This is a genomic window from Magnetospirillum sp. (assembly GCA_027532905.1).
Lineage (GTDB): Bacteria > Pseudomonadota > Alphaproteobacteria > CACIAM-22H2 > CACIAM-22H2 > Tagaea.
Map to the genome: position 1 here is coordinate 455,638 of JAPZUA010000001.1, position 113,472 is coordinate 569,109.

A 113,472-nucleotide genomic window follows, 5' to 3' on the forward strand; every position below is an offset into this window, starting at 1 on the left:
TGCGCCATCGCTTTGGCGGAATCATCGTCGAGGAAATTGCCGTGCTCGATCGTGCGGATGCCGAGCTCGACCGAGCGCTTGATGCCGCGCGCCGTGTAGACATGCGCCATGCAGTAGGTGTTCTGGCGTGCTGCCTCGTCGACGATGGCGAGCAGCTCTTCGTCGGAATACTGCAGATGCGAAATCGAATCGGACGGCGAAGAAACACCGCCGCCGGCCATGACCTTGATGTGGTCGGCCCCCATGCGCAGCTCGTCGCGCACGGCCTTGCGCACTTCCGGCACGCCGTCCGCAACACGTGCAAGCGACGCGTTCGCCTCGCCGCACGCACAGCCGTATTCCGACGACCAGCGCTTGTCGCCGTGCCCGCCTGTCTGGCTGATGGCGCGGCCCGCCACGAACAGGCGCGGCCCGATCGCGATGGCGGCTTCGACGGCCTTGCGGTAGCCCGCATCGGCACCGCCTGCGTCGCGCGCCGTCGTGAATCCGCGCCGCAGCATCTCCGACAGCCATTTGACGCCGCGCGCGGCGACGAACGAGCCGTGCAGCTTGGGCTGGTTCAGCACGGCACCGGGTGCGATATGCACGTGGCAGTCGATGAGGCCCGGCATCAATGTGCGCCCACCCAAATCGACGACCGAAGCGCCGCCTGGGTCGATGCGCCCCGTCTCGACGGCGGCGATCTTGTTGTCGCGCACGAGCACTTGCACGCCGCTGCGCAGCACCCCCGCCGCCACATCCAGAAACGCCAGATTCGTAAACAGAACATTCGCCATGGCCGTCACCCCCCTATTCGGTTGCCGTCCGTCTTCGCGAAAAAATGCACATGCGCGTCTGCGATCTCGAAGCGGACCTTTTCGCCGACGCGCACCGCGACATCGGGGCGCGTGCGCACCGCGATCTCGTCGGTCCCGGCGGTCAGCAGCACGAGCGTTTCGTGGCCGAGCGCTTCGATGACGGAGACTTCCGCTTGCGCCGTTCCCTGCCCCAGCAGCACATGCTCGGAGCGGAATCCCACCTCCACCGCCATGCCGACGGCGGCCCCGCGCAAGCTCGGGACGGGAATCGCGGGCAGAAGCTTGCTGCGGAATTCGAGCCCGGAGGCCCCGTTCGCAAAAACGCCTTCGACGAAATTCATGGTCGGCGTGCCGACGAAACCGGCCACGAAGCGGTTGGCGGGCCGGCTGTAGATCGTGGCCGGCGTGTCGATCTGCTGCAGACGGCCCTTGTACATGACCGCGATGCGCGTCGACATCGTCATGGCTTCGAGCTGATCGTGCGTGACGTAGACCATCGTCTTGCCGAGGCGCGAATGCAGGCGCACGAGTTCGGCGCGCATCGTGGCGCGCAGCTGCGCGTCGAGATTGGACAAAGGCTCGTCGAACAGGAACACGGCCGGATCGCGGATCATGGCCCGGCCGAGCGCAACGCGCTGCTGCTGGCCGCCCGACAATTGGCGCGGGCGCCGATCGAGCAGTTCTTCGATCTGCAGCATCTTGGCGGTGGTCGCGACCATGGTCTGGCGCTGGTCGCGCGGCACGCCGCGCTTCTTGAGAGGATATTCGAGATTGCCGTGCACATTGAGATGCGGATAGAGCGCGTAGTTCTGGAACACCATCGCGACGTTGCGCTGGCCGGGGGCGAGCTGGTCGATGCGCTTTTCGTTGAAGCGGATCTCGCCCGACGTCAGCGTCTCGAGGCCCGCAATCATGCGCAAGGTCGTCGTCTTGCCGCAGCCCGACGGGCCCAGCAGCGTCAGGAACTCGCCCTTGGCGATGACGAGATCGAGGTTTTCGACCGCGTACACGTCCGCACCGAATTTCTTCTGCACACCCTTGAGAACAATCTCGGTCACAAAACCCTATCCTTTGACGGCGCCGGCGCCGAAGCCCTGCACCACGTAGCGCTGGAGAAACAGGAAGACGAGCAGCAGCGGCACGCTCATCATCGTCGCCGCCGCCATGACCATGCCCCACTCGATGGCGTAGCCGTTCACGAGCGTGCCCATGATGCCGGTCGGCAGCGTGCGCGTGCGGTCGTCGTTGATCATCACGAGCGAGTAGAGATACTCGTTCCAGCAGATCAGAAACGAAAACACGCCGGTCGTGACGATGCCGGGCAAAGCCTGCGGCAGCACCACGTCGACGAAGGCGCGCAGCCTCGAAGCGCCGTCGATGAGGGCGGCGGCTTCGATCTCGGGCGGGATGCCCGCGAAAAAAGCGCGCATCAGCCACAAAGCGAACGGCAGCGTGAGGCTCGTATAGGCGACGATGAGGCCCGAAAGGCTGTTGGCAAGGCCGAGGCCCGCGATCATCAGATAGATCGGAATCAGCACGGCGGTCGTCGGCAGCATGTAGCAGAGGAGAAGTGCGCGTGCCACGACGTGGCGGCCCATCAGCTTGAACGACACCATCGCATGCGCCCCGAGCGTCGCCACGACGAGCACGAACAGGGTCGTGACGGTGGCCACGATCAGGCTGTTGGTGGCGTAGGTCGTGAACTTCGTCTGCTCCAGAACGTCGACGAAGTTCTGCAGGGTCGGCGCGTGCGGAAAGAACGTCGGCGGTTTGGCGAACAATTCGGTCGGCCGCTTGAACGCCGTGCCGAGCATCCACAGCAGCGGAAACGTAACGGCCAGCACCAATACCCAAGTGAAGGACGTCGCAGCGTATCCGAGCAAGCGCATCGGCAGCGATCTCATCGGATTTCCTCCGACGCCGGCGCATTGCGCACCGAACGCAGATAGGCGGCGATCAGCACCAGCATGCAGAGCATCATGATAACCGCGATCGCGAGCGCCTTGCCCATTTTGAAGAGCTCGAACGCTTCCTTGTAAACAAGCAGCGGCAATGTGGTGGTGCCGATCACCGGGCCGCCGCCGGTCATCAGGAAGATGAGGTCGAATTCGCGGAAATCCCAGATCGCGCGCAGCAGTATGATGACCGACAGAACGTTGGCGATCTGCGGCATCGTCACGTCCCAGAACTGCGACCAGCGCGACGCCCCGTCCACTTCGGCCGCTTCGTAGAGCTGCTGCGGAATGGATTGCAGCCGTGCGAGCACGGCGATCACCACGAACGGAAACACGCGCCAGCTGCCCACGACGATGACCGTGACCATCGCGTTGGGCATCGAGCTCAGCCAATCCACGCGTTTGAGCCCCATGCCGATCCACGCGTAGTTCACGATGCCGTGGATGTCGTCGAGCATCCAGCGCCAGACGAGGGCCGCGACCAGGACCGGCATCAGATACGGGAACAGGATCAGCGAACGCGCGATGCCGCGCCCAATGAAAGTGCGGTTCAGCAGCAGCGCCACCACCACGCCGCCGCCGATCTGCAGGAACAGCGAACCCGCCAGCCAGACAAAGTTGTTGGCAAAGGCGCGCCAGAACATGTCGTCTTCGAAGATGTCGGTGTAGTTCTCGATGCCGACATAGATAATGCGCCGCGTCAGCGGATGCATGTCGTAGAAGCTGAGCAGCACCGCCTGGATGAGAGGCCATCCAAGCAGGCCGCCCAGCAGCAAGAGCGACGGCGCCAGCAGCGCGTAGCCAAGGGCTTGGTCGCGCCGCGTGGAGGGCAGCAAGGCCGCCTAGCCCCGCATCAGGCGTGCGATGCGGTCCTGGCCCCACGCGGCAGCACGCCGCGGCGCTTCGCCTTCGATGACCACGCGCTGGATCGTCTCGGCGAAGATGCCGCTGCTCTGGATTTCGCCGGCTTTGACGATCAGCGGGCTCTTGTCGTCGGGCTTGGCAGTCGCGTGCGCCTTTGCGAGCGTGTCGATCGTGACGTCGAGCTCCTTGCGGTACTTCACGAGCAGCGGATGGCTCAGATACTCGGGCGACGCCAGCACCGATTTCAGCATCGGGATCTGGTGGCCCGGTGTCGCGTTGATGAATTCGATGTAGGTGTCGAGCTTGAAATTCCAGGCCGCGAAGAGTTTGGCGGCGGCGGCGTTCTTCGCTGCCTTGGGCACGATCAGCGATTCGAACGCACCCGACCACCAGGGCCGGTCGAGGCTGCGCAGTGGGAAGGGCACGCACGAGATGTGGTCCGCGATCGCCGGGTTCTCGTTGTTGACGTTGACGATGGCGCGGCCCGTGTACATGCACGTCGCCGACGTGCCCTGGACATACGCGTTCAGCACGTCCGAAAAATCGTAGCGGTTGACGCCCGGCGGCATGAAGGGATGCATCTCCTTCAGGAACTCGAGTACCGCCACGGTCGCGTCGGAATTGAAGACGACCGAATTGTCGGGCGCGATGATGCGCCCGCCCGCCTGGTACACGAGCGTCCAGGTGATGCTGTTGGTCATCGCGGTTTTGCCGTACGGCATGGACGCGCCGTATTTGTCGCCCTTGGTGAGCCTGCGCGCGACGTTGACGAGCTGATCCCAGGTCTGCGGCGGGGCCAACCCCGCTTCGCCGAGCAGATCCTTGCGGTACCAGAGGAGCGACACGCAGTTGTTCGAAGCGGGTACGGCGAAATAGGAGCCCTTGTCCTTGAACAGATTCTGGGCAGCCGGCTCGATATCCGCCTCGCCGAGGGCGCGCACGACGTCGTCGACCGGCTGCAGCAGCCCCTGGCCGTACAGCGACACGGCGTTCTCGGAGGTGATCTGCATCACGAGATCGGGCACGTCGCCGCCCGCATAGGCGGCGGCAAGCTTGGGCCACAGATCGGTCTGCGAGACCGGCAGCACTTCGACCTTGATGTTGCGATTGACAGCCTCGAAGCCCTTGACCATGGCTTCGTAGGCTTTCATCTGCAGCGGTGCGCGCTGCAGCGTCATGGCGCGCAGCGTGACGGGCGCCTGGGCTTCGGCTTCGGGGATGCGCCCGGCAAGCGACAGGGCAGCGGCAGCCCCCGCGGCCTTCAAGAGGGACCGGCGGTTGGGCGAAGCGATATCTTTTGCAGGCATCGGCGCTCTCCATTTCCCAGAGGATCGACAGAGACGGCACGCCATTCGGCGCACCGGTCGGCACCTTTTGCAAGGCGATACTGTGGAATGTTGAGCAAAAAATGTGCCGGACCCGGCCCTGCCCCCCGCGTCAGCGGGCGCAAGACCTTGTCCGGCACCTAATACAATTCAATAAACCTGCGGAAACGACGCGCTCAAGCGCCCGGCTGCGGCTGCGGATCGAAGCCGCCGGCCGGCTTGGGACCGCCCGAGGACGGCACCGAGCCGCGCCGCCCGCCGGGCTTGGTCGAGGGCGGCGGATCGTCGGCGGTCGGGCGCACGATGGGCTCGCCGCGCAACAGCGCGTTGACCTCGTCGCCCGACAGCGTCTCGAACTCGAGCAGCGCTTTGGCGAGCTTGTGCAGATCGTCCATGCGGCTGCCGAGCAGTTCGCGCGCGCGCACTTCGGCCGTTTCGATGATGCGGCGCACTTCCGAATCGATCGTCTCGGCCGTGGCTTCGGACATGTTCTGCGTCTGCGTGACCGAATGGCCCAGGAACACTTCCTGCTCGTTGGCCGAGTAACGCACGCGGCCGAGTTTTTCGGACATGCCGAATTCGGTCACCATGCGCTTGGCCATGTTGGTGGCCATCTGGATGTCGCCCGACGCACCGGTCGTGACGTTTTCGGCCCCGAAGATAAGTTCTTCGGCCGTGCGCCCGCCGAACGCCATCACGAGCTTGGCTTCGATCTCGCGCTTGGACGTGGAGAGCTTGTCGCGCTCGGGCAGCATCATGGTGAGGCCCAAAGCGCGGCCGCGCGGAATGATCGTGACCTTGTGCAACGGATCGTTGCCGGGCACCCAGATCGACAAGAGTGCATGCCCCGCCTCGTGATAGGCGGTCAGCTCCTTTTCCTTCTCGGTCATGACCATCGAGCGCCGCTCGGTGCCCATCATGACCTTGTCCTTGGCGTCTTCGAGCTCGGCCATCGTGACCACGCGCTTGCCGCGACGGGCCGCGAGCAGCGCAGCTTCGTTGATGAGGTTGGCGAGATCCGCCCCTGAGAAGCCCGGCGTGCCGCGCGCGATGACCTTGGCGTCCACGTCCGGCGCCATCGGCACTTTGCGCAAGTGCACGCGCAGGATCTTTTCGCGACCCAGCACGTCCGGATTCGGCACCACGACCTGGCGGTCGAAGCGACCCGGACGCAGCAAGGCCGGATCGAGCACGTCGGGCCGGTTGGTGGCCGCGATCAGGATCACGCCCTCGTTTGCTTCGAAACCGTCCATTTCGACGAGCAGCTGGTTGAGCGTCTGCTCGCGCTCGTCGTTGCCGCCGCCGAGGCCGGCACCGCGATGGCGGCCGACCGCGTCGATTTCGTCGATGAAGATCAAGCAGGGTGCGTTTTTCTTGCCCTGCTCGAACATGTCGCGCACGCGGCTTGCGCCCACGCCGACGAACATTTCGACGAAGTCGGAGCCCGAGATGGTGAAAAACGGCACATTGGCTTCGCCCGCGATCGCGCGCGCCAGCAGCGTCTTGCCGGTACCCGGCGGGCCCACAAGCAGCACGCCCTTCGGGATCTTGCCGCCGAGACGCTGGAACTTCTGCGGATCGCGCAGGAACTCGACGATCTCCTCGAGCTCGCCCTTGGCTTCGTCGATGCCCGCAACGTCGTCGAACGTCACGCGGCCGACTTTTTCGGTGAGCAGGCGCGCCTTCGATTTGCCGAAGCCCATCGCACGGCCGCCGCCGCCCTGCATCTGGCGCATGAAGAAGACCCAGAGCCCGATCATGACCAGGAACGGCGCCCACGACACGAGGATCTGCAGCAACGGATGCATCGGCTCTTCGAGCGGTGCGGCCGAGAACGACACGGTGTTTTTCTGCAGGCGCTCGACGAGCGTGGGATCGTTGGGCGCGTAGGTCACGAAGCTGCGCCCGTCGGGCTGCAGATGGCCGCGCACCTGCGGGCCCGAGATCGTGACGTCGCGCACCTGCTGGCGATCGACGAGGTTGAGGAATTCCGAATACTGGATCTGAGTCGCCCCGCCGCGCGGGCTCGAGCCCTGGAACAGATTGAACAGCGCCACCAGCAGCAAGCCGATGATGACCCAGAGTGCGAGATTCTTGCCGAGATTGTTCAACTTTTTGCCCCTTCGAGAGGTCGCTGGGGCCCCGGTCTGCCCAGGCCGCCCGCTACGAAAGCAGGGCCGCATAAAGCGTGCCGAGGCCAGAAACGAACAGCCACGGTATCAAGCCGATGGCCCTCGCGTCCATAAGAGAGGTGGGGGACGGCAAGCACCCCGTCAAGGTCTCGGAGCGCCGGCAGGCAACTGCGCGCGGCTGCAGGCACCGATTTTGCGGCTGCTGCGCGTAGTTTGCGCGGCAATTGCGCCCAGCCATGCGCGCCAAGAGCACCGATCTCAAGTCCTGCTGCAGTGCACGCAGCAGAAAATCGCCCGTCCCAGAATACCGTCTTCCCCGGTTCGAGCGGCAGCGATGCTTGGCACGCACGCGGTTCGCGCGCAACCAGCAAGCGTCCGTCGGGCTCGATGCGCAGACGACAATGGCCAAGCGTGCGCCCGCTTCTTCCCGGAGCCGCCGTTGCAAGTTCCTCCCACACGGCGGCAAGTGCCGCGGGTGCGGGCGCGTAATCGTCGCCGCCGATGCACAGGATCGCGCGCGCCAACACGGCTTGCGTAAGCGCGGCATCGGCTTCGCGCAGCGCCGCACGGTCGAGCCACACGAAGCCGCCCGGTGCGACCGCCGCGGACCGTGCCGCCAAGCGCGCAAGATCGCGTTCGTGCTGCAAGCGCGTGCGGCTCGCAGCGTCGGAAAATTCGGGAAGCGATCCCGCCAGACGCAACCGCGCGCGCGTATAGCGCGGATCGCGGTTGGTCGGATCTTCGAGCCACGCGAGCCCGCGCGCCCGGCACAGCGCCAGCAGATATTCGTGCGCGCAACCAAGCAGGGGGCGCAAGATCCGCACGCCACGATCGGCGACGATCGCCGACATGCCGGCAAGCCCAAGCGGTCCCGATTTGCGCGCCGCCCGCATCGCGACCGTCTCGCGCTGGTCGTCGGCATGGTGGGCGAGCAGCAGATGGATCGCCCCCAAACGCCGACACGCTGCGACCAGCAGATCGCGCCGTGCGGCACGGGCGGCCTGCGGCACGCCGTGCGCGGGCTTGGGCCCGGTCCACACAAGCGCTTCGAACGCGAGCCCGAGGGCAGCCGCGCGCGCGGCCAATTCCTGCGCCTGTGCGGCCGATTCCGTACGCAAGCCGTGGTCGACATGCAAGGCGACCACGCGCCCGCCGTGGGCGCGCGCAAAGCGGTCGGCAAGGCTCAGAAGGGCCGTGGAATCGCCGCCGCCGGACCAGCCGATTGCGAGCAAGGGGGCTGCTTCGAACGGCCCCAGGGCCGCGAGGGCCGCGTCGAACGAAGTTTGGTCGAGCGTGGCGCCTAGCTGCACTGCAAGCGCGTGCGCTCGCGCGTGGCGGCAATCTTGATCGATTGCGTGGCGTTGGGATAGCGCCGGTCGAGCTCGCCCAACGTGCCGCACGCATCCTGCTTGCGGTTGAGCTGGCCCAGCGACTGCCCGAGCCGCAGCAGCGCATCGGGTGCCTTGGCGTTCTGCGGGAAGCGGCGGAATTGCTCGGCGAAAGCGCCGGCGGCGTTCGTCCAGTCGCGCCGCGCATAGAAGGTTTCGCCAAGCCAATACTGCGCATCGCCCGCGAGGCGATGGCTGCCGTTTGCCGTCACGAAGCTGCGCAGCGCCTGCTCGGCACCGCCGAAATCGCCGCGATCCTGCACCGCCTGCTGATAGAGGCCATAGGCGAATTCGTACTGCGTTTCTGGCGGCCCCGATGGCAACTGCACGGCCGCAGCGGCAGGTGCTGCCGCCGCCTGTGCCGGTTGCGGGGCCGCGGCGGGCGAGCCGGGGGTCAGCACAATGCGCTGCTGGCCCGGTGCGACGGCAGGAGCGGCGGGTGAAGCTGCGGGGGCTTGGGCGGCGGCGGGCGAAGCGGGTGCGGCCGCACCGGGCTGCTCGAGCTTGTTCAGGCGGAAATCGACGTCGCCGACGAGCTTGTCGAGACGTTGCGTCGCCTGCGCCACGCGATTCAGAGCTTCTTCGAGGCGGCCGGTCAGATCGCGCATCTGGCCTTCGAGGGCCGAGATCCGCACTTCCGTCTGCTCGACGAAGCCCGAGGAAGGCTGCACGCCGGTGTTGGGCGACATCACGGGCGGGGAATTGGCGGCCGGAACGCCGCCTGTGGTGCCGCGCGCGAGATTGCGCTGCATCACGTCCATGTCGCGCTGCAGGCGATCCATGCGCTCGATCAGCGCGCGCGTGTCCTGGCCCGATTGGGCGTGGAGGGAAGGTGCGGGTGCTGTCAGCAGGGCGACGGCAAGGGCCGCACCCAGGAAGCGGAAGCTCAACATGCGCAAGTCCCCGGAGTCGTGACGATAGGCGATTCTAGAGCGAGCGGCGGGCGAAAGAAAGCAGCCCCGCCGCCCGCCCGCGAAAAGCTCAATTGACCAGCATCACCGCGCGGCGATTCTGCGCCCACGCCTGCTCGGTCGAGCCGAGCACGGTCGGGCGTTCCTTGCCGAACGACACGGTCGAGAGCCGGCGCGCTTCGATGCCCTGCGAGATCAGGAAATTGCGCGCAGCCGCCGCCCGGCGTTCGCCGAGGGCGAGGTTGTATTCGCGCGTCCCGCGCTCGTCGGCATGGCCTTCGATCGTGGCGGCCACGGTCGGGTTCTGGCGCAACCAGCCCGCCCAGCCTTCGACCGTGCGGCGCGCGTCGGTGCGCAGATCCGAGCGGTCGGAATCGAAGAAGATGCGGTCGCCGACGCGCTGGGCGAGATCTTCCTGGCTGCCGGGGCGCACGCCGCCGACATTGCCGGCATTGGCCGAGCCCACACCCGCACTGCCCACCGCAGGTGCATTAGCCACGGCCGGCACGCCGCCGCCCGATCCGCCCACGCCACCCGTGTTGGTGCCGGTCGTGTCGCACGCGCCCAACAGGGCGAGAGAAGCCGCAGCCGCCAGCAATTTGCCGCGCATGGAAATGGTCATGGTCTTTGGTCCTCCGGGAAATGGCGCACGCCTTGTGCCGTGCGAATCGGGCGCGTTGCAATACCGAAGCACGCAAAAACGCACGGGGAGTCCGCAAGGTGGCGGACGTCTGCGTCGGCACGATGGCCTTTTTGCGGCTATTTCGCGGCCGAAAGCCTTATTCAGCGCACCCTATTCGACGCGCAGCACGACCCGACGCAAGAGCGCCGAGGCGCGCAATTCGCCCTCGAGCGGCGGTGCATTCTCCTGGCCGTAGGACAAGGCCGTGATGCGCGACAAGGCAACCCCGGCATCGGTCAAAAACGCCTGTACGGCCGCCGCGCGGCGCACGCCAAGGGCAAGATTGTAGTCGGGCGAGCCGACGAGATCGGTATGGCCCTCGACGACGATGCGCGCGTCCGGTGCGGCGTTGAGATGCGCCACCGCCTGGCCCAGCGTATCGCGTGCCACTTGCGTGATCGCCGCACTGTCCGGCTCGAAAAATACCAGATAGGCGCGTGCACCCGGCGGCGTTGCGGGCGGGCCTGCTGATTGGGTCGCCGTGCAGGCCGCCATTACGGCAGCGATCACGGCCAGGGCGCAGAGACGCAAGATTCGCATGGTCGGGATCCGCCAGGAAGACGAAGAAGAGAAACGGGCACAAAAACGCCCGCCCGGGCGCAAACCCGGACGGGCGCTTGTATCGACAATCTAAGCTTACCCGGGACGAAACCGTCCCGAGGCGGCTTAGTTGACCTGCATCACGCCGCGGCGGTTCTGCGACCAGGCCGCTTCGTTCGAGCCGAGGACCGCGGGGCGTTCCTTGCCGTACGAGATCGTCGCCACGCGACGGGCTTCGATGCCCTGCGAGACGAGGAAGTTGCGGGCCGCCGTCGCACGGCGTTCGCCGAGGGCGATGTTGTATTCACGCGTGCCGCGCTCGTCGGCATGGCCTTCGATCGTCACGGTGACCTGCGGGTACTGGCGCAGCCAGGCAGCCCAACGCTCGACCGTACGGCGCGCTTCGGGGCGCAGTTCCGACTTGTCGTAGTCGTAGAAGACGCGGTCGCCGACATTCTGGACCAGATCTTCCTGCGAACCGGGGCGCGGGCCCGGGCGCGTCGCCGGTGCCGGAGCGGCGGCGGCGGGGGCCGCAGCAGCACCGGTGCTGCCGGTGGCGGCTTGGTTCTGCGGGGCGGTCTCGCACGCTGCGAGCAGAACAACTGCCGCGAGCGTGCCAATCAGCTTGAAGCGCATCTTAAAGGAACTCCTCTTTCTTCCCTGAACCCCGCGCCGTCTCTACGACGGGGGCAACTTTGGACGGTGGTCGTCGGAGCGGAAACCGTCCCGACGGTGGCAATCATCGATGCCGACAACGGACCCTTGTGGCGCTTCGAGCGTTGCGTGTCTCGCGTCTATCGCAAAAACCATCGCAGGTCGATGGTCGTTTGCGCATAGCTGCGGTGCAGCATCGCCCGCTTCGGATTTCGGAACCGGTCACGGCAAAACCGCGTGCAATATAGAAGCGCGAGCACGGGGAATCAAGCACTGTCAAGGCAGTAGCGGCGACCAGGCGGGGTCGGACCCATCGGCCGGCGTGAGGATCTCCCGCTCATTGTAACCCGTTAAATCAATTGAGAAAAGTCGTGCTCCACCCCCTGCCCCACGGGCGTCGCTGGGACCCTGGCGAAAATACATCACTACGCGCCCATTCGGCGCCCAGGTCGGTCCTTCGACCAAAAAGGCGCGCGTGAGCAGCCGTTCGTCCTGCCCGTTGGGGCGCATGACGCCGATGTAGAATTCGCCCTCGGTTTGCTTCGTGAAGGCGATCAGATCGCCGCGCGGCGACCAGACGGGCGTGGAATAGCGCCCGGTGCCGAAGCTGATGCGCTGCACGTTGTCGCCGCCGGCCGTCATCGTATACAATTGCTGCGTGCCGCCGCGATCGGAGTTGAAAACGATCTGGCGCGCGTCCGGCGAATAGGATGGCGACGTGTTGATCGACGGATGCTGCGTGATGCGCGCCTGCTGGCGCGTGCGCAGATCGAGCGTGTAGACGTCCGTGTTGCCCTGGGCCGACATCGACATCACCACGCGGTTGCCGTCCGGCGAAAAGCGCGGCGCGAACGTCATGCCCGGGAAGTCGCCCACCACTTCGCGCTGGCCCGTGTCGATATTGTAGAGATAGACGCGCGGGCGCACGATGTTGGGATTGTTGGGCTGCGGCACGTAGGCAAGATACGTGATCTCCTGCGCCGTCGGCGAAAAGCGCGGCGTGAGAACGAGCTCACGGCCGTCGGTGAGGAACCGGTGGTTGGCGCCGTCCTGGTCCATGATGGCCAGGCGCTTCACGCGCCGCTGCTGCGGCCCCGATTCCGACACGTAGACGATGCGCGTGTCGAAATAGCCATCCTCGCCCGTCACGCGCTTGTAGACCGCGTCCGACACGATGTGCGCGATGCGGCGCCAATTGGCCGCCACAGTCGTGTAGACGCGGCCCTCCATCTGGCTTTCGGCGAACACATCCCACAGCCGGTATTCGACGCGCAAACGCCCGTCGCGCTGCGTCTCGACGCTGCCTTGCACAAGCAACGCGGCATTGATGCCGCGCCAATCGGGAAAGCGCGGGGCCGCACTGCGCATCTGCGCGGGCGTTTGGATATAGGCGCGTGGATCGATCGGGCGGAACAGACCCGAGCGGTCGAGATTGGCGGCAATGACCTTGGCCACCTCCGAACCCGTCGCCGCATCCGGCCCTTCGCCGAAGAATGGCGAGATCGCGGTGGGGACGGGATCGACACGTCCGCGCGTGATGTCGATTCGCACTTGGGCGGCCGCCGGAACGGCCGGTGCGAGAGCCGCCGCCGCAAGCCCGCCGAAAACGGCGCGGCGCGAGAGAGGGGGGAGAATTCGGTCGATTTTGGCCATCGGGCGATTTCCAGACTGTTGCAGCGGAAGCTTGAAACGATAAAGCCTAAAACGATTCGGGGTTCAGCGTCTTTGGCCGAGCATTTCGGCCGCGCGGAAAGCGAGCGTGAGATTGCCGTTCAGCATCTGCTGGGCGTTGTTGGCGGGCATCGGCAAGGGTGAGGCGCGCAAAACCGCCCGCCGTGCCCCCTCGGCAAAAGCTTGGCGGAATGCGTTGTCTTCGCCGGTCGTGCGCTCGATGCGCACGTCCGAGACGGTGCCGTCGGCCGCGAGCCACACGCGCAGCTCGACCCCGAACGTTTCCACACCGCGCGCACCCGCATCGATGTTCCAGTACTGCGACACGCGCTGACGGATCGCGTCCTGGTCGGTCATCGACAAAGGCAGCAGCGGATTGTTGGGCGCGTTCGATGCGCGCACCGCTGCCTGCTGCTGGGTGGGTGCAGGTGTTTGGGCTGGCGTGCTCTGTGCGGGTGCCGGGCGCGGGCGCGTCAAATCGCGCAGCACATTGTCGAGATCGAAATTCTGCTGCGGGCGCGCTTGCGGCGCTGCCGGTGCGGGCGGGCGCGGGGCCGGGGCCGGCGGCGCTGGCACAGGCGGCGGCGGTGCGGGGGCAGGCGTGGGTGCCGGTGCCGGCTCCGGACGCGGCGCTGGCGTGGGTACCGGCGGCGGCGGTGCAGGTGGGGCCGGAACAGGCGGTGCCGGCGGCGGCGGCGGTGCGGGCGGCGGCGGGGGGGGTGGCGGCGGCGGTGTGGGGCGCGGCACAGGCGGCGTGGGGGCCGGCGGTGTCGGTGTGGGTGCGGGCGGCGCTTCGACCTTCGGCGGCTCGGGGCGCGGCGGTTCCGGGCGCGGCGGTGGGGCGTTCGTGATCGCCGCGATCGGCAGCACCTCGAACACCAGCGGCCGTTCTTCGACCGGCAATTCGCGCGTCAGCAGATTGGGGATGCCGAACACCGCCATTGCGAAAATCGCCGCATGCAGCGCCGCCGACGCCGCAAGCCCGCGCCCCATGCCGAATGGCTCGGGTGCGGGCTCGTCGAATGCGGCAGCGGCTTGTGCGATCATCGCAAGCGATCCGTCAGCGGCGGGCGGGCGGCGTTGCCCCGCGCGGCACTTCGGCGACGAGTGCCACCTTCGTGTAGCCGGCCGCCGCCACCGCCCCCATCACTTCGAGCACGCGGCCGTAATTGATGGCCTTGTCGCCGCGCACGAAGATGCGCGCCTCGGTGTTGTTGTTGGTGATGGCGCGCAAGCGCGCCACCAGCGCGTCCAATTCGAGCTCGGTGTCCATGAGATAGACCTTGCCGTTCGAATTGACGCTCACCACCAGCGGCTCGTCTTGGCCCGCCGCGCGTGCGGCTTGCGTCTGCGGCAGATCGACCGGCACGGTCGAGGTCAGCAGCGGGGCCGTGATCATGAAGATCACGAGCAACACGAGCATCACGTCGACGAAGGGTGTGACGTTGATTTCGGCGACCATGCGCGATTGGCGCCGCCCGCCTGTCCCGCGCCTGCCGCCTTGCATCAAGGGTCCGGCCATGGTTCAGCTCTTTTCTTCGAGCTGGCGCGACAGGATCGCGCCGAACTCGGACGAGAACGTGTCGAGCCGCCCGGCATAGCGGTTGAGCTCGGTCGAAATCTTGTTGTAGGCGATGACCGCCGGAATGGCCGCGATGAGGCCCAAGGCGGTCGCGAACAATGCTTCGGCAAGGCCCGGTGCGACCGAAGCGATCGACGTGTTCTTGGTCACGCCGATTGCGTGGAACGAGCGCATGATGCCCCACACCGTGCCGAACAGCCCGATGAAGGGCGCGGTCGAGCCGACGGACGCGAGGAACGTCATTTGTTTTTCGAGCCGGTCCATCTCGCGCGACAAGGTGACGGCCATCACGCGCTCGATGCGCGCCTGCAGGGATGCGCGCATCTGGCCCGCCGCGACGAGCCCCTTGGCGGCCGTGCGGCGCCATTCGCGCATTGCGGCTCCGAACATCGCGGTCATCGGATCGGACGGCTGGGCGCCGACGCGGTCGTAGAGATCTTCGAGCGAACCGCCGGACCAGAACTGGTCTTCGAACTGGTTGGCCGCCGCCTGCAGCTTGCGCAAGCGCAGCCACTTGTCGATCACGATCGCCCAAGTCCAGAACGAGGCGAGCACCAGCACCAGAATGACGAACTGCCCGACCAGATCGGCATGCAGGAACAGCGCCCACGGCGTGAATTCCGGCATGCCGCCGCCGGCCAAGGCTGTCGTTTCGACGGTACGATCCATAATGCAGTCTTCCTTCGCGTGAATGACGTTGGCTTTTGTCTCAATCTTTCGTGACGATAATGTGGCGTGCGAGGGCTTCGCGCACGTCGGCCGGGAAACGCGCAGGCTTACCGTCGGCCAGACGCAGGCATGCCAGACGCACGCGGATTTCTGCAAGAGCGGTACCATCGCCGGCGCGGCGGACGATCTGGTCGGCCGTGGCCGATGCCCCGCCCATCTGCACGACAGTCGTTTCGACGACAAGCGCGTCGTCGAGCTTGGCGGGGGCCACATACTCGACCGCGACCGACTTGACCGCGAACGCAACACCGTCGCGGCGAGCGACGTCGTGCTGCACAATGCCGGCGGCGCGCAATATCTCGGTGCGCGCGCGCTCGGCGAATTTGAGATAGTTGGCGTAGTAAACGATGCCTGCGGCGTCGGTGTCTTCGTAATAGACGCGGAGCTCGAAGCGATGGGCGGCGGTCATGGCGCTGCCTCGTCGTCGTCGCTGGCGGCCGGGTTCGCGAAATCGAGCTGCACTTGGGCACCCGCCGGCGGCGTGAGGCCCAGATGGCGCCAGCCTTTCTCGCCGAGCACGCGGCCGCGCGGCGTGCGCAGCAACAGCCCTTCTTGCATGAGGTACGGCTCGATCACTTCTTCGATCGTATCGCGCTGTTCGGCCAAAGCGGCAGCGAGAGTCTCCACACCCACCGGCCCGCCACCGTAATTTTCGGCCAGCCCCCGCATATAGCGCCGGTCCATCGCATCGAGGCCGAGCGCGTCGACCTCGAGCTTGGCAAGAGCTGCATCCGCTGCCGCGCGGTCGATGGTCTTCAAGCCCGCCACGGCGGCAAAATCGCGCACGCGGCGCAACAGGCGGCCCGCGATACGCGGGGTACCCCGGCAGCGTTTGGCGATTTCGCGGGCACCATCGGGGGCGAGGCTGCACCCCAGAACGCCTGCCGCGCGTTTGACGATCGCCTCGAGCTCGTCGGGCGTATAAAAAACGAGCCGCAGCGGAATGCCGAAGCGGTCGCGCAAGGGCGTGGTCACGAGGCCCGCACGCGTCGTCGCCCCCACGAGCGTGAAGGGCGGCAGGTCGATACGCACCGAGCGTGCGGCCGGGCCCTCGCCGATGATGAGGTCGAGCTGGAAATCCTCCATCGCCGGATAGAGGATTTCTTCGACCGCGGGTGCGAGGCGATGGATTTCGTCGATGAACAGAACGTCGCGCGGCTGCAGGTTGGTGAGCAACGCCGCAAGATCGCCTGCGCGCGCGATAACCGGGCCAGAGGTAGCGCGAAAGCCCGTGCCCAGTTCCTTGGCGACAATTTGCGCAAGCGTCGTCTTGCCCAAACCCGGCGGCCCGTGCAGCAGCACATGGTCGAGCGCTTCGCCGCGCCCGCGTGCCGCTTCCACGAACACGCGCAGATTTTCGCGCACCTGGCGCTGGCCGACGAACTCGTCGAGCGACAGCGGCCGGATTTTCTGTTCGGGCGCGTCGTCGGGCAGACTTTCTCGACTTACTTCGCGCGGCTGTTCCTCGGGCGACTTTTTCATTGCCCGAGTTCCTGCAAGCCCGCCGGGATCAGCGCTTGCACGCTCGCCCCTGCCCCCAATTTCTTGACGGCCTTATTGACGGCCGCGACCGCTTCGGCGCGCTTGTAGCCGAGATTGACGAGGGCCGAGACCGCATCGGCCGCGGCTTCGCTTGCAGGGGCCGCACCGGCCAAGACGGCGGCACCGCCGGCTTTCGAAGCCGCGATCGCAAGCCCGAGGGCCGAGACTTTGTCTTTGAGCTCGCTTGCGATGCGCATGGCGAGTTTGGGGCCCACACCGTCGGCACGCGTGAGCGTCCCCTTGTCGTCGGCCAAAATCGCCGCAGCGATTTCGCCGGGTGCCAACGCCGACAACAGCGCCAACGCGGCTTTGGGGCCGACACCCTGCACGCTCGTGAGCAGGCGATAGCAATCGCGCTCCTCGGCGGCCGTGAAGCCGAACAATTCGAACGCGTCTTCGCGAATGCTGGTTTCGATGAGCAGCGTGCAGGCCTCGCCCGCCCCCGGCAAAGCTGCCAGCGTGCGCGAAGAAGCGCGCACGAGATAGCCCACACCACCCACATCAATCACGCAGCTCTCGCGGTTGATTTCGTCTACGCGGCCTTTGAGCTTGGCGATCATCGCGCACCTACCCCGCCAGCACCGGCCATGACTGTACCCTTGGCCCAGGCATTGCGGCTGGCGGCGTGGTGCGCGTGACAGATCGCGATGGCGAGTGCGTCGGCCGCATCAGGCCCGGCGAATTCCACGCCCGGCAGCAGGCGAGACACCATCATCTGGATCTGCGCCTTGTCGGCATGGCCTGCCCCTACGACCGCCTTTTTGACGGCGTTGGCCGCGTATTCGGCAACAAGAAGACCGCAGCGTGCGGGCGCCAGCAATGCAATGCCGCGCGCTTGCCCAAGCTTGAGCGCGGACGCGGGATTGGCATTGACGAAGGTTTCTTCGACGGCCGCTTCGGCGGGCTGCCAGCGCTCGATCGCGGCAAGGAGGCCGTCGTAAAGGCTTGCGAGGCGCTGCGCCATCGGCTGGTCGCCGTCGCTCTGCACGCGTCCGTTGGCGACGTGGCTCAAACGGTTGCCCTCGACCGCGATCACGCCCCAGCCGGTGGTGCGCAGACCCGGATCGATGCCGATGAGCCGCATCTGCGGCATCTCACGCCGACAATTTGGCGAGCACGGCGTCGGCGACTTCGAAATTCGCCGTCACCGTCTGCACGTCGTCGTTGTCTTCGAGCGCTTCGATGAGATCGAGCACGGCGCGTGCCCCCTCTTCGTCGAGCGGTACGGTCACGTTCGGCTTGAAGACGAGGGCGGCACGCTTGGGCTCGCCGAATTTGGCTTCGAGAGCCGCACGCACAGGTCCGAAATTCTCCACGCTCGTCGTCACGACATGGGCTTCGGCATCGCTTTCGACGTCGTCGGCCCCGGCCTCGAGGGCGGCCTCGAACATGGCGTCGGAAGCCGCCTTGTCGGGTGCGAACGCGATCTGGCCCACGCGCGCGAAATTGAAGGCGACCGAATTTGTCTCGCCCAATGCCCCGCCGTTTTTGGAGAGGATCGTGCGGATGTCGGGTGCTGTGCGGTTGCGGTTTTCGGTCAGCGCTTCGATGATGAGTGCGACCCCATTGGGGCCGTAGGCCTCGTAGCGCACTTCTTCGTAGACCACGCCGTCTTCGCCGCCCGAGCCGCGCTTGATGGCGCGGTCGACCGTGTCCTTCGGCATGTTGTTTTCGCGCGCGAGAATGACGGCGGCGCGCAAGCGCGGATTGGCGGCGGGGTCGGGCAGGCCCGTGCGCGCGGCAATGGTGATTTCGCGGATGATTTTGGTGAAGATTTTGCCCCGCTTGGCATCCTGCTTGCCTTTGCGGTGCATGATGTTTTTGAACTGGGAATGACCTGCCATGGTGATAAATCCCGAAAGTCGCCGAAACCGAATCGGCTAGATATACGGAAACTCCGGCAAAACCTATACCAAATCTGGCTGGGCGTCACGGTTTGTTCTCGGTCGCTGCGATTTGCGCGTATCTTGGCGCAGCCTCGAAACGAACCGATGGGAACCATGCGCCTTTTTCTCGCAGCTCTACTTTTTGTCGGCGTCGCCGCCCATGCCCACGCCGAGACCGTGCGCGCGGCGTCGACGCACGATTTCGAGACAACCATCGCCCGGCTCGAAGCCGCCGTGGCAGCCAACGGGTTGTTTCTGGTCGCGACCGCGAGCGCCTCGCGCGCGGCGGCGGGCCAGGGTATTGCCATTCCCGGCAATGCGGTGCTGCTCGTTTTCAACAATGCGTTCGCGCGGCGCATGCTGGCGGCGAGCGTGGAAGCCGGCATCGAAGCGCCGTTGCGCATCTATGTGACGCAGGGTGCCGATGGCCGCATTGCCGTCGCTTGGCCCCGGCCCGCGTCGGTGTTCGCGCCCTACAAAAGCGCTGCGCTCGATGCGATGGCCGCCGAGCTCGATGCGCTCTTCGAGCGCATCGTCGCCGACGCCGTGGAGATGAAATAGAGAAATGGATATCACCCCGCTGGCACTGGTGGCGCTCGGGGCCGGGCTCGGCTTCTGCCTGATCGGCGGCCGCATCGGGTTTGCCGGTCCCTATCGCCGCTTGCTCGAAGCGGGCAACGCCGACGGAGTTCGCGCGCAATTGGTGTTTTTGGGCGCCAGCATTGCGCTGCATGCGCTTGCCTTCGGCCCTGGCGGCTATAGCGGCGGCTTCGTGGCACCGGCCGGCCTTGCGGTCGTCGTCGGCGCCTTCGTGTTCGGCATCGGCATGCAGATGGCCAATGGCTGCGGCTCGGGCACGTTGGCGGCCCTGGGGGCGGGCAGTCTGCGCATGCGCGCCGTGTTGCCGACCTTTGTGGCCGGCGCATTTGCGGGCTCGCTCGCAGCCCCGTTCTGGTCCGATCTGCCGGCATTTGCCGCGGTGTCGCTGGGCGAAATCTGGGGTTGGGGACCTGCCGCGTTTTTTCAGCTCGTACTTGTGGCAGCCATTTGGTTTGCACTGCCCGGCGCCAGACGCGTAAGCGCGCGCCCGGCGACGGCGGCATTGGCCTTGGCGGGCTTGAGCGTCCTGTGCCTGCCGCTCGCGGGCCATCCGTGGGGCATTACATCGGCCTTTGCGCTCGGCGGCGCCAAGATCGCCCAAACGGTCGGCTGGGATGCAAGCGGGTCTGTCGCGTGGTCGCAAGGCTGGATGGCCGAAGCCCTGGCAGCACCGCTCTGGCAGGACACGACTTTTCGTCTCGATCTCGGCCTCGTGCTGGGGGCGTTTGCCGCCGCGCGCTGGACAAGCCCGCGCCCAAACTTCGAAAAACCCGATGCGCGCGGCTGGATGCTCGCGGCCGTCGGTGGCCTTTTGATGGGCTACGGGGCGCGCATCTCGGGCGGGTGCAATATCGGCGCATTTATCGGCGGGGTCGTATCGGGCAGCCCGCATGGCTGGCTGTGGATCGCCGCCGCCCTTGCGGGCAGCCGTGTCGGCATCACGCTGACGCCGTCACGACGCAGCTAAGGCATCGCAGGCGCCAGCTTGCCGCCCTGGCGCACGGGTGCCACGCGCGTCGCAAGGCCGGTGTCGGCGATTTCGGCATAGATCGCGCACAAGGTGCCCTCGCCTTCGGCCGGTGTCAGGCGCTCGCCCGGCAGTTTGCGCACGAAGCGCATCGTCGCCGGTTCCTTCTTCATGCCGATCACGGAATCGTAGTCGCCGCACATGCCGGCATCGGTCTGGTAGCCGGTCCCGCCCGTGAGGATCTGCGCGTCGGCCGTCGGCACGTGGCTGTGCGAACCCACCACGAGCGACACGCGCCCGTCGCAGAAATGGCCGAACGCGTATTTCTCGCTCGAGGCTTCGCCGTGCAGATCGACGAGGATGGCGGCGACACCGTTGGCACCCAGCTTGTGCTTCTCGAGGGCGGCATCCACGGCCGCGAACGGATCGTCGAGCGGGTCCATGAACAGCCGCGCCATCGCGTTCATCACCACGATCTGCCCGCCCTTGGGCAAGCGATAGACGCCCACACCTTTGCCCGGCGTATTTTTGGGGAAATTGATCGGGCGCAGGAGTTTCGGATCGCGGTCGATCGTCAGCATCAATTCGCGCTGGTCCCACACATGGTTGCCGGTGGTGATGCAATCGACACCGGTCGCGTAAAGCTCGGCCGCGATCTTGTCGGTGATGCCGAAACCGCCGGCGGCGTTCTCGGCATTGGCGACCACAAAATCGAGATCGAGCTGCTTGCGCAAGGCCGGCACGTAGCGAGCGGCGGCCTCGCGGCCCGAGCGGCCGACAATGTCTCCCAAAAACAGCACGCGTATCATGTCGTCCTCAAAAGCCTTTCCAACTCAGCCAATGGTCGGCGCGCGCATCGGCCGCAAGCGGTGCGAAGGCAGCGCGCTCGGTCACAATCCAGTCGAGCGGCACGTCGTGCGGTGCGCGCGGCACGTTCGGCGTTTCCTGCATTGCATAGCCGATTCCCACCGCCAGCACGCGCCCGCGTTTGCGCAATCCCGCGAGCGTGCGGTCGTAATAGCCGCCCCCGTAGCCCAAACGATAGCCCTGGCGGTCGAATGCCAAGAGGGGTGCCACGACGATGTCGGGCACGACGGCAGGCGCATCGCGCGACGGCTCGGCCATGCCGAAGCGATGCGGCACGAGCGGAGCACCCGGCATCCACGCGCGGAACACGAGCGGTGCGGCTTTGGCTTCGACGACCGGCAACGCCAGCGCCACACCCTTGGCCGCCAATGCTTCAAGCAGCGGCAACGGATTGATCTCGTCGCCAAAGGCAGAATAGGCGGCCACGACGGCATTCTGCGGCACCTCGATCTGCGCCAAGAAGCGGTCGCGCACGGCGCGCGCGGCACTCGCAGCCTCGAGCGCGTGCACGCCCGCGCGCAGCTTGCGCATGTGGTCGCGCAATGCGGCTTTCTCGGGGCTTTGATCAAGCGGCGGCGGGCGGGCGCTCACAGAGGGTTTCCGATCCCGGCAAGCCTGAATTGCGAAGAGGCCTGAATTGCGAAAATGAAAGAGTGGACGGAGCCACAGCGGCCGTCGGCGTTGGTTTCCTCCGTGGCCCGCTATAAGCAGGTGGGAACCATATTCCGAAACCACGGTTTCGGAAGGAACAGTCCCCTAGGAGTGTGTATCGCCCCGGGGAATACGCATGCCTAACGCACCCCGCAGCCCCGTCCGTCTTCAACATAGGCCGCTGCCGCCCCCATAGCAACCCGATACGCAAGCGTTGCCATTCGATGCCCGAGCCGCGGTGCTCAGAACCCCTTCGGCAGCGTGAGGCTGGCGCGCAAGCCCCCGCCTGTGCCGTCAAGGCGCGCGGCGTCGGGGCTCGTGCGATTGGCAAGCGTCACGTCGCCGCCTTGCGCGCGCGCGAGATTGCGGGCGATCGCGAGCCCCAGCCCCGTGCCGCCAGTCGTGCGATTGCGGCTGTCTTCCAGCCGCATGAAGGGTCGGAAAACGTCTTCGAGGCGGTGTTCGGGGATCCCCGGCCCGTCGTCGTCGATGTCGATACGCACGGAATCGAGCAGATCGACGACCGAGATGCGCGCACGCCCGCCATAGGCGATCGCATTGTCGACGAGATTGCCGACGGCACGGCGCAACGCGTCGGCGCGTGCCGCGACGACAAGCGGTGCGTGCGGTGCGCAGCGCACATCCTGGTCCATGTCGGCGCGCTCGTCGGCGAGTGTTTGCAGCAGCGAAGCGAGATCGATGCGGTCGGACGGGCCGGGCGCGTCGTCGATGCGCGCGAATTCGAGCGTCTCGCGCGCGATCGCTTCGAGGGCGTCGATGTCGCGGCTCAAGGCCGCGCGCAAATCCGGATCTTCGACGCGCTCGACGCGCAGGCGCATGCGCGTGAGCGGCGTGCGCAGATCGTGGCTGATCGCCGCGATCATCGTCGTGCGGTCGCCCACGAAGCGGGCCACGCGCCGGCGCATCTCGGCGAAACTGTCGGCGATTACGCGGATCTCGCGGGCGCCCCGGCGCGGCAGCGCCTCGTCGGCGATCCCGCGCCCGAAGCGCTCGGCCGCGCGCGCCAGCAGCCCCAACGGGGCCGCGATGCGCGCGATCGCCCACCACGCGACGAACGAGGCCACGCCCAGCAGCATCAGAAGCCACCCGGCGAGGACTTTGAGGGCCGCATACGACCTTCCGCCGGGCAGGGTGGGCCGCACCACGAGCGCGTCGCCGCCCGCATCGACGAAGGTGGCGACGAAAAACGTGACCGTCACCGACACCGGCTCCGTCCGGCTCGCGAGCGGCGGAACGCGTTCGAAGGCCGGCGGCCCGAAAGCGCGAAAAGTGCGCGGCGGGCCGACCGCGAGTTCGATTTGCTTCCACGCGCGCTTCGAGTGCCCGGCGAGCGCTGCCGTCAGATAGGCGGATTCGGCATCGTCGGCCTGCGAGGTGACCAGCATCGGCGCGCCGTCGGTCTCGAAAACGAACCAGCGCGCTTCGTTCTGCCGCGCAAGCCACGCGGCACGCTCGGCGCGCGGCAGCGCCATTGCGCCGTCGGCGAGCGCTGCCAGCCTCTCGGCGAGCCAGTCGGAGTCGAAGGTCTGGACCGTTGGCCGCGCCTGGAGCGCCAACAGGCCGACCGAACCGATTTGCACGGCCATCAGCATGCACACCGCGAGCAGCGCCATCTGCGGCCCCAAGCGGCTCGGCCACAGGCGTTTGATCATGGCGCTTCTTCGGTCGGAACGACCTCGGTTGCGAACACGTAGCCGCCGTTGCGCACCGTGCGGATGAAGCGCGGCTCGTCGGGGAAGGGTTCGATCTTGCGGCGCAGGCGGCTGATCGACACGTCGATGCTGCGGTCGAACGGGTGGGCCGTGCGGCCGCGCACGAGATCGAGCAGTTGGTCGCGTGACAGCACGCGCTGCGCGCGCTCGGCCAAAGCGGTCAGCAGATCGAACTCGGTGCCGGTGAGACTCACGAGCGTGCCCTCGGCGTTGCGCAGCTCGCGCCGGATCGGGTCGATCGTCCAGCCGTCGAAGCGCAACGACTTCACGCGCGGCTTCGGGCTTGCCGGCAGCAATTCGTTGGTGCGGCGCAGGTGTGCCCGCACGCGCGCCACAAGCTCGCGCGGGCTGAACGGTTTCAAGACATAGTCGTCCGCCCCGAGCTCGAGGCCCACAACGCGGTCGGTTTCGTCGGCGCGCGCCGTCAGCATCACGATCGGCATTTTTGAAACGGCGCGCAGCTTGCGGCACAAAGCAAACCCGTCTTCGCCGGGCAGCATCACGTCGAGCACGGCCAGATCGAAGCTCTCGGTCGCAAGCAGGCGCTGCATGGCCGCCCCGTCGGCCACGGCCGTCACGCGAAAGCCGCTGTCGCCCAGAAGCTGGCTCGTGAGCCTGCGAATGTCGGCATCGTCGTCGACGATGAGGATGTGGGATTTGCGTGTCTGCATTTTGTCCGGTGCGTATGGCTGCGGGCATTTTAACGCGCCTAGCGGCAGCCTCGGTAGCGGATTGGGACGCGTTCGGGATCAAGGCTGCTATGCGGCGTGTGGTCGCTGGGGCCGAGCATCGTGCAGCGCATCGCCGCACGCAAAACACGAAGTGTCGCCGCATGTAACGAAATGTAACGGCTGCACCCGGCAGAAATCGCCGGGTGCGAAAACGCCCCGGCAAGGGCAGCCGATCGGATTGTTTCACGCGTAACGAAACATTGCGGCGTAGCCGCGCAAACCGACGAAAGCGCCGCACCGCAACACGACGTTACGAGGCATGGCGCGTGAAATGCCCCTGTCCGCACGTTCGGCATTGTGCCGGTCGGCAAAATCACAGGAGCGGAAAATGGGCAGTTCCATTTCGAGTACGGGTTTCGGCGGCATGCCGTCGGCAGCCCAAATGGCGCAGATGCGCGAGAAGATGTTCAGCAAGGCGGACGCCAACAGCGACGGCTCGATCGACAAGACCGAGTTCGCCAAGGGCGCGCCGCAGGGGGCCGACAGCAAAAAAACCGACGAGATGTTTGCCAAGATCGACAGCGACGGCAACGGCAAGATCTCGAAGGACGAATCGACGGCGTTCGACAAGAAGATGTCGGCGCAGATGCAGTCGATGATGCTGTCGGTCCAGAGCAGCGGGTCGGCCGGCGGCCCGCCGGACCTGTCGCAGCTGTTCGAGAAGGCCGACAGCGACAAGGACGGCAAGCTTTCGAAAGCCGAGCTCACATCGGCGGCCGAGCAGATGCAGTCGCAGTTCAAGACGAGCCTATTGTCGGCGCAGGAAGAGGCGCAGACCAAGACCGGCCGCAGCTCGGAAGCGCCGCCCTTCCCGCGCTTCTTCGACAGCGGTGCAAGCGCAGCGAGCGGCAGCGACGCCTTCAGCAGCCTCATGATGAAGCAGCTGCAGGCCGTCTGAACGGCCACGAAAAAGGCCCTGCCGAAATCGTCGGCAGGGCCTTCTCTTGGTTGGGCTCTTGGTTAGGACCGGACCAAAGGACCGGCGTTATCTTTTGCCTTCGACGGCCTTACTTTTCGCCGTCGTAGGTGAAGATATCGCGGTCCTTGGTTTCGGGCACGAACAGGAAGCCGATCACGGCGGTGCCCAGCGCCACCACGATCGGATACCAGAGGCCGTAATAGATGTCGCCCGTCTGCGCCACCATCGCGAAGGACGTGGCCGGCAGGAGACCGCCGAACCAGCCGTTGCCGATATGGTAGGGCAGCGACATCGAGGTGTAGCGGATGCGCGTCGGGAACAGCTCCACGAGTGCTGCCGCGATCGGCCCGTACACCATCGTCACGTAGATGACCAGAACGGTCAGGATCATGATGATGGTGAAAGGCTGGGCGCGGAAGATGTCGAAGAAGCCCGAAACGCGGACGCGGTTGGGGTCGTTGGCAGCCGGATAGCCCGCCGCCGTGATGGCCGCACCGGCCGCACGGTTGAAGGCTGCCGTCTTGGCGGCGGCTTCCGCCCCCGCCTTCTCCACGTCGAACGATTCGATCGAGACCGAGCCGATATTGATCGTCGTCGTGGAACCCGCCGGTGCCGCTTCCGTCGTGTAGGACACGGCGTTGCGGGCGAGGAAGGCCTTGGCGATGTCGCACGAGCTCGTGAATTTGGCCGTACCCGTCGGATTGAACTGGAACGAGCAATCCGCCGGATCCGCCTTCACCACCACGGGCGATTCCGTCTGCGCCTTGTAGAGCGTCGGGTCCGCATTGGCGGTGAGCGCCTTGAACAGCGGGAAGTACGTGACCGCCGCAATGACGCAGCCCGCCAGGATGATCGGCTTGCGGCCGATCTTGTCCGAGAGCGAACCGAACACGATGAAGCCGCCCGTACCCAGGATGAGCGACCAGGCGATCAGCACGTTGGCCGTGAGCAGGTCGACCTTGAGGATCGATTGCAGGAAGAACAGCGCGTAGAACTGGCCCGTGTACCACACCACCGCCTGGCCCGCCGTGAGGCCAAGCAGAGCGAGCAGTGCGATCTTGGCGTTCTTCCACTGGCCGAAGGCTTCCGACAGCGGGGCCTTCGAATGGGTACCCTCTTCCTTCATCTTCTTGAAGGCCGGGCTTTCGTTCATCTGCAGACGGATCCAGACCGAGATCGCGAGCAGGAAGACCGACACGAGGAACGGAATGCGCCAGCCATAGTCGGCGAAGTCCTTTTCGCCGAGATAGAGGCGGATCGACAGAATCACGAGCAGCGACAGGAGCAGGCCGATCGTGGCCGTGGTCTGGATGAAGCTGGTGAAATAGCCGCGACGACCGTGCGGGGCGTGCTCGGCCACATACACGGCCGCACCGCCGTATTCGCCGCCGAGTGCCAGGCCCTGGAGCATGCGCAGCGCGATCAGGATGATCGGGGCCGCAACGCCGATCGTGGCGTAGTTGGGCAGCACGCCGACGAGGAACGTCGAGGCACCCATGATCACGATCGTGACGAGGAAGGTGTATTTGCGGCCGACCATGTCGCCGAGGCGGCCGAACACGAGCGCGCCGAAGGGCCGCACGAGGAAGCCCGCCGCGAAGGCCAACAACGCAAAGATGTTGCGCTGCGCTTCGGGGAAGGCGCTGAAAAACTGCGCGCCGATGAGGGCGGCCAGCGATCCGTAAAGGTAGAAATCGTACCATTCGAAAATGGTGCCCAGCGACGAGGCAAGGATGACCTTGCGTTCCTCGGCCGTCATGGGGGCGGCCTTTTGGCCGTAAACTGCGTCGCTCATCCCGGTTCCCTTTTCTTCTGGCAGGCCAAATTTTACATGCCTGAACTGCTAATTATAGACTCCCGCAATCTACAGCGGGGATACGGCAATATGCCGATACCATCAGCGCGGTTCAACATAATTTTCCAGTTGCAGAATGGTAAATAGTCACGCGTGTCGGGCGCGCTTTTCCATTGCGGCGAAGGGTTTAGCGCTTCGTAAAGCGCAATGTATGCCAGCCTTGCTGCGCTATTCGGCCGCAGAAAACCATGCCGTGCAGGCGGTAAACCGCGCGAATCCAGGTATCCTGCTCAGCGAGCAGGCCTGACAGAACGAGCGTACCCCCGGGTGCGACGGCGCCCGCAAGGCGGGCTGCAAGCTGCGTGAGCGGGCGTGCCAGAATGTTCGCGAGCACCAGATCGTACCGCGCTTGCGTGCGCCCGAGCTTCGCGAACCCGGCCGAGGCGCGTACTTCGATACGCGCGGCGAGGCCGTTGCGCCGCACGTTTTCGCGCGCCAGATCGGCCGAGTCCGGGTCGATGTCGCTTGCGAGCACGCGCGCGGGCCAGGCGCGCGCCGCACCGATCGACAGGATGCCCGAGCCGCAGCCGAGATCGAGCACGCGGTGGATTTTTTTGCGCTTGGCCCCCCGGCGCTTGGCAAGGTCGGAAATCACGCGCAAGCAGCCCTTGGTTGTGGCGTGTTCGCCCGAGCCGAACGCGATCGACGCGTCGAGCGCCACGGGCCACGCCCCCGCCGGAACCGGGCGCTGCACGTGGCTGCCGTAGACGTAGAAGCGCGCGATTTCGAGCGGCGGGAAAGACGCGCGGTTTTCGGCAAGCCAGTCGCGCTCGGGCAATTCTTCGACAGCGAGCGAAGGCACGCTGCGGCCGAGATCCTTGGCAGCCTTGAAGATCAGCGGCGCCAAGCGCCCGAGATCGGGCTTTGCGTCGAAAAACGCTTCCACGAGCCACGGCCCGTTGGGCACGGTTTCGAACGCTGTCAGCGCCCCCGCCTCTTCCTCGATCGCCTGCACATAGGCCGCTTGCGAAATCGCATCGGCGGGAAACGCCAGGCGCCAGATCGTGCTCATGCTTTCTCCACGAAATTTTCCATCACGTGCTTCAAGCCCCCATGCTCGAACTCGACTTCGAGCTTGCCGCTTTCGGCCGCCAGCACCTGGCCGTAGCCGAATTTCTGGTGAAACACGCGCATGCCTGCGGCAAGGCCACCATGGCGGCGCGTGTCGCTCGTCGTCGCACGCCCGTCGATCACGGGCGCGCACCGGTTGCCGTGGGAAAAGCGGCGCACAGGTTCGGCCAATTCGCCGGCGGCTTGCCCCAGCGCCTGCCCCGCGAATTGCGGCCCGTCGCCCCACAGGCCCGGCTCGCTTGCCACCAACAGCCGCTCGGGCGGCAATTCGGCCACGAAGCGCGACGGCACGCTCGATTGCCACATGCCGTGGATGCGCCGGTTGGCGGCGAAACTCACATAGGCGCGGCGGCGCGCGCGCGTTAGGCCGACATGCGCCAAGCGGCGCTCTTCCTCGAGCCCCGCCTCGCCCTTTTCGTCGAGGGCGCGCGGATGCGGGAACAGCCCCTCCTCCCAACCCGGCAAGAAGACGGCGCCGAATTCGAGGCCCTTGGCGGCATGCAGCGTCATCAGGCTCGCCATGTCGCCGGGAGCGGCTTCGGCGTTTTCCATGACGAGCGACACGTGCTCGAGAAACGCGCCGAGATCGTCGAACTCTTCGAGGGCGGCGACGAGTTCTTTGAGATTCTCGAGCTTGCCGGGCGCTTCGGGCGATTTGTCTTCCTGCCACATGCGCGTATAGCCGCTTTCGTCGAGCACGGTCGCGGCAAGTTCGGCATGGTTGGCGCGCGGCGCCTGGGCGCGCCAACGCGCGAAATCCTCGACCAGGCGGCGGATCGCGTTGCGCGCGGCAGGCTTGAGCTCGTCCGTGCCGACCAGCATTTCGGCTGCCGCCAAGAGCGGCATGGAACGCGCGCGCGCCAAGCGCTGCAGTGTTTGCACCGTCGCGTCGCCAATGCCGCGGCGCGGCTTGTTGACGATGCGCTCGAAGGCAAGATCGTCGTCGGGCTGCACGATCACGCGCAAATACGCGATCGCGTCGCGGATTTCTTCGCGCTCGTAGAAGCGCGGGCCGCCGACCACGCGATACGGGATGCCGAGCGTGATGAAGCGCTCCTCGAATTCGCGCGTCTGAAAGCCGGCACGCACCAGGACAGCCATGTCGCCGAGCTTTTCGCCCGCGCGCTGCAGGGCTTCGATCTCGTCGGCCACGAAACGCGCTTCCTGCTCGCCGTCCCACACAGGCCGCACCGAGACAAGCTCGCCGCCGGCCGCCGCCGTCCACAGGGTTTTGCCGAGCCGCGCGCGGTTGTGCGCGATGAGGCCAGAGGCAGCCGCCAGGATATGTTCGCTCGAGCGGTAATTCTGCTCGAGCCGCACGATCTTGGCGCCCGGAAAATCCTGTTCGAAGCGCAGGATGTTGCCGATTTCAGCACCGCGCCAGCCGTAGATCGACTGGTCGTCGTCGCCCACGCAGGCGAGATTGCGCGAGCCTTGGGCCAGAATGCGGAGCCACAAATACTGCGCCACGTTCGTGTCCTGATATTCGTCGACGAGCAGATAGCGCAGGCGCTTGTGGTATTCGGCCAGGATCTCCGGCTGCTGCTGGAACAAAGTCAAATTGTGCAAAAGCAGATCGCCAAAATCGCACGCATTGAGCGTGAGGAGACGGCGCTGGTACATCGCGTAAAGCTCGGCCAAGCGGCCGCCCGCAAGATCGACGACCGCGTCGGCATTGGCCTCGGCCCCCAATTTGTCGGGGGCAAGGCCGCGATCCTTCCAGCGCTCGATCGCCGCATGCACGAGGCGCGGCGGCCATTTTTTGTCGTCGATGTTTTCGGCCTGCAGCAATTGCTTGATGAGCCGAATCTGGTCGTCCTGGTCGAGGATCGTGAAATTGGGCTTGAGGCCGACAAGCTCGGCATGGCGGCGCAGGATGCGGGCGGCAAGCGCGTGGAACGTGCCGAGCCACATCGCACTTGCCGAATCGCCGACGAGCGCACCGATGCGCGCGCGCATCTCGGCCGCGGCCTTGTTCGTGAAGGTCACGGCCATGATCTGGTTCGCGAACGCCTTGCGCTGCACGAGCAGATGCACCACGCGCGTGATCAGCACGCGCGTTTTGCCGGTGCCCGCACCCGCAAGCACCAGGAGCGGCCCTTCGGTCGAGACCACGGCCTCGCGCTGCTGCGGATTGAGGGCGCGCAGATAGGCCGGTTCCCCGGCCGATGCGGGGGGCGAAGCCGGGAGCGATTCGGGGTGGGAATCCATCGTCGGGGTATATAGCACGAACCCCCTTGGCGAAACCGGCCGTGGCATGGAGAATGCTTGCCAAGGCGGCGGCGTTATCCGACCCCCGACACAAAGGAGACGGCCATGCGTGTTGCACGTTTCGTCTTGGCACTCGCACTTGGTGTTTTTTCGCTCGCAGCGTTGCCTTGGGCGGCTCAGGCCCAAACGCTCGAAGACGCGCTGGGTGCCGTCTTCCGTCTCAAGACTTTCGTGCCGGCCGAAGCGCGCACGGCCCAGACGCTCGGCCGCGAGCGCGAAGGTTCGGCGATTTTGATCGACGCCAGCGGGCTCCTGGTGACCGCCGGCTACCTGATGGTCGAAGCTTCGGGCGGCGAGGTGCATCTGCCCGACGGGCGCGCTGTGCCCGCAACGATCGTCGGATACGACCAGGATAGCGGGCTTGGCCTCTTGCGCATGGCGGAGAGCCCCCGCGGGCTGAAACCCTTGGCGCTGGGCCGCTCGCGCGACGTGAGCGACCGCGATCCGGTCGCCATCCTCGCCTATGGCGGGCGCGCTTCGGCCGCCCCGGCCGCCGTCGTGTCGCGGCGCGCGTTTGCAGGCAATTGGGAGTATCTCTTGGACGAGGCGATCTGGACCGCCCCGCCGCATCCGGCTTGGAGCGGGGCCGCCCTCGTGGACGCCGACGGGCGCTTGGTCGGCGTGGGCTCGCTCGTGGTCAACAATGCCAGCGGCACGCCCGATCCGATTCCGGGCAATGTGTTCATCCCGATCGATCTACTGCCGCCTTTGCTGGCCGACCTCATCGTGTCGGGCCAATCGACGGCGCCGGTGCGCCCGTGGCTCGGCATGACCTTGGGCGAATTGGGCGGCGGGCGGCTTGTGGTGCTGCGCGTGACGCCGCAAGGCCCAGCCGAAGCGGCCGGCATCAAGCGCGGCGACGTTGTGGCCGCCGTCAAAAACGCGCGGCCGGCGACGCTCGAAGAATTCTACCGCGCTTTATGGGCGCAAGGCCCGGCGGGCACTGTGCTGGAATTCGAACTCGTGCAGGACGGCGCAGTTCGGCGCATGAATGTGCCGTCGGTCGATCGGCGCAACCATTTGAAGCTGCGCACCACGCTCTAACCTTCAGGACTCCAGCCTTCAGGCGATGTCGAGATAGCGGCGCTGGAGTTTCGCCGAGGCGATCCCGAGTACCGCCCAGAACACGGCGGCCGCCGCAAGCGACGCCAACGCAAAACGCTGCGCCAATTCGGCCGTCATCCCGTCTTCGCCCAACGGCCCGCTTTGGCCCATCAAGGCGACAAGGCCCGTCGCCTCGCCGGGTGCGCCCACCGCGTGCGGCAGCACGAGTGCGAGCAGACCCAACGCCCACAGCCAGCCGCCGCGCGAAAGCGCCATTAGTGCCACGCCGAGCAACGTCGCCACGGCCGTGCCAATCCACCAGGTTTGGCGTGCGAGGAGGTCGCCTTCGGCCATGCCCGGCAAAGCAGGGGCAAGCCCCAAAGCGGGGGCCAGCGAGAAAGCCGCAAACCCGGCGGCCCCGAGGCCCAAGCCCAAACGCCAATCGAGTGCGACGCCGCGTACCGAGCGCGCCAGCAGCAAGGCGGCGTTGGCCAGCAGCGCAAAACCGACCCCGGCCAAAACGTCGAACAGCACCGACAGGCCGATGCGCGAGACCCCTTCGGGCGACCAATCATGGGCATGGTCATGCCCGTGCATATCCGCAGCCGGCATCGCCCCGACGACTTCGAAAGTTTCGGCGATCGCGATCAGCGGCCACACGCCGACGGCCTGCAAAGCAGCGGCGACGAGCCCGGCGATCGCCCCGGCGACCAGGGCAACCCAGAACAGGCGCGCGATCATCGGACCGGCCTCAGTGGCAGGGGAAAGCGAAGCTGTGGCGCGAATCGTGCGCCGCATTGTGGATGACGGAAGCGCCGGCGAAACCGACGCCTGCCAGCACGAAGATGCCGAACAGCAGCGCCAAAGCGGCGGCCGAGGCGGCCTTGGCCCGGACGGCGGGCTGGACGTAAACGGTCTGCTGGATCATCGGCGAATCCCCCCGGCTCGAAATATTCGTTGAACCTAGCGCGGTTCGGACGCCTTGCGCAAGCCGACCGCGCCTCAGTACTTCTTTTCGTCGTGATCGGTGCAGATCTGCGGCGCGTTGCGGCACCAACTGCGCACGCTGGCCTGTCCGGCATTTTTAACGTCGTCGATGGAACAGGCGGCCAGTGCGGCCGCCACGAGTGCTGCCAGCGCCAGAGATTTGATTTTTCGCTGCATCGTCAAGGCCCCCCGAAAGCGGGGACACTAACGCTGCGCGTCGGCTTTGCGCAAGCCGACCGCCCGCCCGGCCCCTTCGGGGATCGGCAAAGCCGCATGGGACGCGGCGAAGCCCGCGATGCGCGCGCGATCGTCGTCGGCAAACGGTATGGCGCGGCGCATGCCGAGATCGACATGCAGCGACAGCATTTCCATGGTTGCAGCAAGCGTGCCGGTCGTCTTGTGGCGCAGCGTGTGGAAATAATGCAGCCGCTTGTCGCCCGCGCCGAGGATCTGCGTCGCCACACGCACCTCGTCGCCAAGCGTGAGTTCAGCCAGATACCGCACATGCGCTTCGACGGCGAAGAAGCTGCGTCCGCTGCGCTTGCGCCAGGCAGCCCCGAAATCCATCGCCTCGAACAGCGCGTCGGTCGCGTTGTCGAACACGAGCACGTAGAAGGCGACGTTCATGTGGCCGTTGTAGTCGATCCATTCGGGGCGGATCGCTTCGGCATGGCGGTCGTACGGGGCGGCGAAGGCAGTGTTTTTCGTATCCATGGAAGCGAGAATGCGCCCGACCTTGGCGATTGGGCAAGAGCCCGCAAAACCATGCTAAAGAATTTCCATGACGCCGAACCAAATGCTGAGCTGGGTCAATTCCCGCGCCTCGACCATCCTTGCTTTGTGCCTGTTCGCAGGGATGGTGCTGCCCGATCTTGCCGCCGCCGCACGCCCCTATCTGCTGCCGGCCGTGACGATCCTGCTTGCCACGGCCATTCTGCGCATGGATTGGCGCACGCTGGCCGAGCCGCTGCGCGAACCTGTGAAACTGGCGATCCTCGTGGTGCTGCTGATGGTGGGGGTCCCGCTCGCGGCCGTCCCGCTGGCGGCATGGCTGCTGCCCGCCCCGCTCGCGCTTTCGATCGGGATTTTCGCCACAGCACCCATCCTCGTGTCGATGACGGCCTATGCGCGCATGCTCGGGCTCGATTCGCGCTGGGCGCTCGTGCTGCTCGTCGGCACCAGCCTTGCTGTACCCTTCACCTTGCCCCCGCTCGCGGCGGCATTGCTGCAGCTGGAAGTCGGCATCAGTGCGAGCGACCTGCTGCTGCGGCTCGCCGCCCTCGTCGGCGGGGCCTTTGCGGCCGCCTGGATCGTGCGCAAAATCGCGGGCCCCGTGCGCCTGCAGCGCTGGGACAATGCCATCGGCGGGATCGGCGTTCTGCTGCTCGTCGTCTTCGCGTTCGGGGCCGTCGACGGATTTGCCGAGGCGATTTGGGCCGAGCCCGGCAAGGTCGCACTTTATATGGTCGCCGCATTTGCGGCCAATTTCGGCCTTCAGGCTTTGGCGGCAGCCTTGATGCTGCCCTTCGAAAAACCGCTCGGCCTCAAGCGCACCGAAACGCTGACCGCGTGCTTGGGTGCAGGCAACCGCAATTTCGCCTTGGTGGTGGGGGCGATCGGCGTTGGCAGCGACAGCGACCTCTTCCTCTATTTCACCTGCATGCAGTTCCCGATCTACATGACGCCGGCCCTGCTGGGGCCCATCTACCGGCGGGCTTTGCGCTAGGCGCGCGCAGCCCTTACGTCTCGTAGCCCAAATTCGGCCGCAGCCATTTTTCGGCCTGTTCGAGCGAAACACCACGGCGATGCGCGTATTCGGCGACCTGGTCTTTGCCGATGCGCGCCACGCCGAAATACGCCGCCTTCGGGTGCGAGAAATAGAAACCCGACACGGCGGCCGTGGGCAGCATCGCGAAGTTTTCGGTGAGGCTGATGCGCGTTTGATGATGCGCGTCGAGCAGACGGAAAAGTTCGACCTTCTCGCTGTGGTCGGGGCATGCGGGATAGCCCGGCGCCGGACGGATGCCGCGATATCTTTCGGCCACGAGATCTTCGTTCGAAAGCGTCTCGTCGGCCGCATAGCCCCAGAATTCCCGGCGCACGCGCGCATGCAGGCATTCGGCGAAAGCTTCGGCCAAGCGGTCGGCAAGGGCTTTGAGCAGAATGTCCGAATAGTCGTCGTGCTGCGCCTTGAAACGGGCCAGATGCGCTTCGATGTCGTGGCCCGCCGTCACGGCGAAGCCGCCGATGTAATCGGCCTCGCTCGAAATGAAATCAGCCAAGCAGTCGTTGGCGCGTCCGCCGCGCTTGGCGATTTGCTGGCGCAGGAAATGGAAGCGGCCGATTTCGTTGCTGCGCTTGTCGTCCTCGTAGACCGCGACGTCGTCGCCGATGCGCCGGCACGGCCACAGCCCGAACACGCCCTTGGCCACGAGCCATTTTTCGTCGACAAGGCGCTTCAGCATTTTTTGTGCGTCGGCGAACAGATTGCGCGCACTTTCGCCCACGACCTTGTCGTCGAGAATGGCGGGATAGGTGCCCTGCAATTCCCAAGCGCGGAAGAACGGCGTCCAGTCGATATAGGGCACAAGCTCGGCCAGCGGATAGTCGGCGAAGGTCTTGGTGCCGTGCAGCTTGGGCTCGGGCGGCACGTAGTCGAACCAATCGAGCTTGGGCGCGTTGGCGCGCGCTTCGACGAGCGAGACGAGCGATTCTTTTTGGCCGCCCGCGCGCTCGATGCGGATTTTTTCGTACTCGGCGCGCACGTCGGCGTTGAACGCATCGGCTTGCGTGTCCGACAGCAGTGACGAGCACACGCTCACCGCGCGCGAGGCGTCGAGCACATGCACGGTCGGCCCGTCGTAGCGCGGGGCGATGCGCAAGGCCGTATGCGTCTTGGAGGTCGTGGCGCCGCCAATCAGCAGCGGGATCTTCATGCCGGCACGCTTCATCTCTTCGGCGACCGTCACCATCTCGTCGAGCGAGGGCGTGATGAGGCCGGAGAGGCCGACGATATCTGCCTTGGTTTCGGCCGCCACCCGCAGGATCTCCTGCACGGGCACCATCACGCCGAGATCGACGACGTCGAAATTGTTGCACTGAAGAACGACGCCCACGATGTTCTTGCCGATATCGTGCACGTCGCCTTTGACCGTCGCCATGACGATCTTGCCCTTGGGCTTGGAATCGGCGGTCTTCTCGGCCTCGATATAGGGGATGAGATGGGCGACCGCCTTTTTCATCACGCGCGCGGATTTGACGACCTGCGGCAGGAACATCTTGCCCGCCCCGAACAAATCGCCGACCACGTTCATGCCGTCCATCAGCGGGCCTTCGATGACCTCAATGGGGCGGCCCGCCTGTTGGCGCGCTTCCTCGGCGTCTTCGACCACATATTGGTCCATGCCTTTGACGAGCGCGTGCTCGAGCCGCTTCTTGACCGGCCAGCTGCGCCATTCGAGCTCCGCCGCGTCGGGTGCGTCGGCTCCCGATTTTTTGTATTTCGGCGCAAGTTCGAGCAGCCGTTCGGTGCTGTCGGGTCGGCGATTGAGGATCACGTCCTCGCACGCGTCGCGAAGCTCGGGGGCGATCGTGTCGTACACGTCGAGCTGGCCCGCATTGACGATGCCCATATCCATGCCGGCCTTGATGGCATGGTAGAGAAACACCGAATGCATCGCGCGGCGCACCGCTTCGTTGCCGCGGAACGAGAAAGACAGGTTCGAAACGCCGCCCGAGATTTTGGCGTGCGGGCATTCTTGCTTGATGCGGCGCGTGGCCTCGATGAAATCCACGCCGTAATTGTTGTGCTCTTCGATGCCCGTCGCGACCGCGAAGATGTTCGGATCGAAGATGATGTCTTCAGCCGGGAATCCCACTTGGTCGACGAGGATGCGGTAGGCGCGCTTGCAGATCTCGACCTTGCGGTCGGCCGTGTCGGCTTGGCCCTTTTCGTCGAACGCCATCACGACGACGGCAGCGCCGTAGCGGCGAACTTTGCGCGCGTGTTCGATGAACGGCGCTTCGCCTTCCTTCATCGAAATCGAATTGACGATGGGCTTGCCGGCCACGCATTTGAGGCCCGCTTCGATGACCGACCATTTCGAGCTGTCGATCATCACGGGTACGCGCGTGATGTCCGGCTCGGCCGCGATCAGCTTCAGGAAGGTGTCCATCGCCTTTTCGGCGTCGAGCAGGCCTTCGTCCATGTTGACGTCGATGATCTGCGCGCCCGCTTCGACCTGCTGGCGTGCCACTTCGACGGCGGCGGTGTAATCGCCGCCCAGAATGAGTTTCTTGAACGCCGCCGAGCCGGTGACGTTGGTGCGCTCGCCGATATTGACGAAGGTAGCGCTGGCGCTCGCGTTGCTGGGTTCGCTCATGTCAGAAACTCACCGCTTCCATGCCCGCAAGCCGCAGCCGCGCGCCGAGTTTTGGGATCTTGCGCGGCGGCACGCCCGCCACCGACTTGGCGATCGCCGCGATATGGCCGGGTGTCGTACCACAGCAGCCGCCAACCACGTTGATCCAGCCATTGCGCGCCCACACGCCCACGAGTTGGCCGGTCATTTCCGGCGGCTCGTCGTAGGCGCCCATGTCGTTGGGCAAACCCGCATTGGGATAGACGCAGATCAGCGTGTCCGCGCGCCCCTGGATGTCGCCGACGTAAGGATAGAGTTCGGTCGCCCCGAACGAGCAATTCATGCCCATGGTGAGCGGCTTTGCGTGGCGCACCGAATTCCAGAACGCTTCGACCGTCTGGCCGGAGAGATTGCGCCCGGCCATGTCGGTCAGCGTGAATGAGCACATGACCGGAATCTCTTCGCCGCGCGCTTCGCCCGCTTCCGAACACGCCACGAGGGCGGCCTTGGCGTTCAGCGAGTCGAACACGGTTTCGACCATGATGAAATCCGCCCCGCCGTCGAGCAGCCCGTCGATCTGTTCGCGGTAAATGTCGCGCATCTCGTCGAACGACACCGCGCGGTAGCCCGGATTGTTGACGTCCGGGCTGATCGACAGCGTCTTGTTCGTCGGCCCCAAAGCGCCGATCACGAAGAGCGGCTTGTCCGGATTTTTGGCCATCGCCGCATCGCAGGCTTTGCGGATCACTTGGGCCGCCGCAATGCTGATCTCGCGCGCCTGCGCCTGCAGCCCGTAATCGGCCAAACTGATGGCGTTGGAGTTGAAGCTGTTGGTGGCGAGAAGATCGGCACCGGCGTCGATGTATTTGTTGCAGATCTCGGCCACGATCTCGGGGCGCGTGAGATTGAGCAGGTCGTTGTTACCCTTCTGGTCGTGATTGTAGATACGCCCATTGCGGTAGCCCGCCTCGTCGAGCTTGTAGCTCTGGATCATCGAGCCGTAAGGCCCGTCCTTCACGAGGATGCGTTCGGCCGCGACTTTGCGGAACAACTCGGCTTTTTGCGCGCGTGTCATGGATGGGTCTTTCAAGCCGATTTTGCCGCAAGCGGTGCTGCGATCTTGGCCGGGCGCAGGCCCAGCACATGGCAGATCGAATAGGCGAGATCGGCGCGGTTGAGCGTGTAGAAATGGAAATTGGTCACGCCGTGCGCCTGAAGCCGCCGGCACTGCTCGGCCGCGACCATTGCGGCGACAAGGCGGCGCGTTTCGGGATCGGGATCGAGGCCGTCGAACAGGTCGGCAAGCCAGCCGGGCACCGATGCGCCGCACATTTTCGAGAATTTCTGCACTTGCGCGAAATTCGTCACCGGCAGGATGCCGGGCACGATTTCGTTGCGAATGCCGCGTGCCGCACAGCGGTCGCGATAGCGCAGATAGACGTCGGTGTCGAAAAAATACTGCGTGATGGCGCGATTGGCACCCGCATCGAACTTGGCCTTGAGATAGTCGATGTCGGCCTCGGGCGAGGGCGCATCGGGATGGGATTCGGGATACGCACCCACGGATATGTCGAAATTCGCGATGCGCCGAATGCCGGCCACGAGGTCGTTGGCATAGGCATAGCCGCCGGGATGCGGCTCGTATTTGGTCTGGCCCGCCTGCGGATCGCCGCGCAAGGCCACGATATGGCGCACGCCCGCCGCCCAGTAACTGCGCACGACGTCGTCGATTTCCTCGCGCGTGGCGGCAACGCAGGTGAGATGCGCGGCCGGCGACACGTCGCTTTCCGACGCGATGCGCTTGACGACCGCATGCGTGCGCTCGCGCGTCGACCCGCCTGCCCCATAGGTGACCGAAACGAAGCGCGGACCCAGCGGCGCCAAGCGCTCGAACGCGGCCCACAGCTGCTTGTCCATCTCTTCGTTCTTGGGCGGGAAAAATTCGAAACTAACGGTGATCGCACCAGTCGCGGTTTCGCCGCCGAAAAGCCGTTCGTTCATGGGGGGAAGGTTCCTTCTTCTATTCACGAGGCCAATGAGGTGGGGGCAAGAGAGGTAGGTGCAGCATAAGCGCTTGCCGCCTTGTCGCCCGCCCACAGGCAGACGGTCAAAGCTTCGCCCGGCAGTTTGACCGGAGCGACGGGGACGAGACCTGCTGCAAGCAGCCAGGCGCGCATGTCGGCATCGGCAAAACCGAGGCGCCGATGCGCGTTTTCGCTGCGCAGCGCATCGTAGGTGTGGGGTGCGAAATCGACGATCACAAGCCGCCCGCTGGGACGCAGCACGCGCGCGGCTTCGGCCACCACGGCCGCCGGATCGTCGGCAAAATGCAGCACCTGGTGGATCGTCACCACGTCGAATTCGGGCGCGTCCCAGGCGAGGCGATACATGTCGCCCTGGCGCACATAAACATTCGCAAGCCCCGCCTTGGCGATGTTGGCGCGCGCCACGCGCAGCATCTCGTGCGACTGGTCGATGCCCACGCCGCGCGCACCGCGGGCACCCAGCAGCTCGAGCATGCGCCCCGTGCCCGTGCCGATATCGAGCATGTCGAAGCCCGCGCGCGGCGGCATCAGATCGAGCAGGCGCTGCTCGACCTCGCGGTCGTGCGCATGCAGCGAGCGGATGCGGTCCCAGCTTGCGGCATTGGCGTCGAAATACGCGGCCGCGCGGGCGGCCCGCGTCGCGCGCACGGCGTTGAGGCCGTCGCGGTCGCGCTGCAGCTGCGCATCGTCGGTCGGCAGCAATTCGGCGAGCTTGCGCACGAGTGCGCCGACCGAGCCGTCCGCATGCGTGCCGGCCGCGAGCCGGTAGAAAACCCAACTGCCCTCGGGCAGCCGGTCGAGCAGGCCTGCGTCGCACAGCAATTTGAGATGGCGCGACACGCGCGGCTGGCTCTGCCCCAGAATCTGCACCAATTCACTGACCGTAAGCTCACCCTTTGCGCACAGCGCCAACAACCGCAGCCTTGTGGGCTCGGCGGCGGCGCGCAAGGCTTCCAAAACTGTGCTCAGCGACAGCGACATTCCTACTCCTAAGAAACATACATATAACGATATGTTTATATCTTGCAATAGATAAGTCGAGCTGACTTCGATTTAGACCAGATTGCCTGTTGTATCGGCGCAACAGGCGGAGGCGGAAGCCTGTGGGGCAATTGTCGGGCTATGGTTTTGGCGCCAGGCCCTATGATAACAATTCGTTCTGCAAGGCTCGATTCGTACCAAAGGGCGCGGTGTCGGGAGTGCAGAACATGCCGAAAGATCGAGTCTAACGTGGGCAAAGATCCGAAGCTGTTCAGCGTTCGTAAACGTATTCGTGCTACCGTCGTTGTCGCTTGGGCGGGGGTCTCGGATCTCTGAAGCGTTTCTGGGTCAATAGTCGCGTCTCGTCTCGAAGGGTTCCCCACTCCAATGTCGCTCACGTCGAATTTGCGCTTGTCGGATTTCGCTTTGGTGCGTCGTACGTGTCTGACGGCGCTGCTTGCGACCAGCCTCCTTGTCGGCGCTTCGGCCGCACGCGCCGCCGAGCAATCGGCAACCGCCGTGCAGGTCCAAATCGCGCCGGTCCAAATCGCACAGGCAAACGAAGCGGGCGGCGAAATCTGGGACCCGATTGAGCCGGTCAACCGCTACTTCTTCGAAGTGAACCGCTTTCTCGACGAAGTGATGCTGAAGCCCGCCGCCGCCTGGTACGGCCTGCTGCCGCAGGGCGTGCGCACGGGAACCGGCAATTTCCTCGGCAATCTGCGCACACCGTGGACCGTCGCCAATGACGGGCTGCAGGGCCAGGGCGAACGTGCCGGTACGGCCGTCGCGCGCTTCTTCATCAACACGCTGATCGGCTTTTTCGGCGTCTTCGATCCGGCCAAGGAATTGGGCTTCGCACCGCACGACGAAGACGCGGGCCAGACCTTCGGCAGCTGGGGCGTCGAGGACGGCCCCTATCTGATGCTGCCCGTGCTGGGCTCGTCGAACGGCCGCGACCTCGTCGGCTTCGTGGTCGATGCGTTCCTCGATCCGTTCAATCTGCTCACGCGCGGCACGCGTATCGACTGGGCGCCCTACGCGCGCGCCGGCACCACGGCCGTGCATTATCGCGACGCCAACAAACAGCAGATCGAAGATCTGCAGCGCAGCTCGACCGATCTCTACGCGACCGTGCGCCGCGTTTCGGTCGAACGTCGCCGCGCGGAAATCCGCAATGCCGATCCGGGCTCCAGCCCGCCCTCGCCGCGCATGACCGACGGCGACGTTCCCGGCGTTTCGGGTTCGCGCGCCGACGCAGCGCAGTGACGGACGCAAGGGGATAACGCGCCATGCTGCGCCGCATCCTTCTGAGCTTCGTCGCCGTGCTCGCACTGGCGTTGGCAGTGCCGTCCGCGCGCGCGCAGAATGCCGTCCCCTCGGCCTCCCAGTTCATCGACCGGCTGTCGCAGACGGCGATCGAGGGGCTGACCTCCAAAGACATCGACCACGAAGAGCGCAAAGAGCGCTTCCGCAAGATCTTCACCGAAGCGTTCGACGTGACCACGATCGGCCGCTTCGCGCTCGGCTCGCCGTGGCGCACGGCGAGCGAATCCGACCGTGCGGAATATCTGAAGGTGTTCGAAGACTACATCGTGGCGAGCTACGCCACGCGCTTTGCCGATTACGGCGGCGAAAAGATCGTGACCGTGGGATCGCGCCGCGGCGACGACAACGAGGCTTTCGTGCAGTCGCAGTTCATGCGCACCCAGGGTGCGCCGGTCCGCGTGACGTGGCGCGTGCGCCCGAATGGCGACAACTGGCGCATCATCGACGTGATCATCGAAGACGTGAGCATGGCGATCACGCAGCGCGACGACTTTTCGGCGACCGTGCAGCGCAACGGCGGCCGCCTGTCGGCGCTGATCGAAGCCTTGCGCGCCAAGACCACCGCCCCGGCCGCAGCGCCCGCCGGGCGCAGCTAGAAACTTCCCTCTTCCCGATCAATCCCGCGTAAGCGGCTTGTATTTGATACGGTGCGGCTGGTCGGCATCCGCACCAAGGCGCCGCTTCTTGTCGGCTTCGTAATCCTGGTAGTTGCCTTCGAACCAAACGACTTGGCTGTCGCCTTCGAACGACAGGATGTGCGTGGCGATGCGGTCGAGGAACCAACGGTCGTGGCTGATCACCAGCACGCAGCCCGAATATCCCAGCAACGCGTCTTCGAGGGCGCGCAGCGTATCGACGTCGAGATCGTTGGTCGGTTCGTCGAGCAGCAGCACGTTGGAGCCGGCTTTGAGCATCTTGGCGAGCTGCACGCGGTTGCGCTCGCCGCCCGAAAGCTGGCCGACCTTCTTCTGCTGGTCCGCACCCTTGAAATTGAACGACGCCACGTAGGCGCGGCTCGGCACGTTGCGGCCGCCGATCACGAGAATGTCGTCGCCCTTCGAGACTTCTTCCCACACGGTTTTGTTGGCGTCGAGATCGTCGCGGCTCTGGTCCACGTAGCCGAACTGCACCGTCTCGCCGACCTCGAGCTTGCCGCTGTCGGGCTTGTCCTGGCCCACCAGCATGCGGAAAAGCGTCGTTTTGCCGGCCCCGTTGGGCCCGATGATGCCGACAATGCCGCCCGCCGGCAGGCGGAAATCGAGCTTGTCGATCAGGAGTTTGTCGCCGAAGCCCTTGCTGAGCTGCTCGGCCACCACGACCGTGTTGCCGAGACGCGGGCCCGGTGCGATCTGGATCTGCATGCTGTCCGGCGCGCGGTCGCGCTCCTCGGCCACCAGCGCGTCGTAGGCCTGGATGCGCGCCTTGTTCTTGGCTTGGCGCGCGCGCGGGCTCGACTTGATCCATTCGAGCTCGCGCTCGAGCGTCTTCTGGCGGTTGGTTTCCTGCTTCTCTTCCAGGGCCAGGCGCTTCTGCTTCTGGTCGAGCCACGACGAGTAATTGCCTTCCCAAGGGATGCCCTTGCCGCGGTCGAGCTCGAGGATCCAGCCCGCCACGTTGTCGAGAAAGTAGCGGTCGTGCGTAACGGCCACCACGCAGCCCGGATAATCGTGCAAGAAGCGCTCGAGCCAGCCGACAGATTCGGCGTCGAGATGGTTGGTCGGTTCGTCGAGCAGCAAGAGATCGGGCTTCTGCAGCAGCAGGCGGCACAAAGCCACGCGTCGGCGCTCGCCGCCCGAAAGCTTGGTCACGGCCGCATCGCCCGGCGGGCAGCGCAGCGCATCCATGGCGATTTCGATCGTGCGGTTGAGGTCCCAGGCGTCGGCGGCGTCGATCTTCTCCTGCAGCTCGGCCTGCTCGGCCAAAAGCGCATTCATCTCATCGTCGTCGGTCACTTCGCCCAATTTGTTCGACACGTCTTCGAAGCGGTCGACCATCGATTTCAGCGAGCCCAAACCTTCCATGACGTTTTCGGCCACGGTTTTTTTGGGATCGAGATGCGGCTCCTGCTCGAGAAGGCCGCACGTCGCCCCTTCGGCCAGGAAATGTTCGCCCGACGTGTCCGGATCGCGCCCCGACATGATCTTGAGCAAGGTCGATTTGCCCGACCCGTTGAGGCCCAGCACGCCGATCTTCGCCCCCGGCAGAAAGGACAGCCAAATATCGTCCAGCACCTTTTTCCCGCCCGGATAGACCTTGGCGAGACGCTTCATCACGTAGACATATTGATAGGCGGCCATGGCGGGCTGTTCCTCGGGCGGGCGGTGCGGACGTCAAAAAAACTGGCCTCCGAGATAGCACACCTCGGGGCCGGATCAAGCTTACGTTCTGTCGGCGCGGGGCTAGCGCACCAGGGCGGCGCGCTTGGCCGCATCGGTTTGGAAAGCGGCCAGCGTCTTTTCGAGATCGGCGCGCGGCACGTCGCGCGTGATGAACACGAATTTCGAGCGCCGATCCGCATCGGGCCAAGCCGGCAGGCGAGCGGGCGGGTGGAACAGGTGCTGCACGCCGTGCACGACGACGGGCTGCTCTTCGCCCGCCACGTTGACCAACCCCTTCATGCGCAGCAAATCGGCGCCGCGCGACTGGGCAAGACTGCCAAGCCAGCTCGCCACCACGTCCCAGTCCATCGGTTCGTCGATGGTCAGGCAGTGCGCGCGGATGCGGTCGTCGTGGCGATTGACGTCGTGGTGCGCGTGGCCGTGCCCATGATCATGGCCGTGGTCATGCGCATGATCGTGCCCATGGTCATGGTCGTGGCCATGATCGTGCCCGTGATGATGGTCGTGTTCCTTCTTGGCGGCATAGGCTTCTTCCGCCAACCAGCGGCGCACATCGGCCGTCTTGGTTGCGGGATTGTAGAGGCCCGCATCGAACAGAAATGCGGGATCGACCTGGCCTTGCACGGCCACGATCACCGGGGCTGCCGGGTTGATCGCGGCCAAGCGCAAGCGCAAGGCGGCGACTTTGGCGGGATCGGCAATGTCGGTCTTGGTCAGCACGAGCCGGTCGGCAACCGCGACCTGCTTCACGCTTTCGAACTGCGCGTCGAGCTGCGCATCGGCATTGACCGCATCGACCGTGGCGACCACGCCGTCGAGCCGGTAATAGGCCGCGAGCACCGGATCGTCGATCAGCGTGTGCAGAATGGGGGCGGGATCCGCCAAGCCCGTCGTTTCGATCACGACGCGCACGAATTCGGGCACTTGGCCGCGCACGCGCTTCAGATAAAGATCGCGCAACGCGACTTCGAGATCGCCGCGCACCGTGCAGCACAGGCAGCCCGAATTCATCTTCACGAACTGGGTCTGGGCTTCCGGATCGACATGGTTCAGCAACTCGCCCTGCACGAGCAGATCGTCGAGCCCGATTTCGCCAAATTCGTTGATGATCACGGCCGTCTTGGCCATCGCCGGATGGACCAGCAGCTTCGTCAACAGCGTGGTCTTGCCGCTGCCCAGAAACCCGGTCAGCACCGATATGGGAAGGGGCGTCCAGCCGCCCGGCGCGGGAGTGTTTTCCATCGGGCCAAGCGATAGCACCCGGCGGCGACGCGCGGCAAGCCCGGTGCCGCCCTGTCGCCGCGCGCCGATTTTTTGGCTATAAGGAACGCATGTCGTCGCCGCATCTTCCGGTCGCGCGTTTGCTGCTCGGCTCGGCGCTCGGGCTGGCGCTGTTCGCGGGCCTCTATTGGAGCCTCGCGCGCGGCGGCCAAGCGCCTGGCCTTGCCGCAGCCTTGCTGTGCGCAGGCCTCGGGCTTGCACTTGCCCTCGCGGTTGCGGCTGCCGCGTTCCGCAAAACCATGGCTCTTGCCGCTGCCGAGCGGCGCGCCCTCGCGGCGGAACTGGAAGCCGCACGCGCCGCCGCGAACGCGGGCGACGCGCAAACGCAGCACGACCGCGCGTGGCTCGAGGCGATCTTGCGCGATCTGAGCGAAGCCGTAATCGTCGCCGACCGCGACCACCGGCTGCTGCTGTTCAACGCGCGCGCCAACGAGCTGCTGGCCCCGTGCGGGCCGGTGGGCCTGCGGCGCGATTTGCGCCTGCTGGTCGAGATTGCCGATGTCGATGCGGCGTTTGCCGCCGCAAGAACCGGCAACTGCGCTTCGGCGCAGATTTATCTGGCCGACGGGCGCGGGCCCTTTGCGGCGCGCCTTGCCTGGGTGCGCGATCCGGCGGCCGCAAGCGACGCCTACGTGCTGACTTTCGGCGCGCGCGATACGGATCAAGACGCGCGTGCCGCGGTGCCGCCGCGGCCCGAGTTTTTCGATTTCGACGCCTTACGCCTGTCGCCGTCCGACGCGGACCTCGCCGACCGGCCGCTCGCCGCCCTCGCCTACTGCGTGTTTGATCTCGAAACGACCGGGCTCGACATCGAAAACGACGCGATCGTGTCGGTGGGGGCCGTGCGCGTGCTCGGCAGCCGCGTGCTGGGCAGCGAGAATTTTTCGACGCTCGTCGATCCGGGCCGGCCGATCCCGCCGGCATCGACCGCGATCCACGGCATCGACGACGCGGCCGTGGCCGGTGCCCCCGATGCGCCCGCCGCGATCGCCCAGCTCAAGCGCTTCGCGCACGATGCGGTGCTGGTCGCACACAATGCGGCGTTCGATCTGGCGTTCGTGGCGCGGGCGGCCAAAGCGGGCGGATATGCGTTCGACAATCCGCCCTTCGACACGCTGCTCGTGGCGCGCTGGCTGTTTCCCGATCTTGCCGACCACAGCCTCGAAGGGCTTGCGAATCTGCTCGGCGTCGAAATCGGCCGCCGCCATTCGGCCCTCGACGATGCGCGTGCGACGGCCGCGATCTTCGCCAAGCTCGTCGATATCTGTCGCCATCGCGGCCTTGCGACCTACGGCGAGCTTGCGGCCGCCTCGAACATGGCGCTCGACATGCGCCTGGCCGCGCACAATCTCAGCCGAGCAGGCGGCCTGTAATCTCGGCGCGCGTGGCGGCCGCAAACAGGTCGATCGCGTGCAACGCGTCGGCAAGCCGCGTGCGTTCGGGCTTGGTCAGCTCGCTCGGCCGCACATAGTTGCCGGGCACGCGGCCCGCGCGTGCGGCGGCAAGCTGGCCGCGCAGCAAAAAGAACGTCACGGTCTCGAAGGCGGCGGCAAGGCCTGCAGCCTCGCCCGGCGCCAAAGCGCCGGCAGCGTCGAGCGCTTCGAGCCGTGCGCGCGTACCCGTCGCAAGCGTTCCGGCACGCAAGGCACGCAGACGCGCATTGGCAACCAGCGGCATCGTGCCGCTCATCTTCAAGTCGATTTCGCCGGCATGTTCGCCCGAGGCGATCGGTGCCAAACGCCCGAACAGGCCGAGGGCCACTTTGAGGCGCCGATCCTCGCCCAGCATCGCGCGCGCGAAGCCCGGATGGCGCTTGAGCGCTGCGGCAACCTGCCCGCGCAGGCGCACGGCCGGGGCCGGATCGCCGAAGATCGGCTCGAAATCGAAGAAGATATCGGCGGTGAGCAAGGCCGCCGGCGTGCGCCGCTCGATCCATAGGCCGATCTGCTCGGCCCATTGCGACGCGGTCTTGCGCCACACCGGGTTCGACGACATCACATTGCCCTTGCACAGCTCGAACCCGATCGCGGCCAGGGTCTGCGAGATGCGCACGGCGAATTCGATGAACCACGCGTCGATCCTGTCGTGCGCATCGTCGGGATAGTCGGCGAGCATCATGCCGTGGTCCTGGTCCGGGGCGAGGAAGCTTTCGCCGCGCCCGCCCGAGCCCATGATCAGAAACGTGAAGGCGACCGGCGGCGGCCCCAACTCGGCCAGATGCTGCGCCACCACATGGCGATGCAGGTCGCGGTTGATCTCGGTCACGATGCGCTGGATGTCGGGGGCGGGCAATCCGTCGTCGAGCAGCGCTTGGGCAAGCTCGATCTGGGCGGCTTTGGCCGTGCGATGGTCGCCCAACGCCGCTTCGAGGCCGCCCAGAATGTCGAGTTCGCGCAGCACGCGCGCACCCGCCGCCGCCAAAGCACCCGCGCGCGCCACAAGGCCCAAGGGCTTGCCATCGGCATCGACGACGGGCATATGCCGCCAGCCGCGCCGCCGCAGCCGCCCGAGAATGCGGTAGAGATATTCGTCGGCCGACACGGCGACCGGGTCGGGCGTCATGAACTGCGCCACTGGCGCACTTGCCGAGGCCTTGAGCGCCACGCGCGTGACGACGTCGCGCTCGGTGAGCAAGCCCGCGAGGCGCCCCTGGGCATCGACCGCGAGCAACGCCGACGCATTGGCAGCGGCCAGCGCCTCGAGGGCGGCGGCGATCGGCAGATCGTGCGGCACGACAGGCACTTCGACGAGCGCGTCGCGCGCGCGCCCCAAAAACAGATCGAGGGCGATAAGCCCTGCCATCAACCGCCCAGGGCCGCGCGGGTTTCGGCGCCGCGCAGCATCGGGCGCAGATCCTGCAGAAACGACAGCATGCCGAATTTCACGGCCCCCGCCACGGCCTGGTAGTCGGCATCGTGCACGCCCGATTTGACCGGCAACGTTTCGAACATGCGCTTGGACGAACGGATTGCGATTTTCTGCACCGGGCGGGGCGGTTTGGCGATCGCGGCCAGCAGCCGTGCTTCGAACGTAGCGATGTCGCCACCCCAGCCCTCGGGGCGGCTCGCCGGTGCCGGATACTGGCCCAGGATATCGCCGTAGACGCGCACGAGCCCGGCATTGAGGCTTGCATCGTCGACCGCGCCGGGGCTGCGCAATTCGCCCTCAACCACCAGCAGCATGTCGGCCAGAACGGTCACGAAACTTTCCCATCGGCAGACCTGCAAGGCGGCTTGGAAAGCGTCGTCGTTGAAGGCGGCTTGGCCGTAATGGCCGAGCGAGTTGCGGCAGAACTCGCGCGAAGCGCGCTGGGCCAGCAAAGCAGCCCGCTCGGACACGAAAATCTTCAAGGATTCCAAATCCGTGAGCGGTGCCGCACGCCACCTGCGGACGGTATCGGCAATATATTTACGCAAACCCACTGTGAATTCCATGAGAATATCCAATGTTTAATGACGCTTGCGAAGATTTCGGCGTCCGTGATACACGCGATGCAGCTTGTAGAACAAGACTCGAAATGCAAGCGCATGTCCGGAGGATGCCCCCCACCCTTCTCGCTCCAAAACCAAAGCCGCAACCACGTCCGCAATTCGTGCGCACCCCGTCGATCAAGGGGCATCGGTGCGCATAAGGTTGCGGCAAAAAAACCGGGTGCCGACGCACGGCACGACAACTAAACAGAGAGGTTCCCCCATGGCTGCAAAGCAGCTTTCTCTGGAAGAGGCCAAGGCCCATTGGGCCAAGACGTCCACGCTGATGTGGACTTCGATGGCGATCTGGTTCTTCCTGAGTTTCGTCGTCCACATCTTCGCGCGCGAACTGAACGCGATCACGATCCTGGGCTTCCCGCTCGGGTTCTGGTTCGTCGCCCAAGGTTCCATCACCGGCTACGTGATTCTGTGCTTCTGGAGCTCGTCGGCCCAGAACGACATCGATCGCGAATTCGGCGTCGAAGAAGAATAAGGAGCGCACAGCCATGGCTATGAAAATGGAAGGTGGGTTCCTCAACAACCTGGGGCGGATCTACGCGATCTATACCGGTTGCTTCGTGGCGTTCACCGTTTTGATCGGCATTCTCGAATATGCAGGCGTGCCGAACGTCTATCTCGGCTACATGTTCGTCGCAGGCACCCTGACCGTCTATGCGGTCATCGGCTTCCTGTCGCGCACCGGCCAGCTCACCGAATACTACGTCGCGGGACGATCCGTTCCGGCCTTCTACAACGGCATGGCGACGGCGTCCGACTGGATGTCGGCAGCCTCGTTCATCGGCATGGCGGGCACGCTCTATCTTGGGGGCTACGACGCCAACGCCTTCGTCATCGGCTGGACCGGCGGCTACGTGCTGGTGGCCGTGCTGATGGCGCCGTACTTGCGCAAGTTCGGCCAGTACACGGTTCCCGACTTCTTCGGGGCCCGCTACGGCGGCAATGCCGCACGGCTGTTGGCGGTCGTCGTGCTCGTCACGGCGTCGTTCGTGTACATGGTGGCGCAGCTCGTGGGCGTGGGCATCATCGCCTCGCGCTTCCTGGGCCTGCCCTTCCAGCTCGCTGTCTATGCCGGTCTCGTCGGCATCCTGGTGTGCTCGATGATGGGCGGCATGAAGGCGGTGACCTGGACCCAGGTCGCCCAGTACATCATCCTGATCGTCGCGTACCTGATCCCGGTCACGATTCTGTCGGCCGAAGTCACGGGCGTTCCGATCCCGCAGCTGATGTACGGTCAAGCGCTCGAGAAGGTCGCGGCCCTCGAAAAGAGCCTCGGCATCTTGAACGCGCACACCAACCCGTTCTCGAACGCGCGCGGCGAGTACGAGTTCATGCGCATGGTCAACTTCTTCGCGTTGGCCTTCTGCTTGATGATCGGGACGGCGTCGTTGCCGCACATCCTGATGCGCTACTTCACCACGCCCACCGTGCGTGAAGCGCGTGCCTCGGTCGGCTGGTCGATCTTCTTCATCTATCTGCTGTACTTCACGGCGCCGGCCTACGCGGCGTTCGCGAAGCTCGAGGTCTACCAGAACGTGATCGGCCAACCGATCGCGTCGCTGCCGGCCTGGGTGGCGGAATGGACGCGGATCGGTCTGGTGGCGGTGAACGACGCCAATCGCGACGGCATCGTGCAGCTCGCCGAGTTCCGCATCCAGGGCGACGCGATCGTGTTGGCAACGCCGGAAATCGCCGGCCTGCCTTACGTGATCGCAGGCTTGGTGGCCGCAGGCGGCCTTGCGGCCGCACTCTCGACCGCCGACGGCCTGCTGCTCGCCATGTCGAACGCCATGTCGCACGACGTGTACTACAAGGTTATCGATCCGAAGGCCGAAACGGCCAAGCGGATGATGATCTCGCGCGTGCTGCTCGTGGTGCTCGCCTTGCTGGGCGCATGGGTCGCGGGCAGCTTGGGGGCAGACATCCTGTTCCTGGTCGCTTGGGCCTTCTCCATCGCCGCGTCGGGCCTGTTCGCAGGTCTGGTCCTCGGCGTGTGGTGGAAGGGCACCAACAAGCCGGGCGTGCTGGCTGGCATGATCACAGGCTTCGGCGTGTGCATGTTCATGCTGCTCGCGTCGGAGTTCTACGGGCCCTGGATGAAGGGTGTGCTGGGCGACAGCACCACTCTCGTGGCCGCACGCGGCCGCCAGGTGGCGTGGCCGTTCGGTCTGAACTCGATCTCGGTCGGCATCTTCGGCATCCCGGCTTCGTTCTTGGCGACGATCATCGTCTCCAAGCTCACGACGCCGCCGCCGCAGGAAATGCAGGACTTCATCGACTCGATCCGCATCCCCACGGGTGCGGTGAAGCTCGCGGAAGGCGACGCGCCGGCGCACTAAGCGTCGACGCATTGCCGGAAACGGCAAAGAACGGAGGGGCGGGATCGCAAGATCCCGCCCTTTCTCTTTCGGAAATCCGCGAAATCGGGTAGAGCGTTGGCCCATGACGGGTACCCCCAACTTCGTCTTCGACTATCCGGTCTTCTTTCTGTTCGTGTACGGCATCGCGGTCGTGCAATGGACCTGCATCGGCCGCTTCATGCTCGGCAACATCCTGCCGATGGACTCGCGCAACTATATTTGGCGCTGGTTCCGCCTACTGACCGATTGGGTGGTGGCGGCGATGCGCTTCATCACCCCCATTTACGTGCGCCCGCTGTGGCTGCCGCTGATCGCGTTTTTCTGGCTCGGGCTCTTGCGGCTCGTGGGCTCGTTCGTGCTGTTCAAACTCGGCCTCGCCCCCGTCCTTTCAACTGCGGGCGGGAGCTAGGCCATGGACCCGCGCAATCTGTTTGCGGTCGCACTTGCGGTCAGCCTCGCCAACGGCACCTTGTCGCCGTGGCTGCCCTGGGTCGCGTTTTTCGTGCCGTTTTTCCTGCCGGAGATCGTGCCGCTGACGCGCGAGACGGTGTTTTACAGCGCGTCGTTCCTGCTTGGCATGAGCACGCTACTGGTAGGCGGCGTTGCCGCCGCGCTCTACGAGGGGCTCACCCGCCAGACGGAACCCACCGAACGCGCCATGCAGGTCTGGATCGCGGGCTGCCTGTTCGTTTCGACCCCCACCGTGCTGCGCCTGCTCGGCCTCTAGCCAAATCCCACCGACTGGCCTAGGCTTAAATCGCGGTATCCGGCTGGGGATCGTCCGAGCCGTGGCGTCGGGGTCGGGGGGCTCTTTCATGGACGAAATCGAGCGTGTCCGTGCCATGGCGCGGATTTCGGTCGCACGCGGGTGCGGCTTCGGCGCACTGGCCGTGTCGATGGTCAGTTTCAGCCTGATCGCTTGGCCCATGATGGCCTTCAAACTGGCGGCTATCGGCTGCACGCTTGCCACCGCCATTCTGGTGCTGAAGGCCGATCGCGTGCGCGGCCGCTCGCACAAGACGACCGAAGTGTGGGGGATGCTGCAGCGCCGCCTCGACGTGCCGGAAACGCACGTGCACCGCGTCGTCACCAACGCGCTCTACGACTCGTTCCGCGAATTTGCAGTCTACGCCGCCGCCCTCGCCACGTTGTTCTGGTGCGCAACGCTGCTCACGTGGCTGCTTCAGGCCCCGCGCACGTTGACGTAGAGCGCGTAGAGCGACTGGCTCGCCGCCATGAACAGGCGGTTTTTGGCCGCCCCGCCGAAACACAGATTGGCGCAGCGCTCGGGCAGATGGATCTGGCCCAGCACCGTGCCGTCGGGGGCGAAGACGCGCACCCCGTTCAAGCCCGGCACCATGCCCCAGCCCGCCCACACATTGCCGTGCACGTCGCAGCGAATGCCGTCGGGCGTGCCCGCCTCGCATGCGCCGAAGGGGCGTTTGTTGGCGAGTTTCGTGCCGTCGGCGACCACATCGTAGACATAGAGATTGCGCGGCCGCGACGCCGATTCCACGACATAGAGCTTCGTCTCGTCGGGCGAAAAACACAGGCCGTTGGGTCCGTCGATGCCGTCGGCCACGACCGTGGTGCGGCCGGTCTTGGGATCGAAACGGTAGAACGCCATCGGCGTTTCGCTTGGTGCGGGTTCGCCCTCGTAGTCGCCGAGGATGCCGAACACGGGATCGCTGAACCAGACCGAGCCGTCGGATTTGACCACGACGTCGTTGGGCGAATTGAGGCGCTTGCCCTCGAACCGGTCGACCAACACAGTGACGCTGCCGTCGTATTCGGTGCGCGTCACGCGCCGCGTGCGATGCTCGCACGTGACGAGCCTGCCCTCGCGGTCGCGCGTGTTGCCGTTGGAATTGTCGGAGGGGCTGCGAAAAGCCGAAACCGCGTTCGTGCCGGCATCGAAGCGCATCATGCGGTTGTTCGGGATGTCGCTCCACACCACGCAATTCTGGTCGCCGAACCAGACCGGCCCTTCCGACCAGCGCATGCCGGTCGCCACGCGCTCGACAGCGGCATGGAAATGCACGAGCTTGGCAAATCGCGGATCGAGAGCTTCCACGCGCGGATCGGGATAGGTTTCGCTCTGCTGCCACATGGCGTTTCTCCGCATTGGTTTTTGGGATTTCCGCCATTGTGGCCGCGTACGGGGCGGTTTTGCAATGCGCACAAGCCTGCTTGAGGCTTTCTCAAGCAATCCCACCGCACGCGGGCCGACCTTGCGGCCGCGCGTCGAAAACTTGAGACATTGTTAACCTTTGCAGTTCTCTATAATGGGCGCCATGTCCCCTTCCGAGTTGCCCTCGACGCAGAAAGACAACCGTCCCGATCCGGCCGCCTTGCTGCGCGGGCCCGATGCGCCGACGCATTTTGCGTTCGAGCATCTGCTGTTCCAGACCAAAGGGGCGGTCTTCGCGATCGACGAGGCGACCGGCAAGCCCAGCCTTGTCGTGGATCTGGGCGACGTGGTCGCCAATATCGACATCGACACGATCGGGGCGGGCTTTTCGATTCCGGCGTCAAGCCGGGACGCGCAGATGCTCGAACTCGTGCGCCGCGCGCTCGTCCACGTCAAACGCATCGCCCCCGGCGATCCGATCCCGTCGGAGATTCTCGACGGCGCTGCCTCGTGGCAGATCGAGCCCCACCATCTGCTGGTCGCCGAGGGGCGCATCAGCCTGTCGCTGCTCGCCTGGATGGGCGACGGGAAAGGCGAGGCACTGGAACCGTCGGCGCTGGTGAAACTCGCCGAAGACCCGGAGACGAAAGCGCGGCTGCGCGAAGCCTTCGCCAAGCTTGCCCAGCATATGGGCCTGCCCGCGTCGCGCAAAGGCGAGGTTCTGGGGCGCGTGGCGACGCTCGCCAAGGAACTTGCCTACATCGAAGCCCTGCGCGAGCGGCTGGCGCAGATCGAGCGGCTGCGCGCAAAACTGCGCGAACTGCACCGCCAGTATCGCGGCGACCGCAAGACCACCGAGGAACTCGACCGCACCCTCAAACTCATGGGCCCGCCGCTCCAGCGCTTCGCCCACACCTTCGACGATCTCGACGCCCAGACGGGCGAAACCGCCAACGTGATGCCCAACCTGCCCTCCGCCATCGCCTTCATCCGCGCGACGCGCGACGGTCTGCGCGCCGAGTTCATGAAATGGGACGCGATGCTGGAACTCTGGCGCGACCTTGCACCGGCGCGCAGCGCCAAAGTCGAACGCGCGGTCGTCTACATCTACCAGTTCGTGGCGCGCACCTATCCCAACGAACAAGCCTGGACGAGGCACGCATGAGCGAAGAATTGAACCGGCGGCGCGAACCGCGCTACGAGGTGGCAAGCGGCGCGCTGACGCCCACGCACGAACCGGGGGCAGGTGCCCATGCGTGCCTCGACTGGAGCCGCACCGGCTTTCGCGTCGCCGTCGCGGCGCAAGGACGCGAGGCACTCCCCGAAACCGGCGTCGAATTCGATTTCGAACTCGCGATCGCCGCCGCCATGGGGCGCATCCGCGTCAAAGGTACGGCGCGCATCGTGCGGCGCACGCCCGAATTCGCCGCCGGCACTTGGACGCTGCGCAACCCGAGCGGCCCCAATTCCGGCCTCGCCGCCCTCGTGCTCGACGCGTTCATGGAAGCGGGTCCGGGCGAAGCCTGAAGGGCTGCAATCGGCCACGCGGCAAGCATCGCCAAATCGGCACCGGTGGGCCCGGCAGGATTCGAACCTGCGACAACACCGTTATGAGCGGCGGGTTCTAACCGCTGAACTACGGGCCCCCAGGATGCGGGAGCCAAGTTCTAGCCCGACGGGGGGACGGCGCCAAGGGCGCCGAAAAGACTTCAAACAACGTATGCAGGGGAACAATGTTTAACTTTTGTTCTTTAAAGATCAAAATATCTATGTTAGGTTAATTTCCATCCGAAGCGTAATTCGGGGCGCTGTTTGACATTGTAAAAAGGGATCGGGCGGGTGCAGGCCAAGGGTGGCCATCGCGTCGCGCGGGCGGTCCGGAATTTTTGGAGCGATTCGGTGCGACGGATCGTTTCGAATCAAAGGCTTGATATGAAAACCGTTGCGTCTATGTCGCGTCCAGGTCGCGTAGGCGTCGCATAGATGTCGCGTCTATGTCGCGCAGAAGTTGTGCACAGGGTCCACGGCCGGGGTTCGCCCGGCCGCGTCCTGGGCTTACGTATCGAGGAAGCTGCGCAGCTTGCGCGAGCGGCTCGGGTGCTTGAGCTTGCGCAGGGCCTTGGCTTCGATCTGGCGGATGCGCTCGCGCGTCACGTTGAACTGCTGGCCCACCTCTTCGAGCGTGTGGTCCGTGTTCATGCCGATGCCGAAGCGCATGCGCAGCACGCGCTCTTCGCGCGGCGTGAGCGTGGCCAGCACGCGCGTGGTGGTCTCGCGCAGATTGGCCTGGATCGCGGCATCGACGGGCAGCACGGCGTTTTTGTCCTCGATGAAGTCGCCGAGATGCGAATCCTCCTCGTCGCCGATCGGCGTTTCGAGGCTGATCGGCTCCTTGGCGATCTTGAGGACCTTGCGCACCTTCTCGAGCGGCATGCCGAGCTTTTCGGCCAATTCCTCGGGCGTGGGCTCGCGGCCGATCTCGTGCAGGATCTGGCGGCTCGTGCGCACGAGCTTGTTGATCGTCTCGATCATGTGCACGGGGATGCGGATCGTGCGCGCCTGGTCGGCGATCGAACGCGTGATCGCCTGGCGGATCCACCACGTCGCGTAGGTGCTGAACTTGTAGCCGCGGCGATACTCGAACTTGTCGACCGCCTTCATGAGGCCGATATTGCCTTCCTGAATGAGGTCGAGGAACTGCAGGCCGCGGTTCGTGTATTTCTTGGCGATCGAAATCACGAGGCGAAGATTGGCCTCGACCATTTCCTTCTTGGCGCGCGCTGCTTCGCGCTCGCCCTGCTGGACCTGGCTCACGGTCTTCTTGAATTCGCCGGTCGGCAGGCCCGAACGTTCGGAGATTTCCGACACGTCCTTGCGGAGCTGCGCGATCTCGTTTTTGTACTTGGTCGTGTATTTCTTCCAGCCCTTGCCGGTGAGGCGGGCCACACGGCCGAACCAGCGCGGATCGACTTCCTTGCCCGAATATTTGGACAGGAACTCGTCGCGCTTGATCCCGCTCTCTTCGGCATAGCGCAAGAGGCGGCCTTCGGCCGTCAGCAGCTTGCGGTTGAGATCGTACAGCTGGCCCATCAGCTGCTCGATGCGCGTGTTGTTCAGATGCACGTCGGCGAGCTGCTCGATCAGGTCTTGCTTGAGCTTCTGGTAGTGCTTTTCCGAAACGGGGCTGAACTGCTTGCCGGCCAAAAGCGCTTCCATGCGCTTTTCCTGCATGCGGTAGAGGCGCTTGTACACACCCGCGAGCTTCTCGAGGCGTTCGAGAACTTCGGGCTTCAGCTGCTGCTCGAGGGCCGAGAGCGAAACGTTTTCCTCGCCGCCATCGGCGTCGGCGGCAACGGCCCCCTCGCCTTCGGCACCTTCGACCGGCTCGGCATCGTCGGTTTCGGCCGGCGGCGGACGCGGGGCTTCGATCACGGCAGGCACGCCGCCGGGGCCCATGGCGCCGGGGCCTTGGCCGCCGGGGCCGCCGCCGTTGGTGGCGTCGAGATCGATCACGTCGCGCAGCAGCATCTTGCCTTCGACCAGCGCATCGCGCCAATGCACGACGGCGCGCATCGTGAGCGGGCTCTCGCACAAGGCCGAGATCATCTTCTCGCGGCCGGCCTCGATGCGCTTGGCGATGGCGATTTCGCCTTCGCGGCTCAACAGTTCGATCGAGCCCATCTCGCGCAGATACATGCGCACGGGATCGTCGGTGCGGCCGATCGAATCGGCATCGACGTTGCCGCGTTTGCCTTCTTCTTCCTCGTCGGCTTCTTCGCCGCCCACGCGCGCCTGGATCGGCGCCTTGGGGCCGGAATCGGCACCGTCGGCGCCGGCAGCAGCCGCTCCGTCTTCGTCGTCGGGTTCTTCGTTTTCGACGACGTTGATGCCCTGCTCGCTCAGCAGCGCCAGCGTGTCTTCGATCTGCTCGGACGACACCTGGTCGGGCGGCAGAACGGCGTTGATTTCGTCGTAGGTCACGTAGCCGCGTTCGCGGCCGCGGGCGATCATCTTCTTGACCAAGGCGGCGGTGGCGTCCATCAGCGGGCCGTCGGGGGCCTCCTCGCGCGGGGGAGCAGCGGGGACGGGCTTGACCTTGGTCGACATCGAATGGCCTCGCGAGGAAAACGGCGGACGAATACCAACTTAAATCGGCCGACAATTCGCCGGGCGGATCAGCCCGCCCTAACGGTCGTCGTCGGGGGTCAATTCGGCCACCTGGGCGCGCAGGTGGGCGGCTTGGCCCTCGACCTTGGCGAGCGTCGCGTCCGACGGGTTGGCGGCCAAAGCGCGCTGGCTCAAGCGCAGCTCTTCTTCCATCCGGCGGCGCGAAAACAGCGCCAACACGTGGCAGAAGCCGTTCCGTGCCGCTTGCGCAGAAGCAGCCGGATCGGCAAAAGCCCCGTGTTCGTAGAGGGTTGGTTGCGTCAGCCGCGAAGCCTCGTCAGCCATTCCCTGACCGGATAAGTGGTCAATCAGAGCGCTTGTGTCAAGCGGAGTCTCGCCAGCCTCGGCCCTCGCATGGGCGGTATGCGCGCAATCGAGCAACGCGGTACGGATCCGGTCGAGAGTGCGGTCGCCAAGCTCGATCTGGGCCAGCGTTTCAGCCTCCTCGACCAGCAATTCGGGATGGTTGAGGACGGTGGCCAGCAGCACCTGGGCCTGGCGGCGCAGCAACAAGCCCACGTCGCCGGTGGCGCGCAGGCCGCTGGTGCTCAAAACCGGACCTGACCCTTGCTGGTTGCGGCGCCAATTCTTGTCGCGGTTGAAGGGTACGGCCGGCGCCCGACCCAGATTGCGCAAGCGCTTGTAAATCCACTCGCTTTCGTAGGCGCGTTTGACCGTGGGATCGGCGATTTTGGCCAATCGCTCGCGCAAAGCGCCCTCGAGGGCCGCCCGTTGGTCGGGGCCGGTAACGGACTTGCCGACGATTTCAGCCTGGAAAATCACATCGGCAATGCCGAGCGGGCGGGCCAGAAGGGCCGCAAACGCCTCGGCCCCGGTCTGACGGACCAGAGAGTCGGGGTCTTCGCCAGCCGGCAGGGTCGCAAACCGCAGCGAAAAGCCGGGTTTGAGCAGCGGCAGAGCGATGTCGGCGGCTTTCAGGGCCGCCCGCTGGCCGGCGGCATCGCCGTCGAGGCAGACGGTCGGCTCGGGGTCGATTTTCCACAGGGCGGCGAGTTGGCCCTCGGTCAGGGCCGTGCCGAGCGGGGCGACCGCCCCGGCAAAACCCGCCTGATGGAGGGCGATAACGTCCATATAGCCCTCGGCGACGACGGCCTGTGCCTTCTTGGCGCCGACCGCGAGGCGGGCTTTGTCGAGCGCATAGAGATTGTCGCGTTTATGGAACAGCGGCGTATCGCGGCTATTGAGGTATTTGGGCTTGGAATCGTCCATCACGCGGCCGCCGAACGCGATCACGCGCCCGCGCCGGTCCGTGATCGGGAACATCACCCGGTTGCGGAAAAAGTCGAACGGGGCGCGGCCGTCGTCCGGCGTGCCGGTGAGGCCCGCTTCGGACAATTGGGCCGGTTCGAAGCCCTTGGCCTTCAGCGCCGCCTGCAGATTGCCCCGCCCGTCGGGGGCGAAGCCTAAGCGAAAGCGTTCGATCGTGTCGTCGGTGAGGCCACGGCCGCGCAGATAGGCAAGGGCTGCTTTTCCCTCGGGGGCGAACAGCCGTTCCTGGAACCACAGGCACGCCGCCTCGACCGCATCGCCCAGGGTCTTGGCGCGTTCGGCCTGCTGGCGCTCTTGGGGGCTGAGGCGCGGCACGTCGAGCCCGGCTTCGCCCGCAAGCTTCTCGACCGCCTCCGGGAAAGCCAGATGGTCGATGCGCATCGTGAAGCCGATCACGTCGCCATGCGCGCCGCAGCCGAAACAATGGAAGAAGTTCTTGTCGTCGTTGACGTAGAAGCTCGCCGATTTTTCGTTGTGGAATGGGCAGCAGGCTTTGTACTCGCGCCCTGCCTTGGCAAGCTTCACCCGTCGCCCGACGACCGACGACAGCGTCAGCCGGGCGCGCAGTTCTTCCAGAAATGCGGGCGGAAAAGCCATTCCCGCCTGCCCTTACCCGCCGAGCCGCTTCTTGATTGCCGCCGAGGCGGCGCCGAGGTCCATCTGGCCGGTGTATTTGGCTTTTACGATCGCCATGACCTTGCCCATGTCTTTGAGGCTGCTTGCCCCGGTCTCGGCGACGGCGGCGTCGATCGCGGCTTCAACGTCGGCTGCCGACATCTGCTGCGGCAGGAAGGTTTCGAGCACGGCGATCTCGGCGGCCTCGGCTTGCGCCAGTTCCGGGCGCCCGCCTTGATTGTAGAGGGCGATCGAATCGCGGCGGCTGGCGATCATCTTCTGCAGCATGGCAAGGATCTCGCCGTCGGCAATGCCATCCATGTTGCCAGTCGCGCGGGCATCGATGTCGCGTTTTTTGAGTTCGGCCATCGCCATGCGGACTGCACCCAGGCGCGGCGCGTCCTTGGCCTTCATGGCTTCTTTCATCGCATCGGTGAAGCTTGTGCGCAGCGTCATCTGAAAAGTCCTTCGCGGAAAAATCGGATCAGGAATTCGCAAGACCGAAGCCGGTCTTGCGCAGGATTTCTTCGGCGCGTGCCCACACCGCCTCGCGCCACGCGGCATCGCCGGGGGCAAACGCCTCGCGCATCTGCAGCTTGATGCGGCGCGAATCTTCGCCCGCCAGATCGGCATGGTTGTGCAGCCAATTGTCGGCGCGCACGGCGTCGAGCACGTCGGCAAGTTCGATCGTGCCGTACTCGAGCGCAATGGCCGTGAGTTCGGCTTGCGGCAGAAAGCGCACGAAGCCCTCGCCGTTGGTACCGTTCAGCACCGCCGAGGTCGAGGTGCCGGCGTCGGGCGAGGTCACGTCGGGCCCGTACCATTGCACGGCGCGCTCGAAACCAGGCTGGCCCACCGGCAGCGCCCAGATGAGTTCCCCGTAGCCGCGCGGCCCCAAGCCGGTGTGGAAATCGACGATCGCCACGTGCTTGGCCCGCGCCAGCCAATCGCGGAACAAGGTCGCGAGCATGCGGTTCGACCAAGTCGGCGCATGGCCGCCGAAGAAAATACCGTCGGGATGGGTGTACTGGCCGCCCGACACGGCCGCCTGCCACGCCGCTTGGCCATGGCGCTTGGCATAGGCCTCCAGCTGCTGCTTGGCTGCAGCCTGGGCCGCCAGCGTCCATTCTGGCGGATTAAGGGCGGCTGCCATCGTCTCGTAGCCCGGATTTTCGGGATAGGGGCCGATATGCGGCACGAAATTGCGGTTGAGATCGACATTGTCTTCGTTGACGCGGCGCAGCCACGCAAAACCGTGCGGATTGATGGCGTGGATATGGAGCTGCGCCAAGCCCGGCGGCAATTCGCGGACCTCGCCGGTCCGGAACCAGCCGGTCTGAGCACCCGAGCCGCAGAACCCCTCGATCCCGTGGGTCGAGGAGATCGTCACCAGCACGCGTGCGGCGTCGGCCGGCCCCACCCACACGGCGTCGCAGAAAAGCTGCTCGCCCTGGGGCCCACGCAGCGGATGACGCAGCGTGCGCAGCCGCGTGGCGTGTGGCTTGGCGGCCTCCAGGAACAGGGCGCGCGCACCGCTGTAGTCGCGCGCAAAAAACGCATTGGCAGACATGGTCGCTCGGGGTCCACTTCGCAAAAACGGGCCGTAACTTTGCGCCACGCGGATGCGAAAAGCAAAGGGGCGCAAAACCGGCCCTCTTTACACGAAAGTGCGTTTGACCGCATGCTTGAGGCCATGAAACGGGTTTTGGCAATTGTTCGCTTCTTCGCCCTAGCCCTGGCGCTGGCGGCGGGCTTCGCCGTCGGCCCGGTCGCGGCGGCCGATGCGCGCCTCGACCGGCTGTTCGAACGCCTGATCGCAACCCAAGACCCGGCCGACGCTAAAACCATCGAACGCGCGATCTGGCAAATCTGGCTCGACCCCAAGGATTCGAGCACACAGTCGCTGCTCGATTTGGCTCTCGTGGCCGAGCAGCGCGGTGACCAGCTCGGCGCGTTTGCACTGTTCGACGCGATCGTCACGCTGAAGCCGGATTATGCCGAGGGCTGGAACCGTCGGGCGACGATCCTCTACCAGCTCGGCCGGCTCGACGAATCCAAGGCCGACGCTGAAAAAGTCGTGGCACTCGAGCCGCGGCATTTCGGCGCCCTTTCCGGCCTCGGCCTCATCGCTCAGGCCCGCAACGACGACTTGGCCGCCCTCGAAGCCTTCGAGCGTGCCTTGGCCGTCAACCCGCACATGCCGCAGATACAAACCGCCGTCGATGCGCTGCGCCGCAAACGGCGCAACGGCGCCATTTAGGAGATCGCAAAATGCTGATCAAAAGAACCCGCGGCTGGGAAATTCCCGAGCGCGAGACGACTTCGGAATCGGCATGGTCGCGCCGCCATGTCTTGTCGGCGGGTGTAGCCGCCGCTGCCGCGACAGCGCTGCCGGCCCATGCCCAGGCGCCCGCAGGCGGCGAGGATCCAAGTGCCGGGCTCTATCCGGCAATGCGCAACATGCGCTACCGCGTCGACCGCGAGCTTACGGACGAAAAGATCGCGACGACCTACAACAATTTCTACGAGTTCGGCACCTCGAAGAACATCTGGCAAGCGGCGCAGCGCCTGCCGATTCGCCCGTGGCAGGTGCAGATCGAAGGCATGGTCGAGCAGCCGCGCACGGTCGATATCGACGATCTGCTGAAAGCCATGAAGCTCGAAGAGCGCGTCTACCGCTTCCGCTGCGTGGAGGCCTGGGCGATGACCGTGCCGTGGACCGGCTTTCCGCTCGCAAGCCTCGTCGAATGGTGCAAGCCGCTGTCCTCGGCGAAGTACCTGCAGATGGAAACCTTCCAGATGCCGACGGTCGCACCCGGCCAGCGCGCAAGCTGGTATCCCTGGCCCTACACGGAGGGCCTCGCACTCGACGAGGCGACAAACGAACTCGCCTTCATTGCCACCGGCATCTACGGCAAGCCGATTCCGCGCCAGAACGGGGCGCCGTTGCGGCTCGTTGTGCCTTGGAAATACGGCTTCAAATCGGTCAAGTCGCTCGTGAAGTTCAAATTCACCGACCAGCGGCCCAAAACCTTCTGGCTCGAACTCGGCGAGCGCGAATACGGCTTCTGGGCCAACGTCAATCCGCGCGTTGCCCATCCGCGCTGGAGCCAGGCGAGCGAAGAATTGATCGGCAAGGGCGGCCAGCGCGTGCCCTCGCAGCTCTTCAACGGCTACGGCGATTTCGTGGCGAGCCTCTACGAGAACCGCCAGAACGAACGGCTGTGGGCGTAAGGCAGCGCCGAAGCCTTCGTCCCGCGCGCAAAGGCCGCACCCGCAAACGCTTTGCGGGTGCCGGGCACTTGTCGTAAAACCCGGCCATGCCGGATTCCGCACCCAAGGCCCCGCGCCACGCCCTGCCCATCGAAACCTTCGACAACCGGATCGGCGGCGACGCGCTGTTCCGCGCCATCGGCCATCCGCTGACGCGCCCGCAAGCGCTGGTACTTGTCGCCGAACTCGAAAAAGCGGGCCGCGTGGCGGTCTACGATCCGTTCGGCGCGTTCGCCACGCTGAGCGCGCTCTACGATTTTTCGCGCGTTGAAATCGCCGGCCTCTATGGCCGCGACCATCGCCATATCGGCGCGCAAGTCGGCGGCCGCACCGTGCATTCGATCAAGACGATCGCCGCGGCCAAGGCCGACACGATCCTGGTTGCCGCGTTCGATGCCGATCTGCTGGTGGCGCAAGCGGCGAGCTTCCTGCCCGCCGACGCAACCGTCAAAACGCTCGACCTGCTGCGCATCCCCGAGCGGTTGCTGACCGATCCCAAGCGCTATCTTTCGACCTACAATTTCGTGACCAATCTCGTGCTGTTCCGCGACAGCGACGTGCGCCACACGCGCATGGTCACTGCCAATTATTGGTACGGCTACGGTGCCCGCAATGTGCGCGCGTGGCTGCTGCTGCTCGATGCCGACGGCAAGGAAATCGCAAGCTGGGAAGAAGCGCTGCCCGACGCGGTCGCGGGCTTCACGGTCGACAGCCGCGAGGTGCGCAAGCGCTTCAAGCTCGGCGATTTCGACGGCCAGCTCTTCGTTCACATGGTCGGCATTGCCGGGCACGACGTGCTCAAATACGCGCTCGACAGTTTCGGTCCCGAAGAATTGAGCTGCACGCACGACGCCAATCCGTGGCCGGCCGATTTCTACGCCGGCATTCCCGCACCCGCGCCGGGCGAGCGCGTGCGCGTGTGGGTGCAGAACTGCCAACCCTGCCCGATCCCGGCCGACGGCGTTCGCTTTGCCGCAATGGGCAGCGAAGCCTGGGCGCCGATCGGCGTTTCGATTCCTGCCTTCGGCATGCGCGAGATCGACATGGGCGATCTGCTGCCGGCCCTCGCCTGGCCGCAGCAGATCGAAATGGACGCGGGCAAATATGTCGTGCGGCCGCGCTACGAAGTGATTCGGCCTGGCGGCAAGCGCCATATCGCTCATGCCAATGTCGAGCGCACGGACCTTGGCGGCGATCCCGACATTGCGAGCCTCGCCACGCATTTCGGCAAGGGCTTCATTCTATCGGCGCCGATTCTGCCACAAGACACGTATACGAGCTTCGCACTGCCCACACCGATGGCGCGCGGCCAGGCAAGCCTGCCGCTGATCGCGCGCTTCTACGATGCCGACGGCAGTGCTGCGGGCGAGCGCTTCCTCGGCAATCTGCCGCGCAGCCACGCCCACCTCGTCGATCTTGGCCAAGCCAAGCTCAAAAGCGGCTACGGCCATGTCGAGCTCAGCTACGATTTCCGCGACGGCGGACTCGGCGACGGCTGGATCCATGGGCTGTTCCGGTACGCACGCCGCGATGCACCGGCACACGCCGCCGAAACGAGCTTCGGCAGCCACATCTTCAATACCCCGCTCGTGTTCAAAAACGAGCCGCAATCCTATATCGGCCGCCCCCCGGGCCTGTCGACGCGGCTGTTCCTGCGTCTAGGCAGCGACGGCTTCGAATCGATGTGCCATCTCGTGTATCCGGCCTCGACGCCGTGGCACGAAAGGTCCGACACGCACCTCGAACTCTACGACGCGGCCGGCACCAAACTTGCGGATGCAAAACTCGCGATCGCGTGCTCGGGCTCGCGTTTGTGGCGCCCGAGCGAATTCTTCGGCGCGGCCGAACTTGCGCGCGCGGCAGGCGGCGGCTACGTGCTGATCCGCGACCGCACCTGCCGCCTGTTCGGCTATCACGGCCTCGTGGCCGCCGACGGACGCTTCTGCCTCGACCATATGTTCGGGTTCTGACGGCCGCTTTCAGGCAGATAGTTGACAAACGCAACCATTTTGTTGACGATGTCACTGATGGTCTCTTCCCACGCCCAAACCGACGCGGTGCGCCGCTTTTCCCGCCTGTTCACGGCAAGGCTCGGCGTGCTGCGCAAAAGCCTCTACGGCAGCCGTTTTTCGCTGGCCGAGGCGCGCGTGCTCTACGAGCTGGCGACCCGCCCATCGTCGACGGCAGGGGCGATCGCCGCAGATCTCGGCATCGATCCCGGCTATATGAGCCGCATCTGCAGCGGCCTTGCGCGCGCCAAATTGCTGCGCCGTGCCAAGGTCGCGGGCGACGGACGCCAGCGCCGCCTTGAACTGACCAAAAGCGGGGCTGCCGCATTTGCGAAGATCGACACAGCCTCGCGCGCGGAAGTGGCGGCATTGCTGGAGCCGCTTGAAGCGCCCGCACGCCGCACGCTCGTCGAAGCACTCGCACAGGCCGAACAAGTTCTCGATCCGCAAGCGACGGCTCGCCCGCGTACCTTCGTGCTGCGCGCACCGCTACCGGGCGATCTCGGCTGGATCGTGCATCGCCATGGCGCGATCTATGCCGCCGAATACGGGTGGGACGCGCATTTCGAAGCCGACGTTGCCGCGATCGCGACGAACTTCGCGGCCAAGCAAGACCCCGCCTGCGAGCGCTGCTGGATTGCCGAGAGCGCAGGAGCCATCGTCGGCGCGGTCGTCGTCGTGCGCGAGAACGCAACGACCGCACGAATGCGGCTGTTCTATCTCGAGGCGGAAGCGCGCGGCCTTGGCTTGGCGCGGCACATGGTGGAAACCCTGCTCGCCTTCGCGCGCCAAGCGGGCTATCGGCGCCTCGTGCTGTCGACCTATGCGAACCTCACGGCCGCGCGCAAACTCTACGAAAAATTCGGCTTCGTGCGCACGGCGCAGAGCCCCAAGAACCATTACGGCAAAAAACTCGTCGCCGAAGATTGGGCGCTCGACCTTGCTTAATCGACAGAAAGGCCGGGCCAAGCGGCGTCGGCCTTGGCGATAAAGCCCGGCACGTCTGCCTGCCAGCTGCGCTGGACCGACATCGAATAGTTCAGATAGAGCCGCCCGTCGACGATCGCCCAGGCATTCGGGTCGATCGCGACCTTGTAGCCGCTGGCCACACCGTAGGCGCAGAACCCGCCATACATCGGCGCGTAGCGCTCGGGTGCTGCGGCAAACAGCGCGCGATTGGCCTCCGACACAAACCGCCAGCGCGCGCCCTGCCATTCATGGGAATGCGCAACCGCTCCGCGCCGCGGTCGGCCTTCGGCGAAATAGGCGACCGGATCGAAGCCCTGAATCGCGAAGCCGCCCGATATGTTGACGGCACCAGCCGGTTTCTGGGCCAGCGACACCGAGCGCAGCCCGAACGCGGCAGCACCCGCCGCGAGGGTCGCGAAGCCGACGAGTGCGGCGCGCCGTTGCAGCGACATGCGGGGTTTTTGGTTGGTCATGCCAAGCGGTTCGCAACATCCATCGCGAACGTTACGGCACAAAGAAAAACGCCGCTAGGTCAGAGACCTAGCGGCAAGTTGAACAGGGAGGCATGGCGTCATGAGGGGACGCCAGGATCTGGAAAGACCCCCTTCGGCCCGCAAAGGCCAAAGCCCGCCGAAAACCGTCGGCACCGTCGATCAATGATCAACGGTTAAGAGATAGTACGGAAAATGCCTTAAAAAACGGCAAAGATCGCATATGAGGCATGAACTGTTCGCATGCCTATGATTTTGCCCTCAAAACTGCGATTCCGCGACCTTCTGGACGAGATAGTCGCGGAACACGGCGATGCGTTTGGAGCTGCGCAGCTCCTCGGGATACACGAAATAGGCCTCGTAGGTCGGCCCCTCGAGCTCGGGCAGGATCTGCACGATGGCGCTGCTCTGCTGGGCGACATAGTCGGGGAAGGCCGCGATACCGATGCCGTTTTCGACCGCGCGCAGAATCGCCGACACATTGTTGACCATCAAAGTCGGCGTGCGCTTCTTGCCGCCGGACGTGCCGACCTCAAGCAGCCAGTTCACGTTCGGAAACGGCGGGTTGGGATCGTCGCCGTAGACGATCAGGCGATGGCGATCGAGATCGGCGGCCGTCTTGGGCGCGCCATGTTTGGCAAGATACGCTTCCGACGCGAACACGTGCACATGCACCGACAGAAGATGGCGCTGGATCAGATCGGCCTGCCGCGGCGGGTGCATGCGGATGGCGCAGTCCGCCTCGCGCATGCCGAGATCGAGTTCGCGGTCGTCGACGCGCATGCTGAATTGCATGTCGGGATAGAGCTCGGCGAATTCGCGCAAGCGCGGTGCCAGCCACACCGAGCCGAACGCGACGGTCGTTGTCACGCGCAGCAGCCCCGAGGGGCGCTCCTTGGTTTCGGCAAGCTGCGCTTCGACCAGCGCCAACTTGTCGAACACGTCGCGCACCGTGTTGAACAGCAATTCGCCCTGCTCGGTGAGGATGAGGCCGCGCGCATGGCGATGGAACAGCGAGGCACGCACCGATTCTTCGAGCGCCGAAATCTGGCGGCTCACGGCCGACTGGCTCAGATTGAGCTTTTCGCCCGCATGCGTGAACGAGCCCGCTGCCGCCACTGCATGGAAGATCCGCAGCTTGTCCCAATCCATCGCCGACATGATCTTGGAATCCTACTCGGCTGCAGCCGATTGATGGCCCGCTTCGGCGTGGGCGATGAATTTTTCGGCTTCGAGGGCGGCCATGCAGCCCATGCCGGCCGCCGTTACGGCTTGGCGGAAGATCTTGTCCTTCACGTCGCCCGCCGCATAGACGCCGGGAAGGTCCGTCGCGGTCGAATCGGGCTTCGTCAGAATGTAGCCCTCGGCATCGAGGGCGAGCTGGCCCTTGAAGAGTTCGGTTGCCGGCACGTGGCCGATCGCCACGAACAGCCCGTCCACGGCCAGCGTGCTGCGCTCGCCCGTGACGAGATTCTTGAGGGCGAGCCCCGTGACGGTGGCAGGCGTGCCCGTACCCAGCACCTCGTCGACCGCCGAGTTCCACACGACCTCGATCTTCGGATGCTTGAGCAGGCGCGCCTGCAGCATCTTTTCGGCGCGCAAACTGTCGCGGCGATGGATCAGCGTGACCTTGGCGGCATGGTTGGTGAGATAGAGCGCTTCTTCGACCGCCGTGTTGCCGCCGCCGACCACGGCGACGTTTTTGCCGCGGAAGAAAAAGCCGTCGCACGTGGCGCAGGCCGAAACGCCCGTACCGCGAAATTTGGTTTCCGACTCGAGCCCGAGCCAGCGCGCTTGCGCACCCGTGCAGATCACCAGCGTATCGGCAATGTACGTGTCGCCCGAGTCGCCGGTCGCAACATAGGGGCGCTTGGAGAGATCGACTTTGACGATGATGTCTTCAAGGATCAGCGTGCCCACATGGGTGCACTGCTTGTACATCTGCTCCATCAGCCACGGGCCTTGGATGGCCGTCTCGAAACCCGGATAGTTTTCGACGTCGGTCGTGATCGATAATTGACCGCCGGGCTGGATGCCGCGGACCAGAATGGGTGCGAGATTGGCGCGCGTGGCATAAATCGCCGCCGTGTAGCCCGCAGGCCCAGAACCAAGGATCAGCATTTTGGTGCGATGGGTCTGCGGCATCGGGCAACCTTTTTGGTTTTTGGCTATGCGTCTGGCGCAAGCCTAGCAGGCATGCCTCAGCGTTGGGAAGCAGGTGCCGGTCTTATCCCCAGCCAAATTTTTGTTGCAGCAGCCGGGCGGCCCGCGCCGTGTCGTCGGGCGGGGCATAGGTCCAATGCTCGAACCGGCCCTCGAATGGGCGCGTGAAGCCCTTTGCCTGCAGACCCGCCTGGAAGGCGGCAATGCGGCCCGAGCGGCCCTCGAGGGCTGCCACAAACACCGGCTTGCCGGTCGATAGGGCCTCGCTCGTCATCGACACAGAATCTTCGGTCACAACGATGCCGTCGGCCACCGCGAGCAGCCCCAAATAAGGGTTATCGCCCTCGCCGTCCCAGGCATAGCCGCCCAGATCGCGCACGGTTTTGACGAGCTTTTCGCGGGCAGGCGGGTCGGTCCGGCGCGACGGCGTAAGGGCAAGGCCGCAGCCCGACGCTGCCAAAGCTTTGAGCCCGGAAGCGAGCCTTTCGACGGCGGCCTCCGTCATCTGGAAGCGGCGCCAACCATTCGAGCCGCCCAAGATCACGGCGATCAACGGCCTTTTGAGCCCTGCCAATTTCGGTGCCCAAAGCTCAGCCGCGGCGGCGAGTTTTGCCGGCGTCACGTGGTGGAGGGCGACTTGCGTTTCGATGACGTTGGCGCCGACCACTTCGTCGTGCGCCGGGGCGACTACCGCATCGAGCCAGGCAACCGGCACGGCCGGGCGCTGCACATGCAGGGCAAACACTTTGCCACCACTGCGGCGCTTCATGGCAACGCCGATCGGCGCACAGCGCGAGCCCAGTGTAATCGCCACGTCCGGCCACGGGGCCGACAGATTTGGGCTTTCGGCCGTCAGCATCGCCAGCGGATCGCCGTGCACCAACGCGACCTCCGGCAGCCACGAATATGGCGGGCGGAACGCCACGTCCTTGAATTCGAAGGCAAGGCCTAACGCTTCCGCAATGCCGCGGCATTGGGCCTTCATGCCGACCTGCCCCGGGCTGATGATCCAGGCAGTTTTGGGGGCGGTGGGGGTTGTCATTGCGGGCGGGACTATGGCCGCGCCGTGCCGCTTTGCGCAATTTTTTTAGCCTTGCAGCTTGCGTCGGCCTGCATATTGCTAATATTATTTCAACATCATCGGAATTCAGGACCTTAAAAATGCGCGGGCACAAGCTTGACGACGTCGATCGCCAGATTCTCCACGATCTCCAGAATGACGGGCGGATGACCAATGTCGAGCTTGCGCGCCGGGCGGGGGTTTCGGCCCCGCCCTGTTTGCGCCGCGTTCGCGTGCTCGAAGAGGCCAAAGTCATCCGCGGCTTCCATGCCGACATCGACCCGCATGCGCTGGGTTTCGGGGTGACGGTGTTCGCGTTCGTCAGCCTCAAGAGCCAAGCCGACGCGGATTTGCGCGCCTTTCAAGCGATCATCGATTCGTGGCCCATGGTCCGCGAATGCCACATGCTGACGGGGGAAACCGATTTCCTCATCAAGGTCGTGGCGCAGGATTGGGACGCGTACGAAAAATTCCTCACGACGCAGCTCACGGCCGCCCCCAACGTCAGCAACGTCAAATCGGCGCTGACGATCCGCACGACCAAAAACCAGCCCGGCGTGCCGATCGAGACCAAACAGTCCGACGCCAAAGCGGCGCGCAGCTAGGCTTCAGCCGCGCGGCGTGAGCACGCGCAAATCGCTTGAGACGTGGCGAATGCCCTCGCGTGCGAGCAGAAAGTGCCGTTCGCCCCGCAGGCGATAGCCGACCACGGCAAACAGCGAAAACGAGCCGTTGTTGTCGAGCGGATAGATGAGCCGTTCGTAGGCGACGCTTTTGCCGTCGCCCAATTCGAAGCGGACATTCTCGTAGACAACGGCACCGCCCGCCGCGCGCGCGTAACCCGCCAGCAGCTGCTCGGCGACGGCACCGGGCAAGACGTCGCGCAGTTTCTGGCCGGTCAAGTCGCGGCCGTAGATGTCGGTCATGCCGGTCCCGAACAGCCGCACGCGCAGATCCCCGCTTTCCGCGTCGCGCTCGATGATTTTCATCTGGGCTGCCCAGCGCGCCACCGCTTCGAGCGGCAGGTCGCTGCGCGCAAGGCGGCGCCCCAGCGTCTCGGCGCGCCCTTCGGCCCAGGCGAAAAACGCGGCGATGTTGGGCGACGCTTCTTTAAACGAGATCGGGTCGCCGGTCATTTCAGCAGAACCGCATTTGCTGCGACGCGTGCAAGCATAAGTCTAAGCCTTGATGGACAAAAACTGGAAACTGCCTTGCGAGAATGGCGAAGGGTCGGCGCGCGAATCAATGGATAAATTATACGGACCACCCGGCCTGCACATCGAGATACCACCTACGCGAGCTTAGTCGCGTCCTTGACGATGCGCACGGCGAGCACGCCCTGGCGACCGCGAATGTCGGTCGTGTCTTCGGGGAAGGCGGAAAAATCGAGGCCGCTGGCGCTTGCGGCATCGCTCGAGACCAGCAGGTCGGCGGCGTATTTTTTGGTAAGCGCTTCGAGGCGGCTCGCCGTATTGACCGTGTCGCCGATGGCGGTGAATTGGCGCGCCTGGCTGTAGCCCATCTCGCCGACGATGGCTTGGCCCGTATGGATGCCGATGCCAATGCGCAAGGGCGCGTCGAGATCGTGCGCAAGGGCGGCATTGAGAGCGGCGAGGCGCTCGATCATGGCGCGGGCACCCGCAAGCGCTTCGCGCGTGCCTTGCTCGGGCCCGCTTTCGACGCCGAACAAAGCAACAATGCCGTCGCCGACGAACTTGTCGATGCGCCCGCCCGAAGCTTCGATCGCTGCGCCCATTTCGGCGAAATAGCGATTGAGGAGGAACACGACGTCGAACGGCAATTTGCTTTCCGACAAGGTCGTGAAGCCGCGCAGATCGGCGAACATCACGGCGATGGTTTTTTCGGCCCCTGCACTTTCGCGCTCGCGGCGCTGGACGAGGGCCGCCGCGCCGATCGAGGCCGGCAGCAGCGGCACGATCGCGACGTCGCCGATGGCGTGCGCTTGGCAGGCCAGGCGCACGCCGGGCGGGGCCGCGACGCGCGCCAGCACGGCCAATTCGTCGGCCGCCGCCGGCGACAGATTTTCGGCCCCGCGCTCGACCCGCACGCGGCAGGTCGAGCAGCGCCCGCGCCCGCCGCACACGGACGCATGCGCAATACGGCCCTGGCGACTTGCCTCGAGCAGCGTGGTGCCAAGGGCGACTGCGACCGTCGCGTCGCCCGGATATGCCACGATCGCGCGCCCGCCGCGATGGGCATGCCATGCGCGCACGCGGCGTGCCGCGAACACGGCGGCGATCGCCAGCGCCCAGAATGCCAACACGCCGGTCTGGATGCGGTCGAGCGTTGCCGCGCCGGCCGCATCCGGGAAGCGATGGCGCCCGGCAAAGCCGGCACGCCATTCAGGATCGGCAAACAAAGCGGCCGCCTCGCGGCTGCCGGCGAGATAACCCGCCAACGCGAGAACGCCGAGAGCAACGGCCGCCGCCAGCAGAACCGGCTGCCAGCGCGCGTAAAACGGTTTCAAGCGCAGCCAGTAATGTACGCCCGCACAGCCATGCAGCCAAACCAACAGCATGCCTGCGAGCAGCAGAAGCCCGCCGGTCATGTCGAACTGCGTCGTTGCGACGGTGACACTCGTATGCGCCGGCAACGTGCCGAACAGCAGTACGCCGAAACGCACCGGCACCACGTGGCCCGTGAGCATCGGCACCACCAACATACCCGCGACGAGTTGCACGATTTCGCCGCGCGACAGCGTGGCCAAATCGCGCCGCCGGTAGACGGCCCACAGCGCAAGCGCGAAATGCGCGGCAAGCGAACAATAAAGAAGCACCCGCACCGGCGGCAGTGCGACGACCGCGAACATCGCGGACGCATAGGCCTCGGCGGCCGCGAGCGACACGTTCATCAGCACGTGGTTCGTCAAATGGAATGCCACATAGACGAACAGCACGAGGCCGGAAGCCAGCCGCACGCGGTGCGAGGAAATCTTCACTTCGCGTCGTCGGCCAAAGCGTGCCCCTCTTCAAGGCGCCGCGTCGCCGTTTCGATGCGCGTTTCGAGCTCGTGCATGAATTCGGCGCGCTTGAGACCGGCCGGAATCGCGTCGAGCACTTCGACCGTGATGAGGCCGGGCTTTTTGGCGAAGGTGCGCCTACCCCAGAACAGGCCCGAGTTTAGGGCGACCGGCACGCACGGCAGATCGAGCTTGTTGTAAAGCGCCATGACGCCGGGATGGTAGGGCCAGTCCTTGGCGTCGCTGCGCACCGGCGTGCGCGTCCCTTGCGGAAAAATCACGATCTGGCGGCCCTCGGCGATCGCTTCCTGCGCCATCGCCAGCATGCGTTTCAAAGCCGCCCCGCCGCCTTTGCGGTCGACCGGGATCATTTTCTGCTTTTGCGCATGCCATCCGTAGAGCGGGATCGACAGCAGCTCTTTTTTCATCACATAGGTGGGATCGCTGCACAGCGCGTAGAAAATCAGCGTGTCCCACGCCGATTGGTGCTTGCACGCGACCAGTGCCGGGCCTTCGAGCAGATCGACGCGACCGACCAGGCGGTGTTCGAGCCTGCAGATATGTTTCAGACCCCACACGATGGTCTTGGTCCAGATGCGCGCGATGAAATGCACGCCGCGCCTGTCCATGAAATGGCACGGCAGCGAAGCGATCAGCAGCAGCGCCGTGGCGCCGAAAAACCAAATGTTGAACAGAAACGAGCGCACCTGAATCATAGATTGGCATCCGCAAAAGCAAGATAGGGGCGCAGGAGCGCGCCGAGATATTTGTGGTACTCGGCCTGCAGCAGCGCATAAGTGCCGGGCCAACGCCACCATTCGTCGATGTGGAAATTCTCGGGATAGACGGGCTGGGCGACGAGATCAATGTCCGGCATCGCGCGGCGGAATTCGAGCGTTGCGCGCCGCAGGTGGTAGTTGGCCGTGACGAGTCGCAGCGAGGCGATCTTCTCGCGCGCGACGAACGCAGCGGCTTCGCGCGCATTGCCTTGGGTCGAGTCCGCGTCGTAGCCGAGTTCGACGCAGCATTCGAGCGCCCCCGGCCCTTGCCGCGCCACGCGCAGCAGCTCCTGCAGCTCAACATTACGGTTCACGCCCGAGACCAGCAGCTTCTTGGCCTTGCCCTCAGCCATCAGCCGCAACCCTTCGCGCAAGCGCAGCTGGCCGCCGGTCAGCACCACGATCGCGTCGGTCGCGCGCGCGTCGACCGGACCCTCGCGCGGGATCGTCGCGGCAAACCACACGAGCCCACCTAGATAGAGTAAGCCGAGCACCGCCGCCGCCGCACCCAAACGCAGGAGTGCCGCCATGTCGCGTCAGCCCAACAGCGCGGCAACTGCCGCGCCGAGATCTTCGTGGACGGCAACGGGAAGCACGACATCGGGCAGGCCTGCCGCCAAGGTCTTGGCACCGTGGCCGGTGCGCACGAGGTGGCGCGGGCAGTCGATCGCAGCAGCCGCCTGCAGATCGCGCAGACTGTCGCCGACGAAGGGCGTCGCAGGCGCATCGGCCGCGAACATCGCAAGCGCTTCGATCAGCATCCCGGGGGAGGGCTTGCGGCGCGTCGAATGCGGGCCGGGGGCGTCGGGGCAATGGAAGATCGCATCGAGTTTCGCACCCTCGCGCGCAAGCCCCTCGCGCAAGGCCTCGTGGATGCGCGCAAGCATTGCTTCGTCGAAAATACCGCGCCCGATCGGCGACTGGTTCGTGCACACGGCCACGGCATAGCCCGCCCGATTGAGGCGCGCCACGGCCGCAGCAGCGCCGGGCAGCAGCACAAGTTCGCCCGGGTGCTTCACATAGTCGGCACGATCGACGTTCAAAACGCCGTCGCGGTCGAGGAGGACGAGTCGGGCCATGGTTTTTCGAATCTACAGGATACGCGCCAGATTGCGCATCACCGTGCCGTAGGCGGCCGCGGCGGCAACCAAGGTGGCGGCGAACGGCACGCTTGCCAGCAGCAGCCAATCGCTCCAGCCCAACGCGGGCAACGGAAAAGCGAGGGTCGCACTGCTGCTGGCGACGGCCGAGGCTGCGACCAGCACGAGTGCTGCCCCTGCGGCCCCGAGCCCGGCCCCTGCAAAAGCGAGCCGCATCGCCGCACGCGCAAACTGCACGGCGATGTAGCCGTCGGGAGCGCCGACAAGATGCAGGAGATCGACCGCCTCGCGATGCATGGCAAGGCCCGCGCGCGTGGCAAAGGCCACGCAGCTCGCCGCCGCCAATCCGACGGCCGCCAGCACGATCCCCGCCACAAGTCCCGCCGCGCGTGCGAGGGCGAGAAATCCGCCAAGCCAGCGCCCGTGGTCGTCGATCGCGGCATCGGGAACGGCTGCTTCGAGACGCTGACCAAGTGCCGCAAGATTGGGAGCGGCGCCTGCGACAAGCCGCACATCGATCAGCACGGGGATCGGCAGGTCTTGGAGGTTGCCGGCACCGAGCCACGGGCTCAGCAGCGCTTCGGCAGCCGCGCGCGAAATCTGCGTCGCCGCCGCGACCGATGGGTCGGCGCGCAAAAGCGCCAACACCGGGTCCGGGTCGGCGCCGGCCGGCAGTTCGACCGTCAGCGTGCCCGCGAAATTCGCCTGCCAGCGTTTGGCCGTCCCCGACAGGGCCAATGCAAGCCCGAGTGCGAGTGTTGCAAGGAACGCAAGCGCCGCGACGACGGCCGCGATCCAGCGCCGCTCGCGGTCGCGTTCCAACGCAAGCTCGCTGCCGCGCCCGAAGCCGAAGCTCGCCATCGCCCTTACGCCGCCTTCGCGATTTGCACGAGCGCACCGTCTTCCAAGCGCAGCTCGGGATGGCGCGATTCGCGCACCAATTGCATATTGTGCGTCGCGACGACGATCGTGGTGCCGAGGCGATTGAGCTCCTCGAACAGCCGCATCAAACGAAGTGCGATGCGATCGTCGACGTTGCCGGTGGGTTCGTCCGCGATCAGCAGTTTGGGCCGGCCGATAACCGCGCGCGCGATGGCAACACGCTGCTTCTGCCCGCCCGACAGGGTCGGCGGCAACGCGTCGAGATGGTCGCCCAGACCGACCCAGACCAACAATTCGGCCGCGTGTTCGCGCAGCTGCCCTTCGTCCGCACCCTGCACGCGCAGCGGCAGGGCCACATTGTCGATGACCGACAGATGGTCGAGCAGTCGGAAATCCTGGAACACGGTGCCGATGCGGCGGCGCAAGCCCGGCAGATCGCGCCGCGCCATGCGCGCCACGTCGCGCCCGAACATATGCACAGTGCCGCGGCTTGGCAGGCGCGCCAAATAAAGCAGCGACAGCAGCGACGATTTGCCGGCACCCGAAGCACCGGTCAGAAAATGGAAACTGCCTGGCTGCAGCGCGAAGGTGACGTCGCGCAGCACTTCCGGCCCCAGGCCGTAGCGCAAGCCCACTTGTTGGAAGACGATCATTGGCAGAGCGGATGCTGGCACGCGCGGGCAAGACGGCGCAAGCTTGCCCCCGTGCCGTCTAAGGCCCTATAAAAGCCTTATGATTCTGGCGTGCCCGACTTGCTCTACGCGCTTTCGCGTGCCCGACGAGGCCCTCGGCAATACCGGGCGCACCGTGCGGTGTGGCAATTGCGGCCATAGTTGGCACCAAAAACCGCGCCAGGCGATCCTCGAAGTCAATCCGCGCTTCCCCAAGACCGCCAAGCGCATGCGCCAGTCTTTCGGCGACGACGAACAGCTCGACATGCCGGAAGCACCGGGACGCGGCTATACCCCGCCCCCGCCGCCCCCACCCGCGCCACCGCCCCCTCCGCCGCCACCCATGCCGATGCCGGCCGCCCGGCCGCTGCCGCCGATGGAGGAGCCCGAAGATCCCATCCCGGCCGCCCAGAGTTTCCAGCGTACGATGGACGCGGTGCGCGAAACGCTCGCCGCCGAGTCCGACCCGATGCCGGCTGCCCTCAAGCCGGCGGACGCGATGGCAACACCGGCACCAAAGCGCCGCTCGATCGCAGCCGCGATCGGCTGGCTGCTGTTTGCGCTGACCACATCGGTGCTCGGGGTCGGCATCTTCGCACAGACCGAAATCATGGCGCGCTTCCCCGAGACGCGCCCGATCTACCAAGCTTTGCAGTTTGCAGTACCCCTGCCCGGCGAAGGGCTCGAGGTCGTCGCGCCCGTGCCCACACGCGGCACGCTCGACGGCGCACCTGCGCTGCTCGTGACGGGCCGCGTTCGCAACGCAACCGATCTGCCGCGCAACGTGCCGCAAATGCGCGCGGTCTTGCGCGATGCCAGCGGCACGGAAGTCGCCGGTTGGGAATTCGCCGCCGAAATCGCGCGGCTGGAGCCGGGTGCGGAAGCGATGTTCGCAACCCAGCTTGCGAACCCGCCCGCCGGTGCGAACCAGCTTCAGATTCAGTTCTTGGACAAATACTGACGCAGCAAGCGCTCGGCGGCGGGGCTATCCCACGCAGCCGCCCCCTCGAGCCGCCCGCGCTCGAACCCGTCGGGGTCGATCACGATCGTGGTCGGCAGACCGCGCACTGCAAAGGCGCGCATCGAAGCCCCCGACGGATCGAGATAGACGGGCAGATTGGCAAGCGTATTGGCCGCGAAAAACGGTGCGACTTGGCGCATCCCGCCGCGATCGACCGAGATCGCCAGCACAGCCACACCCGCTTTGCCCATCTGCGCCTGCAGACGGTCGAGCGACGGCATCTCTTCCACGCACGGCGCGCACCATGTCGCCCAATAGTTCAGCACCACGACGCGGCCGCGAAAATCGCCGAGCCCGAGCGTACGCCCGTCGGCATCCTGGAACGAAATTTCCGGCGGGCGCACCGGCTCGCGATGCGCCTTGAACGGCCCCATCTTGCCGGCAAAGCCCGACGCCTGGGCGAAAACACTTGATCCCTTTGCGCCAAGCGCTAGGGTCGCGCCCGCCGCCAGGGCCAGGACCGTTCGCCGGTTGGTCTTCGCGTTTTGCATGCTGTTAATATAGGTCGCCATGGCCCGCCCGACAAAGACTTCCCGCCCTAAAAACAAAACCGCCACGAAGCCCCCCGCCAACCCAATGTGGGGCGGGCGCTTCGGCGTCGCCCCCGACGCGATCATGCAGAAGATCAATGCGTCGATCGACGTCGACCGGCGGCTCTATGCCGAAGACATTGCGGGCTCGACTGCGCACGCCAAGATGCTGGCGCGCACGAAGATCCTGAAGGCCAAGGACGTCGCCGCGATCGTGCGCGGCCTCGAAGAAGTACGCCGCGAAATCGAGCAAGGCGAATTCCTGTTCAAGACCGAGCTCGAAGACATCCACATGAACGTCGAATCGCGGTTGGCCGACCTGATCGGGGAACCCGCCAAGCGGCTGCATGTGGCGCGCTCGCGCAACGACCAGGTCGCTCTCGACTTCAAAATGTGGGTGCGCGCGGCGTGCGACCGCGCAGAAGCGGCGTTGCGCGAATTCCAGCGCGCGCTTATCGACAAAGCCGCCCTCCATGCGGGCACGGTCATGCCGGGCTTCACGCATCTGCAGCCCGCCCAGCCCGTCACGTTCGGCCACCATCTGATGGCCTATGTCGAAATGGCGGGCCGCGACCGCGCGCGTTTTGCCGATGCGCGCCGCCGCATGAACGAATGCCCGCTGGGGGCCGCTGCCCTTGCCGGCACTTCGTTCCCGATCGACCGCGAGTTTACAGCGCGCGAGCTGGGCTTCGAGCGGCCGACCGCCAACTCGCTCGACAGCGTGGCCGATCGCGATTTCGCCCTCGAGTTTCTGGCCGCAGCCGCGATCGCGGCCTTGCATCTGTCGCGGCTCGCCGAAGAAATCGTGTTCTGGACCGGCCCGCAATTCGGCTTCGCGCGCCTGTCGGATGCATGGACGACCGGCTCCTCGATCATGCCGCAGAAGCGCAATCCGGACGCAGCCGAACTCGTGCGCGCCTCCACGGGTCGCCTGCTCGGCTCGTTCATCGGGCTTGCCACCGTCATGAAGGGGCTGCCGCTCACCTATTCCAAAGACATGCAGGAAGACAAAGCGCGCTGCTTTGCCGCCGCCGACGCGCTGATGCTTGGGATCGGCGCTATGACCGGCATGATCGACGACATCTCGGTCGATGCCGCGCGCATGAAGGCAACGGCAAGTGCGGGCTTCACGACCGCGACCGACTTGGCCGACTGGCTCGTGCGCGTGCTCGGCATGCCGTTCCGCGAGGCGCATCACGCGACGGGCCGCATCGTGCGCCGGGCCGAGGAAAAAGGCTGCGACATCGCCGATCTTTCGCTCGCCGACATGCAGGCGATCGAACCGCGCATCGACAAGTCGGTGTTCAAAGTTCTGGGCGTGGAAAACTCCGTCGCCAGCCGCACGAGTTTCGGCGGTACGGCACCCGTCAATGTCAAGAGAGCCGTGGCAGCGGCGCGCCGGAGGTTCCTGTGAAGCGTCTGCTCACGGCTCTTCTGGCCCTGGCGCTGGTGTTCGCCGTCGCTGCGTGCGGCCGCAAAGCCGATCCGGAAGCGCCGGCCAATGTCGATCCGCGTTTTCCGCGCGCCTATCCCGGCAACGCGCCACGCGCACCGGCACCGGCCCCCACCATCGACGACAATTTCATCCCGAGAACAACGCCATGAACATCGGCTTTACGCGCAAAAACGCTGCCCTTTACTGCGACGGGCTGGCGGTCTCCAAACTCGCCGCCGAGTACGGCACGCCCTTGTGGCTCTACAGCCAGTCGGTGCTGGAAGCGCGCTACAAGCTGTTTGCGGCGAGCTTGGCCGATCTCAAGCCCACCATCTGCTATGCGCTCAAAGCCAACTCGAACCAGGCCGTGATCGCCACCTTCGCGAAACTGGGGGCGGGTGCGGACATCGTGTCGGCGGGCGAATTGCTGCGCGCGCTGCAGGCGGGCGTGCCGCCGCACAAGATCGTGTTTGCAGGCGTGGGCAAGTCGGCCGAGGAAATGGCGCTCGCCCTCGATGCCGGCATTCTCCAATTCAACGTCGAATCGGGCGAGGAACTCGCACGCCTGTCGGCGGTGGCGCAGGCCCAGCATGGCGTTGCGCGCGTGGCCTTGCGCGTCAATCCGAACGTCGATGCCAAGACGCACAAGAAGATCACGACCGGTAAAACCGAAAACAAATTCGGTATCGAAATCGCGCATGCAATGGCGCTTGCCGAACAAGCGCGTAGCCTCAAAGGCATCGCCATCGAGGCGATCTCGACGCATATCGGCAGCCAGATCACGGACGTGACCCCCTATCGCGCGGCCTTCAAACGCATGGCGGACATGGCAACGGCCTTGCGCGCGCAAGGACATGCACTGAAGCGCATCGATTTCGGCGGCGGGCTCGGTGTCGTCTACAAGGACGAAACGCCGCCCGATCTCAAGGCCTATGCGTCGGCCGTGCGTGCGGCTGTGAAGGGCTTGGGCCTCGACCTGATCGTCGAACCCGGGCGCTGGCTCGTGGCCGATGCGGGCGCGCTCGTCGCGCGCGTCGAATACGTCAAAAAAGGCTCGGCCAAGAGCTTCGCCATTCTCGATGCGGCGATGAACGATCTCATCCGACCCACGCTCTACGAAGCCTGGATGCCGATCGAACCGGTCGCAGCTCCGCGCAAAGGCAAAAAGCGCCTCTACGACGTGGTGGGGCCTGTCTGCGAGTCCGGCGACTTTTTCGCGCATGACCGGCTGCTGCCGCTGCTCGACCAGGGCGATCTTGTGGCCGTGCGCCAGGCGGGTGCTTACGGTGCCGTGATGTCGTCGACCTACAATGCGCGCCCGCTCGCCCCCGAAGTGCTTGTGAAGGGCAAACGGCACGCAGCCGTGCGCGCGCGCCAGACGCTGGCCGAGCTCATCGGCCAGGATGCGCTTGCACCCTGGCAGACCAAGCCCAAACCCAAGCGCTAGCCGTAGATAAAGTCGCCCGACATCGACGAGAGGTCGGCGACGCTCTTGCCGAGGATCGTGACCGAGGCGCCGGTCGCAAGACTCAGCAGCAAGCCGCCCGAGACGTCGCTCGCGACGTCGGCAACGCTTGCCAGCGAATTGAAGTCCTTGAAGCCGCTGAGGTCGATCTTGTCGCCGGCCGTGTAGTCGGCGATCGTGTCGGCACCGGCCGAGGCGGCGAACGTGTCCACGCCCGCCCCGCCGCTCAGATAGTCGTTGCCGTTGCCGCCGTCGAGATAGTCGCGGCCCGAGCTGCCGTAGAGCTGGTCGGCCCCGCCGCCGCCGAGGATGGCGACGTCGAGATTGCCCGTGACGATGACCGTATCTGCACCGCTGCCGCCGACGATCGCTTCGATGTTGGCGACCGTAACGGTGTTGGTGCCGTTGGCCAGGATCAACGTGTCGCTGCTGCCGCCCAGATCCATTGTGCCGGACGTGACGACCGTGCCGAGCGAAACCGTGTCGTCGCCGCTGTTGCCGATGACCGTTTCCACGCTCGTGAGGGTGACGGTGTTGCCGCCCGCGCTCAGCGTGACGCGGTCGTTGCCGTTGCCGAGATCGATGCGCTGGCCAGCCGTGTAGGAGGTCGTCAGGTGCACATCGTCGTTGCCGTTGCCGCCGACGATGATTTCGATGTTCGCGACCGTGATCGTGTTGTCGAAGTCGCCCAGCACCAGGCGGTCCGCACCGCCGCCCAAATCGATGGTGCCTTGCACGAGCGCGTCGCCGAGCGTCAGCGTGTCGTTGCCGTTGCCCGCGACCAGGGTTTCGACGTTGAAGATGGTGACCGTGTTGTTGCCGGTCCCGAGCGTCAACGAGTCGTAGCCCGCCCCCATGTCGACGACGCTGCGCAAGGTGGAAGCGCCCAGCGTGATCGAGTCCGCACCGGTCGAGCCGTAGATCGACTCGGCGTTGGCGACGGTGAGCGTGTTGCCGCCCGCCGCAAGCGTGAGCGTGTCCGTACCCGCCCCGAGATCGAACGTCTCGCCGCCGGTGAAGACGGTGCCGAGCGTCACGTTGTCGGTCGAAGCGCCGCCGGTCAGCGCTTCCACGTTGAAAAGCGTGACCGTGTTGACGAAGTCGCCGAGCACGACGCGGTCGTTGCCGACGGCAAGATCGATCGTCGCACCCACGAGGGCGGTGCCGAACGTGACGACGTCAGCACCCGAGCTGCCGACCAGCGTTTCGACATTGAGCACCGTGAGCGTGTTCGCGAAGTTGCCGAGCACGAGGCGGTCGTTGCCGACGCCGAGATCGACCGTGCCGCTCTGGAAGGCCGCTCCCAAGACCACCGTATCGGCACCCGAACCGCCGACCAGCGTTTCGATGTTCACGAGCGTGATCGTGTTGCCGCCGTCGGCGAGCGTGAGCTTGTCGCCGCCCGCACCCAGATCGAACGTGTCGCCGGTGATGTAGGTGGTGCCGAGCGTGATGTCGTCGCCGAACGAACCGCCGACGATCGTCTCGACGTTCGAAACCGTGATGGTGTTGGCGAAATTGCCGAGCGACAGGCGGTCGTAGCCGCTGCCGAGGTCGAAGAAGCCGCTCGTGATCGCCGTGCCGAGGGTGATCGTGTCGGTTCCGGTCGAACCGGTCAGCGTTTCGACCCCGCCCACGGTCAGCGAGTTGTTGCCGGCCGCAAGGATAAGCGCGTCGCGTCCCGAGCCCAGATGCACGGCACCGTTGGTCATCACCGAGCCGAGCGTGACCGTATCGTCGCCGTTGCCGCCGGCCAAAGCCTCGACATTCGTGACGGTGATGCGGTTGCCGCTGTCGGCGAGCGTGAGCGTGTCGGAGCCGTTGCCGAGATTGAAGGTCTCGCCGCCGGTGTAGGACGTGCCGAAGGTGACGTTGTCGCTGCCCGTCCCGCCGACCAGAGCTTCGACGTTCGTCACGGTCAGCGTGTTGGCGAAGTTGCCGAGCACGAGCCGGTCGCTGCCGGCCCCAAGATCGATCGAACCTTGCGTGATCGCGGTCGCCAGCGTGACGGTGTCGGCGGCCGTTCCGCCGGTGACCGTGTCGATGTTGCGGATCGTGATCGTGTTGGCCGCATTGGCGAGCGTGAGCTCGTTGAGGCCCGCACCGAGATCGAACGGATCGCCCGAATTGTAGGCGGCCGACAGCGTCACATTGTCGTTGCCCGAGCCGCCGACGACGGTCTCGACATTCACGAGCGTGACGCTGTTGTCGAAATTGCCGAGGATCAGGCGGTCGCTGCCCGCACCCAAATCGATCGCACCGCTGGTGATGGCCGAACCGAGCGTGATTGTGTCCGCACCCGAGCCCGCGACGATCGTTTCGACGTTCGACAAGGTCAGGCGGTTGGTGCCCGACACGAGCGTGACGCGGTCGTTGCCGAAGCCCAAATCGATGTTGCCGTTGGTCATGGCGCCGGTCAGCGTCACCGCATCGTCGCCTGAACCGCCGTAGATCGTCTCGATATTGGCCACACGGATCGTGTTGGTGCCGTCGGCAAGGGCAAGCTGGTCGCTGCCGTTGCCGAGATCGAAAAGCTCGTTGCCGCTGTAGGCGGTGCCGAGCACGATGTTGTCGGCGCCGGTGCCGCCGACCAGCGTTTCGACATTCGTGATCGTCAGCGAGTTGGCGTAGTTGCCGAGCACCAGGCGGTCGTTGCCGGCCGCCAGATCGATGCTGCCGTCGGTCATGGCGGTGCCGAGCGTGACCGTGTCGGCACCCGTACCGCCGACGATGGTCTCGACGTTCGTAGCCGTGATCGAGTTCGCGGCGTCCGCCAGCAGGAGCTGGTCGTTGCCGCCCCTGAAATCGAAGGTCTGGCCCGACGCGAAGCCCGAAACCAGAGACACCGTATCGTCGCCCGAACCGCCGACGACGGTTTCGATGTTGACGATGGTGACCGTGTTCGTGAAATCGCCCAGCACCAGGCGGTCGCTGCCGCCGCCGAGATCGAGCTGGCCCGACGTGACGGCCGAACCCAGCGTGATCGTGTCGGCACCCGCACCCGCAACGAGATTTTCGACATTGGCGACCGTTAGGCGATTGTCGCCCGCGGCCAGCACGAGGCGATCGGTACCTTCGCCCAAATCGACGAGGCCGTTGGTGAGCACGGTGCCCATCGTGACCGTGTCGTAGCCGCCTTGGCCGACGATCGTTTCGACGTTGGTGACCGTGACCGTGTTGTCGGCGTCGGCCAGCACGAGGCGGTCGCTGCCGCTGCCGAGATTGAAGGTTTCGCCCGCAACGAAGCCTGTACCCAGCGTCACGCTGTCGTTGCCGGTTCCGCCGATGATCGCCTCGACATTGGTGACGGTCAGCGAATTGGCGTAGTTGCCGAGCACGAGCCGGTCGGTGCCCGTGCCGAGATCGATCGAGCCGTCGACGATGCCCGTGCCCAGCGCCAGCGTGTCGTTGCCGGTACCGCCCGTGACGAGTTCGACGTTCAGAATCGTAAGCGTGTTGGCGGCACCCGCCAACGTCAGCATGTCGCGCCCGCCGCCGAGATCGACCGTGCGTCCGTCGGTGATGGCGGCCGTCAGCGTCACGTCGTCGGCACCCGTGCCGCCGACCACCGTCTCGACATTGACGAGCGTGAGCGTGTTGTTGAAGTTGCCGAGGATTAGACGGTCGCTGCCCACGCCGAGATCGACCGTGCCGGTCTCGATGGCCGAGCCCAGCGTGATCGTGTCGGCACCCGAACCCGCGACGATCGTCTCGACATTGGTGACCGTCAGGCGGTTGCCGCCCGAGGACAGGATCAGCGCATCCGAACCGTCGCCGAGGTCGATGAGGCCGCTCGTCGTCGCCGAAGCCAGCGTGACCGTGTCGTAGCCGTAGCCGCCGACAATGGTTTCGATGTTCGCGGCCGTAATCGTATTGCCCGAGTCGAACAGCACGAGGCGGTCGTTGCCGGCCGCGAGATTGAAGGTTTCGCCGGCCGTGTAGCCGGTGCCGAGCGTGACGTTGTCGTTGTTGGTGCCGCCGACGAGGCTTTCGACGTTCGTGACGGTCAGCGCATTGGCGAAATTGCCCAAGACGAGCCGGTCGGTGCCGTCGCCCAGATCGACCGAGCCGCCGGCAACGGCCGAGGCCAGCCACACCGTGTCGTTGGCCGTGCCGCCCACGACCGTTTCGACATTGAGCGCGGTCATGTTGTTGGCGGCGTCCGCGAGCGTAAGCTTGTCGCTGCCCGAGCCCAGATCGACCGTCTGGCCGGCATTGAAGGCGTTGGCCAAGGTCACGTCGTCGGCGACCGTGCCGCCGACCACCGTTTCGACGTTCACGGCCGTGACCGTGTTGGCGAAATTGCCGAGGATGAGGCGGTCAGCACCGGCACCCAGATCGACCTGGCCCGACGTGATCGCCGAACCGAAGGTAATCGTATCGGCACCCGAATTGGCGACGATCGTTTCGACGTTCGAGACAGTGATGCGGTTGCCGCCCGCCGCCAGAATCAGCGTGTCCGACCCGCTGCGCAGATCGATAAGGCCCGCCGTCATGCCGGCACCCAGCGTCACCGTATCGTCGCCAGCAGCGCCGATCACGGTTTCGATGTTGACGACCGTGATGGTGTTTTCGCCGTCGGCCAGCACCAAGCGGTCGTTGCCGGCACCGAGATTGAAGTTCTGGCCGCCATTGTAAGCGGTGCCGAGCGTGATGTTGTCGGTGTTGGTGCCGCCGACGATGCTTTCGACGTTGGTGATGGTGAGCGAGTTCGAGAAATTGCCGAGCACCACGCGGTCTGTGCCGTCGCCCAAATCGATCGAGCCGAAGCCCATCGCGGCACCGGTCGAAACCGTGTCGTTGGCCGTACCGCCGACGACCGATTCGACGTTGACGATGGTCAGCGTGTTGGCATTGTCGGACAGCGTGAGCTGGTCGTTGCCGCCGCTGAGATCGACCGTCTGGCCGGCCGCGTAGGCGTTCTGCAGCGTGACGTCGTCCGCACCCGTGCCGCCGACCACGGTCTCGACATTGACGAGCGTGACCGTGTTGGCGAAATTGCCGAGGATTAGACGGTCGTTGCCGCCCGCAAGATCGATATTGCCGGTCGAAACAACCGAACCCAGCGTGACTGTGTCGTTGCCCGTACCTGCAACCAGCGTCTCGACGTTGGACACGGTGAGGCGGTTGTTGCCGTTGGCAAGCGTGAGTTGGTCGCTGCCGCCGCGCAGATCGACGAGACCCGCCGTCATCACGGCCCCCAGCGCGACCGTGTCGTTGCCTGCCCCGCCGATCGTGGTTTCGATGTTGACGAGGGTCAGCGAATTGTCGCCGTCGTCGAGCACGAGGCGGTCGGCACCGGCACCCAGATTGAAAGTCTCGCCGCTCTGGTAGGCCATGCCGAAGGTGATGCTGTCGGCCCCTGTGCCGCCGACCAGCGTTTCGACGTTTGTGACGGTGAGCGTGTTCGAGAAATTGCCGAGCACGAGGCGGTCGGAGCCGCCCCCGAGATCGATAGAGCCCGTCGACTGGGCGGTCGCCAGCGTGACCGTGTCGTCGCCCGCACCGCCCATGATCGATTCGATGTTGAAAGCCGTCACCGTGTTGCCGGTGTCGGCGAGCGTCAGATGGTCCGAGCCTGCCTGCAGGTCGATGCGCTCGCCCGCGAGATAGCCCGAGGCCAGCGTGACGCTGTCGGCGGCCGAGCCGCCCACGACGGTTTCGACATTGACGACCGTCAGCGTATTGGCCGTGTTGCCGAGGATCAGCCGGTCGGCGCCGCCGCCGAGATCGACCGTGCCGTCGGTGAACGCCGTGCCGAGCGTGATCGTGTCCGCACTCGAGCCGGCGATCAGGGCTTCGACGTTCGAAACCGTGATGCGGTTGGTGCCTGCAGCCAGCACCAGCGTGTCGGTGCCGCCGCGCAGATCGACGAGGCCGCCGGTCATGACGGCGCCGAGCGTGACCGTATCGTCGCCGGCAGCCCCGATGATCGTTTCGATATTGGCGAGGGTCACAGCGTTGTCGCCGTCGGCGAGCGTCAAACGGTCGCTGCCCGCGCCCAGATTGAAGCTTTCGCCGCCCATATAGACGGTGCCGAGCGTGACGCTGTCGGCCCCCGTGCCGCCGATCAGCGTTTCGACGTTGGTGACCGTGAGCGTGTTCGCGAAATTGCCGAGCACCAGGCGGTCGGCCCCATCGCCGAGGTCGATCGAGCCGTTGGCGATGACGGCGGCAAGGGCAACCGTGTCGGCATTGACGCCGCCGACGATCGTTTCGACGTTAGCGGCCGTTACCGTGTTGGCGAAATCGCCGAGGATAAGCGTGTCGCTGCCGCTGCCGAGATCGATGGTGGCCGTGCCGGAATAGGCGGTTGCGAGAGTCACATTGTCGGCCCCGCCGCCGCCGACGATCACCTCAATATTGGCGAGCGTCACCGTATTGGTGAAACCGCCGAGGATCAGGCGGTCGTTGCCGGCTCCCAGATCGATCGAACCGTCGACGATCGCAGCCCCGAGCACCACCGTGTCGATCGCCGTGCTGCCGGTGATCGTCTCGACGTTCGAGACCGTCACGCGGTTGCCGTTGCCGCCGAGCGCCAGCGCGTCGCTGCCGGCGCGCAGATCAACCGAAGCGCCGAGCATGCCGATGCCGAACGTGACCGTGTCGTTGCCGGCCGCGCCGACGATGGTTTCGACGTTCGTGACCGTCAGCGTGTTGTCGGCGTCCGACAGCACGAGCCGGTCGTTGCCAGTGCCCAGATCGATCGAGCCGCCGACAAGGGCGCTGTCGATCGTGACCGAGTCGGCACCCGAACCGCCGGTGATGGCCTCGACATTGGAAATGGTCAGGCGGCTGCCTGCGTTGCTCAAGATGATTGCGTCGAACCCGTCGCCCAGATCAACCGTGCCGCCGGTGAGCGCAGCCGTGAAGGTCACCGTGTCGTCGGCGGCGTCCCCAACCATGGTCCCCAGGCTCGAATAGCTGTAGCTGCCGCCGGTCGAGGGGAGCGTCACGATGGATGTCGACATTTGCGGGCAATCCTTGAAATGGTGATCTGCTGCATCCCCCATCGCAAGCCCTGGACCATGTAACAAACAAATAAAATCAATAGGTTGGAATGTTTCAGCGGGCACTTTAGATGCCGACCGGCAGGAACAGACCGGCAGAATCTGCCGGGACCCGCCACGCCGTGACGGTAGACACCTTGCATTTGGCCGCGCATGATTGTTGCAAGGTCTTTCTCTACGACTCGTTTTTGCGACGCCGCGTTCTACCTTCGATGGGGTGCAAATGCCTCAAACGCCGCAAGTGCCGCCGACCGGTCCGGGCCTTCCCCGGGTCCCCGCTCTTTTGTGGCGTGCACGGCTCGCATTGGCCTGGGAAAAATTGTGGCCCGCTTTGTGGCCAACTTTTGCGGTCCTCACCCTCTTCATAGCCGTCGCCCTGTTCGATCTGCTGCCGCGGCTGCATTGGTTCGGCCACGGCGCTGCCTTGCTGCTGTTCGGTGCGGCCCTCGGCACAGCCTTGTGGCACGCGCGCGAGGCCTTCCGCCTGCCGGACCCAGCCGCCGCACGGCGGCGCGTGGAAACCGCGAGCGGCCTTGCCCATCGCCCGCTCGCCACGCTCGACGACCGTCTGCCGCCCGGCTCGAACGATGCGATGGCGCAGGCTTTGTGGGCCGCCCACCGCGCCCGCGTCGCACGCATGCTGGCCAGCCTGCGCGCCGGATGGCCGCATCCCGGCATGGCGATGCGCGATCCGCTGGCTCTGCGCGTCGTGTTGGGTTTGGTGCTGATCGTGGCGATTGCCGTTGGCGGCGACCGCGCCGGGCGGAATTTTGCGCGCGCTTTGTCGCCGGGCGTGGAAACGATCGCAGCGCTGCCCGGCACGCTCGACCTCTGGATCACACCGCCGGCCTATACGGGCCTGCCACCCGTGCTGCCGCGCCTTGAGGTCAACGAAATCGCAGTGCCCGTCGGCAGCCAGGTGATCGCCCAGGTCGCCGGCGGCAAGGGCCAGCCGCGGCTGGTCGTCGATACGACCGTGCAGGCTTTTGCTCCAATGGAAAATGCGGCCCTTACAGCGACTACCCCGGCCGGGCCCGCAAGCCTGCAGGCTTGGCGCGTCGCCGCCGACCTCAAAGAGGGCCAGCGCCTGACGATCGAACAGGGCAACGGCACGCTTGCCTCGTGGGCGCTGCGTTTGATCCCCGATGCGCCGCCGACAGTCGAGTTCGTTGCCCCGCCGCAGCGCAATCCGCGCGCGGCCGTGCGCATGGAATATCGCGCGCGCGACGATTACGGCCTATCGGGCGTGGTCGCCGAAATCCGCCGCCCGGCCGATGCAAAGCCTGGCCCGGGTGCGCCCATCGATCTTGCCTTGCCGCTCTCGGCCCTGCGCGCCAAAGACAGCACGGCTATCAGCCTGCACGATCTCACGAGCCACCCCTGGGCCGGCCTCGACGTGCGCGTGACCTTGCGTGCGTCGGACGAAACCGGCCAATCGGGCGTGTCCGAAACGCTCGACTGGGTGCTGCCCGAGCGGCTGTTCGAACATCCGGTGGCGCGCGCCGTGATCGAGCAGCGCAAATTGCTGATCGGCAATCCGGAACTTCGCACCGGCGTTGCCCGCGCCCTCGCCGCCATCGGCCTCAACCCCGCCCAATATGCCGACGACCAGACCGTATTCTTGAGCCTGCGTATCGCCTCGCTGCGCTTGCTGCGCGCCGATCCCGCCAACCTGGGCGACGTGCTCGAAGACGTGCAAGGGTTGATGTGGGAAACGGCCTTGCGCATCGAAGACGGCCGCCAATCCGGCACTGAGCGCGAATTGCGCGCGCTCATGGAAAGGCTGCAGGAAGCGCTCGCCAAAAACGCGCCCGACGCCGAAATCGAGCAGCTGATGCGCGAATTGCAGGCGGCGATCGACCGGCATCTGCGCGCCATGCTCGAGCAGGCCCTGCGCAACCCCGACCAAAGCCGCCAGCCGCCGGATCGCAACGCCCAGCGCATGGAGCGCCAGGATCTGCAGAAGCTGCTCGACCAAGCACGCCAGCTCGCGCGCACGGGGGCGCGCGACGCGGCCCGCGATCTGCTGTCGCGGCTCCAGCAGATGCTCGAAAATCTGCGCGTGCAGCAGGCCCAGCGCGAAGGCAATCAGGACGGCCAGCCCGGCGATGGCCAGGCGCAGGAAATGATGAAAAGCCTGCAGGAGATGATGCGCCGCCAGCAGAGCCTGATCGACCGCACTTTCCGCCGTTCGCAGCAGAACCGGCCCGGCCAGTTTCGTCCCGGCCAGCAGGGCCAGCAAGGGCAGCAGGGTCAACAAGGCCAGCAGGGTCAACAGGGCCAGCAAGGCGAGGGCGAAGGGGACGGCGAAGGCGATGCCGCAGAGCAAGAAGCGCTGCGCGGCGCCCTTGCCGATCTCATGGGCCAGCTCGGCGACATGATGGGCCAGGTGCCCGACGGGTTCGGGCGCGCCGAACGTTCGATGCGTGACGCGCAAGGCCAATTGCAGCGTGGGGCCCCCTCGCGCGCACTCCGCCCGCAGATGGAAGCGCTCGACCAGATGCGCTCGGCCGCGCGCGACGCCATGCGCCAGATGATGGAACGGTTCGGCCAGGCCGAGGGCGAAGGTGCGGGCGACGACGCCTTCAACCAGCAACAGGCCGACGACCGCGATCCGCTGGGCCGCGGCCCCGACGGCAACAATGGCACCTTGTCGGACAGCTACCAGCGTGTTCCCCAGGTCGGCGAAGGCCAGCTGTTGCGCTCGCAGGAAATTCTCGACGAGCTGATCCGGCGCCTGGGCGAACGCAGCCGCCCGACGGTCGAGCGCGACTATCTCGAACGCCTGCTGCGCCGCTTCTAGCGCCGCGATGTTCGACCTCGGCAATCTGCTGCTGTTTCTCGCCGCAGCCCTCGTGATCGCGATCACGCCGGGACCCGGCATCTTCTACGTTGCCGCGCGCAGCCTTGCCGGCGGCCGACGCGACGGGCTTGCCTCGAGCTTCGGCACCGGCCTTGGCGGGCTTGCGCATGTCGCCGCAGGTGCTGTCGGCGTTTCGGCGCTGATGCTCGCAAGTGCGCAAGCCTTCACGCTGCTCAAAATCGCCGGTGCGATCTATCTCGTGTGGCTCGGCGTCCAAACTTGGCGCCAGGCGGGCGAACCTTTGACCGCCCCCGACGGTACTGCCGCCGGAACCGCACGCGCCTTTCGCGACGGCATCGTCGTGGAGATTTTCAATCCCAAGACGGCGGCCTTTTTCCTCGCCTTCCTGCCGCAATTCGTCGATCCGCAGGCAGGTTCGGTCGCCCTTCAATTCATTGTGCTGGGCACGATTTCGGTGGCGCTCAATACGGGCGCCGACGTCGTCGTGGCGTTTACGGCATCGCACGCGCGCGACGGCCTTGCGCGCTATCCCGTCGCCATCCGCCGCATTCGCCGTGCTGCGGGTGCGTCGATCGCGGCCCTGGGGCTTGCCCTCGCTTTCGCGCGTAAGCCCGGCTGAGCTTTCAGAAAATCATATCGTCGTCGCCGCCGCCGCGCCCGCTCAGCACGATTTCGTTGCGCGACGCGAGATCCTTGGCGAGATCGATGATGGCGCGCTGCGCCTCGCCCACCTCTTTCACGCGCACGGGGCCCAACGCCGCCATGTCGTCGTGCAGCAGCGTGGCCGCACGCTCGGACATGTTGGCGAGGAAAATGTCGCGCACCTCTTCGGGCGCACCCTTGAGCGCCAGGGCCAAGCGCCGCTTGTCGATCGCACGCAGCAGCGTCTGCACGCCCGCCGGTGCGAGCCGCGCCAGATCTTCGAACTTGAACATGCTGTCGCGCACTTTGTCGGCGATTTCGGGGACGCGCTCTTCGAGGGCCCCCATGAAGCGCCGCTCGGTCGCCGTTTCGAGTTCGTTGAAAATCTCGGCGACCGCCTCGTGGCTGTTTTTGCGCGGCGCTTTGGCGACGTTGCTCATGAATTCGTTGCGCAAGATCGCCTCGATCTCGTCGAGCACGTCCTTGGGCACCGTGTCGAGACGCAGCATGCGCGTGACGACTTCCATCGCGAAATTGTCGTTGAGCTGCGAGAGCACTTTGGCGGCATAGGCCGGCGTAACCTTCGACAGCACGACGGCGGCGGTCTGCGGATATTCGTTTTTGAGGTAGGCCGCCAGCATCTGCTCGGGCACGTAGGCGAGCTTGTCCCAGATTGTGCGGCCGCGGGGCCCGCGAATGTCGTCGAGGATGCCGCCCGCACGCTTGCCGAGCGCTTTGCCCAAAAAGCGCTCGGTGCCTTCCATGGTCCCGGCGAGACCGGACGCCTGGCCCATCTGGGCCGCAAAATCGCCGATCAACTGCTCGATGACCTGGGCGCTGACCGCCCCCAAACCCGCCATGACGAGGGAGAGTTCCTTGATCTCCTCGTCGTCCATCATCGCGAAGATTTTGGTCGCACTTTCCTCGCCGACGGCCAAAAGCAGGATGGCCGCCTTTTCCGAGCCGGTCAAAGTCCGGTAGTCGTCGACGGTGCGCGATGAAGCCATAAGATCCTCAGTTTACGCCGATTCGTCCGCTTGGCAAAACGAGCGGCCGAAACCAGGCCTCGAATATCTTGCAATCCGCCGCAGTTCCCCTAAATGGAGGGTCGAACCGGCAGACGCAGAAAAAACGGGTTCTCCAGGGCAGCAGCGGCAATGATCGAGATTCAGGGCCTGAAGAAATATTTCGGCCATATTCGCGCGGTCGACGACGTGTCGTTTTCGGTCGCGCGCGGCGAAGTGCTGGGCTTTTTGGGCCCCAACGGGGCCGGCAAATCGACGACCATGAAAATGGCGACGGGTTTCCTCGCGCCCACGGCCGGGACCGCGCGCATTTGCGGCTTCGACGTGCAGACCGACCCTGTGGCCGCCAAGCGCAAAATGGGCTATCTGCCCGAAGGGGCACCCGCCTATCCCGACATGACGGCGGCCGCCTTCCTCGAATTCATCGCCGCCATCCGCGGCTTCGACGGCGCCGAACGCTCCAAGCGCGTGGCAGCGGCGGTAGAACGCACGCAGCTAGCGGGCATCCTCAATCAGTCTATCGACACGCTCTCGAAAGGCTTCAAGCGGCGCGTGGGCCTTGCCCAAGCGCTCTTGCACGACCCCGACGTGCTGATCCTGGACGAGCCCACCGACGGGCTCGATCCCAACCAGAAGCACGAGGTGCGCAACCTCATCCGCAGCATGGCGGCCGACAAGGCGATCGTGATCTCGACGCATATCCTGGAAGAGGTCGATGCGATCTGCACGCGCGCGATCATCATCGCCAAAGGCCGCGTGCTGGCCGACGGCACGCCCGAAGCGCTCGAAAAGCGCTCGCGCTGGCACTACGCAGTGTCGTTTGTGACCGATGCCTCGGCAATCGACGCGTTGCAGGCAGCGCTCGGCGCGCATGCGGGCGTGGGCGGTTTCGAACGTATCGCGGGCGAAGACGGGTTGGCGATGCTGACCGCCTTCCCGCGCGCGGGCATGCCCATGCTTGCCGAGCTCGGCGCCATTGCGCGCGCCAGCGGCATTCGCATCGACGAAATCCGCGAAGAACGCGGCCGCCTCGACGAGGTATTCCGCACCATCACCACCACCGCCCGAGCAGCCTGACGCCATGCGCAATATCTGGTTCATCTTCAAGCGCGAACTCGGCGGCTATTTCGCCACCCCGGTCGCCTACGTGTTTCTGGTCATCTTCCTGGTGATGGCCAGCGTCTTCACCTTCTATCTCGGCAATTTCTTCGAGCGCGGCCAGGCCGATCTGCAGGCCTTCTTCTCGTTCCATCCGTGGCTCTATCTGTTCTTGATTCCGGCCATCGCGATGCGGCTGTGGTCGGAAGAGCGCCGCTCAGGTACGATCGAGCTCTTCTTGACGCTGCCGATCACCGTGGGCCAAGCAGTCGTCGGCAAGTTCCTCGCGGCCTGGGCCTTCGTGGTGCTGGCCCTCGCCCTCACCTTCCCGATCTGGATCACGGTCAACCGGCTCGGCGATCCCGACAACGGCATTGTGCTCGCAAGCTATGTAGGCTCCGCCATGATGAGTGCGGGCTATCTCGCCATCGGCTCGGCGATTTCGGCGACGACCAAGAGCCAGGTCGTGGCGTTCGTGATCTCGGCGGCCGTGTGCTTCGTGTTCACGGTTGCGGGCACGCCGCTCGTGCTGTCGTTTTTCTCGGGCTGGGCGCCGGGTGCGCTCGTGGACGCAATCGCGGGCTTCAGCTTCCTCACCCATTTCAACGCGATCTCGCGCGGCGTGATCGACCTGCGCGACGTCGTTTATTTCGTCTCGCTCGTCGCGGCGTGCCTATTCGTCAATGCCGCGATCGTCGAACTGAAAAAGGCGGGTTGATCCGATGACAGGCAACGCCCCTTCGAATATCGCCGCCAAGCGTGCGGCGGCCGCAGGTGCCGGCATCGCACTCGCCGTGCTGCTGTTCGTAGCCGTCAACATGCTGGCCAATCTATTGTTCGCGAGTGCGCGCCTCGATCTCACCTCGGACCGGCTCTTCACCTTGAGCCAGGGAACGCGCACGATCCTCGGCAAGATCGAAGAGCCGATCGTGCTGCGCTTCTACTATTCCGAGCGTCTGGGCCGCGAAGTGCCGAGCTACGGCGTCTATGCCCAGCGCGTGCGCGAACTGCTCGAGGAATACCGCAACAATGCGCGCGGCCGTCTGCGCCTTGAAGTGATCGACCCCGCCCCCTATTCGGACGAAGAAGACCGCGCAGTCGCTTTCGGCCTGCAGGGCGTGCCGCTCAATCAGCAGGGCGAGACGGTCTATTTCGGGCTCGTCGGCACCAACGGGGCCGACCGCGAAGAAACCATTCCGTTCTTCCAGCCCGAGCGCGAGCGCTTCCTCGAATACGATCTCACCAAGGCCGTCTACAATCTGTCGGTCACGAAGAAGCCGCAGGTCGGCATGCTGTCGAGCCTGCCCATGGAAGGCGAGTTCCGCGGCCGCGGCCAGCCGAGCCCGCCTTGGGCCGTCTATACGCAGCTCGGCCAGTTTTTCGACATTCGCCCCGTGGCGCGCGACGCCGCCGAAATCCCGTCCGAGATCGGCGTATTGATGGTCGTGCATCCGAAGAACCTGCCCGAGCCCACGCTCTACGCGATCGACCAATTCGTGCTGCGCGGCGGCCGCGCCCTCGTGTTCGTCGATCCGATGTCGGAAGGCGAAATGGCGCGCGGCGGGCCTGCCGCCATGGGCGGCCCAACCGGCTCGAACCTTGCAAAACTGTTCGACGCGTGGGGCTTGTCGATGGAAGACGACAAACTCGCGGGCGACCGGGCGGCCGCCCGGCGCGTGAATGCCGGCACCGAGGGCCGCGTACGCGCGGTCGATTATGTGCTGTGGCTGTCTTTGCGCGAGGCGAATTTCGAGCGCAGCGACGTGCTGCTGACGGAAGCCAGCACGATCCAAATGGCGTCGACCGGGATCCTGGCCAAAAAGGAAGGTGCGACGACCGAATTCGTGCCGCTGCTGCGGACGAGTGCGCAATCGCAGGCGATCAGTGTGGACGAAGTACGCACGCAGCCCGATCCGGCGGCGTTGCTCGCGAATTTCAAACCATCGGGCACTTCGTTGGCGCTGGCCGCGCGCATTCGCGGCCAAAGCAAATCGGCCTTTGCCGAAGCCCCTGCGGTGGCCGAAGGCCAACCGGCCCGCACGGCCGCACATCTCGCGCAATCGACCGGCCCCATCAACGTGATCGTCGTGGCCGACACGGACATGCTCGAAGACCGCTTCTGGGTGCAGGTGCAGGATTTCTTCGGCCAGCGCGTGGCGACACCGGCCGCCTACAACGGCGATTTCGTGGTCAACGCGGTCGACAATCTGCTGGGCTCGTCGGATCTCATCGGCCTGCGCGGGCGCGGCCTGTCGCAGCGCCCCTTCACGCTGCTGGCCGACATCCAGCGCGAGGCCGAATTGCGCTTCCGCGCCAAGGAGCGCGAGCTCAGCGAGAAGCTGCGCGAGACCGAGCGGCGCTTGGCCGAACTGCAGGGCCGCGGCGGCCCGCGCGGCGAAGAAGCACCCCGATCGATCCTGACGGCCGACCAGCAGACCGAGATCGACCGTTTCCGCGCCGAGCTCATCGGCGTGCGCCGCGAGTTGCGCGACGTGCAGCGCGATCTGCGCCAGGACATCGAGGCCGTGCAGACCTTCACCAAGGCGGTGAATATCGGTGCGGTCCCGGCTTTGGTCGCCTTGCTGGCGATCGGACTTGGCCTTGCGCGCCTGCGCCGCCGCAGCGGCTAAGAAGCGACCAACCTTCGGAAAAGAGACGCCAAGATGCGCACCAAAACGCTTGTCGTGCTGGCCGGCCTGACGCTCGCGGCGGGGGCGGGCGCCTTCTATGCAGCCCAACAGCGCAACGCGCCCGACGCAAGTGCGGCGATGCAGAACCAGCCCGTGCTGCCGGGCCTGGCCGCGCGCATCGACGGGCTTTCGCGCGTCGAGATCGATCGCGGCGGTGTGTCCTTCGCGCTCCAACGCGGTGCAGACGGCAACTGGTCGCTGCCCGGCAAGTCCGACTATCCGGTCGCGTTCGAGCCTGTGCGGCGCTTGGCGCTCGACATGGCGAGTTTGCGCATCCTCGAGGCGCGCACGGCCAATCCGGCCTTGCACGGCGAGATCGATCTCGACGGCGCAGGCGCGGACCAGAAGGCAACCCGCGTGACGTTGTTCGGCCCGAACAACCAGCCGCTTGCGAGTCTGCTTGTGGGCCGCACGCGCTTCGGCCGCCAGGGGACGGCCGGCGACGGCACTTTCGTGCGCCTCGCCGACCAGAACCAAGTGTGGCTTGCGCAGGGGCGCGTCGCGGTCGAGCGCGAGGCGGCACGCTGGCTCGACCGGCGCTTGGGCGACATTGCGCGCGAACGCATCGCTTCGGCCCGCGTCGTCGATGCCGAAGGCACGGTGCTCGCGGTTTCGCGCGAGAAACCGGCCGACGAAGATTTTGCGATTGCCGACCTTCCCGACGACAAGAAGATCAAGTCGCCCTTCGACGTCAATCTCGTGGCGAGTGCGCTTGAAGGGCTCGAACTCGAAGACGTGCGCAAGGCCGACGGCCTCGCCTTCTCGGCCGATGCCGACTATTCGGAATATCGCAGCTTCGACGGCCTCGTCGTGCGCGCCGAGCGTGCGCGCGACGGCGCGGATGTCTGGGTGCGGTTCGACGCCCGCTTCGATCCCGCCGCCGCCGTCGAGCCTTTGCCCGAGGGTACGAAGCTCAAATCCTCCGACGACGTCGCCAAAGAAGTGGCAGCCCTCAATGCGCGTACGAGCGGCTGGGCCTATCGCCTGCCCGGCTACAAAATCGAATACATGACCCGCAGCCTCAATGATTTGGTCGAAGACAAAACCCCCTGAGTCGGGCGGTCCAAAAGGCCTCTGTGAGTCCTGGGGATAAGTCGGAAAGTCGCTTACCCACAATATCTTGTGGGTTTGGCGGCTGTGGAAACATAGAGAGAACATTTCGATTGAAGCGGGTGTGCGCTCGGGCTTAGACTGCGGCCATTCGTTGCCCTTTTTCGTCGTCCGAAAGCCCCTTCCATGCGTCCGATCGCTGCCATCTCCCAGCAAATCTGGGACATGAAGTACCGTTTCAAAACGCCCGACGGTGCGCCCATCGACAAGTCGATCGAGGACACCTGGATGCGCGTGGCGACGTCTTTGGCCGCGTGCGAGGCGGATCAAGCGGCGTGGACGGCACGCTTCTACGAAGCACTCGACGGCTTCAAATTCATCCCTGCCGGCCGCATTGTCGCAGGCGCCGGCACCGCGCGCAGCGTCACCCTGTTCAACTGCTTCGTGATGGGCACGGTGCCCGACGACATGGGCGGCATTTTCGCGCATCTGCGCGAAGCGGCCCTCACGATGCAGCAGGGCGGTGGGATCGGCTACGATTTTTCGACATTGCGGCCCAAAGGTGCAGCCGTCAAAGGTGTCGGTGCCGACGCCTCGGGCCCGCTCACCTTCATGGATGTGTGGGACGCCATGTGCCGCACGATCATGTCGGCGGGCAGCAGGCGCGGTGCGATGATGGCGACCTTGCGCTGCGACCATCCGGACATCGAAGCCTTCATCGAGGCCAAGCGCGAGCCTGGGCGCTTGCGCATGTTCAACCTCTCGGTTCTCGTGACCGACGCCTTCATGACGGCCGTCAAGGAAGACGCGCCCTGGCAGCTCGTGTTCGGCGGGACGCACTACAAAACGCTGCGCGCGCGCGAACTGTGGGACAAGATCATGCGCGCGACCTACGCGTTCGCCGAACCCGGTGTGATCTTCATCGACCGCATCAACCGCACCAACAATCTCTGGTATGCCGAGGAGATTGCGGCGACCAACCCCTGCGGCGAGCAGCCGCTGCCGCCCTACGGCGCGTGCCTCCTGGGTTCGGTCAATCTGGCGGCCTTCGTGACCGACCCGTTCGGCCCCAATGCCGCCCTCGACGAGGCCGAACTGCTGCGCACGATCCCGCTTGCCGTGCGCATGATGGACAACGTGACCGACGTGTCGCGCTTCCCGCTGCCCGAGCAGCAGAAGGAAGCGCACGACAAGCGCCGCATCGGCCTTGGTGTGACGGGCCTCGCCGATGCGCTTGCCATGTGCAAGCTGCGCTACGGCACCGATCCGGCCGTCGCCATGACCGAGCGCTGGATGCGCCTCATCCGCGATGCGGCCTATGCGGCATCGGTCGATCTTGCGCGCGAGAAGGGCCCCTTCCCGCTCTTCGACCGTGACAAATATCTCGCCGGCCCCACGATCCAGGGCCTCGACGAAGATCTACGCGGCCGTATTGCCGAGCACGGTATTCGCAACGCGCTTTTGACGTCGATCGCCCCCACCGGCACGATTTCGCTGATGGCCGACAACGTGTCGTCAGGCCTCGAGCCAATCTTCTCGCTCTCCTACATGCGCACGGTGCTGATGCCCGACGGCACGCGCCGCCAGGAAGAGGTGAGCGACTACGCCTACCGGCTCTACAAGCGCCTGCACGGCGACAATGCGGATCTTCCCGACTATTTCGTCGATGCCCAGCGCTTGAGCCCGTCCGAGCATGTCGTGATGCAGGCGGCCGTGCAGAAATACATCGACGCCTCGATCTCGAAGACGATCAACTGCCCCGAGGACATGTCCTTCGATGCCTTTAAAGACGTCTATGGCCAAGCCTATGCGCTGGGTTGCAAGGGCTGCACGACCTACCGGCCCAACGACGTGACGGGCTCGGTCTTGACGGTCAAAAAAGAGGAAACCAAGAAGGCGGTATCGCCCGTGCAGCAGACGCTGCCGCTCGGCAAAGCCCCGGTGCGCGCGGCCGACCCCTACGAGGCCGGCGGCATCGTCTACATGACGCGCCCGCTCGACCGGCCCGAAGCGCTGCCGGGCCAGACCTACAAGATCAAATGGGCCGAAGCCGAACACGCGCTCTACATCACAATCAACGACGTGATCACCGACGGGCGCAGGCGGCCGTTCGAAGTGTTCATCAACTCGAAGAACACCGAACACTATGCCTGGACCGTGGCCCTCACGCGCATGATCTCGGCCGTGTTCCGGCGCGGCGGCGACGTGTCGTTTGTGGTCGAAGAGCTCAAGGCCGTGTTCGATCCGCGCGGCGGCCAATGGATGAACGGGCGCTACGTACCCTCGCTGCTGGCCGCGATCGGCGAAGTCATCGAGCGCCACATGGTGCAGATCGGCTTCCTGCGCGCGGGCGAAGCCTTGGCCGCCGACCCGATGGCCGAACACGCGCCCGTCGCGATCGCGGCAAGCGAACTTGCTCCGCCCTCGCAAGCCACCGGTGCGGTCGCAAGCCTGTTCGCACAGACCATGTCGTCAGGAACCGTCGGCAAAATCGATTCGGGCCCGGGGCGTCTGGCGGGTGCGCGCACCTGCCCCAAATGCCAAGCCCCGACGCTCATTCGCCAGGAAGGCTGCGACAGCTGCTCGAGCTGCGGCTATTCGAAATGCGGGTAAGAGAAGTCTAACCCTCGCGGCTGCCGGGGATCACGGTCAGGGCCGGGCGGCCGACATCGAGGCCGATCTTGTCGAGGTCGAGATTGGCGAGCCACGGGCGTTCCACGCTGGGCGTGCCGAACAGATAGCCCTGCAGCAGTTTGACACCCTTGCGCGCGAGGTGCTGGGCTTCCTGCACGCTTTCGACGCACTCGGCCACGGTTTCGAGCCCGAAGCCGTCGGCAAGGCCCAAGAGCGTGCGGATGAAAAGCTGGTTGTCGACGTTGCTGGCCACGCCGCGCACGAAGCTGCCGTCAATCTTGACGCTGTCGACCGCGATGGCTTTCAGGTTGCGGAAGCTCGTGTAGCCCGCACCGAAATCGTCGAGCGACACACGGCAGCCGAGTTCGCGCACTTGCGCCACGAACTTCGCCGTCTCGTCGATGTCCTGGATCGCCACCGTCTCGGTGATCTCGACCGTCAGGCGCTTGGCAAGGTCGGGGCGCGTCTTGAGCGTGCCCGAAAGGGCGCGCAGCCACGACGGATCGCCCGCCGTGAGGCCCGAGATGTTGATGGCAAGCTTCACGTCGGGCCAGCGCATCAATTCGCTCATCGCCATTTCCAGCACGCGCCGGTCGAGCAGGCGCATGAGGCCCGTCTGTTCGACGACGGGGATGAAAGAGCCTGCCGGTGCAATCGTGCCGTCCATGCGCTGCAACCGAATGAGGCACTCGTAATGGTCCACGACATGCGTCGTGGCGTCGACGATCGGCTGGAAGGCGAAGATCAGGCGCTCGTCTTTGAGGGCCGCCTGCACGTCTGACGAAATCGCCACGAGCCGCTGGTGCAGTTCGCGCTGTGCCGGGCTTGCCGAGAAAATCGCATAGCGATTGCGGCCCGCACGCTTGGCCTCGTGCAATGCGGATTCCGCGCGCGCCATCACCTCGACGGCCGAAGGACCTTGTTCAAGGAACAGCACGGCACCGGCGGACGCCGTCACATGCAACGGCCCGTCCGGCGTTTCGATGGGCGCACTGCGCACGGCCGTGAGCAAGCGGTCGGCGGCAAGGCCGATCTCTGATTCGGGGCACTGGGCGAGGACAAGGCCGAAACGGTCGCCGCCGGCCCGCCCGATCGTGTCAGACGCGCGCAGACTGCGCTCGAGGCGCTGGCCGATGCCGACCAGGAGTGCGTCCGCCGTCGCCCAGCCGAACGCATCGTTGATCGCGGAAAGATTGTCCACACCGATCAGCAGGAAAGCGCCGGGTGCTTTGTAGCGCACGGCATATTCGATCGCGTGGTCGAGCGATTCGCGCAAACGCGAAGCGTTGAAATGGCCGGTCAGCGGATCGTAGTTGGCGAGATATTCGAGGCGCGCTTCCTTTTCCTTGCGCGTCGTGATCGCGCGCAGCGTGCCGACGAGGCGCAAGGGCTTGCCGTCTTCGGCGAAGGTCGCGCGCCCACGATCGTGCACCCAGATCAAAGCGCCGCCGTCGCCGCGAATGCGGTAGTCGAGATCGTAGGCAATGCGGTCGACGAAATGCGCCGACAGCGCCTTCAGCCGCTGCGGCAGATCTTCGGCATAGACGCGGCTCTGGAATATCTGGCCCGATTCCGGAAAATCGGCACGGCCACCGAACACGTTGTCGGCCCGGCCGTGCCAGGCGATCGTGTCCGCCGCAAGGTCCCACGCATAGGCGGCATCGCCCGCAGCGTCGAGGGCCGAAGCCGCGAAGTCGGATGGCTCGCTTGTCATCACGCGACCCGCAGCAAGGCCGCCGACAGCATCTCGGCCATCCGGTCGATCTGCGGCTTCTCGACGATCAGGGGTGGCGACAAAGCGACGATGTCGCCCGTGGTGCGGATCAGCAGACCCGCTTCGAAGCAATCGACGAGCACGTCGTAGGCGCGGGTTCCCGGTGCGCCCGCGCGCGGCTCAAGCTCGATGCCGGCGACCAAACCCATATTACGGATATCGACGACATGACGCGTGCCTTTAAGCGCATGCATCGTCGCTTCCCAATAGGGGGCAAGCTCGGCTGCGCGCGCAAACAGACCCTCGTCGCGATAGACGTCGAGCGTGGCGATGCCGGCCGCACACGCAAGCGGATGGCCCGAATAGGTGTAGCCGTGGAAAAACTCGATCGTATTCTCGGGCCCGTTCATGAACGCGTCGTAGATCGCCTTGGTCGCGAACACGGCCCCCATGGGTACTGCCGCGTTGGTAATACCCTTGGCGACCGTCATGAGATCCGGCATCACGGCAAAGCGCTCGGCCGCAAACGCCGTACCCAAGCGGCCAAAGCCCGTGATGACTTCGTCGAAGATCAGCAAAATGCCGTGCTTGTTGCAGATCGCGCGCAGCTTCTCGAGATAGCCCTTGGGCGGGATCAGCACGCCGGTCGAGCCTGCGACCGGTTCGACGATCACGGCCGCGACGGTCGAAGGATCGTGCAGAGCGAGAATGGATTCGAGCCGGTCGGCGAGCTCGGCGCCATGCTCGGGCTGGCCCTTCGAATAGGCGTTGCGCGCCGGATCGTGCGTGTGCGGCAGATGGTCGACATAGGGCAGTTGCAGCCCGAACTGCTTGCGGTTGGGCGCAATGCCGCCGACCGAAATGCCGCCGAACCCAACGCCGTGATAGCCGCGCTCGCGGCCGATGAAGCGCACGCGCTGGGCCTCGCCGCGCGCACGATGGTAGGCGAGTGCGATTTTGAGCGCGGTATCGACCGACTCCGAGCCCGAATTCGTGAAAAAGACCTGGTTGAGATCGCCCGGCAGCATCGCCTGCAGGCGGGCCGCAAACTCGAACGACAGCGGATGGCCCATCTGGAAGCCGGGGGCAAAATCCATCGTCGCGGCCTGTTTCTGGATCGCTTCGACGATCGATTTGCGGCCGTGGCCGGCATTCACGCACCACAGGCCAGCCGTCCCGTCCAAAACCTGGCGATTGTCGGGCGTGTAGTAGTACATGCCCTCGGCGCGCGACAGCAGGCGCGGCTTGCGCTTGAATTGCCGGTTGGCCGTGAACGGCATCCACAAAGCTTCGAGATTGTTGGGATCGACCGGCAAGGAAGCGGCAGACATCGCTTGTACTCTCCTGGTATGGCCGATGGCGGGACCAACGGGCCAAGCCAACCCTAAATCCGTCTGAGCCCCAATTGTAAGAGCTAAATCTAATGGAAAATTGACGTTTCTGCATAGTGAGAATTTGGCAATAATTTTAGTTTAATTGAATATTCCGCTTGCTTTCGATTTGCTTCTAATTTTAAGATAATTTTATGGTCGCCGCCCCCAATCTTGTCTTGCTGCCGCCGCCCAGCGCTCGCCAAAGCGACGGGCCGCGCATCGATGATTCCGCCCAACGCCGCAAAACTGCGCCCAACAACGACAATAATGCGGGCTTCACCGACAATTTTGCGGCGTCTGCTGCCGGCGCCGAGAGTTTTGCGTCGCGCCAACGGTCGCGGGCACGGAGTTTCGCCGATGAGCTGGTCGGCGAAAGCGGTCGCGCTTCGGGTGCTTTGACCTTCGCGACCCAGCGCATCGCCCAGGAACGGCTGCGCAGCGGCGCTTACGTCGAAAACTGGCGCCAAGCGACGGCCGCCTACGCCCAGACCGCACGCAACGCCGAACAAAATCTTGGCGGCGTGCGCGCCTAGAAATCCGCGCTTCAAACTGCTATCGACACGTCCTGTTCGACGAAAGGACAAGACGATGGCGTTTGCGACGATGTGGGAGTTGCTGCAGAACGGGGCCGACGGCAGCCCGGCTTTGGGTGCGCCCGAAACGACAGCGCTGACCTTCAAGGATCTGCGCGCCCTTGCCGCCGATACGGTGGCCACCCTCAATCGCATGGGTATCGGCCGCAACGACCGCGTTGCGATCGTGTTGCCCAACGGACCGGAGATGGCGGCGGCCTTCTTGTGCGTCGCTGCAGGTGCGACGACAGCGCCCTTGAACCCCGCCTATCGCCAGGAAGAGTTCGAGTTCTACATCGCCGACCTCAAATCCAAGGCCGTGATCGTGCAGACGGGCGACGACACCCCCGCGCGTGCCGCAGCCGCCAAGCTCGGCGTGCCGCTGATCGAGCTTGCACCGCAGCGCGATCGCGGGGCCGGTGCATACACGCTTTCGTCGAGCCTTGCCGGCACGGCCGCCACGCCGGGCTTTGCGGCCGCCGACGATGTCGCCCTCATTCTGCATACCTCGGGCACCACCTCGCGGCCGAAGATCGTGCCGCTGTCGCAGTCGAACATCTGCGCTTCGGCGCGGCATATCGGCGCCACGCTCGACCTCAAGGGCCACGATCGCTGCCTCAACATCATGCCGCTGTTCCACATCCACGGACTTATTGCGGCCGTGCTGTCGTCTTTGGCGGCCGGCGGCCAGACCGTGTGCACGCCGGGCTTCAACGCGCTCAAATTCTTTGCCTGGCTCGATGAGGTCGCCCCCAGCTGGTACACGGCAGTACCCACCATGCACCAGGCGATCCTCACGCGCGCCGAGCGCAACAAGGAAAGCCTTGCCAAAGCCAAGCTCCGCTTCATCCGTTCGTCGTCGGCCTCGCTGCCGCCGCAGGTGATGCAAGCGCTCGAAGAGACTTTCGGCTGCCCCGTCGTCGAAAGCTACGGGATGACCGAAGCCGCCCACCAGATGGCCTCGAACCCGCTGCCGCCGCGCGCGCGCTTTGCGGGCTCGGTCGGCATTGCGGCGGGCCCGGAAGTGCGCGTGATGGACGAAGAGGGCAATCTCCTCGGCCCCAACACGCTCGGCGAAATCGTGATTCGCGGCCCCAACGTAACCAAGGGCTACGAAGCCAACCCCGACGCGAACCTGAAGGGTTTCGCCAACGGCTGGTTCCGCACCGGCGACCAGGGCACGCTCGACGACCAGGGCTATCTGCGCATCACGGGGCGCCTCAAAGAACTCATCAATCGCGGCGGCGAAAAAGTGAGCCCGCTCGAAGTCGACGAGGTGGTGATGGACCATCCGGCCGTGCAGCAGGTCGTAACCTTCGCGATCCCGCACGACAAGCTCGGCGAAGAAGTGGGGGCCGCCATCGTGCTGCGCGAAGGCGAGACCGCGACCGAACGCGACATCCGCGACTTCGCCGCCAAGCGCCTCGCCGACTTCAAAGTGCCGCGCAAGGTCGTGTTCCTCGCCGAAATCCCGAAGGGGGCCACCGGCAAACTGCAACGCATCGGCTTGGCCGAGAAGCTGGGGTTGGGCAAATGAGCCGCGTTCTGATCTTCGGCGCCGGCGCCATCGGCGGCTATATGGGCGTGATGATGGCCAAAGCCGGCGCGCGCGTAACGTTCTTCGCGCGTGGTGCTCACCTTGCGGCCATGAAGGAAAACGGCATCAAGCTGATTTCCGAGGGCACTGAAACCGTGATCAGCGACGCGGTCTTCACCGACGATCCGGTCGAAGCAGGCCCGCAGGATTTTGTCGTGGTCGCCCTCAAGGCGCACGGGCTCATCGCGGCTGCCCCGCAGATCGCCAAGCTTTTGGCGCCCGAGACCGCCATCGTCACGGCGATGAACGGCGTGCCCTACTGGTATTTCTACAAACACGGCGGCCCGCACGACGGGGCGCGCCTCAAATCGGTCGACCCGGACGGCAAGCTTTGGGACACGCTTGCGCCCGAGCGCGCCATCGGCTGCATCGTCTATCCGGCCGCCAACATCCTCGCCCCCGGCGTCATCGAGCACACCTATTCCAACCGCTTTACGCTGGGCGAACCCGACGGCACAAAATCCGCGCGAGCGACCAAGCTCAGCGAGATCATGATCGCAGGCGGCCTAAAAGCGCCCGTGCGCCCAAAGATCCGCGACGACATGTGGGTGAAGCTGTGGGGCAACCTCACTTTCAATCCCGTGTCCGCACTGACGGGTGCCACACTCGACGTGATCACGGGCGATCCCGAGACACGCAGTGTGGCGCGCGCGATGATGCTGGAAGCGCAGGCCGTCGGCGAAGCGCTCGGCATTCGCTTCGGTATCGACGTCGAAAAGCGCATCGACGGGGCAAGTGAAGTAGGGGCGCACAAAACCTCGATGCTGCAGGATCTCGAAGCCAAGAAGCCCATGGAAATCGATGCGCTTCTGGGGGCCGTCGTCGAGATGGGCGATCTTACGGGCCACGCCATGCCGATCTGCCGCGCTGTGCTGGGCCTTGTGCGCCAGCGCGCGCGCGTGGCCGGCGTCTACTAGACCCCGCATCATGGCCGTCGAATCGCCGTGCGTGAATGTCTGCAAGCTCGATGCACACCGCGTGTGCATCGGCTGCGGGCGCAACGTGGCCGAAATCCGCGAGTGGAAAGCGTCGAGCGACGGTGCCAAGCGCCGTATTGTCGAGCGCATTCGGCGCCAGGGTTATCCGCGTCCCGACGCCGTACTGGCGATAACGGAATCGCAATCCTAGCGTCATAAGTTTGCCGCGCTTGAGCGCTACGCCTCGAGGTCTCGACAACAATCGAACCCGGAGTGATTCGCATGCGCAAGATCCTTGCCACCGCTTCCGTCCTCGCGCTGATTTCTGGCGCTGCCCTTGCCGACCAGAAATTTCCGGCGACCCTCGCAGGCCACGCCTTGCTGCCTGCCAACACGATGGTGCCGGCCCCCGCCGACGCGCCGGACATGCTGAAGACGTCCGGCAAATTCGCCGGCCCCGGCAATCTGCGCAATGAGCGCCTCGCGAGCGTGCCCGGCACGACGGGAACGCCCGCCGCAAGCCGCCCGACGGGCCTCTCCTTTCCGTTCCAGGGCCAGCCTGTGCAGGGCTTCTCCGGCATCAAGCGCATCGGCGACGGCAGCTACTGGACGCTCACCGACAACGGCTTCGGCAGCAAAGTGAACTCGCCGGACGCGATGCTGATGTTCCATCGCATCCGTCCCAACTTTCAGACCGGTGCGGTCGAGCGCCTCGAAACGATTTTCCTGCACGACCCCGACAAGTTGCTTCCCTTCCCGATTGCGACCGAGTCGACCGCAAAGCGCTATTTGACCGGAGCCGATCTCGATCTCGAATCGATCCAGCCGATCGGCGACTCGTTCTATTTCGCCGAAGAGTTTGGGCCGCACCTCGTGCGCACCGACCGTCAGGGCAAGGTTACCGGCTTCTGGCCGACCGAACTCGACGGCAAGCCCGTGCGCTCGCCCGACAATGCCTGGAACCGCACGCCGGGCCTGCCGGGCGGGGCGTACGAGTTCAACCTGCCGCGCTCGAAGGGCTACGAAGGCATGGCCGCTTCGCCGGACGGCAAGTTCCTCTACGCGATGCTCGAAGGGCCGGTCTATGCGGACGGCAAACCCGAAATGGTCGACGGGCGCGAGTTCCTGCGCGTGATCGAGTTCGACGTCGCCGCGTCCAAATGGACCGGCCGCAGCTTCCGCTACGTGCTCGAAGCCAACGGCTTGGCCATCGGCGACTTCAACATGATCGACGCCAACCGCGCGCTTGTGATCGAACGCGACAACGGCGAAGGCGATCCGGCGCGCGCGTGCCCGCAGGGGCAAAATGCGCCCACCTGCTTCGCCACGCCTGCACGCCTCAAGCGCGTCTATGTCGTGAGCTTTGAAGGTGTGGCGTCGGGTGCCTCGTTGCGCAAGCTCGGCCATATCGATCTCATGGATATCGCCGATCCGCGCAATCTCGCGCGTCAGGGCGGGGCGAACGGCAAGTTCACCTTCCCGTTCTTCACGATCGAAAACGTGGATGTGGTCGATGCCGAGCACATCGTCGTCGGCAACGACAACAACCTGCCCTTCTCGGCCGGCCGTTCGCTCGACAAGGCCGACGACAACGAAGTGATCCTGCTGCGCGTACCCGAACTGCTGAGCGCGCGCTAAGCCCCTGCCCCTAACGGCTCTCGCGCGGCGTGAAGCTGCGCGCAGAGCCGTACTGGGGCGGCCACGGCATTTTATAGCCCTGCTCGTAGGCGGCGTGGCGCGTCCAGTAGGGATCGTAGAGATGGGCGCGCGCGAGCACGCACAGATCGGCCCGCCCCGCCGCAAGGATCGTGTTGCAGTCCGCCCACGAGGAGATGTTGCCGACCGTCATGGTCGGCACATCGGCCTCGAAGCGCACGCGGTCCGAGAATGGAGTCTGGAACAGGCGCCCATAGACGGGCTTGTCGTCGGCAACCGTCTGGCCCGCCGACACGTCGATGATGTCGGCTCCGTGCGCCTTCAGGCGCTTGGCGATTTCGACGGCGTCTTCGGGCGTATTGCCGCCCTCTTTCCAATCGACCGCCGAGATGCGCACCGATATCGGCCGCTCGGTTGGCCAAACGCTGCGCACCGCATCGAACACTTCGAGCGGGAAGCGTAGGCGGCCGTCGACATCGCCGCCATATTCGTCGGTACGAACATTCGTGAGCGGCGACAAGAAACTCGCCAGCAGATAACCGTGCGCCATGTGCACTTCGACGAGGTCGAAACCCGCTTCGAGCGCGTAGCGTGTGGCTTGGACGAAGTCGGCCTTGACCGCATCCATGTCGGCGCGGTCCATCGCCTTGGGCGTCTGGCTGTCTTTTTTGTACGGCAGAGCGGAAGCCGACAGGAGCGGCCAATTGCCGTCCGGCAAAGGCTGGTCGATGCCCTCCCAGGCCTTGCGCGTCGAGCCCTTGCGGCCCGCATGTGCGAGCTGCACGCCGATCTTGGCCGGCGAGTTTGCGTGCACAAAATCGACCGTGCGCTTCCACGCCGCGACATGTTCGGGCGCATAGAGCCCCGCACAACCCGGCGTGATGCGGCCATCGGCACTCACATCCGTCATCTCGGTCATCACGAGCCCCGCTCCGCCCAAAGCGCGGCTGCCGAGATGTACAAGATGCCAGTCGCCCACGAGCCCGTCGTCGGCCGAATACTGGCACATGGGCGACACGACGATGCGGTTGGGCAGCGTGAGACTGCGCAGTTTCAACGGCACGAACATCGGCGGCGTTTCGGCGGCTGCGCCATGACGGACCGCGAACGCCGCGTCGACTTTAGCGACAAGGCTCGCGTCGCGCAGTTTGAGATTGGCATGCGTGATGCGCATCGAGCGCGTGAGCATCGACATCGCAAAATCGAGCGGTGCGAGCTTGCCTGCGTACCGCTCGGTCTCTTCGAACCATTCGAGGCTCACTTGCGCTGCGCGCTGGATCGCTTCGGTCTGCGGCTTGCGCTCGGCCTCGTAGGCGGCAAGTGCTTGCGGCACGCTTTTGTGGCGCTTGACCGCATCGGCAAGCGCGATCGCGTCTTCCATCGCAAGCTTGGTGCCCGAGCCGATCGAGAAATGCGCGGTGTGCACGGCGTCGCCCATCAGCACGACATTGTCGAACGACCATTTGGCGCAGCGCACGGTCGGGAAGGTGCGCCAGATCGAGCGGTTGGCGACGAGGCGATGGCCGTCGAGCTCTTCGGCGAACAGGTTTTCGCAGAAGGCCAAAGTTTCGGCTTCCGAGGCGACGTCGAGTCCCGCCTTCTTCCAGGTCTCTTCTGTGCACTCGACGATGAAGGTCGAGTTCGTTGCGTCGTATTGGTAGGCATGCACGCGGAATAGGCCCGTCGCATGCGGCTTGAAATGGAACGTGAAGGCCGGATGCGGGCGCGTGGTGCCGAGCCACACGAATTTGTTGCGCCGCCAATCGAGCGTGGGCTGCAAGCGGTCGGCGTATTTCGCGCGAATGCCGGAATTGACGCCGTCGGCGGCCAGGATCAGATCGGCGTCCGGAAAGTCGCTCGGGTCTTTGGCTTCCGTTTCGAACGCGATGCGCACGCCGAGGCTCGCCGCACGGCGCTGCAGGATCTCGAGCAGCTTCTTGCGCGCCATCCCTGAGAAACCATGCCCGGCCGAGGTCACGACAGCGCCGCCGTAATGGATGTCGATGTCCGTCCAGTGCGAAAACGCGCGCGTGATCTCGGCGTAGCTCTCCGGATCGGCGGCGGCGAAATTGCCGAGCGTTTCGTCCGAGAACACGACGCCGAAGCCGAACGTGTCGTCCGGCCGGTTGCGCTCGACGACGAGAATGTCGTGCGACGGATCGGCCTTTTTGGCCAGGATGGCGAAATAGAGCCCCGCCGGTCCGCCGCCGATGCTGACGATTTTCATGGCCTGTAACTCCGGGTCGCTGCGCCTCTAAGGAATTACTTTAGACCTAAAATATCTCCAGCGGAAGCCCCCCGCGCTGCTGCAGCGCCGCAATGCCGTCCCACAGCAGCTTGGCACCCGTCAGCAGCAGGAAGACGTTGCACCAGAAGAAAAACGGCTTTTCAGGCACGCGCGCATGCAGCCAGATGCCGAGCGCCATGCCGAGCGGCGCAAGCGGCAGAAGGACAAGGCTCGTGGCCAGGTTCTCGAACGAAAACAGGCCGAGAAAGATGAACGGCCCGAGCTTCATGGCGTTGATCGCCGCGAAGAACACGACCGTGGTCGCCACGAAGGCGGTTTTGTCGAGCCGCAGCGGCAGCAGATAGACCTGCAAAGGCGGCCCGCCGGCGTTGGCGACGAAGCTCGTCACACCCGAAACGGCCGACCAGAAGATGCCCTTGGGCCAGCTCGGCCCTTGCGCCGGGGCGGCCCGCCCGATCGCCGCCACGATCCAATCGTTGGCGGTGAAGATTACGGCGACAGCGCCGACGATCACGCGCACCCAGGCCTCGTCGAGATGCTCGAAGGCGAGATAGCCGAAGGCCGTGCCGAGCACGGCGCCCAGCATCAGGATCTTCATGTGCCCGCGCGCATATTGGGTGCGGTACTTCCACATGCCGATCGCGTCCATGACCATCAGCAACGGCAGCATTATCGCGGCCGCCTGGGGCACGGGGATTGCGAGCGCCATCAAAGGCACGCCCATCGAGCCCATGCCCGACCCGAAACCGCCTTTGGAGATGCCGACGACCAGGAACGCCGGAATGGCCAGCGCGTAGAAGAACCAGTCGGTCAGCACGAAATCAGACTTTCCAGTCGGGATCTGGCACGGTCTGGAAGACCGAGCGCAAACCCTCGGACCAGCGGCGGCGAATGTCGGAGAGATAGACGTCCTTTTCGTCGAGCCGGCGGCGCACGGCCAAGCGGCATTCGTCGCGCCGCACGATCGCGATGTCGACCGGCAAGCCGACCGACACGTTTGAGCGCAGCGTGGAATCCATCGAGATCAGCGCGCATTTGGCCGCTTCGTTGAGCGTGGTCTTGCCCATCACGACGCGGTCGAGGATGGGCTTGCCGTATTTGGTTTCGCCGATCTGGAAATAGGGCGTTTCGGCCGAGGCTTCGATGAAATTGCCGGCCGAGTAGATCTGGAACAGGCGCAGGCGGCGGCCCTTGAGCTGGCCGCCGAGGATGAGCGAGATCGAAAACTCGCTGCCCTGCTCCTTGAGGCGGTCGGCATCGAGATCGTAGATCTCGCGCACCGCCCGTCCCACGAGCCGTGCCGCCTCAAACATCGAGGGCACGTTGGCAAGCGTCTCGGTGCGGTCTTTGCCCATGCCTTCGGTCAGCAGATTGACGACCGACTGCGAGACCGCGAGATTGCCCGCCGTCAAAAGCACGAGGCAGCGCTCGCCTGGATTTTCCCAGACATGCATCTTGTTGAAGACCGCGACATGGTCCACGCCCGCATGCGTGCGCGAATCCGAACACAGAACGAGCCCGTCTTCGAGCAGCAATCCGACACCGTAGGTCATTGGAGTTTCGCTCCCGCATCGGCGCGCTTTGCGCGCCTGGAAATTTGACGCCTAGAAATCCAGGCCGAAATCTTTGGCGATCGCCTTGCCAATTTCGGCGTTGTTCTCCACGACTTCCGTCAGGAACTCGTGCAGACCCTGCTTGTTGACATTGTCGATCGTCTCGAATCGCAGGCGATTATACATCTGGTCGGCCAGCCGCGCCGACACATAGTCGCGCCCGAACATTTCGCGCAGCTCGTCGAGCAGGCGCGTGAGCTCGCGGAAGCACGAGCGCAGCGAGCGCGGCATATCCTCGCGCAGCACCAGCAATTCGGCCACACGGCGCGGCACGATCGCGTCGCGATAGAGGCGCCGATAGGCCTGGAAGGCCGAGACCGAGCGCAGCAAGGCGCCCCATTGGTAGTAGTCGACCGCCCCACCCACGTCGCGGGTGGAGGGCAGCAGCACGTGGTATTTGACGTCGAGCAGGCGGGCGGTCGCGTCCGCGCGCTCGAGGAAGGTGCCCACGCGCACGAAGCGGTAGGCGGCATCGCGCGTCATCGTGCCGTAGCCCACACCGCGAAAGAGATGGCTGCGCTCCTTGACCCAATCAAAAAACGCACGCAGACCCATCGCCTCGATCTTGGCGTAGTCGAGGGCGCGCATCTCGAGCCAGGTCGCGTTCAGCGCTTCCCACATCTCGGTCGTGATCTGCGTGCGCATCGCGCGCGCGTTTTCGCGCGCGCTCCACAAGGCCGAACGGATCGAGGAGGGATTGTCGGCCGCAAGCGCCAGAAACTCGATCACGTTGCGCGCGTCGATCTTCTTGCCCGTCTCCTTGAAAGGGGCTTCGCAGCCCGCCACCACGAGGGCCGGCTCCCATTGCGTTTGCTGCGAATAGGCGTCGGTCGCGGTCAGCGACATGCGGTAGGAGACGTCGAGCAGGCGCGCCGTGTTTTCGGCGCGCTCCATGTAGCGGGACATCCAGTAGAGCGAGTCGGCGGCGCGCGAAAGCATGGCTATTCCTCCAGCACCCAAGTGTCTTTGGTGCCGCCGCCTTGCGAGGAATTGACGACGAGCGAGCCTGCGCGCAAGGCCACGCGCGTGAGGCCGCCAGGCACGAGTTTTACGTCCTTGCCGACCAGCAGATAGGGCCGGAGATCGACATGGCGCGGCGCCACCCCTTCGTCGACGAAGGTGGGGCAGGTCGACAGCGCCAAAGTGGGCTGGGCGATGTAGTTGTCGGGATTGGCGAGGATGCGCTGGCGGAAATCCTCGATTTCGGCCTTGGTCGATTTGGGGCCCACGAGCATGCCGTAGCCGCCCGAGCCGTGCACTTCCTTGACCACGAGCTCGGGCAGATGCTCGAGGGTATATTTGAGATCGTCTTTGTTGCGCAGCGTGTAGGTCGGCACGTTGGCGAGCTTGGGCTCCTCGCCCAGATAGAAGCGCACCATCTCGGGCACGTACGGATAGACCGATTTGTCGTCGGCAACGCCCGTACCCACCGCATTGGCGAGATTGACGTTGCCGCGGCGATAGGCGTCAAACAGGCCGCGCACGCCAAGCACGCTTTCGGGATTGAAGGCGGCGGGATCGATGAAGGCATCGTCGAGGCGCCGATAGATCGTATCGACGCGCTTGGGGCCGGCGACCGTGCGCATATAGACGAAACCGTCGTCCACGAACATGTCCTGGCCTTCGACGAGTTCCACGCCCATCTGCTCGGCCAGGAACACGTGTTCGAAATAGGCCGAGTTGTAGGCCCCCGGCGTCATCACCACGACGGTGGGCTCGTCTTTGTTCAGGCAGTTTTCCGGCGGCAGCGAGCGCAGCGATTTGAGAAGCTCGTCGGGATAGTGGCCCACGGGGCGCACGCGGTTGTAGCTGAAGAGCTCGGGGAAAAGCCGCATCATCGCTTCGCGGTTTTCGAGCATGTAGGACACGCCCGACGGCGTGCGCGCATTGTCTTCGAGCACGTAGAACTGGTTTTCGGACACGCGCACCACGTCGATGCCCGCGATATGCGTGTAGACATTGCCGGGCAGCGCGACGCCGATCATCTCGGGCCGGTACTGCGAATTGGCGACGACCAGATCCTTCGGGATCTTGCCCGCACGCACGATGTTCATGCCGTGATAGACGTCGTAGAGAAACGCGTTGAGGGCGCGTACGCGCTGCACAAGCCCTTCGGACAAAGCCTGCCACTCGGCACCTGTGATCACGCGCGGAATGAGGTCGAACGGGATCAATCGCTCGGGATCCCCGCCTTCGCCGTAGACCGCGAAGGTGATACCGAGACGGCGGAACAGCAGATCGGCCTCGCGGCGCTTGGCGTCGGTCTGGCTTGCCGGCATGCGCTCGAGCCAACCCGCCAGTTCCGCGTAGGCCGCCCGGACCGTTCCGTCGGCGGCACTCATCTCGTCGAAAGCGGCCCCTGCCGAGGACTGCGTCTGCCTCACCCCATCCTCCTTGGCTTCCCCACCGCTGCAAGCGCTGGTCGCCGCGTATCATGCAACGTCCAGACCAGACTTTGGCAATTCGGCCAGGGCTTTGCAACCGATGGAATCGTCCAAAAGGATGGGCTAGGGTCCCGCTTTCGCGAATTGCCACAAAAGAGGCCGTTTTGGATTCGTTTTCGCAGGCAGCCCTCGGGGCTGCGGTCGGTTATGCCGTCGCCGGGCGGCGTTTGGGCCGGCGCGCCATCGCTTTCGGCGCACTGGCCGGCACCATCCCCGATCTCGACAACGTCGCTTTGATGCTGACCGACGGTTGGGCCGAATGGCGCCACCATCGTGGACTCACGCACGGGCTGTTTTTCGCCCCCGTGATGGGGCCGCTGCTGGGCTGGATCGTATGGCGCATGCACAACCGCACCAAGCCCTTCGAGCCGGCCGGCAGCCACGATGCGGCCCCTGCCTGGATGGCGCTGTTCTTCTTCGCGCTCGTAACCCATCCGCTGCTCGATTTCTTCACGATCTACGGGACCCAGCTGCTGGCCCCGTTCGACACGACGCGCTTTGCCGTACCCGGCCTCGGCATCATCGATCCCGGCTACACGCTGCCGCTGTTCGCGGCATTGATCGTCGCCCTTTGGCGCCCGCGCGCCGGGCTCTCGTTCCTCGCCATTTTTGCGGCCCTCTTTGCGACCAGCGCCTATCTGTTCTACGGCATCTCGAACAACGCCAAGGTCGAAGCCCGTGCGCGCGCCCAGCTTGTCGCCGAAGCGGTGCAACCTGCAGACGTGCGCGTCTACACGACGATTTTCCAGCCCTGGCTGCGCCGCATCGTCGTGGACGAGCCCGAGGGCGCGCGCGT

General features: G+C 65.3%; 102 protein-coding genes, 1 tRNA gene and 1 other RNA gene (2 of these 104 cut by a window edge). 37 read left to right on the forward strand and 67 right to left on the reverse strand.

Annotated features, from left to right (window positions below):
* The 20 genes from O9320_02195 to O9320_02290 form a co-directional block, all read right to left on the reverse strand.
* Positions 1-776 carry the 5' portion of an amidohydrolase family protein gene (locus tag O9320_02195; GenBank protein ID MCZ8309634.1) on the reverse strand. 469 nt of this gene lie to the left of the window's left edge, so 776 of the gene's 1,245 nt are visible here — the first part of the coding sequence; its start codon is at positions 774-776; its stop codon lies beyond the left edge, outside the window.
* A gap of 5 nt (positions 777-781) precedes the next feature.
* The gene (gene ugpC, locus O9320_02200) at positions 782-1,855 is read right to left on the reverse strand and encodes a sn-glycerol-3-phosphate ABC transporter ATP-binding protein UgpC (protein ID MCZ8309635.1); all 1,074 of its coding nucleotides are present in this window, start codon (positions 1,853-1,855) and stop codon (positions 782-784) included.
* Positions 1,856-1,861: 6 nt separating this feature from the next.
* Complete coding sequence (locus O9320_02205; GenBank protein MCZ8309636.1) at positions 1,862-2,701, reverse strand: carbohydrate ABC transporter permease; 840 nt, start codon at positions 2,699-2,701, stop codon at positions 1,862-1,864.
* Entirely contained in the window at positions 2,698-3,588 is an 891-nt protein-coding gene (locus O9320_02210; GenBank protein ID MCZ8309637.1) for a sugar ABC transporter permease, read from the reverse strand. Before O9320_02210 ends, O9320_02205 begins: the two co-directional genes overlap by 4 nt.
* Positions 3,589-3,594: 6 nt before the next feature.
* Positions 3,595-4,923: an extracellular solute-binding protein gene (locus O9320_02215; GenBank protein ID MCZ8309638.1), complete on the reverse strand. Its 1,329-nt coding sequence runs from the start codon at positions 4,921-4,923 to the stop codon at positions 3,595-3,597.
* A 194-nt stretch (positions 4,924-5,117) separates the two neighbouring features.
* Complete coding sequence (ftsH, locus tag O9320_02220) at positions 5,118-7,052, reverse strand: ATP-dependent zinc metalloprotease FtsH (GenBank protein MCZ8309639.1); 1,935 nt, start codon at positions 7,050-7,052, stop codon at positions 5,118-5,120.
* Positions 7,049-8,383, reverse strand: coding sequence for a tRNA lysidine(34) synthetase TilS (tilS, locus tag O9320_02225; protein MCZ8309640.1), 1,335 nt, complete (start codon positions 8,381-8,383; stop codon positions 7,049-7,051). Before tilS ends, ftsH begins: the two co-directional genes overlap by 4 nt.
* Positions 8,374-9,354 (reverse strand): tol-pal system protein YbgF, encoded by a 981-nt coding sequence (gene ybgF / locus O9320_02230; GenBank protein MCZ8309641.1) that lies wholly within the window; start codon positions 9,352-9,354, stop codon positions 8,374-8,376. Before ybgF ends, tilS begins: the two co-directional genes overlap by 10 nt.
* An 88-nt stretch (positions 9,355-9,442) precedes the next feature.
* Positions 9,443-9,994, reverse strand: a complete 552-nt coding sequence (pal, locus tag O9320_02235) for a peptidoglycan-associated lipoprotein Pal (protein MCZ8309642.1) — start codon at positions 9,992-9,994, stop codon at positions 9,443-9,445.
* A 171-nt stretch (positions 9,995-10,165) separates the two neighbouring features.
* A complete protein-coding gene (locus O9320_02240) occupies positions 10,166-10,594 on the reverse strand; it encodes an OmpA family protein (protein ID MCZ8309643.1) in 429 nt (142 codons plus the stop codon).
* 126 nt (positions 10,595-10,720) lie between these two features.
* Positions 10,721-11,230: a peptidoglycan-associated lipoprotein Pal gene (pal, locus tag O9320_02245; protein MCZ8309644.1), complete on the reverse strand. Its 510-nt coding sequence runs from the start codon at positions 11,228-11,230 to the stop codon at positions 10,721-10,723.
* A 294-nt stretch (positions 11,231-11,524) separates the two neighbouring features.
* The gene (gene tolB, locus O9320_02250) at positions 11,525-12,901 is read right to left on the reverse strand and encodes a Tol-Pal system beta propeller repeat protein TolB (GenBank protein ID MCZ8309645.1); all 1,377 of its coding nucleotides are present in this window, start codon (positions 12,899-12,901) and stop codon (positions 11,525-11,527) included.
* Positions 12,902-12,964: 63 nt separating this feature from the next.
* Positions 12,965-13,966: a TonB C-terminal domain-containing protein gene (locus tag O9320_02255; protein ID MCZ8309646.1), complete on the reverse strand. Its 1,002-nt coding sequence runs from the start codon at positions 13,964-13,966 to the stop codon at positions 12,965-12,967.
* 13 nt (positions 13,967-13,979) lie between these two features.
* Positions 13,980-14,441 carry a protein TolR gene (gene tolR / locus O9320_02260; GenBank protein MCZ8309647.1) on the reverse strand — a complete coding sequence of 154 codons (462 nt, stop codon included), beginning with the start codon at positions 14,439-14,441 and terminating at the stop codon, positions 13,980-13,982.
* Positions 14,442-14,444: 3 nt separating this feature from the next.
* Entirely contained in the window at positions 14,445-15,170 is a 726-nt protein-coding gene (gene tolQ / locus O9320_02265; protein MCZ8309648.1) for a protein TolQ, read from the reverse strand.
* Positions 15,171-15,210: 40 nt separating this feature from the next.
* Positions 15,211-15,639, reverse strand: a complete 429-nt coding sequence (gene ybgC / locus O9320_02270; protein ID MCZ8309649.1) for a tol-pal system-associated acyl-CoA thioesterase — start codon at positions 15,637-15,639, stop codon at positions 15,211-15,213.
* The gene (gene ruvB / locus O9320_02275) at positions 15,636-16,712 is read right to left on the reverse strand and encodes a Holliday junction branch migration DNA helicase RuvB (protein MCZ8309650.1); all 1,077 of its coding nucleotides are present in this window, start codon (positions 16,710-16,712) and stop codon (positions 15,636-15,638) included. The genes ybgC and ruvB overlap by 4 nt, the downstream gene beginning before the upstream one ends.
* The gene (gene ruvA / locus O9320_02280; GenBank protein ID MCZ8309651.1) at positions 16,709-17,332 is read right to left on the reverse strand and encodes a Holliday junction branch migration protein RuvA; all 624 of its coding nucleotides are present in this window, start codon (positions 17,330-17,332) and stop codon (positions 16,709-16,711) included. Before ruvA ends, ruvB begins: the two co-directional genes overlap by 4 nt.
* Positions 17,329-17,856, reverse strand: a complete 528-nt coding sequence (gene ruvC, locus O9320_02285; protein ID MCZ8309652.1) for a crossover junction endodeoxyribonuclease RuvC — start codon at positions 17,854-17,856, stop codon at positions 17,329-17,331. The genes ruvA and ruvC overlap by 4 nt, the downstream gene beginning before the upstream one ends.
* 10 nt (positions 17,857-17,866) lie before the next feature.
* Complete coding sequence (locus tag O9320_02290; protein MCZ8309653.1) at positions 17,867-18,616, reverse strand: YebC/PmpR family DNA-binding transcriptional regulator; 750 nt, start codon at positions 18,614-18,616, stop codon at positions 17,867-17,869.
* A gap of 156 nt (positions 18,617-18,772) precedes the next feature.
* Between O9320_02290 and O9320_02295 the strand changes: the two genes are divergently transcribed.
* Both O9320_02295 and O9320_02300 read left to right on the forward strand, forming a co-directional pair.
* Positions 18,773-19,219: a DUF302 domain-containing protein gene (locus O9320_02295; protein ID MCZ8309654.1), complete on the forward strand. Its 447-nt coding sequence runs from the start codon at positions 18,773-18,775 to the stop codon at positions 19,217-19,219.
* Positions 19,220-19,223: 4 nt separating this feature from the next.
* A complete protein-coding gene (locus O9320_02300; protein MCZ8309655.1) occupies positions 19,224-20,225 on the forward strand; it encodes a YeeE/YedE family protein in 1,002 nt (333 codons plus the stop codon).
* Here the strand turns inward: O9320_02300 and O9320_02305 are convergent.
* The 5 genes from O9320_02305 to O9320_02325 all read right to left on the reverse strand — a co-directional run bounded on the left by O9320_02305 (position 20,222) and on the right by O9320_02325 (position 24,147).
* Entirely contained in the window at positions 20,222-21,031 is an 810-nt protein-coding gene (locus tag O9320_02305) for a TIGR00282 family metallophosphoesterase (GenBank protein MCZ8309656.1), read from the reverse strand. The two genes, O9320_02300 and O9320_02305, sit on opposite strands and share 4 nt — an antisense overlap.
* A gap of 10 nt (positions 21,032-21,041) precedes the next feature.
* Positions 21,042-21,683 carry a 5-formyltetrahydrofolate cyclo-ligase gene (locus O9320_02310; GenBank protein ID MCZ8309657.1) on the reverse strand — a complete coding sequence of 214 codons (642 nt, stop codon included), beginning with the start codon at positions 21,681-21,683 and terminating at the stop codon, positions 21,042-21,044.
* A gap of 65 nt (positions 21,684-21,748) precedes the next feature.
* A non-coding RNA gene (gene ssrS, locus O9320_02315) (6S RNA) lies at positions 21,749-21,905 on the reverse strand.
* A gap of 80 nt (positions 21,906-21,985) precedes the next feature.
* Positions 21,986-23,416, reverse strand: a complete 1,431-nt coding sequence (locus O9320_02320) for an ATP-binding protein (GenBank protein MCZ8309658.1) — start codon at positions 23,414-23,416, stop codon at positions 21,986-21,988.
* Positions 23,413-24,147 carry a response regulator gene (locus O9320_02325; GenBank protein MCZ8309659.1) on the reverse strand — a complete coding sequence of 245 codons (735 nt, stop codon included), beginning with the start codon at positions 24,145-24,147 and terminating at the stop codon, positions 23,413-23,415. The genes O9320_02320 and O9320_02325 overlap by 4 nt, the downstream gene beginning before the upstream one ends.
* 388 nt (positions 24,148-24,535) lie before the next feature.
* On the opposite strand from O9320_02325, the gene O9320_02330 reads away from it, so the two are divergent.
* Positions 24,536-25,105 carry an EF-hand domain-containing protein gene (locus O9320_02330; protein MCZ8309660.1) on the forward strand — a complete coding sequence of 190 codons (570 nt, stop codon included), beginning with the start codon at positions 24,536-24,538 and terminating at the stop codon, positions 25,103-25,105.
* A gap of 109 nt (positions 25,106-25,214) precedes the next feature.
* On the opposite strand, the gene O9320_02335 is transcribed toward O9320_02330, so the two are convergent.
* From O9320_02335 to O9320_02345, 3 genes are all read right to left on the reverse strand, one after another.
* Positions 25,215-26,921 carry an MFS transporter gene (locus O9320_02335; protein ID MCZ8309661.1) on the reverse strand — a complete coding sequence of 569 codons (1,707 nt, stop codon included), beginning with the start codon at positions 26,919-26,921 and terminating at the stop codon, positions 25,215-25,217.
* Between the two features lie 187 nt (positions 26,922-27,108).
* On the reverse strand, positions 27,109-27,993 hold the full coding sequence (locus tag O9320_02340; protein MCZ8309662.1) for a 50S ribosomal protein L11 methyltransferase: 885 nt from the start codon (positions 27,991-27,993) through the stop codon (positions 27,109-27,111).
* A complete protein-coding gene (locus tag O9320_02345) occupies positions 27,990-30,263 on the reverse strand; it encodes a UvrD-helicase domain-containing protein (protein MCZ8309663.1) in 2,274 nt (757 codons plus the stop codon). The genes O9320_02340 and O9320_02345 overlap by 4 nt, the downstream gene beginning before the upstream one ends.
* Positions 30,264-30,368: 105 nt before the next feature.
* On the opposite strand from O9320_02345, the gene O9320_02350 reads away from it, so the two are divergent.
* On the forward strand, positions 30,369-31,367 hold the full coding sequence (locus tag O9320_02350; protein ID MCZ8309664.1) for a S1C family serine protease: 999 nt from the start codon (positions 30,369-30,371) through the stop codon (positions 31,365-31,367).
* Between the two features lie 18 nt (positions 31,368-31,385).
* Here the strand turns inward: O9320_02350 and O9320_02355 are convergent, their stop codons facing one another.
* The 4 genes from O9320_02355 to O9320_02370 form a co-directional block, all read right to left on the reverse strand.
* Positions 31,386-32,108 carry a CbtA family protein gene (locus tag O9320_02355; protein MCZ8309665.1) on the reverse strand — a complete coding sequence of 241 codons (723 nt, stop codon included), beginning with the start codon at positions 32,106-32,108 and terminating at the stop codon, positions 31,386-31,388.
* Between the two features lie 10 nt (positions 32,109-32,118).
* The gene (locus O9320_02360; GenBank protein ID MCZ8309666.1) at positions 32,119-32,295 is read right to left on the reverse strand and encodes a CbtB-domain containing protein; all 177 of its coding nucleotides are present in this window, start codon (positions 32,293-32,295) and stop codon (positions 32,119-32,121) included.
* A gap of 74 nt (positions 32,296-32,369) precedes the next feature.
* Positions 32,370-32,531: a hypothetical protein gene (locus tag O9320_02365; GenBank protein MCZ8309667.1), complete on the reverse strand. Its 162-nt coding sequence runs from the start codon at positions 32,529-32,531 to the stop codon at positions 32,370-32,372.
* Between the two features lie 27 nt (positions 32,532-32,558).
* Positions 32,559-33,068, reverse strand: coding sequence for a thioesterase family protein (locus O9320_02370; GenBank protein MCZ8309668.1), 510 nt, complete (start codon positions 33,066-33,068; stop codon positions 32,559-32,561).
* A 67-nt stretch (positions 33,069-33,135) separates the two neighbouring features.
* Here O9320_02370 and O9320_02375 point away from each other — a divergent pair, with 67 nt between their 5' ends.
* The gene (locus O9320_02375; GenBank protein MCZ8309669.1) at positions 33,136-34,080 is read left to right on the forward strand and encodes a hypothetical protein; all 945 of its coding nucleotides are present in this window, start codon (positions 33,136-33,138) and stop codon (positions 34,078-34,080) included.
* 13 nt (positions 34,081-34,093) lie between these two features.
* Here O9320_02375 and metH read toward each other — a convergent pair whose 3' ends face one another.
* The 4 genes from metH to O9320_02395 are packed head-to-tail and all read right to left on the reverse strand — an operon-like array spanning position 34,094 to position 39,741.
* Positions 34,094-36,736: a methionine synthase gene (gene metH, locus O9320_02380; GenBank protein MCZ8309670.1), complete on the reverse strand. Its 2,643-nt coding sequence runs from the start codon at positions 36,734-36,736 to the stop codon at positions 34,094-34,096.
* A 1-nt stretch (position 36,737) separates the two neighbouring features.
* Entirely contained in the window at positions 36,738-37,790 is a 1,053-nt protein-coding gene (locus O9320_02385) for a homocysteine S-methyltransferase family protein (GenBank protein MCZ8309671.1), read from the reverse strand.
* An 11-nt stretch (positions 37,791-37,801) separates the two neighbouring features.
* Positions 37,802-38,716, reverse strand: coding sequence for a methylenetetrahydrofolate reductase (gene metF / locus O9320_02390; GenBank protein ID MCZ8309672.1), 915 nt, complete (start codon positions 38,714-38,716; stop codon positions 37,802-37,804).
* A gap of 23 nt (positions 38,717-38,739) precedes the next feature.
* Positions 38,740-39,741, reverse strand: coding sequence for a metalloregulator ArsR/SmtB family transcription factor (locus O9320_02395; GenBank protein MCZ8309673.1), 1,002 nt, complete (start codon positions 39,739-39,741; stop codon positions 38,740-38,742).
* A gap of 387 nt (positions 39,742-40,128) precedes the next feature.
* On the opposite strand from O9320_02395, the gene O9320_02400 reads away from it, so the two are divergent.
* Both O9320_02400 and O9320_02405 read left to right on the forward strand, forming a co-directional pair.
* Complete coding sequence (locus O9320_02400) at positions 40,129-41,010, forward strand: VacJ family lipoprotein (GenBank protein MCZ8309674.1); 882 nt, start codon at positions 40,129-40,131, stop codon at positions 41,008-41,010.
* Positions 41,011-41,033: 23 nt separating this feature from the next.
* Positions 41,034-41,666, forward strand: coding sequence for an ABC transporter substrate-binding protein (locus tag O9320_02405; protein ID MCZ8309675.1), 633 nt, complete (start codon positions 41,034-41,036; stop codon positions 41,664-41,666).
* Positions 41,667-41,684: 18 nt separating this feature from the next.
* Here O9320_02405 and ettA read toward each other — a convergent pair whose 3' ends face one another.
* A complete protein-coding gene (gene ettA / locus O9320_02410) occupies positions 41,685-43,367 on the reverse strand; it encodes an energy-dependent translational throttle protein EttA (GenBank protein MCZ8309676.1) in 1,683 nt (560 codons plus the stop codon).
* Between the two features lie 102 nt (positions 43,368-43,469).
* Complete coding sequence (locus O9320_02415; protein ID MCZ8309677.1) at positions 43,470-44,651, reverse strand: GTP-binding protein; 1,182 nt, start codon at positions 44,649-44,651, stop codon at positions 43,470-43,472.
* Positions 44,652-44,740: 89 nt separating this feature from the next.
* Between O9320_02415 and O9320_02420 the strand changes: the two genes are divergently transcribed.
* Complete coding sequence (locus O9320_02420; GenBank protein MCZ8309678.1) at positions 44,741-46,063, forward strand: exonuclease domain-containing protein; 1,323 nt, start codon at positions 44,741-44,743, stop codon at positions 46,061-46,063.
* Here O9320_02420 and O9320_02425 read toward each other — a convergent pair.
* Complete coding sequence (locus O9320_02425) at positions 46,041-47,492, reverse strand: DUF294 nucleotidyltransferase-like domain-containing protein (GenBank protein MCZ8309679.1); 1,452 nt, start codon at positions 47,490-47,492, stop codon at positions 46,041-46,043. The two genes, O9320_02420 and O9320_02425, sit on opposite strands and share 23 nt — an antisense overlap.
* Entirely contained in the window at positions 47,492-48,040 is a 549-nt protein-coding gene (locus O9320_02430; protein MCZ8309680.1) for a hypothetical protein, read from the reverse strand. The genes O9320_02425 and O9320_02430 overlap by 1 nt, the downstream gene beginning before the upstream one ends.
* Before the next feature lie 343 nt (positions 48,041-48,383).
* On the opposite strand from O9320_02430, the gene O9320_02435 reads away from it, so the two are divergent.
* From O9320_02435 to O9320_02455, 5 genes are all read left to right on the forward strand, one after another.
* Positions 48,384-48,653 carry a DUF4212 domain-containing protein gene (locus O9320_02435; GenBank protein MCZ8309681.1) on the forward strand — a complete coding sequence of 90 codons (270 nt, stop codon included), beginning with the start codon at positions 48,384-48,386 and terminating at the stop codon, positions 48,651-48,653.
* Between the two features lie 13 nt (positions 48,654-48,666).
* A complete protein-coding gene (locus O9320_02440; protein ID MCZ8309682.1) occupies positions 48,667-50,517 on the forward strand; it encodes a cation acetate symporter in 1,851 nt (616 codons plus the stop codon).
* Between the two features lie 103 nt (positions 50,518-50,620).
* Positions 50,621-50,947, forward strand: a complete 327-nt coding sequence (locus tag O9320_02445; GenBank protein ID MCZ8309683.1) for a YggT family protein — start codon at positions 50,621-50,623, stop codon at positions 50,945-50,947.
* 3 nt (positions 50,948-50,950) lie between these two features.
* On the forward strand, positions 50,951-51,265 hold the full coding sequence (locus O9320_02450) for a hypothetical protein (GenBank protein ID MCZ8309684.1): 315 nt from the start codon (positions 50,951-50,953) through the stop codon (positions 51,263-51,265).
* An 88-nt stretch (positions 51,266-51,353) separates the two neighbouring features.
* Positions 51,354-51,746 carry a hypothetical protein gene (locus O9320_02455; protein ID MCZ8309685.1) on the forward strand — a complete coding sequence of 131 codons (393 nt, stop codon included), beginning with the start codon at positions 51,354-51,356 and terminating at the stop codon, positions 51,744-51,746.
* Here O9320_02455 and O9320_02460 read toward each other — a convergent pair.
* On the reverse strand, positions 51,722-52,648 hold the full coding sequence (locus O9320_02460; protein ID MCZ8309686.1) for an SMP-30/gluconolactonase/LRE family protein: 927 nt from the start codon (positions 52,646-52,648) through the stop codon (positions 51,722-51,724). The genes O9320_02455 and O9320_02460 overlap by 25 nt on opposite strands.
* Positions 52,649-52,832: 184 nt before the next feature.
* On the opposite strand from O9320_02460, the gene O9320_02465 reads away from it, so the two are divergent.
* Both O9320_02465 and O9320_02470 read left to right on the forward strand, forming a co-directional pair.
* A complete protein-coding gene (locus O9320_02465) occupies positions 52,833-53,834 on the forward strand; it encodes a hypothetical protein (protein ID MCZ8309687.1) in 1,002 nt (333 codons plus the stop codon).
* A complete protein-coding gene (locus O9320_02470; protein MCZ8309688.1) occupies positions 53,831-54,196 on the forward strand; it encodes a hypothetical protein in 366 nt (121 codons plus the stop codon). Before O9320_02465 ends, O9320_02470 begins: the two co-directional genes overlap by 4 nt.
* Positions 54,197-54,242: 46 nt before the next feature.
* On the opposite strand, the gene O9320_02475 is transcribed toward O9320_02470, so the two are convergent.
* From O9320_02475 to O9320_02495, 5 genes are all read right to left on the reverse strand, one after another.
* Positions 54,243-54,315, reverse strand: a tRNA-Ile gene (locus O9320_02475).
* 409 nt (positions 54,316-54,724) lie between these two features.
* Positions 54,725-56,776 (reverse strand): RNA polymerase sigma factor RpoD, encoded by a 2,052-nt coding sequence (gene rpoD / locus O9320_02480; protein ID MCZ8309689.1) that lies wholly within the window; start codon positions 56,774-56,776, stop codon positions 54,725-54,727.
* A 78-nt stretch (positions 56,777-56,854) separates the two neighbouring features.
* Positions 56,855-58,723, reverse strand: coding sequence for a DNA primase (gene dnaG / locus O9320_02485; protein MCZ8309690.1), 1,869 nt, complete (start codon positions 58,721-58,723; stop codon positions 56,855-56,857).
* Between the two features lie 12 nt (positions 58,724-58,735).
* Positions 58,736-59,197 carry a GatB/YqeY domain-containing protein gene (locus O9320_02490; protein ID MCZ8309691.1) on the reverse strand — a complete coding sequence of 154 codons (462 nt, stop codon included), beginning with the start codon at positions 59,195-59,197 and terminating at the stop codon, positions 58,736-58,738.
* A gap of 28 nt (positions 59,198-59,225) precedes the next feature.
* The gene (locus O9320_02495) at positions 59,226-60,311 is read right to left on the reverse strand and encodes a M14 family metallopeptidase (protein MCZ8309692.1); all 1,086 of its coding nucleotides are present in this window, start codon (positions 60,309-60,311) and stop codon (positions 59,226-59,228) included.
* 135 nt (positions 60,312-60,446) lie between these two features.
* Between O9320_02495 and O9320_02500 the strand changes: the two genes are divergently transcribed.
* The 4 genes from O9320_02500 (at position 60,447) to O9320_02515 (ending at position 64,971) form a co-directional block, all read left to right on the forward strand.
* Complete coding sequence (locus tag O9320_02500; protein MCZ8309693.1) at positions 60,447-61,001, forward strand: tetratricopeptide repeat protein; 555 nt, start codon at positions 60,447-60,449, stop codon at positions 60,999-61,001.
* A gap of 11 nt (positions 61,002-61,012) precedes the next feature.
* The gene (gene msrP, locus O9320_02505; protein MCZ8309694.1) at positions 61,013-61,975 is read left to right on the forward strand and encodes a protein-methionine-sulfoxide reductase catalytic subunit MsrP; all 963 of its coding nucleotides are present in this window, start codon (positions 61,013-61,015) and stop codon (positions 61,973-61,975) included.
* 86 nt (positions 61,976-62,061) lie between these two features.
* Entirely contained in the window at positions 62,062-63,984 is a 1,923-nt protein-coding gene (locus O9320_02510; protein ID MCZ8309695.1) for a hypothetical protein, read from the forward strand.
* A 57-nt stretch (positions 63,985-64,041) separates the two neighbouring features.
* A complete protein-coding gene (locus O9320_02515) occupies positions 64,042-64,971 on the forward strand; it encodes a helix-turn-helix domain-containing GNAT family N-acetyltransferase (protein MCZ8309696.1) in 930 nt (309 codons plus the stop codon).
* Here the strand turns inward: O9320_02515 and O9320_02520 are convergent.
* The 4 genes from O9320_02520 to O9320_02535 all read right to left on the reverse strand — a co-directional run bounded on the left by O9320_02520 (position 64,968) and on the right by O9320_02535 (position 68,688).
* Positions 64,968-65,465, reverse strand: a complete 498-nt coding sequence (locus O9320_02520; GenBank protein MCZ8309697.1) for a YHS domain-containing (seleno)protein — start codon at positions 65,463-65,465, stop codon at positions 64,968-64,970. The genes O9320_02515 and O9320_02520 overlap by 4 nt on opposite strands.
* A gap of 279 nt (positions 65,466-65,744) precedes the next feature.
* Positions 65,745-66,635: a LysR family transcriptional regulator gene (locus O9320_02525; protein ID MCZ8309698.1), complete on the reverse strand. Its 891-nt coding sequence runs from the start codon at positions 66,633-66,635 to the stop codon at positions 65,745-65,747.
* Positions 66,636-66,656: 21 nt separating this feature from the next.
* The gene (trxB, locus tag O9320_02530) at positions 66,657-67,628 is read right to left on the reverse strand and encodes a thioredoxin-disulfide reductase (protein MCZ8309699.1); all 972 of its coding nucleotides are present in this window, start codon (positions 67,626-67,628) and stop codon (positions 66,657-66,659) included.
* An 82-nt stretch (positions 67,629-67,710) separates the two neighbouring features.
* The gene (locus O9320_02535; protein ID MCZ8309700.1) at positions 67,711-68,688 is read right to left on the reverse strand and encodes a mitochondrial fission ELM1 family protein; all 978 of its coding nucleotides are present in this window, start codon (positions 68,686-68,688) and stop codon (positions 67,711-67,713) included.
* A 119-nt stretch (positions 68,689-68,807) separates the two neighbouring features.
* Here O9320_02535 and O9320_02540 point away from each other — a divergent pair, with 119 nt between their 5' ends.
* Positions 68,808-69,311, forward strand: coding sequence for an Lrp/AsnC family transcriptional regulator (locus O9320_02540; GenBank protein MCZ8309701.1), 504 nt, complete (start codon positions 68,808-68,810; stop codon positions 69,309-69,311).
* Positions 69,312-69,314: 3 nt separating this feature from the next.
* Here the strand turns inward: O9320_02540 and O9320_02545 are convergent, their stop codons facing one another.
* The 7 genes from O9320_02545 to ftsE all read right to left on the reverse strand — a co-directional run bounded on the left by O9320_02545 (position 69,315) and on the right by ftsE (position 75,100).
* Complete coding sequence (locus tag O9320_02545; GenBank protein ID MCZ8309702.1) at positions 69,315-69,842, reverse strand: PAS domain-containing protein; 528 nt, start codon at positions 69,840-69,842, stop codon at positions 69,315-69,317.
* 155 nt (positions 69,843-69,997) lie between these two features.
* A complete protein-coding gene (locus tag O9320_02550) occupies positions 69,998-71,665 on the reverse strand; it encodes an adenylate/guanylate cyclase domain-containing protein (protein ID MCZ8309703.1) in 1,668 nt (555 codons plus the stop codon).
* On the reverse strand, positions 71,662-72,402 hold the full coding sequence (locus tag O9320_02555) for a lysophospholipid acyltransferase family protein (protein ID MCZ8309704.1): 741 nt from the start codon (positions 72,400-72,402) through the stop codon (positions 71,662-71,664). The genes O9320_02550 and O9320_02555 overlap by 4 nt, the downstream gene beginning before the upstream one ends.
* Positions 72,399-72,995 (reverse strand): YdcF family protein, encoded by a 597-nt coding sequence (locus O9320_02560; protein MCZ8309705.1) that lies wholly within the window; start codon positions 72,993-72,995, stop codon positions 72,399-72,401. Before O9320_02560 ends, O9320_02555 begins: the two co-directional genes overlap by 4 nt.
* A 6-nt stretch (positions 72,996-73,001) precedes the next feature.
* Positions 73,002-73,544, reverse strand: a complete 543-nt coding sequence (gene gmhB / locus O9320_02565) for a D-glycero-beta-D-manno-heptose 1,7-bisphosphate 7-phosphatase (GenBank protein ID MCZ8309706.1) — start codon at positions 73,542-73,544, stop codon at positions 73,002-73,004.
* 12 nt (positions 73,545-73,556) lie between these two features.
* On the reverse strand, positions 73,557-74,426 hold the full coding sequence (locus O9320_02570) for a hypothetical protein (GenBank protein ID MCZ8309707.1): 870 nt from the start codon (positions 74,424-74,426) through the stop codon (positions 73,557-73,559).
* Positions 74,427-74,431: 5 nt separating this feature from the next.
* On the reverse strand, positions 74,432-75,100 hold the full coding sequence (gene ftsE, locus O9320_02575) for a cell division ATP-binding protein FtsE (GenBank protein MCZ8309708.1): 669 nt from the start codon (positions 75,098-75,100) through the stop codon (positions 74,432-74,434).
* 79 nt (positions 75,101-75,179) lie between these two features.
* On the opposite strand from ftsE, the gene O9320_02580 reads away from it, so the two are divergent.
* Positions 75,180-76,079: a zinc-ribbon domain-containing protein gene (locus O9320_02580; GenBank protein ID MCZ8309709.1), complete on the forward strand. Its 900-nt coding sequence runs from the start codon at positions 75,180-75,182 to the stop codon at positions 76,077-76,079.
* Here O9320_02580 and O9320_02585 read toward each other — a convergent pair.
* Positions 76,058-76,651, reverse strand: coding sequence for a TlpA disulfide reductase family protein (locus O9320_02585; protein MCZ8309710.1), 594 nt, complete (start codon positions 76,649-76,651; stop codon positions 76,058-76,060). The genes O9320_02580 and O9320_02585 overlap by 22 nt on opposite strands.
* Here O9320_02585 and argH point away from each other — a divergent pair.
* The 3 genes from argH to lysA are packed head-to-tail and all read left to right on the forward strand — an operon-like array spanning position 76,650 to position 79,551.
* Positions 76,650-78,083 carry an argininosuccinate lyase gene (gene argH, locus O9320_02590; protein ID MCZ8309711.1) on the forward strand — a complete coding sequence of 478 codons (1,434 nt, stop codon included), beginning with the start codon at positions 76,650-76,652 and terminating at the stop codon, positions 78,081-78,083. The two genes, O9320_02585 and argH, sit on opposite strands and share 2 nt — an antisense overlap.
* On the forward strand, positions 78,080-78,274 hold the full coding sequence (locus O9320_02595; GenBank protein MCZ8309712.1) for a lipoprotein: 195 nt from the start codon (positions 78,080-78,082) through the stop codon (positions 78,272-78,274). The genes argH and O9320_02595 overlap by 4 nt, the downstream gene beginning before the upstream one ends.
* Positions 78,271-79,551 (forward strand): diaminopimelate decarboxylase, encoded by a 1,281-nt coding sequence (gene lysA, locus O9320_02600; protein ID MCZ8309713.1) that lies wholly within the window; start codon positions 78,271-78,273, stop codon positions 79,549-79,551. The genes O9320_02595 and lysA overlap by 4 nt, the downstream gene beginning before the upstream one ends.
* On the opposite strand, the gene O9320_02605 is transcribed toward lysA, so the two are convergent.
* Positions 79,548-86,540: a calcium-binding protein gene (locus O9320_02605; GenBank protein MCZ8309714.1), complete on the reverse strand. Its 6,993-nt coding sequence runs from the start codon at positions 86,538-86,540 to the stop codon at positions 79,548-79,550. The two genes, lysA and O9320_02605, sit on opposite strands and share 4 nt — an antisense overlap.
* A gap of 262 nt (positions 86,541-86,802) precedes the next feature.
* Here O9320_02605 and O9320_02610 point away from each other — a divergent pair, with 262 nt between their 5' ends.
* Together O9320_02610 and O9320_02615 are read left to right on the forward strand one after the other, a co-directional pair.
* The gene (locus tag O9320_02610; protein MCZ8309715.1) at positions 86,803-89,382 is read left to right on the forward strand and encodes a TIGR02302 family protein; all 2,580 of its coding nucleotides are present in this window, start codon (positions 86,803-86,805) and stop codon (positions 89,380-89,382) included.
* Positions 89,383-89,389: 7 nt separating this feature from the next.
* Positions 89,390-90,022, forward strand: coding sequence for a LysE family translocator (locus O9320_02615; GenBank protein MCZ8309716.1), 633 nt, complete (start codon positions 89,390-89,392; stop codon positions 90,020-90,022).
* A gap of 4 nt (positions 90,023-90,026) precedes the next feature.
* On the opposite strand, the gene fliG is transcribed toward O9320_02615, so the two are convergent.
* A complete protein-coding gene (gene fliG, locus O9320_02620) occupies positions 90,027-91,052 on the reverse strand; it encodes a flagellar motor switch protein FliG (protein MCZ8309717.1) in 1,026 nt (341 codons plus the stop codon).
* Positions 91,053-91,202: 150 nt separating this feature from the next.
* Here fliG and O9320_02625 point away from each other — a divergent pair, with 150 nt between their 5' ends.
* From O9320_02625 to O9320_02645, 5 genes are all read left to right on the forward strand, one after another.
* Positions 91,203-92,147, forward strand: coding sequence for an ABC transporter ATP-binding protein (locus O9320_02625; protein ID MCZ8309718.1), 945 nt, complete (start codon positions 91,203-91,205; stop codon positions 92,145-92,147).
* A gap of 4 nt (positions 92,148-92,151) precedes the next feature.
* Positions 92,152-92,886 carry an ABC transporter permease subunit gene (locus O9320_02630; GenBank protein MCZ8309719.1) on the forward strand — a complete coding sequence of 245 codons (735 nt, stop codon included), beginning with the start codon at positions 92,152-92,154 and terminating at the stop codon, positions 92,884-92,886.
* A 4-nt stretch (positions 92,887-92,890) separates the two neighbouring features.
* Positions 92,891-94,798, forward strand: coding sequence for a Gldg family protein (locus O9320_02635; protein MCZ8309720.1), 1,908 nt, complete (start codon positions 92,891-92,893; stop codon positions 94,796-94,798).
* A gap of 33 nt (positions 94,799-94,831) precedes the next feature.
* Positions 94,832-95,911 carry a DUF4340 domain-containing protein gene (locus O9320_02640; protein MCZ8309721.1) on the forward strand — a complete coding sequence of 360 codons (1,080 nt, stop codon included), beginning with the start codon at positions 94,832-94,834 and terminating at the stop codon, positions 95,909-95,911.
* Positions 95,912-96,094: 183 nt separating this feature from the next.
* Entirely contained in the window at positions 96,095-98,521 is a 2,427-nt protein-coding gene (locus O9320_02645) for an adenosylcobalamin-dependent ribonucleoside-diphosphate reductase (protein MCZ8309722.1), read from the forward strand.
* A gap of 7 nt (positions 98,522-98,528) precedes the next feature.
* On the opposite strand, the gene O9320_02650 is transcribed toward O9320_02645, so the two are convergent.
* Positions 98,529-100,256, reverse strand: coding sequence for an EAL domain-containing protein (locus O9320_02650; GenBank protein MCZ8309723.1), 1,728 nt, complete (start codon positions 100,254-100,256; stop codon positions 98,529-98,531).
* Entirely contained in the window at positions 100,256-101,587 is a 1,332-nt protein-coding gene (locus O9320_02655) for an aspartate aminotransferase family protein (protein MCZ8309724.1), read from the reverse strand. The genes O9320_02650 and O9320_02655 overlap by 1 nt, the downstream gene beginning before the upstream one ends.
* A 194-nt stretch (positions 101,588-101,781) precedes the next feature.
* Here O9320_02655 and O9320_02660 point away from each other — a divergent pair, with 194 nt between their 5' ends.
* The 5 genes from O9320_02660 to O9320_02680 all read left to right on the forward strand — a co-directional run bounded on the left by O9320_02660 (position 101,782) and on the right by O9320_02680 (position 106,353).
* On the forward strand, positions 101,782-102,162 hold the full coding sequence (locus O9320_02660) for a hypothetical protein (protein MCZ8309725.1): 381 nt from the start codon (positions 101,782-101,784) through the stop codon (positions 102,160-102,162).
* Positions 102,163-102,217: 55 nt separating this feature from the next.
* Entirely contained in the window at positions 102,218-103,738 is a 1,521-nt protein-coding gene (locus O9320_02665) for an acyl--CoA ligase (protein MCZ8309726.1), read from the forward strand.
* Complete coding sequence (locus tag O9320_02670) at positions 103,735-104,715, forward strand: 2-dehydropantoate 2-reductase (GenBank protein MCZ8309727.1); 981 nt, start codon at positions 103,735-103,737, stop codon at positions 104,713-104,715. The genes O9320_02665 and O9320_02670 overlap by 4 nt, the downstream gene beginning before the upstream one ends.
* A gap of 10 nt (positions 104,716-104,725) precedes the next feature.
* Entirely contained in the window at positions 104,726-104,926 is a 201-nt protein-coding gene (locus O9320_02675) for a DUF1289 domain-containing protein (protein ID MCZ8309728.1), read from the forward strand.
* Positions 104,927-104,997: 71 nt separating this feature from the next.
* Entirely contained in the window at positions 104,998-106,353 is a 1,356-nt protein-coding gene (locus O9320_02680) for an esterase-like activity of phytase family protein (protein ID MCZ8309729.1), read from the forward strand.
* A gap of 10 nt (positions 106,354-106,363) precedes the next feature.
* Here O9320_02680 and O9320_02685 read toward each other — a convergent pair whose 3' ends face one another.
* From O9320_02685 to O9320_02705, 5 genes are read right to left on the reverse strand one after another with little or no spacing between them, the layout of a single operon-like run.
* Entirely contained in the window at positions 106,364-108,598 is a 2,235-nt protein-coding gene (locus tag O9320_02685; GenBank protein MCZ8309730.1) for a bifunctional salicylyl-CoA 5-hydroxylase/oxidoreductase, read from the reverse strand.
* 46 nt (positions 108,599-108,644) lie between these two features.
* Complete coding sequence (locus O9320_02690) at positions 108,645-109,436, reverse strand: sulfite exporter TauE/SafE family protein (protein MCZ8309731.1); 792 nt, start codon at positions 109,434-109,436, stop codon at positions 108,645-108,647.
* 4 nt (positions 109,437-109,440) lie between these two features.
* The gene (locus O9320_02695) at positions 109,441-110,172 is read right to left on the reverse strand and encodes a peptidase (protein MCZ8309732.1); all 732 of its coding nucleotides are present in this window, start codon (positions 110,170-110,172) and stop codon (positions 109,441-109,443) included.
* Between the two features lie 51 nt (positions 110,173-110,223).
* Positions 110,224-111,171 carry an alpha-E domain-containing protein gene (locus tag O9320_02700; protein MCZ8309733.1) on the reverse strand — a complete coding sequence of 316 codons (948 nt, stop codon included), beginning with the start codon at positions 111,169-111,171 and terminating at the stop codon, positions 110,224-110,226.
* 2 nt (positions 111,172-111,173) lie between these two features.
* A complete protein-coding gene (locus O9320_02705; GenBank protein ID MCZ8309734.1) occupies positions 111,174-112,574 on the reverse strand; it encodes a circularly permuted type 2 ATP-grasp protein in 1,401 nt (466 codons plus the stop codon).
* Positions 112,575-112,780: 206 nt separating this feature from the next.
* Here O9320_02705 and O9320_02710 point away from each other — a divergent pair, with 206 nt between their 5' ends.
* On the forward strand, positions 112,781-113,472 hold the 5' portion of the coding sequence (locus O9320_02710) for a metal-dependent hydrolase (GenBank protein ID MCZ8309735.1). Its footprint extends 424 nt past the window's final position; only the first 692 of its 1,116 coding nucleotides appear in the window; it begins with the start codon at positions 112,781-112,783; its stop codon lies off the right edge, out of view.

What these genes read in the sequence shown, in the direction of transcription:
- O9320_02205 (MCZ8309636.1), bottom strand. Translation starts at nt 2,701, where the DNA reads ATGAGATCGCTGCCGATGCGCTTGCTCGGATACGCTGCGACGTCCTTC.
- O9320_02215 (MCZ8309638.1), bottom strand. Translation starts at nt 4,923, where the DNA reads ATGCCTGCAAAAGATATCGCTTCGCCCAACCGCCGGTCCCTCTTGAAG.
- ybgF (MCZ8309641.1), bottom strand. Translation starts at nt 9,354, where the DNA reads ATGTTGAGCTTCCGCTTCCTGGGTGCGGCCCTTGCCGTCGCCCTGCTG.
- pal (MCZ8309642.1), bottom strand. Translation starts at nt 9,994, where the DNA reads ATGACCATTTCCATGCGCGGCAAATTGCTGGCGGCTGCGGCTTCTCTC.
- O9320_02240 (MCZ8309643.1), bottom strand. Translation starts at nt 10,594, where the DNA reads ATGCGAATCTTGCGTCTCTGCGCCCTGGCCGTGATCGCTGCCGTAATG.
- pal (MCZ8309644.1), bottom strand. Translation starts at nt 11,230, where the DNA reads ATGCGCTTCAAGCTGATTGGCACGCTCGCGGCAGTTGTTCTGCTCGCA.
- tolB (MCZ8309645.1), bottom strand. Translation starts at nt 12,901, where the DNA reads ATGGCCAAAATCGACCGAATTCTCCCCCCTCTCTCGCGCCGCGCCGTT.
- O9320_02255 (MCZ8309646.1), bottom strand. Translation starts at nt 13,966, where the DNA reads ATGATCGCACAAGCCGCTGCCGCATTCGACGAGCCCGCACCCGAGCCA.
- tolR (MCZ8309647.1), bottom strand. Translation starts at nt 14,441, where the DNA reads ATGGCCGGACCCTTGATGCAAGGCGGCAGGCGCGGGACAGGCGGGCGG.
- tolQ (MCZ8309648.1), bottom strand. Translation starts at nt 15,170, where the DNA reads ATGGATCGTACCGTCGAAACGACAGCCTTGGCCGGCGGCGGCATGCCG.
- ybgC (MCZ8309649.1), bottom strand. Translation starts at nt 15,639, where the DNA reads ATGACCGCCGCCCATCGCTTCGAGCTCCGCGTCTATTACGAAGACACC.
- ruvB (MCZ8309650.1), bottom strand. Translation starts at nt 16,712, where the DNA reads ATGAAAAAGTCGCCCGAGGAACAGCCGCGCGAAGTAAGTCGAGAAAGT.
- ruvA (MCZ8309651.1), bottom strand. Translation starts at nt 17,332, where the DNA reads ATGATCGCCAAGCTCAAAGGCCGCGTAGACGAAATCAACCGCGAGAGC.
- ruvC (MCZ8309652.1), bottom strand. Translation starts at nt 17,856, where the DNA reads ATGCGGCTCATCGGCATCGATCCGGGTCTGCGCACCACCGGCTGGGGC.
- O9320_02290 (MCZ8309653.1), bottom strand. Translation starts at nt 18,616, where the DNA reads ATGGCAGGTCATTCCCAGTTCAAAAACATCATGCACCGCAAAGGCAAG.
- O9320_02295 (MCZ8309654.1), top strand. Translation starts at nt 18,773, where the DNA reads ATGCGCCTTTTTCTCGCAGCTCTACTTTTTGTCGGCGTCGCCGCCCAT.
- O9320_02300 (MCZ8309655.1), top strand. Translation starts at nt 19,224, where the DNA reads ATGGATATCACCCCGCTGGCACTGGTGGCGCTCGGGGCCGGGCTCGGC.
- O9320_02320 (MCZ8309658.1), bottom strand. Translation starts at nt 23,416, where the DNA reads ATGATCAAACGCCTGTGGCCGAGCCGCTTGGGGCCGCAGATGGCGCTG.
- O9320_02325 (MCZ8309659.1), bottom strand. Translation starts at nt 24,147, where the DNA reads ATGCAGACACGCAAATCCCACATCCTCATCGTCGACGACGATGCCGAC.
- O9320_02330 (MCZ8309660.1), top strand. Translation starts at nt 24,536, where the DNA reads ATGGGCAGTTCCATTTCGAGTACGGGTTTCGGCGGCATGCCGTCGGCA.
- O9320_02335 (MCZ8309661.1), bottom strand. Translation starts at nt 26,921, where the DNA reads ATGAGCGACGCAGTTTACGGCCAAAAGGCCGCCCCCATGACGGCCGAG.
- O9320_02340 (MCZ8309662.1), bottom strand. Translation starts at nt 27,993, where the DNA reads ATGAGCACGATCTGGCGCCTGGCGTTTCCCGCCGATGCGATTTCGCAA.
- O9320_02345 (MCZ8309663.1), bottom strand. Translation starts at nt 30,263, where the DNA reads ATGGATTCCCACCCCGAATCGCTCCCGGCTTCGCCCCCCGCATCGGCC.
- O9320_02350 (MCZ8309664.1), top strand. Translation starts at nt 30,369, where the DNA reads ATGCGTGTTGCACGTTTCGTCTTGGCACTCGCACTTGGTGTTTTTTCG.
- O9320_02355 (MCZ8309665.1), bottom strand. Translation starts at nt 32,108, where the DNA reads ATGATCGCGCGCCTGTTCTGGGTTGCCCTGGTCGCCGGGGCGATCGCC.
- O9320_02360 (MCZ8309666.1), bottom strand. Translation starts at nt 32,295, where the DNA reads ATGATCCAGCAGACCGTTTACGTCCAGCCCGCCGTCCGGGCCAAGGCC.
- O9320_02365 (MCZ8309667.1), bottom strand. Translation starts at nt 32,531, where the DNA reads ATGCAGCGAAAAATCAAATCTCTGGCGCTGGCAGCACTCGTGGCGGCC.
- O9320_02370 (MCZ8309668.1), bottom strand. Translation starts at nt 33,068, where the DNA reads ATGGATACGAAAAACACTGCCTTCGCCGCCCCGTACGACCGCCATGCC.
- O9320_02375 (MCZ8309669.1), top strand. Translation starts at nt 33,136, where the DNA reads ATGACGCCGAACCAAATGCTGAGCTGGGTCAATTCCCGCGCCTCGACC.
- metH (MCZ8309670.1), bottom strand. Translation starts at nt 36,736, where the DNA reads ATGAGCGAACCCAGCAACGCGAGCGCCAGCGCTACCTTCGTCAATATC.
- O9320_02385 (MCZ8309671.1), bottom strand. Translation starts at nt 37,790, where the DNA reads ATGACACGCGCGCAAAAAGCCGAGTTGTTCCGCAAAGTCGCGGCCGAA.
- metF (MCZ8309672.1), bottom strand. Translation starts at nt 38,716, where the DNA reads ATGAACGAACGGCTTTTCGGCGGCGAAACCGCGACTGGTGCGATCACC.
- O9320_02395 (MCZ8309673.1), bottom strand. Translation starts at nt 39,741, where the DNA reads ATGTCGCTGTCGCTGAGCACAGTTTTGGAAGCCTTGCGCGCCGCCGCC.
- O9320_02400 (MCZ8309674.1), top strand. Translation starts at nt 40,129, where the DNA reads ATGTCGCTCACGTCGAATTTGCGCTTGTCGGATTTCGCTTTGGTGCGT.
- O9320_02405 (MCZ8309675.1), top strand. Translation starts at nt 41,034, where the DNA reads ATGCTGCGCCGCATCCTTCTGAGCTTCGTCGCCGTGCTCGCACTGGCG.
- ettA (MCZ8309676.1), bottom strand. Translation starts at nt 43,367, where the DNA reads ATGGCCGCCTATCAATATGTCTACGTGATGAAGCGTCTCGCCAAGGTC.
- O9320_02415 (MCZ8309677.1), bottom strand. Translation starts at nt 44,651, where the DNA reads ATGGAAAACACTCCCGCGCCGGGCGGCTGGACGCCCCTTCCCATATCG.
- O9320_02420 (MCZ8309678.1), top strand. Translation starts at nt 44,741, where the DNA reads ATGTCGTCGCCGCATCTTCCGGTCGCGCGTTTGCTGCTCGGCTCGGCG.
- O9320_02425 (MCZ8309679.1), bottom strand. Translation starts at nt 47,492, where the DNA reads ATGGCAGGGCTTATCGCCCTCGATCTGTTTTTGGGGCGCGCGCGCGAC.
- O9320_02435 (MCZ8309681.1), top strand. Translation starts at nt 48,384, where the DNA reads ATGGCTGCAAAGCAGCTTTCTCTGGAAGAGGCCAAGGCCCATTGGGCC.
- O9320_02440 (MCZ8309682.1), top strand. Translation starts at nt 48,667, where the DNA reads ATGGCTATGAAAATGGAAGGTGGGTTCCTCAACAACCTGGGGCGGATC.
- O9320_02445 (MCZ8309683.1), top strand. Translation starts at nt 50,621, where the DNA reads ATGACGGGTACCCCCAACTTCGTCTTCGACTATCCGGTCTTCTTTCTG.
- O9320_02450 (MCZ8309684.1), top strand. Translation starts at nt 50,951, where the DNA reads ATGGACCCGCGCAATCTGTTTGCGGTCGCACTTGCGGTCAGCCTCGCC.
- O9320_02455 (MCZ8309685.1), top strand. Translation starts at nt 51,354, where the DNA reads ATGGACGAAATCGAGCGTGTCCGTGCCATGGCGCGGATTTCGGTCGCA.
- O9320_02460 (MCZ8309686.1), bottom strand. Translation starts at nt 52,648, where the DNA reads ATGTGGCAGCAGAGCGAAACCTATCCCGATCCGCGCGTGGAAGCTCTC.
- O9320_02465 (MCZ8309687.1), top strand. Translation starts at nt 52,833, where the DNA reads ATGTCCCCTTCCGAGTTGCCCTCGACGCAGAAAGACAACCGTCCCGAT.
- O9320_02470 (MCZ8309688.1), top strand. Translation starts at nt 53,831, where the DNA reads ATGAGCGAAGAATTGAACCGGCGGCGCGAACCGCGCTACGAGGTGGCA.
- rpoD (MCZ8309689.1), bottom strand. Translation starts at nt 56,776, where the DNA reads ATGTCGACCAAGGTCAAGCCCGTCCCCGCTGCTCCCCCGCGCGAGGAG.
- dnaG (MCZ8309690.1), bottom strand. Translation starts at nt 58,723, where the DNA reads ATGGCTTTTCCGCCCGCATTTCTGGAAGAACTGCGCGCCCGGCTGACG.
- O9320_02490 (MCZ8309691.1), bottom strand. Translation starts at nt 59,197, where the DNA reads ATGACGCTGCGCACAAGCTTCACCGATGCGATGAAAGAAGCCATGAAG.
- O9320_02495 (MCZ8309692.1), bottom strand. Translation starts at nt 60,311, where the DNA reads ATGTCTGCCAATGCGTTTTTTGCGCGCGACTACAGCGGTGCGCGCGCC.
- msrP (MCZ8309694.1), top strand. Translation starts at nt 61,013, where the DNA reads ATGCTGATCAAAAGAACCCGCGGCTGGGAAATTCCCGAGCGCGAGACG.
- O9320_02510 (MCZ8309695.1), top strand. Translation starts at nt 62,062, where the DNA reads ATGCCGGATTCCGCACCCAAGGCCCCGCGCCACGCCCTGCCCATCGAA.
- O9320_02515 (MCZ8309696.1), top strand. Translation starts at nt 64,042, where the DNA reads ATGGTCTCTTCCCACGCCCAAACCGACGCGGTGCGCCGCTTTTCCCGC.
- O9320_02520 (MCZ8309697.1), bottom strand. Translation starts at nt 65,465, where the DNA reads ATGACCAACCAAAAACCCCGCATGTCGCTGCAACGGCGCGCCGCACTC.
- O9320_02525 (MCZ8309698.1), bottom strand. Translation starts at nt 66,635, where the DNA reads ATGGATTGGGACAAGCTGCGGATCTTCCATGCAGTGGCGGCAGCGGGC.
- trxB (MCZ8309699.1), bottom strand. Translation starts at nt 67,628, where the DNA reads ATGCCGCAGACCCATCGCACCAAAATGCTGATCCTTGGTTCTGGGCCT.
- O9320_02535 (MCZ8309700.1), bottom strand. Translation starts at nt 68,688, where the DNA reads ATGACAACCCCCACCGCCCCCAAAACTGCCTGGATCATCAGCCCGGGG.
- O9320_02540 (MCZ8309701.1), top strand. Translation starts at nt 68,808, where the DNA reads ATGCGCGGGCACAAGCTTGACGACGTCGATCGCCAGATTCTCCACGAT.
- O9320_02545 (MCZ8309702.1), bottom strand. Translation starts at nt 69,842, where the DNA reads ATGACCGGCGACCCGATCTCGTTTAAAGAAGCGTCGCCCAACATCGCC.
- O9320_02555 (MCZ8309704.1), bottom strand. Translation starts at nt 72,402, where the DNA reads ATGATTCAGGTGCGCTCGTTTCTGTTCAACATTTGGTTTTTCGGCGCC.
- O9320_02560 (MCZ8309705.1), bottom strand. Translation starts at nt 72,995, where the DNA reads ATGGCGGCACTCCTGCGTTTGGGTGCGGCGGCGGCGGTGCTCGGCTTA.
- gmhB (MCZ8309706.1), bottom strand. Translation starts at nt 73,544, where the DNA reads ATGGCCCGACTCGTCCTCCTCGACCGCGACGGCGTTTTGAACGTCGAT.
- O9320_02570 (MCZ8309707.1), bottom strand. Translation starts at nt 74,426, where the DNA reads ATGGCGAGCTTCGGCTTCGGGCGCGGCAGCGAGCTTGCGTTGGAACGC.
- ftsE (MCZ8309708.1), bottom strand. Translation starts at nt 75,100, where the DNA reads ATGATCGTCTTCCAACAAGTGGGCTTGCGCTACGGCCTGGGGCCGGAA.
- O9320_02580 (MCZ8309709.1), top strand. Translation starts at nt 75,180, where the DNA reads ATGATTCTGGCGTGCCCGACTTGCTCTACGCGCTTTCGCGTGCCCGAC.
- argH (MCZ8309711.1), top strand. Translation starts at nt 76,650, where the DNA reads ATGGCCCGCCCGACAAAGACTTCCCGCCCTAAAAACAAAACCGCCACG.
- O9320_02585 (MCZ8309710.1), bottom strand. Translation starts at nt 76,651, where the DNA reads ATGGCGACCTATATTAACAGCATGCAAAACGCGAAGACCAACCGGCGA.
- lysA (MCZ8309713.1), top strand. Translation starts at nt 78,271, where the DNA reads ATGAACATCGGCTTTACGCGCAAAAACGCTGCCCTTTACTGCGACGGG.
- O9320_02605 (MCZ8309714.1), bottom strand. Translation starts at nt 86,540, where the DNA reads ATGTCGACATCCATCGTGACGCTCCCCTCGACCGGCGGCAGCTACAGC.
- O9320_02610 (MCZ8309715.1), top strand. Translation starts at nt 86,803, where the DNA reads ATGCCTCAAACGCCGCAAGTGCCGCCGACCGGTCCGGGCCTTCCCCGG.
- O9320_02615 (MCZ8309716.1), top strand. Translation starts at nt 89,390, where the DNA reads ATGTTCGACCTCGGCAATCTGCTGCTGTTTCTCGCCGCAGCCCTCGTG.
- fliG (MCZ8309717.1), bottom strand. Translation starts at nt 91,052, where the DNA reads ATGGCTTCATCGCGCACCGTCGACGACTACCGGACTTTGACCGGCTCG.
- O9320_02625 (MCZ8309718.1), top strand. Translation starts at nt 91,203, where the DNA reads ATGATCGAGATTCAGGGCCTGAAGAAATATTTCGGCCATATTCGCGCG.
- O9320_02630 (MCZ8309719.1), top strand. Translation starts at nt 92,152, where the DNA reads ATGCGCAATATCTGGTTCATCTTCAAGCGCGAACTCGGCGGCTATTTC.
- O9320_02635 (MCZ8309720.1), top strand. Translation starts at nt 92,891, where the DNA reads ATGACAGGCAACGCCCCTTCGAATATCGCCGCCAAGCGTGCGGCGGCC.
- O9320_02640 (MCZ8309721.1), top strand. Translation starts at nt 94,832, where the DNA reads ATGCGCACCAAAACGCTTGTCGTGCTGGCCGGCCTGACGCTCGCGGCG.
- O9320_02645 (MCZ8309722.1), top strand. Translation starts at nt 96,095, where the DNA reads ATGCGTCCGATCGCTGCCATCTCCCAGCAAATCTGGGACATGAAGTAC.
- O9320_02650 (MCZ8309723.1), bottom strand. Translation starts at nt 100,256, where the DNA reads ATGACAAGCGAGCCATCCGACTTCGCGGCTTCGGCCCTCGACGCTGCG.
- O9320_02655 (MCZ8309724.1), bottom strand. Translation starts at nt 101,587, where the DNA reads ATGTCTGCCGCTTCCTTGCCGGTCGATCCCAACAATCTCGAAGCTTTG.
- O9320_02660 (MCZ8309725.1), top strand. Translation starts at nt 101,782, where the DNA reads ATGGTCGCCGCCCCCAATCTTGTCTTGCTGCCGCCGCCCAGCGCTCGC.
- O9320_02665 (MCZ8309726.1), top strand. Translation starts at nt 102,218, where the DNA reads ATGGCGTTTGCGACGATGTGGGAGTTGCTGCAGAACGGGGCCGACGGC.
- O9320_02670 (MCZ8309727.1), top strand. Translation starts at nt 103,735, where the DNA reads ATGAGCCGCGTTCTGATCTTCGGCGCCGGCGCCATCGGCGGCTATATG.
- O9320_02675 (MCZ8309728.1), top strand. Translation starts at nt 104,726, where the DNA reads ATGGCCGTCGAATCGCCGTGCGTGAATGTCTGCAAGCTCGATGCACAC.
- O9320_02680 (MCZ8309729.1), top strand. Translation starts at nt 104,998, where the DNA reads ATGCGCAAGATCCTTGCCACCGCTTCCGTCCTCGCGCTGATTTCTGGC.
- O9320_02685 (MCZ8309730.1), bottom strand. Translation starts at nt 108,598, where the DNA reads ATGAAAATCGTCAGCATCGGCGGCGGACCGGCGGGGCTCTATTTCGCC.
- O9320_02695 (MCZ8309732.1), bottom strand. Translation starts at nt 110,172, where the DNA reads ATGACCTACGGTGTCGGATTGCTGCTCGAAGACGGGCTCGTTCTGTGT.
- O9320_02700 (MCZ8309733.1), bottom strand. Translation starts at nt 111,171, where the DNA reads ATGCTTTCGCGCGCCGCCGACTCGCTCTACTGGATGTCCCGCTACATG.
- O9320_02705 (MCZ8309734.1), bottom strand. Translation starts at nt 112,574, where the DNA reads ATGAGTGCCGCCGACGGAACGGTCCGGGCGGCCTACGCGGAACTGGCG.